General features: G+C 71.2%; 90 protein-coding genes and 2 rRNA genes (2 of these 92 only partly in view). 60 read left to right on the top strand and 32 right to left on the bottom strand.

The annotated features are described in order from the left end of the window. The 10 genes from OG422_RS13820 to OG422_RS13775 form a co-directional block, all read left to right on the top strand. Positions 1-2,567: ribosomal RNA gene (locus tag OG422_RS13820) — 23S ribosomal RNA — on the top strand; it begins 554 nt to the left of the window's first position. 74 nt (positions 2,568-2,641) lie between these two features. Then, positions 2,642-2,758: ribosomal RNA gene (gene rrf, locus OG422_RS13815) — 5S ribosomal RNA — on the top strand. Positions 2,759-2,844: 86 nt separating this feature from the next. Next, positions 2,845-3,492, top strand: coding sequence for an HAD family hydrolase (locus OG422_RS13810; RefSeq protein WP_405743038.1), 648 nt, complete (start codon positions 2,845-2,847; stop codon positions 3,490-3,492). Positions 3,493-3,577: 85 nt separating this feature from the next. Continuing rightward, entirely contained in the window at positions 3,578-4,822 is a 1,245-nt protein-coding gene (locus tag OG422_RS13805; protein WP_405743036.1) for an MFS transporter, read from the top strand. Further along, positions 4,791-5,966 carry an acetoin utilization protein AcuC gene (locus OG422_RS13800; RefSeq protein ID WP_405743034.1) on the top strand — a complete coding sequence of 392 codons (1,176 nt, stop codon included), beginning with the start codon at positions 4,791-4,793 and terminating at the stop codon, positions 5,964-5,966. Before OG422_RS13805 ends, OG422_RS13800 begins: the two co-directional genes overlap by 32 nt. 176 nt (positions 5,967-6,142) lie before the next feature. Then, complete coding sequence (locus OG422_RS13795; RefSeq protein WP_405743032.1) at positions 6,143-6,967, top strand: phosphatase; 825 nt, start codon at positions 6,143-6,145, stop codon at positions 6,965-6,967. A gap of 138 nt (positions 6,968-7,105) precedes the next feature. After that, positions 7,106-7,315: a helix-turn-helix domain-containing protein gene (locus OG422_RS13790; protein ID WP_157848084.1), complete on the top strand. Its 210-nt coding sequence runs from the start codon at positions 7,106-7,108 to the stop codon at positions 7,313-7,315. Positions 7,316-7,434: 119 nt separating this feature from the next. Further along, complete coding sequence (locus OG422_RS13785) at positions 7,435-7,533, top strand: 30S ribosomal protein bS22 (protein WP_003948845.1); 99 nt, start codon at positions 7,435-7,437, stop codon at positions 7,531-7,533. 247 nt (positions 7,534-7,780) lie between these two features. Then, positions 7,781-8,824, top strand: coding sequence for an NAD-dependent epimerase/dehydratase family protein (locus OG422_RS13780; RefSeq protein WP_143943073.1), 1,044 nt, complete (start codon positions 7,781-7,783; stop codon positions 8,822-8,824). Between the two features lie 14 nt (positions 8,825-8,838). After that, positions 8,839-9,834 (top strand): lysophospholipid acyltransferase family protein, encoded by a 996-nt coding sequence (locus tag OG422_RS13775; protein WP_405743029.1) that lies wholly within the window; start codon positions 8,839-8,841, stop codon positions 9,832-9,834. 77 nt (positions 9,835-9,911) lie between these two features. On the opposite strand, the gene OG422_RS13770 is transcribed toward OG422_RS13775, so the two are convergent. From OG422_RS13770 to OG422_RS13755, 4 genes are all read right to left on the bottom strand, one after another. Then, positions 9,912-11,105, bottom strand: a complete 1,194-nt coding sequence (locus OG422_RS13770) for a DUF5667 domain-containing protein (RefSeq protein WP_405743027.1) — start codon at positions 11,103-11,105, stop codon at positions 9,912-9,914. 286 nt (positions 11,106-11,391) lie between these two features. Then, entirely contained in the window at positions 11,392-12,180 is a 789-nt protein-coding gene (locus OG422_RS13765) for an ECF subfamily RNA polymerase sigma factor, BldN family (protein ID WP_405743025.1), read from the bottom strand. A 366-nt stretch (positions 12,181-12,546) separates the two neighbouring features. Further along, entirely contained in the window at positions 12,547-13,491 is a 945-nt protein-coding gene (locus OG422_RS13760) for an HAD family phosphatase (RefSeq protein ID WP_143943078.1), read from the bottom strand. Between the two features lie 397 nt (positions 13,492-13,888). Continuing rightward, complete coding sequence (locus OG422_RS13755) at positions 13,889-14,176, bottom strand: glutaredoxin family protein (protein WP_405743023.1); 288 nt, start codon at positions 14,174-14,176, stop codon at positions 13,889-13,891. Between the two features lie 333 nt (positions 14,177-14,509). Between OG422_RS13755 and OG422_RS13750 the strand changes: the two genes are divergently transcribed. The 4 genes from OG422_RS13750 to OG422_RS13735 are packed head-to-tail and all read left to right on the top strand — an operon-like array spanning position 14,510 to position 19,294. Then, on the top strand, positions 14,510-15,289 hold the full coding sequence (locus OG422_RS13750; protein WP_143943176.1) for a redox-sensing transcriptional repressor Rex: 780 nt from the start codon (positions 14,510-14,512) through the stop codon (positions 15,287-15,289). Then, complete coding sequence (locus OG422_RS13745; RefSeq protein WP_405743021.1) at positions 15,286-16,656, top strand: glutamyl-tRNA reductase; 1,371 nt, start codon at positions 15,286-15,288, stop codon at positions 16,654-16,656. The genes OG422_RS13750 and OG422_RS13745 overlap by 4 nt, the downstream gene beginning before the upstream one ends. Continuing rightward, on the top strand, positions 16,653-17,636 hold the full coding sequence (hemC, locus tag OG422_RS13740; protein WP_405743019.1) for a hydroxymethylbilane synthase: 984 nt from the start codon (positions 16,653-16,655) through the stop codon (positions 17,634-17,636). Before OG422_RS13745 ends, hemC begins: the two co-directional genes overlap by 4 nt. After that, entirely contained in the window at positions 17,633-19,294 is a 1,662-nt protein-coding gene (locus tag OG422_RS13735; RefSeq protein WP_143943173.1) for a bifunctional uroporphyrinogen-III C-methyltransferase/uroporphyrinogen-III synthase, read from the top strand. The genes hemC and OG422_RS13735 overlap by 4 nt, the downstream gene beginning before the upstream one ends. 83 nt (positions 19,295-19,377) lie before the next feature. On the opposite strand, the gene OG422_RS13730 is transcribed toward OG422_RS13735, so the two are convergent. Both OG422_RS13730 and OG422_RS13725 read right to left on the bottom strand, forming a co-directional pair. Beyond that, positions 19,378-19,587, bottom strand: a complete 210-nt coding sequence (locus tag OG422_RS13730; protein ID WP_405743017.1) for a DUF397 domain-containing protein — start codon at positions 19,585-19,587, stop codon at positions 19,378-19,380. Continuing rightward, positions 19,584-20,477 (bottom strand): helix-turn-helix transcriptional regulator, encoded by an 894-nt coding sequence (locus OG422_RS13725; RefSeq protein WP_405743015.1) that lies wholly within the window; start codon positions 20,475-20,477, stop codon positions 19,584-19,586. The genes OG422_RS13730 and OG422_RS13725 overlap by 4 nt, the downstream gene beginning before the upstream one ends. 60 nt (positions 20,478-20,537) lie before the next feature. On the opposite strand from OG422_RS13725, the gene OG422_RS13720 reads away from it, so the two are divergent. From OG422_RS13720 to hemB, 4 genes are all read left to right on the top strand, one after another. Then, positions 20,538-20,774 (top strand): hypothetical protein, encoded by a 237-nt coding sequence (locus OG422_RS13720; RefSeq protein WP_405743013.1) that lies wholly within the window; start codon positions 20,538-20,540, stop codon positions 20,772-20,774. A 450-nt stretch (positions 20,775-21,224) separates the two neighbouring features. Continuing rightward, entirely contained in the window at positions 21,225-22,325 is a 1,101-nt protein-coding gene (locus OG422_RS13715; RefSeq protein ID WP_405743012.1) for an XRE family transcriptional regulator, read from the top strand. 377 nt (positions 22,326-22,702) lie between these two features. Beyond that, positions 22,703-23,626, top strand: coding sequence for a helix-turn-helix domain-containing protein (locus tag OG422_RS13710; protein ID WP_405743010.1), 924 nt, complete (start codon positions 22,703-22,705; stop codon positions 23,624-23,626). Between the two features lie 68 nt (positions 23,627-23,694). Then, positions 23,695-24,684 (top strand): porphobilinogen synthase, encoded by a 990-nt coding sequence (gene hemB, locus OG422_RS13705; protein WP_143944807.1) that lies wholly within the window; start codon positions 23,695-23,697, stop codon positions 24,682-24,684. Between the two features lie 62 nt (positions 24,685-24,746). Here hemB and OG422_RS13700 read toward each other — a convergent pair whose 3' ends face one another. Further along, entirely contained in the window at positions 24,747-25,640 is an 894-nt protein-coding gene (locus tag OG422_RS13700) for a LysR family transcriptional regulator (protein WP_405743008.1), read from the bottom strand. A 456-nt stretch (positions 25,641-26,096) separates the two neighbouring features. Here OG422_RS13700 and OG422_RS13695 point away from each other — a divergent pair, with 456 nt between their 5' ends. Beyond that, positions 26,097-27,140, top strand: a complete 1,044-nt coding sequence (locus OG422_RS13695) for a nitronate monooxygenase (protein WP_405743006.1) — start codon at positions 26,097-26,099, stop codon at positions 27,138-27,140. A 235-nt stretch (positions 27,141-27,375) separates the two neighbouring features. Then, a complete protein-coding gene (locus OG422_RS13690; protein ID WP_405743004.1) occupies positions 27,376-29,367 on the top strand; it encodes an FAD/NAD(P)-binding protein in 1,992 nt (663 codons plus the stop codon). Between the two features lie 55 nt (positions 29,368-29,422). Here the strand turns inward: OG422_RS13690 and OG422_RS13685 are convergent, their stop codons facing one another. After that, positions 29,423-30,574, bottom strand: coding sequence for a YeiH family protein (locus OG422_RS13685; RefSeq protein WP_405743002.1), 1,152 nt, complete (start codon positions 30,572-30,574; stop codon positions 29,423-29,425). Positions 30,575-30,644: 70 nt separating this feature from the next. Here OG422_RS13685 and OG422_RS13680 point away from each other — a divergent pair, with 70 nt between their 5' ends. Further along, the gene (locus OG422_RS13680; RefSeq protein WP_143942640.1) at positions 30,645-31,625 is read left to right on the top strand and encodes a LysR substrate-binding domain-containing protein; all 981 of its coding nucleotides are present in this window, start codon (positions 30,645-30,647) and stop codon (positions 31,623-31,625) included. A 78-nt stretch (positions 31,626-31,703) separates the two neighbouring features. On the opposite strand, the gene argS is transcribed toward OG422_RS13680, so the two are convergent. Continuing rightward, positions 31,704-33,482 (bottom strand): arginine--tRNA ligase, encoded by a 1,779-nt coding sequence (gene argS, locus OG422_RS13675; RefSeq protein WP_405743000.1) that lies wholly within the window; start codon positions 33,480-33,482, stop codon positions 31,704-31,706. A gap of 242 nt (positions 33,483-33,724) precedes the next feature. Between argS and lysS the strand changes: the two genes are divergently transcribed. Beyond that, positions 33,725-35,470: a lysine--tRNA ligase gene (lysS, locus tag OG422_RS13670; protein ID WP_405742998.1), complete on the top strand. Its 1,746-nt coding sequence runs from the start codon at positions 33,725-33,727 to the stop codon at positions 35,468-35,470. A gap of 91 nt (positions 35,471-35,561) precedes the next feature. On the opposite strand, the gene OG422_RS13665 is transcribed toward lysS, so the two are convergent. Both OG422_RS13665 and OG422_RS13660 read right to left on the bottom strand, forming a co-directional pair. Further along, on the bottom strand, positions 35,562-36,404 hold the full coding sequence (locus OG422_RS13665; protein WP_405742996.1) for a DUF3558 family protein: 843 nt from the start codon (positions 36,402-36,404) through the stop codon (positions 35,562-35,564). Positions 36,405-36,617: 213 nt separating this feature from the next. Continuing rightward, positions 36,618-37,544 (bottom strand): hypothetical protein, encoded by a 927-nt coding sequence (locus OG422_RS13660; RefSeq protein WP_405742994.1) that lies wholly within the window; start codon positions 37,542-37,544, stop codon positions 36,618-36,620. A gap of 170 nt (positions 37,545-37,714) precedes the next feature. On the opposite strand from OG422_RS13660, the gene OG422_RS13655 reads away from it, so the two are divergent. The 5 genes from OG422_RS13655 to OG422_RS13635 all read left to right on the top strand — a co-directional run bounded on the left by OG422_RS13655 (position 37,715) and on the right by OG422_RS13635 (position 44,910). Next, positions 37,715-38,908 (top strand): RtcB family protein, encoded by a 1,194-nt coding sequence (locus OG422_RS13655; protein WP_405742992.1) that lies wholly within the window; start codon positions 37,715-37,717, stop codon positions 38,906-38,908. Positions 38,909-40,045: 1,137 nt separating this feature from the next. Further along, positions 40,046-42,448 (top strand): IPT/TIG domain-containing protein, encoded by a 2,403-nt coding sequence (locus OG422_RS13650; RefSeq protein ID WP_405742990.1) that lies wholly within the window; start codon positions 40,046-40,048, stop codon positions 42,446-42,448. 503 nt (positions 42,449-42,951) lie between these two features. Next, positions 42,952-43,356, top strand: coding sequence for a hypothetical protein (locus OG422_RS13645; protein WP_143942646.1), 405 nt, complete (start codon positions 42,952-42,954; stop codon positions 43,354-43,356). 124 nt (positions 43,357-43,480) lie between these two features. Next, positions 43,481-43,930, top strand: coding sequence for a hypothetical protein (locus OG422_RS13640; protein WP_405742988.1), 450 nt, complete (start codon positions 43,481-43,483; stop codon positions 43,928-43,930). Positions 43,931-44,157: 227 nt separating this feature from the next. After that, a complete protein-coding gene (locus OG422_RS13635; RefSeq protein ID WP_405742986.1) occupies positions 44,158-44,910 on the top strand; it encodes a PP2C family protein-serine/threonine phosphatase in 753 nt (250 codons plus the stop codon). 65 nt (positions 44,911-44,975) lie between these two features. Here OG422_RS13635 and OG422_RS13630 read toward each other — a convergent pair whose 3' ends face one another. The 4 genes from OG422_RS13630 to OG422_RS13615 form a co-directional block, all read right to left on the bottom strand. Continuing rightward, positions 44,976-45,383: a peptidoglycan-binding protein gene (locus OG422_RS13630; RefSeq protein ID WP_251076536.1), complete on the bottom strand. Its 408-nt coding sequence runs from the start codon at positions 45,381-45,383 to the stop codon at positions 44,976-44,978. Between the two features lie 177 nt (positions 45,384-45,560). Next, on the bottom strand, positions 45,561-46,325 hold the full coding sequence (locus OG422_RS13625) for an SDR family oxidoreductase (protein WP_405742983.1): 765 nt from the start codon (positions 46,323-46,325) through the stop codon (positions 45,561-45,563). Between the two features lie 366 nt (positions 46,326-46,691). Continuing rightward, positions 46,692-47,027, bottom strand: coding sequence for a YnfA family protein (locus OG422_RS13620; RefSeq protein ID WP_143941087.1), 336 nt, complete (start codon positions 47,025-47,027; stop codon positions 46,692-46,694). A gap of 336 nt (positions 47,028-47,363) precedes the next feature. After that, the gene (locus tag OG422_RS13615) at positions 47,364-48,962 is read right to left on the bottom strand and encodes an FAD-dependent monooxygenase (protein WP_405742981.1); all 1,599 of its coding nucleotides are present in this window, start codon (positions 48,960-48,962) and stop codon (positions 47,364-47,366) included. A 410-nt stretch (positions 48,963-49,372) separates the two neighbouring features. Here OG422_RS13615 and OG422_RS13610 point away from each other — a divergent pair, with 410 nt between their 5' ends. Next, positions 49,373-50,005 (top strand): TetR family transcriptional regulator, encoded by a 633-nt coding sequence (locus OG422_RS13610; RefSeq protein WP_143941089.1) that lies wholly within the window; start codon positions 49,373-49,375, stop codon positions 50,003-50,005. A 151-nt stretch (positions 50,006-50,156) separates the two neighbouring features. Here the strand turns inward: OG422_RS13610 and OG422_RS13605 are convergent, their stop codons facing one another. Beyond that, positions 50,157-50,708, bottom strand: a complete 552-nt coding sequence (locus tag OG422_RS13605) for a hypothetical protein (RefSeq protein WP_143941090.1) — start codon at positions 50,706-50,708, stop codon at positions 50,157-50,159. Between the two features lie 327 nt (positions 50,709-51,035). Between OG422_RS13605 and hemL the strand changes: the two genes are divergently transcribed. The 8 genes from hemL (at position 51,036) to OG422_RS13565 (ending at position 59,633) form a co-directional block, all read left to right on the top strand. Then, a complete protein-coding gene (gene hemL, locus OG422_RS13600; RefSeq protein ID WP_405742979.1) occupies positions 51,036-52,343 on the top strand; it encodes a glutamate-1-semialdehyde 2,1-aminomutase in 1,308 nt (435 codons plus the stop codon). 98 nt (positions 52,344-52,441) lie between these two features. Continuing rightward, positions 52,442-53,122 carry a histidine phosphatase family protein gene (locus OG422_RS13595; protein WP_405742977.1) on the top strand — a complete coding sequence of 227 codons (681 nt, stop codon included), beginning with the start codon at positions 52,442-52,444 and terminating at the stop codon, positions 53,120-53,122. A gap of 227 nt (positions 53,123-53,349) precedes the next feature. Further along, a complete protein-coding gene (locus OG422_RS13590; protein WP_405742975.1) occupies positions 53,350-54,570 on the top strand; it encodes a hypothetical protein in 1,221 nt (406 codons plus the stop codon). Positions 54,571-54,692: 122 nt separating this feature from the next. Continuing rightward, complete coding sequence (locus OG422_RS13585) at positions 54,693-55,304, top strand: TlpA disulfide reductase family protein (RefSeq protein ID WP_143941094.1); 612 nt, start codon at positions 54,693-54,695, stop codon at positions 55,302-55,304. Between the two features lie 4 nt (positions 55,305-55,308). Next, the gene (locus OG422_RS13580; RefSeq protein ID WP_405742973.1) at positions 55,309-56,067 is read left to right on the top strand and encodes a cytochrome c biogenesis CcdA family protein; all 759 of its coding nucleotides are present in this window, start codon (positions 55,309-55,311) and stop codon (positions 56,065-56,067) included. 4 nt (positions 56,068-56,071) lie between these two features. After that, complete coding sequence (locus OG422_RS13575) at positions 56,072-57,931, top strand: cytochrome c biogenesis protein ResB (protein ID WP_405742971.1); 1,860 nt, start codon at positions 56,072-56,074, stop codon at positions 57,929-57,931. Next, entirely contained in the window at positions 57,928-59,082 is a 1,155-nt protein-coding gene (ccsB, locus tag OG422_RS13570; RefSeq protein WP_143941097.1) for a c-type cytochrome biogenesis protein CcsB, read from the top strand. The genes OG422_RS13575 and ccsB overlap by 4 nt, the downstream gene beginning before the upstream one ends. Positions 59,083-59,201: 119 nt before the next feature. Next, a complete protein-coding gene (locus OG422_RS13565; RefSeq protein WP_405742968.1) occupies positions 59,202-59,633 on the top strand; it encodes a VOC family protein in 432 nt (143 codons plus the stop codon). Positions 59,634-59,717: 84 nt separating this feature from the next. Here the strand turns inward: OG422_RS13565 and OG422_RS13560 are convergent, their stop codons facing one another. Further along, positions 59,718-60,155: a nucleoside deaminase gene (locus OG422_RS13560; RefSeq protein WP_405747778.1), complete on the bottom strand. Its 438-nt coding sequence runs from the start codon at positions 60,153-60,155 to the stop codon at positions 59,718-59,720. Positions 60,156-60,467: 312 nt separating this feature from the next. Continuing rightward, a complete protein-coding gene (locus OG422_RS13555) occupies positions 60,468-60,881 on the bottom strand; it encodes a PLD nuclease N-terminal domain-containing protein (RefSeq protein WP_405742966.1) in 414 nt (137 codons plus the stop codon). An 88-nt stretch (positions 60,882-60,969) separates the two neighbouring features. On the opposite strand from OG422_RS13555, the gene OG422_RS13550 reads away from it, so the two are divergent. Beyond that, the gene (locus OG422_RS13550) at positions 60,970-62,427 is read left to right on the top strand and encodes a menaquinone biosynthesis decarboxylase (protein ID WP_143941100.1); all 1,458 of its coding nucleotides are present in this window, start codon (positions 60,970-60,972) and stop codon (positions 62,425-62,427) included. Further along, positions 62,424-63,347: a menaquinone biosynthesis prenyltransferase MqnP gene (mqnP, locus tag OG422_RS13545; protein WP_405742964.1), complete on the top strand. Its 924-nt coding sequence runs from the start codon at positions 62,424-62,426 to the stop codon at positions 63,345-63,347. The genes OG422_RS13550 and mqnP overlap by 4 nt, the downstream gene beginning before the upstream one ends. Positions 63,348-63,467: 120 nt before the next feature. Here the strand turns inward: mqnP and OG422_RS13540 are convergent, their stop codons facing one another. Together OG422_RS13540 and OG422_RS13535 are read right to left on the bottom strand one after the other, a co-directional pair. Further along, positions 63,468-64,067: a DUF4870 domain-containing protein gene (locus OG422_RS13540; protein WP_143941101.1), complete on the bottom strand. Its 600-nt coding sequence runs from the start codon at positions 64,065-64,067 to the stop codon at positions 63,468-63,470. Positions 64,068-64,135: 68 nt separating this feature from the next. After that, positions 64,136-64,723, bottom strand: coding sequence for a rhomboid family intramembrane serine protease (locus OG422_RS13535; RefSeq protein WP_143941102.1), 588 nt, complete (start codon positions 64,721-64,723; stop codon positions 64,136-64,138). A gap of 100 nt (positions 64,724-64,823) precedes the next feature. Between OG422_RS13535 and OG422_RS13530 the strand changes: the two genes are divergently transcribed. Then, positions 64,824-65,561: a UbiX family flavin prenyltransferase gene (locus tag OG422_RS13530; RefSeq protein WP_405742961.1), complete on the top strand. Its 738-nt coding sequence runs from the start codon at positions 64,824-64,826 to the stop codon at positions 65,559-65,561. 55 nt (positions 65,562-65,616) lie between these two features. Here the strand turns inward: OG422_RS13530 and OG422_RS13525 are convergent, their stop codons facing one another. Next, positions 65,617-65,745 (bottom strand): hypothetical protein, encoded by a 129-nt coding sequence (locus tag OG422_RS13525; protein WP_285229385.1) that lies wholly within the window; start codon positions 65,743-65,745, stop codon positions 65,617-65,619. A gap of 123 nt (positions 65,746-65,868) precedes the next feature. On the opposite strand from OG422_RS13525, the gene OG422_RS13520 reads away from it, so the two are divergent. The 4 genes from OG422_RS13520 to OG422_RS13505 all read left to right on the top strand — a co-directional run bounded on the left by OG422_RS13520 (position 65,869) and on the right by OG422_RS13505 (position 69,870). Then, complete coding sequence (locus OG422_RS13520; RefSeq protein WP_030287666.1) at positions 65,869-66,327, top strand: Lrp/AsnC family transcriptional regulator; 459 nt, start codon at positions 65,869-65,871, stop codon at positions 66,325-66,327. A gap of 144 nt (positions 66,328-66,471) precedes the next feature. Beyond that, positions 66,472-67,635, top strand: coding sequence for an aminofutalosine synthase MqnE (mqnE, locus tag OG422_RS13515; protein WP_143941108.1), 1,164 nt, complete (start codon positions 66,472-66,474; stop codon positions 67,633-67,635). Between the two features lie 183 nt (positions 67,636-67,818). Continuing rightward, positions 67,819-68,109: a DUF4229 domain-containing protein gene (locus tag OG422_RS13510; RefSeq protein ID WP_405742959.1), complete on the top strand. Its 291-nt coding sequence runs from the start codon at positions 67,819-67,821 to the stop codon at positions 68,107-68,109. Positions 68,110-68,502: 393 nt separating this feature from the next. Then, positions 68,503-69,870, top strand: coding sequence for a dicarboxylate/amino acid:cation symporter (locus OG422_RS13505; RefSeq protein WP_405742957.1), 1,368 nt, complete (start codon positions 68,503-68,505; stop codon positions 69,868-69,870). Positions 69,871-69,964: 94 nt separating this feature from the next. On the opposite strand, the gene OG422_RS13500 is transcribed toward OG422_RS13505, so the two are convergent. Continuing rightward, positions 69,965-70,852, bottom strand: a complete 888-nt coding sequence (locus OG422_RS13500; RefSeq protein ID WP_405742955.1) for an alpha/beta fold hydrolase — start codon at positions 70,850-70,852, stop codon at positions 69,965-69,967. A gap of 244 nt (positions 70,853-71,096) precedes the next feature. Here OG422_RS13500 and OG422_RS13495 point away from each other — a divergent pair, with 244 nt between their 5' ends. Next, positions 71,097-71,765, top strand: coding sequence for a TetR/AcrR family transcriptional regulator (locus OG422_RS13495; protein ID WP_405747775.1), 669 nt, complete (start codon positions 71,097-71,099; stop codon positions 71,763-71,765). A 524-nt stretch (positions 71,766-72,289) separates the two neighbouring features. Here the strand turns inward: OG422_RS13495 and OG422_RS13490 are convergent. After that, complete coding sequence (locus OG422_RS13490) at positions 72,290-72,661, bottom strand: ATP-binding protein (protein ID WP_143943531.1); 372 nt, start codon at positions 72,659-72,661, stop codon at positions 72,290-72,292. Next, the gene (locus OG422_RS13485; RefSeq protein WP_405742953.1) at positions 72,658-72,891 is read right to left on the bottom strand and encodes a hypothetical protein; all 234 of its coding nucleotides are present in this window, start codon (positions 72,889-72,891) and stop codon (positions 72,658-72,660) included. Before OG422_RS13485 ends, OG422_RS13490 begins: the two co-directional genes overlap by 4 nt. 193 nt (positions 72,892-73,084) lie before the next feature. Here OG422_RS13485 and OG422_RS13480 point away from each other — a divergent pair, with 193 nt between their 5' ends. The 8 genes from OG422_RS13480 to OG422_RS13445 all read left to right on the top strand — a co-directional run bounded on the left by OG422_RS13480 (position 73,085) and on the right by OG422_RS13445 (position 78,233). Further along, the gene (locus tag OG422_RS13480; RefSeq protein ID WP_349628712.1) at positions 73,085-73,861 is read left to right on the top strand and encodes a DUF5753 domain-containing protein; all 777 of its coding nucleotides are present in this window, start codon (positions 73,085-73,087) and stop codon (positions 73,859-73,861) included. Further along, positions 73,839-74,060, top strand: a complete 222-nt coding sequence (locus OG422_RS13475) for a DUF397 domain-containing protein (protein WP_143943529.1) — start codon at positions 73,839-73,841, stop codon at positions 74,058-74,060. The genes OG422_RS13480 and OG422_RS13475 overlap by 23 nt, the downstream gene beginning before the upstream one ends. A gap of 362 nt (positions 74,061-74,422) precedes the next feature. Next, entirely contained in the window at positions 74,423-74,950 is a 528-nt protein-coding gene (locus OG422_RS13470) for a DUF6879 family protein (protein WP_405742950.1), read from the top strand. Then, the gene (locus tag OG422_RS13465; RefSeq protein WP_405742948.1) at positions 74,947-75,798 is read left to right on the top strand and encodes a helix-turn-helix domain-containing protein; all 852 of its coding nucleotides are present in this window, start codon (positions 74,947-74,949) and stop codon (positions 75,796-75,798) included. The genes OG422_RS13470 and OG422_RS13465 overlap by 4 nt, the downstream gene beginning before the upstream one ends. A gap of 49 nt (positions 75,799-75,847) precedes the next feature. Then, positions 75,848-76,081, top strand: coding sequence for a DUF397 domain-containing protein (locus OG422_RS13460; RefSeq protein ID WP_251076809.1), 234 nt, complete (start codon positions 75,848-75,850; stop codon positions 76,079-76,081). 76 nt (positions 76,082-76,157) lie between these two features. Further along, the gene (locus tag OG422_RS13455; RefSeq protein ID WP_405742946.1) at positions 76,158-76,742 is read left to right on the top strand and encodes a hypothetical protein; all 585 of its coding nucleotides are present in this window, start codon (positions 76,158-76,160) and stop codon (positions 76,740-76,742) included. Between the two features lie 77 nt (positions 76,743-76,819). Further along, entirely contained in the window at positions 76,820-77,374 is a 555-nt protein-coding gene (locus OG422_RS13450; protein WP_405742944.1) for a CchlQ, read from the top strand. 97 nt (positions 77,375-77,471) lie between these two features. Further along, positions 77,472-78,233, top strand: a complete 762-nt coding sequence (locus OG422_RS13445; protein ID WP_143943532.1) for a class I SAM-dependent methyltransferase — start codon at positions 77,472-77,474, stop codon at positions 78,231-78,233. Between the two features lie 15 nt (positions 78,234-78,248). Here the strand turns inward: OG422_RS13445 and OG422_RS13440 are convergent, their stop codons facing one another. Continuing rightward, positions 78,249-79,382, bottom strand: coding sequence for a hypothetical protein (locus OG422_RS13440; RefSeq protein ID WP_405742943.1), 1,134 nt, complete (start codon positions 79,380-79,382; stop codon positions 78,249-78,251). A gap of 65 nt (positions 79,383-79,447) precedes the next feature. Here OG422_RS13440 and OG422_RS13435 point away from each other — a divergent pair, with 65 nt between their 5' ends. Beyond that, positions 79,448-79,942 carry a MarR family winged helix-turn-helix transcriptional regulator gene (locus OG422_RS13435; protein ID WP_405742941.1) on the top strand — a complete coding sequence of 165 codons (495 nt, stop codon included), beginning with the start codon at positions 79,448-79,450 and terminating at the stop codon, positions 79,940-79,942. Positions 79,943-80,137: 195 nt separating this feature from the next. On the opposite strand, the gene lysA is transcribed toward OG422_RS13435, so the two are convergent. After that, on the bottom strand, positions 80,138-81,472 hold the full coding sequence (gene lysA / locus OG422_RS13430; protein ID WP_405742939.1) for a diaminopimelate decarboxylase: 1,335 nt from the start codon (positions 81,470-81,472) through the stop codon (positions 80,138-80,140). An 11-nt stretch (positions 81,473-81,483) separates the two neighbouring features. Beyond that, entirely contained in the window at positions 81,484-81,837 is a 354-nt protein-coding gene (locus tag OG422_RS13425) for an SAV_915 family protein (protein ID WP_405742937.1), read from the bottom strand. 254 nt (positions 81,838-82,091) lie between these two features. Between OG422_RS13425 and OG422_RS13420 the strand changes: the two genes are divergently transcribed. Next, the gene (locus OG422_RS13420; RefSeq protein ID WP_405742935.1) at positions 82,092-82,313 is read left to right on the top strand and encodes a superinfection immunity protein; all 222 of its coding nucleotides are present in this window, start codon (positions 82,092-82,094) and stop codon (positions 82,311-82,313) included. Positions 82,314-82,843: 530 nt separating this feature from the next. Here the strand turns inward: OG422_RS13420 and OG422_RS13415 are convergent. Then, the gene (locus OG422_RS13415) at positions 82,844-83,047 is read right to left on the bottom strand and encodes a cold-shock protein (protein WP_143944737.1); all 204 of its coding nucleotides are present in this window, start codon (positions 83,045-83,047) and stop codon (positions 82,844-82,846) included. Positions 83,048-83,317: 270 nt separating this feature from the next. Between OG422_RS13415 and OG422_RS13410 the strand changes: the two genes are divergently transcribed. The 4 genes from OG422_RS13410 (at position 83,318) to OG422_RS13395 (ending at position 86,958) form a co-directional block, all read left to right on the top strand. Beyond that, positions 83,318-84,208 (top strand): menaquinone biosynthetic enzyme MqnA/MqnD family protein, encoded by an 891-nt coding sequence (locus OG422_RS13410; RefSeq protein WP_143944738.1) that lies wholly within the window; start codon positions 83,318-83,320, stop codon positions 84,206-84,208. A gap of 171 nt (positions 84,209-84,379) precedes the next feature. Next, a complete protein-coding gene (gene mqnC / locus OG422_RS13405; protein ID WP_405742933.1) occupies positions 84,380-85,579 on the top strand; it encodes a cyclic dehypoxanthinyl futalosine synthase in 1,200 nt (399 codons plus the stop codon). A 7-nt stretch (positions 85,580-85,586) separates the two neighbouring features. After that, on the top strand, positions 85,587-86,186 hold the full coding sequence (locus OG422_RS13400; protein ID WP_143943370.1) for an imidazolonepropionase-like domain-containing protein: 600 nt from the start codon (positions 85,587-85,589) through the stop codon (positions 86,184-86,186). Between the two features lie 73 nt (positions 86,187-86,259). After that, positions 86,260-86,958 (top strand): demethylmenaquinone methyltransferase, encoded by a 699-nt coding sequence (locus OG422_RS13395; RefSeq protein ID WP_143943362.1) that lies wholly within the window; start codon positions 86,260-86,262, stop codon positions 86,956-86,958. 54 nt (positions 86,959-87,012) lie between these two features. Here the strand turns inward: OG422_RS13395 and OG422_RS13390 are convergent, their stop codons facing one another. After that, positions 87,013-87,531 (bottom strand): GNAT family N-acetyltransferase, encoded by a 519-nt coding sequence (locus tag OG422_RS13390; RefSeq protein ID WP_405742931.1) that lies wholly within the window; start codon positions 87,529-87,531, stop codon positions 87,013-87,015. A gap of 121 nt (positions 87,532-87,652) precedes the next feature. Between OG422_RS13390 and OG422_RS13385 the strand changes: the two genes are divergently transcribed. Then, positions 87,653-88,978, top strand: a complete 1,326-nt coding sequence (locus tag OG422_RS13385; RefSeq protein WP_405742929.1) for a geranylgeranyl reductase family protein — start codon at positions 87,653-87,655, stop codon at positions 88,976-88,978. A gap of 142 nt (positions 88,979-89,120) precedes the next feature. Further along, positions 89,121-89,375, top strand: a complete 255-nt coding sequence (locus tag OG422_RS13380; protein WP_143943368.1) for a hypothetical protein — start codon at positions 89,121-89,123, stop codon at positions 89,373-89,375. Between the two features lie 61 nt (positions 89,376-89,436). Here the strand turns inward: OG422_RS13380 and OG422_RS13375 are convergent, their stop codons facing one another. The 3 genes from OG422_RS13375 to OG422_RS13365 all read right to left on the bottom strand — a co-directional run. Beyond that, positions 89,437-90,369 carry a hypothetical protein gene (locus OG422_RS13375; RefSeq protein WP_405742927.1) on the bottom strand — a complete coding sequence of 311 codons (933 nt, stop codon included), beginning with the start codon at positions 90,367-90,369 and terminating at the stop codon, positions 89,437-89,439. Positions 90,370-90,592: 223 nt separating this feature from the next. Next, positions 90,593-91,402, bottom strand: coding sequence for an ATP nucleotide 3'-pyrophosphokinase (locus OG422_RS13370; RefSeq protein WP_405742925.1), 810 nt, complete (start codon positions 91,400-91,402; stop codon positions 90,593-90,595). Between the two features lie 372 nt (positions 91,403-91,774). After that, on the bottom strand, positions 91,775-91,889 hold the end of the coding sequence (locus OG422_RS13365) for a C40 family peptidase (protein ID WP_143940869.1). 716 nt of this gene lie beyond the right edge of the window; only the last 115 of its 831 coding nucleotides appear in the window; the start codon falls outside the window, past its right edge; it ends in the stop codon at positions 91,775-91,777.

Here is a 91,889-nt window from a genome sequence, read left to right as displayed (position 1 = left end):
GGAATGGTGAAAAGTACCGCGGGAGCGGAGTGAAATAGTACCTGAAACCGTGTGCCTACAAGCCGTGGGAGCGTCGCTGTCGTCTTTGGACGGCAGTCGTGACTGCGTGCCTTTTGAAGAATGAGCCTGCGAGTTTGCGGTATGTTGCGAGGTTAACCCGTGTGGGGGAGCCGTAGCGAAAGCGAGTCCGAATAGGGCGTTCAGTAGCATGCTCAAGACCCGAAGCGGAGTGATCTAGCCATGGGCAGGTTGAAGCGGAGGTAAGACTTCGTGGAGGACCGAACCCACCAGGGTTGAAAACCTGGGGGATGACCTGTGGTTAGGGGTGAAAGGCCAATCAAACTCCGTGATAGCTGGTTCTCCCCGAAATGCATTTAGGTGCAGCGTCGTGTGTTTCTTGCCGGAGGTAGAGCACTGGATAGGCGATGGGCCCTACCGGGTTACTGACCTTAGCCAAACTCCGAATGCCGGTAAGTGAGAGCGCGGCAGTGAGACTGTGGGGGATAAGCTCCATGGTCGAGAGGGAAACAGCCCAGAGCATCGACTAAGGCCCCTAAGCGTGTGCTAAGTGGGAAAGGATGTGGAGTCGCAGAGACAACCAGGAGGTTGGCTTAGAAGCAGCCATCCTTGAAAGAGTGCGTAATAGCTCACTGGTCAAGTGATTCCGCGCCGACAATGTAGCGGGGCTCAAGCACACCGCCGAAGTCATGTCATTGCCATGGGAGCCCTAACGGGTGTGGTGATGGGTAGGGGAGCGTCGTGTGCCGGGTGAAGCAGCCGTGGAAACGAGTTGTGGACGGTTCACGAGTGAGAATGCAGGCATGAGTAGCGATACACACGTGGGAAACGTGTGCGCCGATTGACTAAGGGTTCCTGGGTCAAGCTGATCTGCCCAGGGTAAGTCGGGACCTAAGGCGAGGCCGACAGGCGTAGTCGATGGACAACCGGTTGATATTCCGGTACCCGTTGTGAAGCGTCAAACATCGAGCCCTCTGATGCTAAGGCCGTGAAGCCGCCCTGATCTCTTCGGAGTTGAGGGGAGTGGTGGAGCCGCTGATCCAAGGTGGTAGTAGGTGAGTGATGGGGTGACGCAGGAAGGTAGTCCAGCCCGGGCGGTGGTTGTCCCGGGGTAAGGGTGTAGGACGCACGGTAGGTAAATCCGTCGTGCATATAGTCTGAGACCTGATGCCGAGCCGATTGTGGCGAAGTGGATGATCCTATGCTGTCGAGAAAAGCCTCTAGCGAGTTTCATGGCGGCCCGTACCCTAAACCGACTCAGGTGGTCAGGTAGAGAATACCGAGGCGTTCGGGTGAACTATGGTTAAGGAACTCGGCAAAATGCCCCCGTAACTTCGGGAGAAGGGGGGCCATTGCTGGTGATCCGATTTACTCGGTGAGCTGGTGGTGGCCGCAGAGACCAGCGAGAAGCGACTGTTTACTAAAAACACAGGTCCGTGCGAAGCCGTAAGGCGATGTATACGGACTGACGCCTGCCCGGTGCTGGAACGTTAAGGGGACCGGTTAGTCATGATTCGTCATGGCGAAGCTGAGAACTTAAGCGCCAGTAAACGGCGGTGGTAACTATAACCATCCTAAGGTAGCGAAATTCCTTGTCGGGTAAGTTCCGACCTGCACGAATGGCGTAACGACTTCTCGACTGTCTCAACCATAGGCCCGGTGAAATTGCACTACGAGTAAAGATGCTCGTTTCGCGCAGCAGGACGGAAAGACCCCGGGACCTTTACTATAGCTTGATATTGGTGTTCGGTTCGGCTTGTGTAGGATAGGTGGGAGACTGTGAAGCGATCACGCCAGTGGTTGTGGAGTCGTTGTTGAAATACCACTCTGGTCGTGCTGGATGTCTAACCTGGGTCCGTGATCCGGATCAGGGACAGTGTCTGGTGGGTAGTTTAACTGGGGCGGTTGCCTCCTAAAGAGTAACGGAGGCGCCCAAAGGTTCCCTCAGCCTGGTTGGCAATCAGGTGTTGAGTGTAAGTGCACAAGGGAGCTTGACTGTGAGACTGACGGGTCGAGCAGGTACGAAAGTAGGGACTAGTGATCCGGCGGTGGCTTGTGGAAGCGCCGTCGCTCAACGGATAAAAGGTACCCCGGGGATAACAGGCTGATCTTCCCCAAGAGTCCATATCGACGGGATGGTTTGGCACCTCGATGTCGGCTCGTCGCATCCTGGGGCTGGAGTCGGTCCCAAGGGTTGGGCTGTTCGCCCATTAAAGCGGTACGCGAGCTGGGTTTAGAACGTCGTGAGACAGTTCGGTCCCTATCCGCTGTGCGCGTAGGAGTATTGAGAAGGGCTGTCCCTAGTACGAGAGGACCGGGACGGACGAACCTCTGGTGTGCCAGTTGTCCTGCCAAGGGCATGGCTGGTTGGCTACGTTCGGAAAGGATAACCGCTGAAAGCATCTAAGCGGGAAGCCTGCTTCGAGATGAGTACTCCCACCTCCTTGAGAGGTTAAGGCTCCCAGTAGACGACTGGGTTGATAGGCCAGATATGGAAGCCGGGCAACCGGTGGAGTTGACTGGTACTAATAGGCCGAGGGCTTGTCCTCAGTTGCTCGCGTCCACTGTGTAGGTTCTGAAGTAACGACCTGTGTTGATGCCGGGTTGGTCAACTTCATAGTGTTTCGGTGGTCATTGCGTTAGGGAAACGCCCGGTTACATTCCGAACCCGGAAGCTAAGCCTTTCAGCGCCGATGGTACTGCAGAGGGGACTCTGTGGGAGAGTAGGACGCCGCCGAACTATTTTTGAGCTCCGGTTCCCGGAAACCAGTTAGTGGTTTCCGGGAACCGGAGCATTTTTGCGTTCAGGCCCGTTACGCTCGGGAGATGCGCTACGACCTGGTCATTTTTGATAATGACGGTGTGCTGGTGGACAGCGAGCCGATCTCGAACCGGATCCTCGCCGGCCATCTCACCGAGCTGGGCCACTCCACCACGTACGAGGAATCGATACGGGATTACATGGGCTCGGCCATGCACCGTATTCATGACACCGTGCTGGAGCGGTCCGGGAAGCGGCTGCCCGAAGAGTTCGACGAGGAATTCCATGCCCGGGTCTTCGCCGCGTTCCGTACGGAGTTGGAGCCGGTGCGGGGCGTCGGCTCCGTACTGGACCGGCTGGCCGCGGAGGGGGTGCCGTACTGCGTCGGGTCGTCCGGTAGTCATGAGCGGATTCGGGTGGCGCTTCGTACCACCGGGCTTTTCGGGCGCTTCGACGAGGAGCGGATCTTCTCCGCGCAGGACGTCGGGCGGGGAAAGCCGGCGCCGGACCTCTTTCTGCACGCGGCCGAGCGGATGGGCGTCGAGCCGGAGCGTTGTGCCGTCGTCGAGGACAGCCCGCTGGGGGTGGCGGCCGCGCGGGCCGCGGGCATGGACGTGTACGGATTCACGGCGATGACGCCCGCCGCGCGCCTGGGTGACGCCACCGGGCTCTTCGCGGAGATGGCGGAGCTTCCCGCGCTGCTGTCGGTGTAGCCCGCGCAGCCACTCGCCATCGACCGCGGAATGGCGCGGTGATCCATCTACCCCTTGGTAGCGGCGAGTTCTAGGCTGTGCGGCCATGACGGCGCCTCGGGGTCCAGGTTCGCAAGCGCGGTACGGCAGGGTCGCGTTGGCCCTCAGCTTCTTCGTTCAGGGCACGGTGTTCGCGCTTCTGGTGACGCGGATTCCGGCGATCCAGGACCGGTACGGGATCTCCGACGCCGTCCTGCCCGCCTTTCTCGCGGCGGTGCCGGTGCTGGCCGGGGTCGGCAGCGTCCTGACCGAACAGCTGGTGCGGCGGGTGCGGCCGAGCCGGGTGTTGCGCGGGGTGCAGCCGGTGGTCTGTCTGGCGCTGCTGGCGGCCGGTGTGGCCGGTTCGATGGCGCAGGCGGCCGTGGCGCTGGCCGTGTTCGGGCTGGCCGTGGGCGCGCTGGATGCCGCCATGAACATGCTCGGGGTCAGCCTCCAGCGGGCGTACGGCCGGAGCATCATGCTCGGCTTCCACGCCGCGTACAGCCTGGGCGGCATCGTCGGGGCGTCGCTGGCGTGGGCCGGGGCGCACTGGCAACTGTCGCTCGCGGTGCTCTACGGGCCGGTGGTGGCGGTGCTCGTCCCCGTGGCGGTGGTCGCCGGGCGGTGGTTCGTCGACGGGCCGACGGCGGTGGCCACCGAGCAGGGCGGCACCGGTGCGGCGAGCGGCGGGGCGGCCGCCGCCTCGATGCGGCTGCTGTTGCCGCTCTGCCTGGTGATGGCGTGCGCGTACATCGGGGACTCGACGGTCTCCAACTGGAGCGCGAAGTATCTCCAGGACGTGCTGGGCAGTTCCGAGCAGCTGGCGACCGTGCCGTACAACGTCTACATGATCACCACGCTGCTCGGGCGGGCCGTCGGGGATCTGGGGGTGCGGCGCTTCGGGGCGGTCGCGGTGGTGCGCGCCGGTGCGGTCGTCGCGGCCGGGGGCTTCGCGGTGGTGGCGGCGGCGCCGGGCGCGTGGGCGGGGATGGCCGGGTTCACCCTGCTCGGCCTCGGGCTCTGTGTGATCGTGCCGCAGACGTTCGCGGCGGCCGGGCGGCTGGCGTACGAGCGGGACGGTGCCGGGGCGGCGGACGGCGCGATCGCGCGGCTGAACATCTTCAACTATGTGGGTTTTCTGGTGGGTTCGCCGCTGGTGGGGGCGCTCGGGGATGCGTGGAGCTATCGGGGCGCGATGCTCGTACCGATGCTGCTGGTGTTGGTGACGCTGGTGTACGCCCGCGCGTTCGGGCCGTCCGGTGCCCGATACGGTGACGTACATGAGCGGCCGCGCACAGCTGATGTGGGATGAGGCAGTAACGGGCTACGACTTCGGCCGCGGGCATCCCATGGACCCCGTACGGCTGGCGCTGACCATGCGGTTGGTGGAGGCGTTCGGTCTGGACCGGGCGCCGGTGGAGGTGGTCGCGGCGCGGCCCGCGGGCGAGTCGACGCTGCGGCTGGTGCACCGCGCCGACTACCTCGACGCGGTACGGGCCGCCTCCGCCGATCCGGCGGCCGCGGACGCCACGTACGGGCTGGGCACCGAGGACGATCCGGCGTTCCGCGGTATGCACGAGGCGTCGGCGCTGATCGCCGGTCAGTCGGTGGGCGCCGCGGAGGCGGTGGTGCGCGGGGACGCGCTGCACGCGGTGAACTTCGCGGGCGGGCTGCACCACGCGATGCCGGGCGGGGCGGCGGGCTTCTGCATCTACAACGACGCGGCGCTGGCCATCGCGCGGCTGCTGGAGCTGGGCGTGGAGCGGGTCGCGTACGTCGACACCGATGTGCACCACGGGGACGGGGTGCAGGCGGCGTTCTGGGAGGACCCGCGGGTGCTGACCATCTCGGTGCACGAGCATCCGCGGACGCTGTTCCCGGGGACCGGCTGGCCGCAGGAGACCGGCGGGCCGGGCGCGGAGGGCAGCGCGGCCAACCTGGCGCTGCCCGCGGGGACCGGCGACGCGGGCTGGCTGCGGGCGTTCCACGCCGTGGTGCCCGAACTGCTCGGCGCGTTCCGGCCGCAGGTCCTGGTGACCCAGCACGGCGCGGACACCCACATCGAGGATCCGCTGGCGCACCTCGGGGTGAGCCTGGACGGGCAGCGGGCGGTGGCGCTGGCCTGCCACACGCTGGCCCACGAGCACGCGGACGGGCGGTGGATCGCGCTGGGCGGCGGCGGGTATGCGGTGGTGGACGTCGTGCCGCGCGCCTGGACCCATCTGACGGCCATCGCCGCGGGACGCCCGCTCGCCCCGGAGACGCGGGTGCCGGAGGGCTGGCGGCACGAGGTGTTCCGCCGCACCCGGCAGCCCGCGCCGCACCGGATGACCGACGGCGTGGAACCGCGCTGGCGCGACTTCGCCGAGGGCGGCTACGACCCGGCGGACCGGCTCGACCAGGCGATCCTCGCCACCCGCCGGGCGGTCTTCCCGGCGCACGGTCTGCTGCCGTGAGGTGAGCGCGTACGAGGGCGTGCGGGGGGCCGCCTCGTGGTGGAACGGCCCCGGCCCGCCCTCGTACGGACCGGCCCCGGCTTGCCCTCGTATGTCCCGCCGCGTGGCGTTCCCGGTGCGTCCGGATGTGTGACTACCGGGCGGTTCCGGCCCGTAGGCGCGGGTGGCGGGTCAGCATGGGCGCCGTGTCGGGGACCGGTGCGTTGCGCGCCCATCTGATCGAGGCGCGGCTCGCGGGGACCCTCGCGACCCCGCGGGAGAAGAGCCTGGAGCGCTACCGCCTCTTCGCGGCGCGCGACCCCCGGGCGCTGCTGGGGCTCGAACCCGTAGGGGAGTGGCCGGTCGCGGAGGTGCTGCGGCTGATGGCGCGGTGCTGCGGGGTGGCGGCGGACCCGGTGCACACCCGGGGGCCGAACGTGATCGACCCGGACCGCACGCTCGCCGCCCTGGAGCGGTTCGCCGGCCGGATCGCCGCGGCGGCGGCCCGGCGCGCCCCGGTGCTGCTCGGCACCGGCCACCCGCACGGCTTGCTGGAGTTCTACGCCGCGCTCGCGGACGGCCTCGCGGCGGCGGGGTGTGCCGTGCTCACCCCGGGGCGGGGTTTCCACGCCGACTTGACGACGCGGTTCGGCGTACGCACGTACGTACTCGACTACGTACGGGGAGTCGCGCTGATGCGCGGGACCGGCGTGGGGGGCGCATCCGGGGAGGGGCGCGTGCATACCCATTCGCCCCTCCCCGTGCGGCTGGCCCTGGCCGCCGCGGCGGACGGCGGCGGTCCGTTGCCGGAACTGGTCGTCGGTGATCACGGCTGGATCTGCGGTGCAGGTCAGCTGGGGTTTGAGGCGATCGGGCTGGCGGATGCGGACGATCCGGGGCCGTTTGTCGGGGAGGCCGAGGGCCGGGTGTGCGCGGTGGTGCCCCTGGACGACGCGGTGGCCGCCGCACACTACCAGCCGCTGTGGCGCTATGTCCTCAATAGAGCGGAACTGCCCTGGTAGCGGGGCCTTTTACGGTCCCGGTGGCTCCTCTTCCCCACTCGCATCACACGCCCCTAAATTGGGGAGTGAGCGCATAGCGACGAAGAGTGACCGGAGGGGAAGCCGGTGCCCGTCATATGCGGAAGGTGCAGGTGTGGCATGGCTGCGGACCAGAAGCCTCTGAACGAGGTCGTTTTTCTGACGGTGGCGGAGGTCGCCACCGTGATGCGAGTGTCGAAGATGACCGTGTACCGCCTGGTGCACAGCGGTCATCTGCCCGCGATCCGGGTGGGCCGGTCGTTCCGCGTGCCGGAGCAGGCGGTCCACGACTACCTCCGGGAGTCCTACGTAGGCGTCGAATCGGCCTGACGGAGGCTCCCGGGCCCTCGGATTACGCGGTACGCCCGGCGCCGGGTAGGCTGGCCCGATGTAGGTAGTGTGGGCTCGGACGCCCCGCACCGAGTAATTCGAAGTGAGCGAGGGTAGTCGTGGGCTCTGTTATCAAGAAGCGGCGCAAGCGGATGGCCAAGAAGAAGCACCGCAAGCTGCTCAAGCGCACCCGCGTGCAGCGTCGCAACAAGAAGTAAGCGACGCGGATCGCGTTTTCCGTGGCCCCCCACCGCCCCGTGCGGTGGGGGGCCACGGTGCGTTCGGGGCCCGTTCGGCCCGCCCCCGAGGCCGCCCCTGAGGCTGCTCCCGAGGCCGCCCCTGGGGCCGGTGGGGCGGAAACGCGACCGCGGGCAGCGTGAGGTCGTCGTGGCGTGACAGCGACCCGATAGCGTGGAGCGCACAGCTCGGCGCAGGCGGCGGCCGAGGGCGGAAGGAGGGCCGGTCTTGGGCAGGGTCGTGCTCGTCACGGGAGTCGCCCGGCAGCTCGCCGGACGGTTCGTCCGTCGGATCCTCAGCGACCCGGCCGTGGAGCGGGTGATCGGCGTCGACGCGGTGGCCCCCGCGCATCCGCTGGACGGTGCGGAGTTCCTGAAGGCCGACATCCGGCATCCGGCCATCGCCCGCGTCCTGGCCGAGACCGGCGTCGACACCGTCGTCCACATGGACGTCAACGGCACCCCGCTGGGCAGCCGCGGCGGCCGCACCGCCGTCAAGGAGACCAACGTCATCGGCACCATGCAGCTGCTCGGCGCGTGCCAGAAGGCACCCCGGGTACAGCGGCTGGTCGTCAAGTCCAGTACCAGCTTCTACGGTTCGGCCCCCCGCGACCCGGCGGTCTTCGGGGAGGACACCCCGCCGAAGTCGCTGCCGTCCGGCGGGTTCGCCAAGGACGTCGTCGAGGTCGAGGGATACATCCGCGGCTTCGCCCGGCGCCGCCCGGACGTCGCGGTGTGCGTCCTGCGCTTCGCCAACGTCCTCGGGCCGTGCGCGGACTCCCCGCTCGCCGAGTACTTCTCGCTGCCGGTGCTGCCGACCGTCCTCGGGTACGACCCGCGGCTGCAGTTCGTACATGAGGAGGACGCGCTGGCGGCGCTGCTGATCGCGGCGTCCGAACCGCGCCGGGGGACGCTCAACAGCGGCACGTTCAACATCGCGGGCGACGGCGTGCTGCTGCTGTCGCAGACCGCCCGCCGGCTCGGGCGGCCGACGCTGCCGCTGCTGCTGCCCACCGTGACCTGGGCGGGCGCCGCGCTCCGCGCCGTCGGCGTCTCGGACTTCTCGCCGGAGCAGATCCGGCTGCTCACCCACGGCCGGGTCGTCCGCACCACGCAGATGCGCGAGACGCTGGGCTTCGACCCGCAGTACACGACGGCGGAGACGTTCGCGGAGTTCGCCCGCAGCCGGGGCCCGGGGCTGCTGCCGCCGGACTGCCTCGCCCGTACCGTCGACCGGCTCGCCGACGCGCTCTGCGCGCGTCCGGCCCAGTGAGGAGTGCACGCGAGATGGCGGACGCCAAGGTCATTCCGTTCGGCGAGGAGCCCCGGGCGCGCCGCACGGCCCGGCGGCCGGTGAACGGCACCGCGGTCCCGCTCACGCCGGTACCGGAGGCCCGCACCGGCGGCCCGTCGCGCCCGGCGCAGCCGGCGGCACGCGGCGGCCGCTCGCTGGACGACCGCCTCGCCGGGGGCCTGCGCTTCCTGCGGCGGCGTCTCACCGGCGAGTACGAGGTCGACGACTTCGGCTACGACGAGGAGCTGACCGACCAGGTCCTGATGTCGTTGCTGCGCCCGCTGGCCGAGAAGTACTTCCGGGTCGATGTCCGGGGCGTGGAGAACATCCCGGCGGACGGCGGTGCGCTGGTCGTCGCGAACCACTCCGGGACGCTGCCGCTGGACGGCCTGATGCTCCAGGCCGCGGTGCACGACCACCACCCGGCCGACCGGCATCTGCGGCTCCTCGCGGCCGATCTGGTCTTCGTGCTGCCGGTGGTCAGCGCGCTGGCGCGGAAGGCCGGGCACACCCTGGCCTGCGCGGAGGACGCGCAGCGGTTGCTGGAGCGCGGGGAGATCGTCGGGGTGATGCCGGAGGGGTTCAAGGGCATCGGCAAGCCGTTCGCGGACCGGTACAAGCTCCAGCGCTTCGGGCGGGGAGGATTCGTCTCGACGGCGCTGCGGGCCGGGGCGCCGATCGTGCCGTGCTCGATCGTGGGCGCCGAGGAGATCTACCCGATGATCGGCAACGCCAGGACGCTGGCGCGGGTGCTGGGGCTGCCGTACTTCCCGCTGACGCCGACGTTCCCGTGGCTCGGGCCGGTGGGCGCGCTGCCGCTGCCGACGAAGTGGACGATCCAGTTCGGCGAGCCGATCGCGACGGACGGCTATCCGCCGGAGGCGGCCGACGACCCGATGCTGATGTTCAACCTCACCGACCAGGTCCGGGAAACGATTCAGCACACGCTGTACAAGCTGCTGGTGCAGCGCCGGTCGGTTTTCTTCTGACACCCGGTTTTCTTCTGACAGCGGTACGGCCCGCTCCCCGCCCGGCACAGGGCCGAGGGGAGCGGGCCGTACGCCGGTCAGCCGTGGGTGCTCTCGCCGTCGATGCCCAGACCGGGCAGCAGGCCCGGGATGAGCGGAGGGACGGTGATGTCCGGGTGGTCACCGGCGCCTTTGCCGCCGCCGTGCGACGGTGTGGGGGCGTCGTCGTGGGCGGGGCCGCCGAGCAGGCCGCCGGTGTCGCCGCCGAGCAGCCCCTGCTCCTCGGACGGAGTGGCCGACGGCCGGGCCGGGTGGCCGGCGTCGCCGGGCGTGCCGGACGGGGCGCGCTCCACGGTCGGTGACGGGTTCGGCTGCCCGGACGCGCGGTCCGGCGTACCCGGGGAGGCGCCCTGCCGTGCCGCCTTCTCCGGCGTGGGCAGCAGCCCGCGCAACGGCTTGACCTGCTTGTCCATCGCGTCGAAGACCGAGCTGACCTCGTCCCGCGCGTCGGTGAGCTGCGCGGGGAGCCGGTCGCGCAGCTGCGTCCAGGTGGTGCGGTGGGACGTGGTGAAGGAGTCCAGCGTCTCGATGGGACCGAGGGAGCCGTCGCGCTCGTACGCGGCGTACAGCAGGCGGTGGCCCTCGCCCGCGTCGTGGGTGATCCCGGTCAGCGTCCGGCGGACCTCGGCGAGCGATTCGCGGTCGAGGTCGGCGACGCGGCCGCGCTCCATCAGGCGGCGGGCCTCCAGCATCCGGGTGGCGGCCTGGTCGAGGTAGAGACGGCCGCGGTCGGCGTCGTCGTCGCTCAGGCCGAGCTTGAAGTCCTCCATGCCGCGCTTGAGGCCGTAGAGGGTGTCGCCCGGGAGGGCGTCGGAGCTGGCGGCGGCGACGCCGCTGAACGCCCCGGCGGCGACGCCGACGGTCAGCCCGCCCGCCGCCAGCCGCTTCGTCAGCCGGGAGCGCGGACGCAGTCTCCCGAGCTGTTCGGCGGCGCGGTGGGCGCCGCCGGAGGAGCGTTGTTCGGGCACCCGGGCACCGTCGGACGGGCTGCCTTCGGCGAAGGCGGCCTCCATCGCGGCCATCAGTTGGGCGCGCTGGACGGTCTTGACCTCGGTGGCCATCTCCGGCTTCGGGAGTTCCCCGAGGCCGTCCGCCACCGCCAACAGTCGTGCTTCACCCGGCGTCTGGGCCGTGGTGTTGTCCTGGTCCTCGGCCGCGCCCCGGGAGCTCTGGTCCTCCAGGGCCTGGGCGAAGGCGTTGGCCCGCCGGTGCACCGAGATATTCGCGATCACGGGCGGCACCTCCTCTCGTCATCCCGCTCGACTCCCCTGACTGGCTTGGACCATCCAGACGGGCCGGACGGTTGCACGCCGCCCTCCGCGGCCACTCGAAGGAGTGAGAGGCAGCGGACGGGGCGTGACCGCATGGAGCCTGCATCCCGCACAACGAGCGGCGCGGCACACGGGTTACGCACACACGATGATCTGACCGAGGGGGCACGGCCGCTCACCGTACGTCACCGAAAGTGGGCGTACGTGTGACCGGGCGGCGAGCAAGGGGGCGGGGGTGGGCGGTTGGTCAGCGGGCGTCTTCGGGCAGCAGCCGGGCGAGGGTGCGCACCGCGCGGTACTGGAGGGTCTTGATCGCGCCTTCGTTCTTGCCCATCACGCGGGCGGTCTCGGCGACGGAGAGACCTTGCAGGAAGCGCAGGGTCACGCACTCCTGCTGCTGGGGGTTGAGCTTGCGGACCGCCTCCAGGAGGGCGGCGTTGGAGAGCGATTCGAGAACGGAGTCCTCGGGGCTGCGCTCGACCTCGTTGGCGTCGAGCATCTCGCCGGTGGTGACCTCCAGGCGGAACCGGGAGGACTTGAAGTGGTCGGCGACGAGGTTGCGGGCGATCGTCACCAGCCAGGCGCCGAAGTCGCGGCCCTGCCAGGTGAAGGTGCCGATGCGGCGCAGGGCCCGCAGGAACGTCTCGCTGGTGAGGTCCTCGGCGGTGGCCCGGCCGCCGACGCGGTAGTAGATGTAGCGGTAGACCGTGTCGGCGTACTGGTCGTAGAGCCGGCCGAAGGCTTCGGCCTCTCCGGACTGGGCGCGTTCGACGAGGTCCATCATGCGACGGCTGTCGCTGTCGACGGGACGTCGGGCGGTGGTCGTGCCGGTGCCGGAACGGCGGGATCTGCCGGCGGTCGAGGGCTTGCCGACCGCCGCGCTCCCGTCGGCCAGGGCGTAGCAGGGGCCGGCGGGGACGGCTGTGGCGAATGCGGGGACGGCGTACGCGGTGGGGACAAAACTGCGCAGGTGGTCGACGAGTGTCGTACGCAGCGTAGCCAGGCCCGAGGCGTCAACCCCGACGTGTGGGTACACGGGACTCCCAGAGGCAGAGCTTCCATCACGTGCAGTGCGGGACCGTTCACTCGTCGTAGGGACGTGCGGGTTCCGGAATGCGTCTGAGGAGAATAACGCTTCGTATAGGCAGCGCTACACCCAGTTGTTCAAATCATCGATTACTTACGATCCGTGCCTGATTGGTGGCGGAAGTAGTATCGATTACTGAGCAGCTTTTGATCGAAAGGTGACGCAATCTGCCAGGTTGGAGGGCGTGTTGTGGTGGAGCGCCAGCAACCGGACCGCGGGTGGGGGCGGAGCGGTGCACCGGAAGGAACGGAAGCGGCCGCCTGCCGGTGATCAATCCTGGTCAGCGGCGGCGGCGGCGTGCGGGGGCCGGGCCGGTCAGCGGCGGCGGCGCTGGAGGGCGGCGGCGGCGGCCGCGCCGCCCGCGAGCGCGCCGACCCCAGCGGCGGCCGGGATGCCGATGCGGACGGCCTTGCGGCCCGTGCGGTAGTCGCGCAGCCGCCAGCCGTGCTCCCGGGCGTGCTTGCGCAGCCGTCCGTCGGGGTTGATGGCGTAGGGGTGGCCGACGAGCGACAGCATCGGGATGTCGTTGGCGGAGTCGCTGTACGCGGCGCAGCGGGCGAGCTGGAGGCCCTCGGCGGCGGCGAGCGCGCGGACGGCCTCGGCCTTGGCGGGGCCGTGCAGCGGTTCGCCGACGAGCTTGCCGGTGTAGACGCCGCCGACGGACTCCGCGACGGTGCCGAGCGCGCCGGTCAGGCCGAGCCGCCGGGCGATGATCGTCGCGGTCTCGACCGGCGCCGCGGTGACCAGCCAGACCTTCTGCCCGGCGTCGAGGTGGGCCTGGGCGAGGGCGCGGGTGCCGGGCCAGACGCGTTCGGCCATGTACTCGTCGTAGATCTCCTCGCCGATGGACATCAGCTCGGAGACGCGGTGGCCCTGGACGATGGAGAGGGCGCTGTTGCGGACGTCGGCCATGTGCTCGGGGTTCTCCGAGCCGGCCAGGCGGAAGTAGATCTGCTGCCAGGCGAAGCGGGCCAGTTCGCGCTTGTGGAAGAAGTGGCGTTTGTAGAGGCCGCGGCCGAAGTGGAAGAGGGCGGCGCCCTGCATGACCGTGTTGTCGAGGTCGAAGAAGGCGGCGGCGCGGTCGTCGCCGACGACGGGGAACTCCGGCTCCTCCGCAGCGGCACCCTCGGCCTGCTCCGCCTCCGCCTCCTCGGCCTCCTGGGAGGTCTTACGGGCGGCCTCGGCGGCGGCCTCGCCGGCCAGCACGCTGCGGGCGGTGGCGGGGCGACGACGGCGGCTGAGCCAGGCGGGGGCGCGCACCCCGGCGAGCGCGGCGCCGAGGCGGTGGCCGGGGGCGGCGGACGGGGTGTCGGAAGGGGCCGTGCCGGAGCGATCCTCGGGCGACGGCACGTCGGGCGTCCCGAAGGGGCTCCTGCCGGGGCGGTGGTCGGGCGACGGGCGGGCCATATGGACAGCGTAGCCAGTCGGCTCCGTGGTTCCGGTGACGGCCCGGCGTCGCGCTACGGGGGAGGGGGTGACGGGTGGGTGGCGGGCCTGGTCGGCGGGCGTCCGGCGGGTCCGGGGCGCCGGGGGCGTGCGGGCCGCGGGCGGGCGCCGTCCCCGGGCGCCGTGCGCCGCTCCCGTAGGGAGGGGCCACGCGGGCGGAACGCGGGGTCCCGGGGCCGGGCGGATCGGCGTCCGCCGACCTCTGCCGCCCTCAGGCCCCCAGTGCATCCCGGAGGCGCTTCGGGTCGACGCGCCAGAAGTCGTGCTGGGCACCGTCGACGAGGATGACCGGAATCTGCTCCCAGTACGTGCGGTGCAGCTCGGCGTCCTCGGTGATGTCCTTCTTCTCCCAGGAGGCGCCGGTCTCGGCGCAGATCCGCTCGATCACGGCCTGGGCGTCGTCGCAGAGGTGGCAGCCGGGCTTTCCGATGAGGGTGACGGTGCGCTCTGCGGGGCTCTTGCGGGGGGCGCGGCTGAACATGCCGAACGAGGGGGCCATGGGGCCATTGTGCCGGGAGCGCGGCGGCGCGGGACGGCCTGGAGGTCGACTACCATCGGCGGGCGATTTGTAGGTTTCCGGGGGCATAGCGGTGAGGAGTGAGGGCGCGTGCTCCCGTCGGTGAACCCGTGTGACCTGCGGGTAGCGGGCGAACGGCGTGGTGCGGAAGTTGGTTCCGCGGACCGCGTCAAAAGGCGCGTGACACCGATCACTTTGGCCAGACAAAACGGACATTGTCTTTGTGCACACGTTCACAAAGACATAGCCTGCACAGGACAGGGCGGTCGGGTGATGTATGGCCGCCCGCAGCCCCGCTCTACCCGCAGGAGCACCGTGGCAACTGGCCGAACTCACCGACCGGCGACCCGAAGCCGAGGCATTCCCGAGGCCACCGTCGCCCGGCTTCCGCTGTATCTGCGTGCACTGACCGCGCTCTCCGAGCGCTCGGTCCCCACGGTCTCCTCCGAGGAACTGGCCGCCGCGGCGGGAGTCAACTCCGCCAAGCTGCGCAAGGACTTCTCGTACCTCGGTTCCTATGGGACGCGTGGTGTCGGTTACGACGTGGAGTATCTCGTCTACCAGATCTCGCGGGAACTCGGCCTCACCCAGGATTGGCCGGTTGTCATCGTCGGCATCGGTAATCTCGGCGCCGCGCTCGCCAACTACGGCGGCTTCGCCTCGCGTGGCTTCCGGGTGGCCGCGCTGATCGACGCCGATCCCGCCATGGCCGGGAAGCCCGTCGCCGGTATCGCGGTGCAGCACACCGACGAGCTGGAGCACATCATCGAGGACAACGGCGTCTCGATCGGCGTGATCGCGACGCCCGCGGGCGCCGCCCAGCAGGTCTGCGACCGCCTCGTCGCCGCCGGCGTCACCTCGATCCTCAACTTCGCGCCGACCGTGCTGACCGTCCCGGACGGTGTGGACGTCCGCAAGGTCGACCTTTCCATAGAGCTGCAGATCCTCGCCTTCCACGAGCAGCGCAAGGCCGGCGACGACGGTGCGGCCGCACCGGCGCCCGCGGCCCGCGCCGTCGCGGAGGCCGCCGCCGTGGCACCGGCCGATGACCGTAAGGGACCGGACGGGGACGTCCCCGCCGTGATGCCGGCATGAGTTTGCTCGTCGTAGGACTGAGTCACCGCACCGCGCCGGTCAGTGCGCTGGAGCGGGCCGCGCTCGCGCCCGAGGCGCGGGGCAAGCTGCTCCAGGAGGCCGTCGCGGCCGAGCCGGTGAGCGAGGCCGCCGTGCTCTCCACCTGCAACCGCATCGAGCTGTACGCCGACGTGGACAAGTTCCACGCCGGTGTCGCCGAGCTGTCGACGCTGCTGGCCCGCCACGGCGCCGCCGAGCTGGACGAGCTCACCCCGTATCTCTACGTCCACTACGAGGACCGCGCCGTCCACCACCTCTTCTCGGTGGCCTGCGGCCTGGACTCGATGGTCGTCGGCGAGGGGCAGATCCTCGGGCAGATCAAGGACGCGCTCGCCGTCGCGCAGGAGCAGCACACCGCCGGGCGGCTGCTGAACGACCTCTTCCAGCAGGCGCTGCGGGTCGGCAAGCGCGCGCACAGCGAGACCGGTATCGACAAGGCCGGGCAGTCGCTCGTCACCTTCGGTCTGGAGCAGCTGGCGGGCGGCGCGGACGTCGCGGACTGGGCGCGCGGCAAGCGGGCGCTGGTGATCGGCGCCGGTTCGATGTCGTCGCTGGCCGCCACCACCCTGGCCCGCGCCGGGGTCGGCGAGCTGGCCGTCGCCAACCGCACCGTGGAGCGCGCCGAGCGGCTGACCCGGATCCTCACCGAGCCGGGCGGCCCCGGCGCCGCCACCGGCCTGCGGGCCCGCGCCGTGGCGATGTCCGCCGTCGACGCGGAGCTGGCCGCCGCCGACGTGGTGGTCTCCTGTACGGGGGCGACCGGTCTGGTGCTCGGCGCCGAGGCGGTTGCCGCCGCCCGCGCCGGGCGCGCCGCGGACCTGGCGCTGCTCGACCTGGCGATGCCGCGGGACATCGACGCCGCCGTCCACCGCGTCGAGGGTGCGCACCTCGTCGACATCGAATCGCTGGCCGACGCGTCCGCGGACGCGCCGATGGCGGCCGATGTGGACAAGGTGCGGTCCCTGGTCGCGGACGAGGTCGCCGCCTTCGGTGCGGCCCAGCGGGCGGCGCACATCACGCCGACCGTGGTCGCCCTGCGCACCATGGCCGCCGGTGTCGTCGCGGGCGAGATGGCCCGGCTCGACGGCCGCCTCCCCGACCTGGACGACAAGGAGCGCGCGGAGATCACCCAGGCCGTGCGCCGGGTCGTCGACAAACTCCTGCACGCGCCCACCGTGCGGGTCAAGCAGCTCGCCAGCGAGCCCGGCGGCGCCGGGTACGCGGACGCGCTGCGGGAACTCTTCGATCTCGACCCCCAGACGGTCGCCGCCGTCAGCAGGGCCGATACGCGGGCCGACAGGCACGATGCAGCACGGGAGCGGGCATGACTGACAGCACAACGAGGGGCACGCCCCTTCGGCTGGGCACACGGCGGAGCAAGCTCGCCGTGGCCCAGTCCGGACAGGTCGCCGACGCAGTCCGCGAGCTGACGGGCCGCCCCGTCGAGCTGGTGGAGATCACCACGTACGGCGACACCTCCCGCGAGCAGCTCGCGCGGATCGGCGGCACCGGCGTTTTCGTCTCCGCGCTGCGCGACGCGCTGCTCGCCGGGGAGATCGACTTCGCGGTCCACTCGCTCAAGGACCTGCCGACGGCGCAGCCCGACGACCTCACGCTGGCGGCGGTGCCGCGGCGCGAGGACCCGCGGGACGCGCTCATAGCCAGGGACGGGCTCGCCTTCGAGGAGCTGCCGGACGGCGCCCAGGTGGGGACGGGCTCCCCGCGGCGGATGGCGCAGCTCAACGCCTGGGCGCGGCAGCTGGGCCGCCGCATCGAGGCGGTGCCGATCCGCGGGAACGTCGACACCCGTATCGCCTTCGTCGAGAAGGGCGAGCTGGACGGCGTCGTACTGGCGGCCGCCGGGCTCACCCGGATCGGCCGTATCGACGAGGCGACGCAGCTGCTGTCGCCCGACATGGTTCTGCCCGCCCCCGGCCAGGGGGCACTGGCGGTCGAGTGTGCTGCGGTCAACGCAGACCTCGCCGCCGAGCTCGCCGGGCTCGACGACCCCTTCACCCGGGCCGCCGTGACCGCCGAGCGTTCCCTGCTCGCTGCCCTGGAGGCCGGCTGCAGCGCACCCGTGGGTGCGCTGGCCGACCTGCAGGCTGACGAACAGGCTGTCACCGAAATGCGCCTGCGCGGCGTCGTCGGCACGACCGACGGCAGCGCGCTGGTGCAGCTGTCCACCACCGGGCACGTACCCGCCTCTCCCGACGACGCCACGACGCCGCTGCGCATGGGCCGTGAACTCGCCGCCGAGATGCTCGCCAAGGGTGCGGCCGGTCTTATGGGGGAGCGAGCACTTTGAACCCCACCGCCCCGAATCACTCCGCCTCCGGTCAGGTCACCTTCCTCGGTGCCGGGCCGGGAGACCCGGGTCTGCTGACGCTGCGTGCCGTGGAGGCACTGGGCCAGGCGGACGTGCTGATCGCCGACCCGCAGGTGCTGGATGTCGTGCGCGTGCACGCCCGCGCACAGGTGGACACACCGCTGCAGGCGTCAGCTGACGAGGCGTCAAAGCCCGTCCTGCCCGCAGAAGTTTCCTCACTGCGTGACACCGCCAATCTTGTCATGGCGGCCGCGCGCACCGGCAAGCGGGTTGTCCGTGCCGTGATCGGTGACCCCGGTCTGGACGGCAACGTCGCCGAGGAGATGCTGGCCTGCGCGGCCGAGGGCATCGTCTTCGAGGTCGTGCCCGGCATCGCCACCGCCGTGGGCGTCCCCGCGTACGCCGGTGTGCCGCTGCGCGCCGCCGAGGGCACCGATGTCCGGTTCGTCGATGCGAGGACGGCGACCGACCGCTGCTGGGCCGAGCTGGGCGGCAGCGACGCGACCGCCGTCGTCTCCACCAGCCTCGACTCGGTGGCCGCGGCCGCCGGAGAGCTGGTGTCGGCGGGCCGCAAGCCCGACACCCCGATGACGGTCACCGTCGCCGGTACGACCACCCGCCAGCGCACCTGGAACGCCACCCTCGGGTCGGTCGCGCAGGTCCTGAAGGCCGCCAAGGTGCTGCCGTCGGCGGACGGCGGGCAGCCGGTCATAGCCGTGGTCGGTGAGCGGGGCGCCGTGGCGCAGCGTGACCAGCTGTCGTGGTTCGAGTCCAAGCCGCTGTTCGGCTGGAAGGTCCTCGTACCGCGGACGAAGGAGCAGGCCGCGTCGCTCTCCGACCAGCTCGTCTCGTACGGCGCGGTGCCGCACGAGGTCCCGACGATCGCCGTCGAGCCGCCGCGTACCCCGCAGCAGATGGAGCGCGCGGTCAAGGGCCTGGTCACCGGCCGGTACGAGTGGATCGCCTTCACCTCGGTCAACGCCGTCAAGGCGGTCCGGGAGAAGTTCGAGGAGTACGGTCTCGACGCCCGGGCGTTCGCCGGGATCAAGGTCGCGGCGGTCGGTGAGCAGACCGCCAAGGCGCTGATCGCCTTCGGCGTGAAGCCCGATCTGGTGCCGTCCGGCGAGCAGTCGGCGGCCGGGCTGCTGGAGGACTGGCCGCCCTACGACGCGGTTTTCGACCCGATCGACCGGGTCTTCCTGCCGCGCGCCGACATCGCCACCGAGACGCTGGTGGCGGGCCTGATCGAGCTGGGCTGGGAGGTCGACGACGTCACCGCGTACCGCACGGTGCGGGCGTCGCCGCCGCCCGCGGAGACCCGCGAGGCGATCAAGGGCGGCGGTTTCGACGCGGTGCTCTTCACCTCGTCCTCGACCGTCCGCAACCTCGTCGGCATCGCGGGCAAGCCGCACAACGTCACGGTCATCGCCTGTATCGGCCCGGCGACCGCGAAGACCGCGGAGGAGCACGGGCTGCGGGTGGATGTGCTCTCGCCCGAGCCGTCGGTGCACAAGCTGGCGGAGGCGCTGGCGGACTTCGGCGCGGCACGCCGCGACGCCGCCATCGAGGCGGGTGACCCGGTGACCCGCCCCAGCGAGCGGCGGCCCGGGGCGCGGCGGCGGCGGGCTACGCCGTAGGGCCTGCGGCCTGCACCGCTGTACGGGAACGGCCCTCGCCGCTTGGCGAGGGCCGTTCCCGTCGGTGTCCGTCGTCGCGACACTCAGGCGGTGAGCTGCCCGTCCTTGACCGCGGCGACGAACGGAGCCCAAGCGGTTATGGGGAACGCGAGCGCCGGGCCCTCGGGGTTCTTGGAGTCGCGGACCGGGAGAACGCCGGGGAAGCCGTCGGCGATCTCGACGCAGTTGCCGTCGCCTCCGTCGCTGTAGCTGCTCTTGCGCCACCGTGCGGAGCGGAGGTCGGGGGTGTTCATGATGAGCTGCCCTCCATGATCTTTCGGACGAAGTCCACTGAGGCTGACGGCGAGAGAGCCGCGTCTCGCACCCGATCGTAGGACAAGCGGTGGCGCGCCACCGCTTGCGGATCTTCGGTCAGCTGGCCCAACTTGTTGCCCTCAAGATAGGCAACACCGGAGCCGTCGGCCTGCCACAGCAAGGACAAGGAGCCACCCAGCAGGTCATGCACCCCGGTGGAGAACGGGAGGACCTGAAGCACTATGGCCGGTCGGTCGGCGGCCTCGACGAGGTGAGTGAGCTGGTCCGCCCAGGTCTTCGGGTCTGCCGTCGGGCGCCTGAGCACGGACTCGTTCAGGATGACCCGTACGTTCGGTGCGGGCGTCCGTCGTAGCAGCTCCTGCCGCCCGACGCGGGCGGCTACCTGTTCTTCCAACTCCTCCGGGCTCCAGCGGTTCTGCGCGGAGGAGAGAACGACGCGCGCATAGTCCTCCGTCTGGAGAAGTCCGGGCATCACCTCCATGTATTTGTGCATGATGACGGCGCCCTCTTCGTACTGCATGAACAGCTTGTACCTGTCCACGATCACGTCGTCTCGGGCGTGCTTCCAGAGCTTGAAGAGCAAGGTTCCGGTGCCGTAGTAGCTGTCCAGATCCTCCATGACCGTCGGCTTGGAGAGCCGCTGTCCGTTCTCCAGGCGGTTGAGGTAACTCCGGTCGTATCCCGTGTCCTCCGCCAGTTGGCTGAGTGACTTGTTCGCTTTTTCTCGGAGCGTCAGCAGCGCGTAGGCGAGTGTTTCGCCTGCGCTCTGTGTGGTGTCGTCCGTCGGTTCGGGCACGTGTGTCCTCCCGTTGTTGTCCGTCGCTGTGGCAACGCCCGGCGTGGCCTCAAATGGCTTTTGCCGGGCCATGGTTGGAGTGCGGAAATCCCGTTATTCCCTCAACGAGGAAGCACACAAGAGGTGTTCGGAATGAACGATATGACGACGAGTGGCGAGCGAACGGTGAAGAAGGTCAAAGAGGTCGAGGAGGCGCGGCGGCAGCTCGGTGCGGCGTTGCAGCAGGCGGGTGTTCAGCTCCCTGTGATGGATGTCCGGCCCGTATTCCGTGCCGACGGCGCCGGGTACGCGTTGGTGAGCCTCGGGGAGTGTGCCGCTCCCGTGGCACTGGAGCTGGCGGCCGTCATCCGGAAGGGCGCGGCGCGGTGACGTTCGTGCTGGCTGCCGAGCGTCCGTGGCGGGACGTGTGGCCGGGGCCCGCGCGGACGGACGACGGTAACCGGTGGGTGGCAGGGGCCTGTTGGCTGTATTGCCGACGCGAGGGGGTGCGCGTGCTGTGGGTCGGGTCCGTGAGCACGCCGGGTGCGAGGGGCGACGTGTACGCGTGCGGGCCGTGCATCGCGGAGCTTGCCCGGATGGTGCGTGGTCAGTCGCACGGACGGGACGGGGTCGGCTGCGGGGGTCTGACGGTCGGGGCCGCGGGGTGCGAGCACCGGTGGACCCACAAGCGTGCCGGCAAGACGTACTGCTGGGCCTGTGAGCAGCAGCTCTACCTGTGAAGCTCCGCCCCTGTTGCGTCCGGGCCTCCGGAGCCGGGAAACCCGGGTTCCCGTGGCCTGGACGGTGGCTCGGCGACCAGGTCTCCGTTAGCGGCGTCGCATGGGTGACCAATCCGGCACCACTAGGGTGGGCACGCAGGCCCTGTTCGGCGAAGAGGGAGACGACCCGGTGCGACGCCGCGAACTCCTGGCAACCCTGGCCGGAGCCACCACCAGCGCGGTCCTCGGACCTCCAACCGGCGCCCACGCTGCGGCGAAGCCGAACCTGTCCGGCCTGGAAGACATGTTGCTTCACCGGCAGCACGGCCAAGCCCTCACCCGAGATCCCACCCCCGCCGCCGTCACCGCGGCGGTGAACGCTTCTCGGCAGGACTTCAGCGCTTGCCGCTACGACGCCCTCGCCCGCGCCCTTCCGGCGCGCATCGCGCTCGCCCAGGCCCTTGGCGCAGACGGCCACCCGGAGCAAGCGGCAACCGCCGTCGCCGAGCTCTACGCCACCACAACCCGTCTGTGCATCAAGCTCGGCGAAGACGGCCTCGCCGCCGTCACTGCCGACCGTGCCCTCACCGCAGCTCTCAGCGGCGCGGACGCCCTCACCGTCGCCGAAGCCCACCGCATGGTCTCCTCCGCGTGGCGCCGCCAAGGGCACTACGCCCGCGCCACCGATGTCGCCGTCACCGCCGCCCAGCAACTGACCACCGACCGGACCGCCGACGCAATCGAACGGCTCTCCGTCCAGGGAAACTTGTACGCCACCGCCGCCTACACCGCTGCCAAGCAAGGCGACCGGCACACCGCATACGCCCTCATCGCCGAGGCCCAGGCCACCGCCGGGCAACTCGGCCACGATGCCCTGCTACGCGGCAACGTCTTCGGCCCCAGCCAGGTTCTCCTCCACCAAGTCTCGATCAGTCACCTGCTCGGCGACGCGGGCCAAGCCATCGAGCACGCCCGCCGCATCGATGCCGCTGCCCTGCCCACCACCGAACGCCAAGCCCGCTACTGGATCGATGTCGCCCGCGCCTTCGACCAATGGGGCAAGCCCGACCGCTGCTACCGAGCCCTCCTGGCCGCCGAGCAGGCAGCAGCCCAGGAAGTCCGCCGCGGATCGGTCCGGACCATGGCCGCCGGGCTCATGCGCCACGACCGCACCCTCCCCGGCATACGGGCATTCGCCCACCGCGTCGGCGCGACAGCGTAGGGCTCCAGGGCGGGCCCGCCGTCATCACGTTGAGCTACGTGTCACCTGGTTTGCCGCTCGTTAACAGCACCCCTATCTGTGCGGCTCCGCGCCTGCCGACGGAGGACCGGAGCCCGGAAACCCGGGCTCCGGTGGCCCGGACGGCGGCGCGGCGGGCGGTCAAAAGATCAAAGAACCCTGGGAAAGAACCCTCCAAACCAACCAAACCCCGTGTACGTCACTCATGGGGGTGAACGGGATCAACTCGGCTGGCGCGAGGGAGGGTTGGGCGGGCAGTCTCGCCCATGCCAACAACCGTAGATATGCGTTGGCCCCCGCCGGGACTGCCATCCCAGGGCGAGGGCCTGACCATCAGAGGAAGAAAGCCGTCTTCCCCCATGGCTGAACAGAAGACTAGCGCCGCCGCGCGCCCGCAGCATCGTGTTCGACGAACCACCACCCGCATCGGTGTCACTCACATCAGGGCGCACCAGCCCGACCGGTACACGATCATCGGCAATCACCTCGCCCAGCACCGCGAGTTGTCGCTCGTCGCGATAGGTGTGGCCACCCACATCCTGTCGCTGCCCGAGGGCGCTGCCGTCGATATCCGCACCCTCGCGGACCGCTTCCCCGAAGGGCGGGACCGGATCGCTTTCGCGCTGCGGGAGTTGGAGGCGCACGGCTACGTCGAGCGGGTGCGGGAACGCGTACCGGGTGGCCGTTTCGTCACGCGGACCTACGCCTTCCACGCGCCTGACCCCGACCGGGAGATCGAGGAAGCCGAGGAAGCCGGGGAGACCCGGGAGGACAAGCCTCCGCCGCCTGCCCCGGCCGAGCCCCGTCCCGTACGGTCCGTGTCTCCCGTACCGCGGGTGCCGTCTCCCGCCGCGGAGGTGCCCGGGGGCGAGCGCCACGATGCGGCCACCGCTCTCCTCGTGGGCCTGCGCCGTACCGATGACCGGCTCACCCTTCCCGGGCGTGAGGTGCGCCGTCTCGTCCCGGCGGTTCTCGCCTGGCTCGACAACGGTGCCACCGCCGCGGCCGTCCACCGCACCCTGACCGCGGACCTTCCGGCGGATCTGACGTACCCGGCCGGGCTGCTCGCCCACCGGTTGCGGGAGCTGTTGCCGCCGCCCCTTCCGGCGCCGTCCGCGCCTGGTGCGGGCGAGTGCCCCGATGCCGGCCCACTGCCGTTCCAGACCTGCGACGGCTGCGAGCGGGCCTTCCGCGGCCGGGCGCCGGGGCTCTGCCGTGACTGCGGCGAGGGGGCCGACTGCCGCGGCGGGCCGGTGGCCTGCGGCACTGCCGCCGCGGCCTGACGAGGCGGCCGTCAGGTCCGACGCCGCGTCGGCAAAGGCGGGCCCGGGGCGGGCGTAGCGTGGAAGGCATGACGAAGTACGGAACCTTCCCCGGCGCGCGGCCCCGGCGGCTGCGGACCACCCCCGCCATGCGGCGGATGGTTGCCGAACACCGTTTGCACCCGGCCGATCTGATCCTCCCGGCGTTCGTCCGTGAGGGGATCTCGGAGCCGGTGCCGATCTCGGCGATGCCCGGTGTCGTCCAGCACACCCGGGACACGCTCCGCAAGGCGGCGGTCGAGGCGCTGGAGGCGGGTGTCTCCGGGATCATGCTGTTCGGCGTGCCCGAGGAGGCGAAGAAGGACGCGGCGGGCACCGCCGGTACGGACTCGGACGGCATCCTCCAGGTCGCGCTGCGGGACGTCCGCGCCGAGGTCGGCGACGACCTGGTGGTCATGTCGGACCTGTGCCTGGACGAGTTCACCGACCACGGCCACTGCGGGGTGCTGGACGCGCGCGGCCGGGTCGACAACGACGCGACGCTGGAGCGGTACGCCGAGATGGCGCAGGTCCAGGCGGACGCGGGCGCCCATGTGGTGGCGCCCAGCGGCATGATGGACGGCCAGGTCGGCGTCATCCGGGACGCGCTGGACCAGACCGGCCACGAGGACGTGTCGGTGCTCGCGTACACCGCGAAGTACTCGTCGGCGTTCTACGGGCCGTTCCGCGAGGCGGTCGGCTCGTCGCTCCAGGGCGACCGCAAGACGTACCAGCAGGACCCGGCGAACCTCCGCGAGTCGATGCGGGAGCTGGCGCTCGACCTGGAGGAGGGCGCCGACATGGTGATGGTGAAGCCGGCGCTGCCCTACCTCGATGTGCTGGCGAAGGTCGCGGACGCGGTCGACGTGCCGGTCGCCGCGTACCAGATCTCCGGTGAGCTGGCGATGATCGAGGCGGCGGCGGAGAAGGGCTGGATCGACCGGGACAAGGCCATCCTGGAGACGCTGACCGGCATCAAGCGGGCGGGCGCCGATCTGATCCTCACGTACTGGGCGACGGAGGTCGCGCGCGGATTGTGAGCGGGGGCGCGCGCCGTGCGGTGCGCGCCCTTCCGTACGGCGCCCGGTGACCGTGGAGGCGGTCACCGGGCGCCGTGGTCGTTGCCGGGGACGGCGTCGGCGGTGGCCGTGCACTCGGGCGCGGTGGCGGCGTGCAGGAATTCCCGGAGCAGGGGGCGGCGCCCGCCGGTGGGGAGGTGGGCGAGCCGGACGGGGATGGCAGGGGCGTTGGTGAGCGGGATGAAGCGGACGCCGGAGTGGGCGGCCCGGCGGGCGGCCAGCGCCGGGACGACGCCGACGCCGCGGTCGGCGGCGACGTTCTCCAGCCACTCGTCGTAATTGGCGCAGGGGATGACGGTGCGCGGGGCGGCGGCGGGGTGCCAGGAGCCGGGGGTGGTGGTGCCGGTGACGGTATTCACCACGAGCGGCCACTGGTGGAATTCCGACCAGTCGATGCTTTTTCGTGCCGCGAGAAAAGAAGATGTTGATATCGCGGCAATGCGCTGTTCGTTGAAGAGCGGGTGGACGGTCGCCCCGGTGAGTTCGAGGTGGCCGCGTAATAGGGCGATGTCGATGCGGGCCGTTTCGAGGGTGGCGACGGGATGGTCGACGCGGGCGAGGGTGACCTTCGCGTCGGTGGCGCGCTCGAAGCGGGCGATGGTGCGTTGCGCCCACGGGTCGGGCAGTAGCCAGCTGAAGCCGAGGCGGAGCGTGCGGTGGGCGCGCATGTCCCGTGCCGCCTGGTCGAGATTGCCGAGGACGCGGCGGGCGTGGAAGAGGAATTCCTGCCCGGCGGGGGTGAGGGTGACATGCCGGGACGAGCGGTCGACGAGGCGAATGCCCAGGGTCGCTTCCAGCTGTTGAATCGTGCGGGAGAGCGCGGGCTGGGTGACCATTAATTCGGTCGCGGCACGGGTGTAGGAGTGGTGGTGAGCGAGCGCGGTGAACGCGCGTAAATGTCTCAGTTCCAGGTCCATGCCCGGGAAGCATAGTTCAGCAGTGAGAAGCATTTCTCAGCGCTCCGGGCGCTCCGTAGGGTTATCGAGCGAGCAGGACTTTTCGGGCAGTTCTTTCTTTGCGGTGGGGGTGCGCGGTCCGTATGGCCACGTATGACGTCAGGGGGCGGGCCGGGGCGCGGCGCGGACTCATATACGGGGTGGGCCGCCGCCCGCGGGCGCCCCGGGCGGTGCGCCGCCCTTAGGGCGCCGATGCGCCCTCCGGCCGCGATCTTCCGCCGCCCGCCACCTCGACACCGTTCACCTTCCCCGCCGGGGCGCCCCGCCTCCGGGCGAACGGCGCCGCCTCCGTGCTTCCCGGTGCGCCGCCCCTTCCGCGATCCGCCCACCCCCACGTATCGTCGCGCCCCGCCCCCGACCTCGGCTCCCCGCTCCTCACCACCCCGCTCCTCACCACCCCTCACCGAAGGAACCGTCGTGTTCGACCTTTCCCGCCTGCTTATGCCGATCGTGCAGGCCCCGATGGCCGGGGGCCCCGGCTCCGTCGCGCTGGCGGTCGCCGTCAGCCGGGCCGGTGGCCTCGGCACCCTCGCCGCCGGCTACAAGACGCCCGCGCAGCTCGCCGAGCAGATCGCCGGGGTGCGGGCGGGGACCGACGCCCCGTTCGGGGTGAACGTCTTCGTCCCGCAGGAGGTCCCGCACCCCGACACGATCGCGCCGTACCACGCGGAGCTGTCCGCGGTGGCGGAGCGCCGGGAGGTGACCCTGCCCGAGCCCGATCAGGGCGACACCGACTTCTGGGACGAGAAGATCGCGCTGCTGACGGAGAGCCCGGTGCCCGTCGTGTCGTTCACGTTCGGCGCGCCGCCGTCCGAGGCCGTCGAGGCGCTGCGGCGGGCGGGCAGCCGGGTGGTCGTGACGGTCACCACGGTCGCCGAGGCGAAGGAGGCCGAGGCGCTGGGCGTCGATGCGCTCTGTGTGCAGGGCCCGGAGGCGGGCGGGCACCGCGGCACCTTCGACCCGTACGCCGAGCCGGACCCGACGCCGCTGGCCGCGCTGCTGGCGGCCGTCGCGGCGGGGACGCGGCTGCCGCTGATCGCGACCGGCGGCCTGGCGACCGGCGCGGACATCGCGGGCGTGCTGAACGCCGGGGCGACGGTGGCGCAGCTGGGCACCGCGTATCTGCGGACCCCGGAGGCCGGTACCCATGCGGCGTACCAGGAGGCGCTGACCCGGCCGGAGTTCGACACCACGGTCGTCACCCGGGCGTTCTCCGGCCGCTGTGCGCGCGGGCTGCGCAACCGCTTCATCGAGGAGCACGACGCGTCCGCGCCGGTCGGCTACCCTCTCGTCAACCAGCTCACCAAGCCGCTGCGGGCCGCCGCCGCGGCCGCGGGCGACGCCCATGGGCTGAGTCTGTGGGCGGGCGTCAACTACCGCAAGGCGGAACGGGTCCCGGCCGGGGAGCTGACGGAACGGCTGTGGGCCGACGCCTCCGCCGCCCTGCACCGGGATCGCTGACCGCGGACCGGGCCACCGATACCGCTCTCCCCCCACGGGCCGCACCACCGGCCCACCGGGCTCCGGCCACCGGGCGCACCGTTCGTACGACAGGCACCGCACGCACCACCGGCACGACAGCACGACACGCACCACCGGCACCACGTTCCTCACAGCCATCACGTGGGCCGTTCGCACCGTGTGATCCGTCCGATGTGAACCGTCCGATGTGAATCCGTCCGATCGGAGAAGCGGAATGACGAGCCGAACCGTCGCCGTCGTCGGGCTCGGCCCGCGGGGCCTTTCCGTCCTGGAGAGACTCGCGGAGAACGCCCGGCACGACGCCACCGAACACCTCACCGTCCACCTCATCGACTCCCACGCCCTCGGCTCCGGCCGGGTCTGGCGGCCGGAGCAGTCGCCCGAGCTGCTGATGAACACCGTCGCCTCCCAGGTGACGCTCTTCACCGACGACAGCGTCAGCTGCGCGGGCCCGATCGTCCCCGGCCCGAGCCTGTACGAATGGGCCCGCAACGCCGTCCATCTCACCCAACTCCGCACCACCGCACCGCACTTGGAGGCCGAGGCGGCGCAGCTCGGCCCGGACGATTACCCGACCCGGGCCCTGTACGGCCGCTATCTGCACTGGGTCCTGGAACATGTTGCGGCCCGGCTGCCCGCCACCGTGCACCTGGTGCCCCGGCACACCCGGGTCCGGGCGATCACCCGCGGCCCGGACGGGCGGCTGGTCCTGGAGACGTCCGACAGCGGGCGGCTCACCGCCGATCAGTGCGTGCTGGCGCTGGGCCATCTGCCGGGCGCGCTCGGCGCCCGCGAGCGCGGACTGCGGGACTTCGCCGCCCGCCACGGTCTGCGCTACCACCCGATGGCCAACCCGGCCGATGCCGACCTGCGGGACATCGAACCGGGCGAGGGCGTCCTCGTCTCCGGTCTCGGCCTGAACTTCTTCGACTACCTCGCGCTGCTCACCACCGGGCGCGGCGGCCGCTTCGTGGAGACCGGCGACGGCCTGAAGTACCTGCCGTCCGGCGCCGAACCGTATCTGCACGCCGGTTCGCGGCGCGGCATCCCGTACCACGCCCGCGGCCACAACCAGAAGGGCGTCACCGGGCGCCATCTGCCGCGCTTCCTCACGCCGGACGTGATAGCCGGCCTCCAGGAGCGCGCGGCCGACGGCGGCCTCGACTTCGACCGCGACGTGTGGCCGGCGGTCTGCCAGGAGGTCGAATACGTCTACTACCGGGCGCTGTTGGAGGAACGCGCCCGGTGGGAGTCCCGGTCGCGTGCGGATGCGGATGCGGGCGAGGCGTATCGCCCCGGGCTCGCCGCGGAGGACGAGTTCGCCGCCGACGAGGCGCTGCTCGCCGCGCTGGCGGGCGACCCCGCGGACAAGGAGCGCGCGCTCGCCGCCCTCGGCATCACCGCGGACGACCACTGGGACTGGGAGGACGTCCGCACCCCGTACCGCGACGCCGCGCCCGCCGATCACGGCGCGTTCTCCGTCTGGCTGCTCGACCATCTGGCGCAGGACGTACGGGACGCCGTCGGCGGCAACGTCCGCAATCCGCGCAAGGCGGCGCTGGACGCGCTGCGGGATCTGCGCAACGAGGTCCGGCAGGTCGTCGACCACGGCCGGATCCTGCCCCACTCGCACCGCGACGCCCTCGACGGCCACTACACCCCGCTCAACGCCTTCGTCTCCATCGGCCCGCCCGCCCGCCGGATCGAGGAGCTGATCGCGCTCATGAAGGCGGGCATCGTCACCATCGGCGGCCCCGGCTTCACCGTCGAGGCCCATCCGGACGGCCACTTCACCGGCCACGCACCGGGCCTGCCCGGCAGCCGCCGTGAGGCCCGCGTCCTGATCGAGGCGCGGCTGCCCCCGGCGGGCATCGCCCACACCGACGACCCGCTGACCGGCCAGCTCCTCACCGACGGCCTGGCCCGGCTGCACACCCTGCGCCACGGCGACGCCGTCCACACCACCGGCGCCCTGGAGGTCACGGGCCCGCCCTACCGCGTCGTCGACGCCTCCGGCAGCCCGCACCCGGACCTCTACGCGTTCGGCGTCCCCACCGAGGGCGTCCACTGGGCGACGGCGGCGGGCGTCCGCCCCGGCGTCGACTCCGTCATCCTCGGCGACGCGGACGCGGTGGCTCGGGCGGTGCTCACGGCGCTGCGGGAGCCGGACGGGGACCGGGGGCGGGAGCTGACGGCTCGGGCGTGAACCGGCACCGCGCCGCCCCTTGACGATCAGGGGGCGGCGCGGTCGTACGGCTGTCTCACGTAAATGCCAGGATCCCTGCCAGTGAGAGCGCCCCGGCGAGGACCGTCGACCCGGCGCCGAGCACAACCGGCCGCGCCCCCGTCCGGATCAGCGACATCAGATGCACCGACGTGCCGAGCCCGAAGAGCGCGCCCGCCAGCAGGAGCGTGGTCAGGGTCTGGGCGGCCGTCAGGACGGACGCGGGGAGGACGCCGGAGCTGCGGACGGCGACCATCGCGATGAAGCCGAGGACGAAGAGCGGGACCAGCGGGGGGCACTTGCCGGTGGCGTCGGGGGTGCCCTTGCGGCGACGGGCGATGCTGTAGCCGGCGATGAGCGGGGCGAGCAGTACGACGCGGGTCAGCTTGACGACGGTGGCGACGGCGAGGGCGGCGGGACCGGCGACCGAGGCGGTGGCGACGACCTGCGCCACCTCGTGGACGCTGGCGCCGGACCAGACGCCGAAGGAGGTGTCGGTCAGGCCCAGCGGGTGCTGGAGCAGCGGGAGCAGGACGATCGCCAGGCTGCCGAAGATCGTCACCAGGGCGACGCCGGTGGCGAGGTCCTCCTCGTCGCTGTCGCTGACCGCGTCCATCGCCGCGGCCGCCGAGGCGCCGCAGATGGAGAAGCCGGTGGCGACGAGGAGGGTGGTGCCGGGGCGGATGCCCATCCGCCGGCCGAGCCACATGGTCCCGGCGAACGTCCCGGCGACCGTCACCGCGACCACCAGCAGCACCCCGGGGTCGAGTTGGAGCACCTGGGAGAGCGCGAGCTGGAGGCCCAGCAGGACGACGCCGGTGCGCAGCAGCTTCTTCGTGGCAAGCTTCGCGCCGGGCAGGACGCGGTCGCCGAGCAGCCCGGTGTTACGGGCCAGCGCGCCGAGCAGCACCGCGATCGTCAGGGCGCTGACCGCCGGGACGAGGCGGTTGAGGCCGTACGAGACGGCGACGCCGACGACGACCACGGCGAGGCCGGGGCCGTGGTGGGCGAGCCAGCCGGGTCCGCCGCCGTCACCGGGCGCGGGCAGGCCGGAGGCGGACGGCGCGGGACTCTCCCCCGGAGCGGCGGGCTCCGCGGGGGCGTCCCCGGCGCTTCGGAGGAGAGGTTCGGCGGCCGGTTCCGGGTCGCTGCGGTGGGGAGGGCGGGCGGTCCCGTCAAGAGGGGGCATGTCCCGATCGTCCGATCGGGGGACAGTTCGCGGTAGCCACCAACCCCCTATGCACCCATAGACTTGTGCTATGGACGGCCAATACGCTCTGAGGACGGATCTGCGGTCGCTGGAAATGCTGCTCGCGGTCGTCGACCAAGGCAGCATCGGCGGCGCCGCGCGGGCCCTGCAGGTCGCGCAACCCTCGGTCACCAACCGCATCAAACGGCTGGAGCGGCACCTCGGGCTGACCCTGGTCGTCCGCTCGCCGCGCGGCTGCCGGCTCACCGACGAGGGCGTCGCGGTCGCCGACTGGGCCCGCGAAGTCCTCAGCGCCTCCGACCAGTTGGAGACCGGCGTCGCCGCGCTGCGCCGCAGCCACGACTCCCAGCTGAGCGTGTCGGCGAGCCTGACCGTCGCGGAGTACCTGCTGCCCCGGTGGCTCGCCGATCTGCGGCTGCGGTCGCCGGAGACGGCCGTGGCGCTGCGGATGTGCAACTCCGAGCAGGCGGCCCAGGACGTGCTGCACGGCGCCGCCGACCTCGGCTTCATCGAGGGCCCGCGCACCACGCGCGGGCTGCACGCCCGGGTCGTCGCCGTCGACGACCTCGTCATCGTCGTGGCGCCCGGCCACCCCTGGTCGCGGCGGCGCCGCCCGCTGACCGTCACCGAACTGGCCGCGACCCCGCTCATCGCCCGCGAGAAGGGCTCCGGCACCCGCGACACCCTCGACCACGCCCTCGTACGGGCCGGTGCGGAGGGCGCCGCCGCACCCCGCCTCGAACTGGCCTCGACCGCCGCGATCCGTACGGCGGTGCTGACCGGGCAGGGCGTCGGCGTCCTCAGCCGGTTCGCGATCAGCGACGACATCCGGGGCGGACGGCTGCGCGAGGTCGCCGTCGCGGACGTCGATCTGCGCCGCCGCCTGCGGGCCATCTGGCGCTCCGGCTCCCAGCTGTCGGGGCCCGCCGCCGACCTCACCAACTGCGCGTTGCAGTCGAGCTGGGGCCGCCCGGCCCGGGGGCGTACGCCGCGTCCGGTCCGTACGGAGGCGGAGACGGCGGCGGGCTGAGCCGGGCCCGACCACATACGCGAACGGCCCCGGCGGGAAGCCGGGGCCGTCGGTGCGCCCGGGTGGGCGCGGGGCGGGTCAGAGGCGCTCGGGGGTGCGGATGCCCAGCAGCGCCATGCCCTGGTGGAGGGTGCGGGCGGTCAGGTCGCAGAGGAAGAGGCGGTTCTCGACCTGCTCGGGCGTCTCCGCCTTCAGGACCGGGCACTGGTCGTAGAAGGTCGTGTACAGCGACGCGAGCTGGTAGAGGTACGCGGTCACCTTGTGCGGCGCGTACTCGGCGGCGGCGTCCGCGACCGTCTCCGCGAACTGGTCCAGGTGCAGACCGAGCGCCCGCTCCGCCGGGGCCAGCGCCAGCTCCGGGTGCGCGACCGGCTGCGCGTCGCCCGCCTTGCGCAGGATCGACTTGATGCGGGCGTGCGCGTACTGGATGTAGACCGAGGTGTCGCCGTTGAGCGAGACCATCTGGTCCAGGTCGAACTTGTAGTCGCGGTTGGCGGAGGTGGAGAGGTCCGCGTACTTCACCGCGCCGATACCGACCTGGGTGCCGCGCTCGGTGATCTCCGCCCCGGTCAGGTCCTGGGCCTTCTCCCGGACCACGGACGCCGCCCGGTCGATCGCCTCGTCCAGGAGGTCCACCAGCCGTACCGTCTCGCCCTCACGGGTCTTGAACGGCTTGCCGTCCGCGCCGAGGACCGTGCCGAACGCCAGCTGCTGGGCGGTGGTGCCGTCCTTCAGCCAGCCCGCCCGGCGCGCCGTCTCGAAGACCATCTTGAAGTGCAGCGACTGCCGGGCGTCGACGACGTACAGCAGGGTGTCGGCGCCGAGGTTGCCGACCCGGTCGCGGATGGCGGAGAGGTCGGTGGCCGCGTAGCCGAAACCGCCGTCGGACTTCTGGACGATCAGCGGGACGGGGTTGCCGTCCGGGCCCTTGACGTCGTCGAAGAAGACGCAGAGCGCGCCGTTGGAGCGGACCGCGACGCCCGACTCCTCCAGCAGGCGGCAGGTCTCGGCGAGCATGGCGTTGTAGCCCGACTCACCGACCACGTCGGCGTCGTGGATCTCCATGTCGAGCTTGTTGAAGACGGAGTAGAAGTAGACCTTCGACTCGTCCACGAACTTCTGCCACAGCGCGAGGGTCTCCTCGTCGCCCGCCTGGAGGTCGACGACCCGGCGGCGGGCCCGGTCCTTGAACTCCTCGTCGGCGTCGAAGAGCGCCCGGGACGCCTTGTAGAGGCGGTTGAGGCTGGACATCGCCGCCTCACCGGCCTGCTGCGACGCCTCCTCCAGCTGCTCGCCGGCCTGGTGGTCCAGCTCCTGCGGGTGCTCGATGAGGTACTGGATGAGCATGCCGAACTGGGTGCCCCAGTCGCCGATGTGGTGGCGGCGGACCACCTTCTCGCCGGTGAACTCCAGGATCTGCACGACGGCGTCGCCGATCACCGCGGACCGCAGGTGGCCGACGTGCATCTCCTTGGCGACGTTCGGCTGCGCGTAGTCGATCACCGTCGTGCCGGGCTGCTCGGCGTACGGGACGCCCAGCCGGTCGTCGGCGGCGCGGGCGGCCAGCGTCCGGACGATCGCCTCGTCGCTGAGGGTGATGTTGAGGAAGCCGGGGCCGGAGACCTCGATGTCCGAGATCAGCTCGGGCGCGGAGATCTCCCCGACGACCTTCCCGGCCAGCTCCCGCGGGTTGCCCTTCAGCTTCTTCGCGAGCGCCAGCATGCCGTTGGCCTGGAAGTCGGCCCGGTCGCTGCGTCGCAGCAGCGGGTCGGCGGGGCCGGCCTCCGGCAGGGCTGCCGAGAGGGCGTCCGCGACGCGCTGGTGGACCGTAGCTGCGAGGGAGGGGACCGAAGCCATGGGGTGCTGCCGTTCCGTTGAAGGCGATCAGGGAAGTTGATCCGGGGGTAAAGGGTTTGCCGATCAGTATCCCATGGCGGTTCCATCGGTTTTCCGGGCAGCGCCGTCGGTTTTCCGGGCAGCGCCGTCGGTTCCCGCGGCGGTCGTATGCGTTTTCCGTCTGGGAGAATGGGAGCGCCGGGCGTGCGCCCGTCAGCAGCAACCGTGAGCGATCAAGCGCAGCGCGCAGCGCGGAGAGCGCCGTGAGCGCAGAAGAGGAAGGGCCGACCGTGGCTCAGAGCACCGAGACAGCCGACTGGGTCTCCCGTTACGCGGATGAGGTCATCACCGAGTCGGAGCGTCGCGCGCCTGGCAAACCGGTCGTCGTCGCCTCCGGCCTCTCGCCCTCCGGCCCCATCCACCTCGGCAACCTCCGCGAGGTCATGACCCCGCACCTGGTCGCCGACGAGATCCGGCGCCGCGGCCACGAGGTCCGGCACCTGATCTCCTGGGACGACTACGACCGCTACCGCAAGGTCCCTGCGGGCGTCGACGGCGTCGACGAGTCCTGGGCCGAGCACATCGGCAAGCCGCTGACGTCCGTCCCGGCGCCGAAGGGCTCCGCGTACGCGAACTGGGCCGAGCACTTCAAGGCCGCGATGACCGCCTCCCTCGCCGAGATGGGCGTGGAGTACGACGGCATCAGCCAGACCGCGCAGTACACCTCCGGCGTCTACCGCGAGCAGATCCTGCACGCGATGCGGCACCGCGGCGACATCGACGCGATCCTCGCGCAGTACCGCACCAAGAAGGCGCCCGCCAAGAAGTCGCAGAAGCCCGTCGACGAGGCGGAGCTGGAGGCGGCCGAGGGCTCCGGCGCCGCCGGTGAGGACGACGGCAGCTCCGGCAGCGCGGGCTACTTCCCGTACAAGCCGTACTGCGCGGCGTGCGGCAAGGACCTCACCACCGTCAGCGCCTACGACGACGCCACCACCGAGCTGACGTACACCTGCGCCTGCGGCCACGGCGAAACGGTCCGGCTGAGCGAGTTCAACCGCGGCAAGCTGGTCTGGAAGGTCGACTGGCCGATGCGCTGGGCGTACGAGGGCGTGATCTTCGAGCCGAGCGGCGTCGACCACTCCTCGCCGGGCTCGTCGTTCCAGGTCGGCGGCCAGATCGTCGGGATCTTCGACGGTGCGCAGCCGATCGGCCCGATGTACGCCTTCGTCGGCATCAGCGGCATGGCCAAGATGTCGTCGTCGAAGGGCGGCGTGCCGACCCCGGCCGACGCGCTGAAGATCATGGAGCCGCAGCTGCTGCGCTGGCTCTACGCCCGCCGCCGCCCCAACCAGTCGTTCAAGATCGCCTTCGACCAGGAGATCCAGCGGCTGTACGACGAGTGGGACCGCCTCGGCGCCAAGGTCGCCGACGGCTCCGTGCTCCCCGCGGACGCCGCCGCGTACGCCCGCGCCGTCGGCACCGCGGCCGGTGAGCTGCCGAGGACGCCGCGCCCGCTGCCGTACCGCACGCTCGCCTCGGTCGCCGACATCACCGCCGGGCACGACGAGCAGACCCGCCGCATCCTCAGCGACCTGGACCCGGCCAACCCGGTCACCACGCTCGACGAGGTCCGTCCCCGCCTCGACCGCGCCGAGCACTGGATCACCAGCCAGGTCCCGGCCGATCAGCGCACCATCGTCCGCGCCGAGCCGGACGCCGAGCTGCTGGGCTCGCTGGACGACGAGGCGCGCGCCTCGCTGCGGCTGCTGGTCGACGGGCTGGACGAGCACTGGTCGCTCGACGGCCTGACCACGCTGGTCTACGGCGTCCCGAAGATCTGCGCGGGCCTGGCGCCGGACGCCAAGCCGACGCCGGAGCTGAAGGTCGCCCAGCGGACGTTCTTCGCGCTCCTGTACCACCTGCTGGTCGGCAAGGACACCGGCCCGCGGCTGCCCACCCTGCTGCTCGCGGTCGGCGCCGACCGGGTCCGCACGCTCCTCGGCGGCTGACGCCGGGACCCGTACGCGGCACCTACGCGACTGCGCCCGCCATCCCCGAGGGGTGGCGGGCGCAGTCGCGTACCGGGTCAGCCGCCCGGCGTCAGCTCTTGGAGTCCTTGGCGCCGGACCCCTTGGCGTCCTTGGCGTCCTTGCCGTCCTTCGAGCCCTTGTCGTCCTTCTTGGCCTCGTCCGTCGCCTTGCCGGTGGCGCTCTGCGAGGCGTCCGGGGCGGCGGGCTTGCCGGTCGCCGCCTCGACGGCTTCCTTCGCGGCCTTCTCGGCGTCCTTCAGCAGATCGCTGCTGTCGGGGGTGTTGCCACCGGCGAGACCCGCGCCGTTGTAGTTCAGCGTCACCACGATGTTGTCGGCACGGACGATGACCGTCTGGTTGCGGTAGTCGTTGCCCTTGCTCTTGATGTGGTACGTGACCCAGGTCGCCGCGTCGCCGGTGCCGTCGACCGCGCCGGACTGCACCTTCGTGGCGTCCTTGGTGGCCTTCGCCAGGTCGACCTGCTTCGCGTAGAACTCCTCGGCGCGCTTTTCGCCGGTGGCGTTCACCGCCGCCTCGGAGTCGTACCGCTTGAAGCTGACGTCCAGCCAGCGGAACTGGCTGCCGTCGACACCCTCGGACTTCGAGCTGTACCAGGAGCAGGTGGCGCTGGCGTTCGGGTCCGACGTCTTGCCCTTCTCGCCGGAGTCGTCCTTCGGCTTGGGCAGCAGATGCTTGAGCGTGCCATTGGAGAACACCGTGCACGGGTCGGGCAGCTTCGCGTACTTCGCCGCGGCCAGGGTCGGCGACGGCTTCGCGGCGGAGGTGGCGGGCGCTGCCGAGTCCGAGGCGTCGGCGGCGTCCTTCGAGCCGGAGTCGGAGCAACCGGCGACGAGCATCACCGGTACGGCCGCGCAGGCGAGAATGCTGGCGAGTCGCTTGGATGAACGGTGCATGGTTCCTTCGCTGTTCGTCGTTGTTCCGGCACATCAGGGCCGTTCCGGTGCGCCGGAACGTACGGCACCGGCGGTGTCCGGACCAGGGCGTACGGCGACAGACCCTAGACCGCACCGTACGCGGCGCGCGGACGATGCGCCCCGGAGATCACCGGCCGAAACGGACTGTTCGCCGACAATCCGACAGAAGGATCATTCGCCGCGAAGGGCGCATTACTCGCTGAGGGAGTCGGCCAGCTCCTCGGCCAGCGCATGCGCCTTGTCCTGCAGTTCCTGGCTTTCGGGTACCCGCGTCTTGTCGGTCGACCACTGGTCGTAGGTGAGCGTCACGACCACGTTCGACGTGCGAAACACCACAGTGATGTCGCGGTGCACCCCGGAGTCCGCCGTGGCCAGCGCGTCCTCCAGGAAACCCGCGTCGCCGAGGCCGTCCAGGAGGTGCGCGGTGGTGCCGGGGGACGGCGAACCGCTCGGGGCGTCGGCCTTGCCGCCCTTGCCGCCGCCCTTGCCCTTCCCGCCGGATCCGCCGTCCGCCGTGACCGCGTTCGCGGCGCCGCCCGCCGCCCGCCGCGCCTCGGCTTCCCCGGCCCCGTCCGCCTTCCCGCCCTTGCCGGACCCGCCGTCCTTCCCGGGCTTCGCGGACGGGCTCGGCTCGTCGCTCGGCGGTGCGGACTCCGCGCCCTCCTGCGGCACGCCCGCGGCCAGCGCCCGCTCCCCGTAGACCTCCCGTGCCCGGTCCTCGTCGCTGATCTTCGCGTCGTACGAGACGACCCGCTGGATGTCGAGCGTCAGATGCCGGGTCCCGGCGGTGGTCTCCCGCTTCCAGCGGCAGCCGACGCGGCGGTCCGTGTCGTACGTGACGTCGGCCTGACCGCCGTAGACCTGCGCCGCCTCATCGCCGGACAGGCGCTTGCCGTCGCCGGGCAGCATGGAGCGCACGGTCGACTCGGCGGGCAGCCGGCACGCGTCGGGGAGCGTCGAGTAGCGGCCCGGCTGGCCGGACTGTGACAGTGCCGCCGGGTCACCGCCCTTCGGGTCACCGGCCGGGGCGGAGGAGCCGCCCGAGCAGCCGGCGAGGCCGACGGTCAGCGCCGCGGCGGCTGCCAACGCGGCAGTGGGGACGAACGACCTGCGCTGCATCGTCCGGGGCTCCTTCCTGCGAATGCCCGGGAAATCCGGTTGCCGCCGGGAGGCGGGCGATGGAGACAATGTCTACCGCACGTCTCGCCGCAGGCGCCGGTCGACCGTCCCGCATCGCATGGATGGTCCGCGTTTTGCGTTCTATGTCTTTTCGGGGGAATGAGGAAGGTATGTCGTACACCGAGCTGCCCGGTGCGCAGGTGCCGATCCGGATGTGGGCGGATCCGTCCACCGTCGAGGACGTCGCGATGCAGCAGCTCCGCAACGTCGCCACCCTGCCGTGGATCAAGGGCCTCGCCGTGATGCCCGACGTCCACTACGGCAAGGGCGCCACGGTCGGCTCGGTGATCGCCATGCACGGCGCGGTCTGCCCCGCCGCCGTCGGCGTCGACATCGGCTGCGGCATGTCCGCCGTCAAGACCTCCCTCACCGCCGCCGACCTGCCCGACGACCTCTCCCGCCTCCGCTCCCGGATCGAGCAGGCCATCCCCGTCGGCCGCGGCATGCACGACGACCCGGTCGACCCCGGCGCCCTGCACGGCTACCCGACGGCCGGATGGGACGACTTCTGGTCCCGCTTCGACGGCGTCGCCGCGGCCGTCCACTTCCGCCAGGACCGCGCCACCAAGCAGATGGGCTCCCTCGGCTCCGGCAACCACTTCATCGAGTGCTGCCTCGACGAGGACGGCGCCGTCTGGCTGATGCTCCACTCCGGCTCCCGCAACATCGGCAAGGAGCTGGCCGACTTCCACATCGGCCAGGCCCGGAAGCTCCCCCACAACCAGGGCCTCGTCGACCGCGACCTTGCCGTCTTCATCGCCGACACCCCGCAGATGGCCGCGTACCGCAACGACCTCTTCTGGGCCCAGGAGTACGCCAAGCACAACCGCGCCGTGATGATGGCCCTCTTCCAGGACGTCATCCGCAAGGAATTCCGCAAGGCCCGCCCGGTCTTCGACCCGGTGATCAGCTGCCATCACAACTATGTCAGTGAAGAGCGGTACGAGGGGATGGATCTGCTGGTTACCCGCAAGGGAGCCATCAGCGCGGGCGAGGGAGAGTGGGGGATCATCCCCGGTTCGATGGGTACGGAGTCGTACATCGTCCGTGGTCTGGGCAACCCGATGTCGTTCAACTCGGCGTCGCACGGTGCCGGCCGGCGGATGAGCCGGAACGCCGCCAAGCGGAAGTTCTCGACGCGGGACCTGGAGGACCAGACGCGGGGCGTGGAGTGCCGCAAGGACTCCGGCGTCGTGGACGAGATCCCGGGCGCGTACAAGCCGATCGGCAAGGTCATCGAGCAGCAGCGGGACCTGGTCCAGGTGGTCGCGAAGCTCAAGCAGGTCATCTGCGTAAAGGGCTGAGATTCAGGACTTCACGCGATCGACGGTCCCCGGGCCGGCAACGGTGCGGGGGGCATCTGTCTTCTCTGGCTGATCGATGCAGGGTGTCAAGGTATCGATGACATTGGCCGATAGCCTTGGCCGTGTTTGCGGACCAGTACCAGTTCCGATGAGTGCTGTCGTAGAGGATCACATCCATGTCTGGGCGTTTGAGCTCGAAGATGTCCCGTAGACCACTGACTGTCGATTCCATGAGAAGGTCAACCGAGTCACCGATGCCGATCACTCTTTGGTCGTCGCGAGCCACGTATGCGTTCCCGAAGGCCCAGGATTGGTGCTCACACCAATCCTGATGGACATCCTCCTTGTTTCGCCCTTCTCTGAGGTTCTCCTGCAGAGCGACTGGGATATGTGCCGTTTCAGTGTCGACAGGTCTGCCGAGCTCAGAGTTATTTCGCAGTGCTCGCCGCTCCTCTTGTCCGTGCGGATGAGCTTCACGGACAGCCAGGTGCGGAGTGGTTGTGTGGGATGAAGTACGGCAGTGCCTCGATCCGCACGTGAGTCGCCAGAAATGGAACATCCTGGCCACGCCGCAGTATCTGCGCTACCTGGCCGCTGATAGCCAAAGTGGCTTGCCACCGCTGCGGGCCGTTTTGCCCTGCTTATGGAACTGCGGTTCAGTTGTTCGCCGTGCGGTCGGAGACGAGGCCGGCGATGCCCGGTAGATGTCGGGTGCTGCCCTCCTCGCCAGCTTCCTCACAGCTGCGGAGGTGGCAGGCTCGGCGTCCTCGGCCGGGGGCTTCGGCCCGCCTCAAGGAACCGGGATTCCGGGGCGACGCAGGCGGCGCCGAGACCAAGTGAGGGCAGATTGCTGCGGAGGGCGGGATTGCTTCTCCCGAGCCAGCACGCTCGGCCATTCGGATGAATGTCAAAGGGGCCGACTGTTCAAGTGACACGGGTGGGTGTCTTATTGACGGAACAGAAGCCTCACGGGTCGCCCATCCCTCTTCTGGGGATGTGGTCTGCCCGTAGGGATTGACGTTCCGGCTGGTGGCGCTGGGTTTCCCAGTGAGGAGATATCGGCTTCCGCACGGGCGTGTCGGCGTCGTCGACAGCTCGGGGCGGGCCGGCGGCCCCCGCGCAGTCAAAGGAGACGTCATGGATACCACACGCGCTTTGTCGTCCGCGATAGCACTTGCCAACCAGAGTGCGTCGGCGATGGGCCACGGCCCGGGCTCGGCCGGCGGGACAGCACACGAGACGCTGGCACGGTTCATCGCCGGAGTGCTGGCGCAGCAGGCTGCTGTGCCAGCAGGGGCGCCCGTGCAGCACCCGGCGGTGGCGTCGCGGGCCGGGCTGCTGCTCGCCGACCCGGTCGTGCCGGTCGGAACAGGCCCGATCGGGGTGGCGATCACCCCCAACGGCAACTTCGCGTATGTGGCGAACAACGGTTCCAGCACCGTCAGCGTCATCGACACCACCACCAGCCCGCCCAGCGTGGTCGCCACCGTCAGCGGCTTCAACGGGCCGATCGGGGTGGCGATCACTCCGAACGGCAACTTCGCCTACGTCACCAACGGCAGCGGCAACACAGTGAGTGTCGTCAGCACCGCCAGCAACACCATCGTCGGATCACCGATCACCGTGGGGGCCAATCCGTTCGAGATCGCCATCACCCCCAATGGTGCGACTGCCTATGTGGCAAACCACGGATCCGGAACGGTCAGCGTCATCGACATCGGCACGAACACGGTTCTCGCGACCATCGGCGTGGGCAGCCTCCCCAACGGGGTGGCGGTGAGTCCCGACGGTTCGACGGTGTACGTGAGCAACTCCGGCAGCGGCACGGTGAGCGTCATCGACACCGCCACCAACGCGGTCACCGCCACGGTAGGGGTAGGCAGCACCCCGATCGGCGTCGGCTTCACCCCGGACGGCAACTTCGTCTACGTGGCGAACAACGGTTCCGGCACTGTCAGTGTCATCGACACCACGACCGGCCCGCCGAGCGTGGTCGCCACCATCCCGGGCTTCAGCACGCCCGCCGGGGTGGCGGTCAGTCCGGACGGCTCGCGGGTGTTCGTGGTGAACTTCGGCGCCAACAACGTCAGCGTGATCGACACCGCGACGAACACGATCATCGCCACACTGCCGGTGGGTACCCAGCCCTCCCGCGCCGCGGTGACCCCCGACGGCAACTTCCTGTACGTCACCAACAACGGCAGCAATGACGTAAGTGTCCTGCAGATCCGCCCGATCGTGGACACGATCACCCCACCCTCCGGAACCACCCTCGGCGGCGACTCGATCACCATCACCGGAAGCGGCTTCACGGGAGTCACCTCCGTCACGCTCAACTCCACGCCGGTCGCCGGGTTCACGTTCATCGACGACAACACCATCACCGCGACCACGCCTCCGCACGCCGCGGGAACCGTCCAGGCGACCGTCACCACCACCCTGGGCAGTGGAACGGGCGGCAGCTTCACCTTCATCACCCCGCCCCCCACGATCACCAGCATCAACCCCGTCTCGGGCACCACCTCCGGCGGCACGCTCGTCGTCATCACCGGCACGAACTTCACCGGCGCGACCGCGGTGAGCATCGCCGGAACCCCGGTGGCCAGCTTCCAGGTCGTGGACGACACCCACATCGCCGCCGTCACCGCCGCGCACGCACCTGGCACCGGACCGGTGTCTGTCACCACTCCCGGGGGCACCGCCATCGGGCCGGCGACCTACACCTACGTCACCCCGGTCCCCACGATCACCGGCTTCACCCCCACCTCGGGCAGCACCGTCGGCGGTACGCAGGTCACCATCACCGGTACCGGACTGACCGGTGCGACGGCGGTCAGCATCGCGGGAGTTCCTGCCGCGAGCTTCACGGTGCTCAACGACACCACCATCGTCGCCACCACCGCTCCGCACGCGCCCGTCAGCGGCCCGGTATCCGTCACCACGCCCGGTGGCATCGCGACCAGCGCCACCTCCTACACCTACGTGACGCAGGTCCCCACCCTTACCGGGATCTTCCCCACCAGCGGGCCGGCCGGTGCCAGCACTCAGGTCGCCCTCAGCGGGACCGGGCTGACCGGAGCGACCAGCGTCATGGTCAACGGCACCCCGGTGCCGTACACGGTCGTCTCCGACAACGAGATCCTCGCCACCCTGCCGCCGCACGCGGCCGGAACGGTCACGGTCACCGTCACCACTCCGGGCGGCAGCGCGAGCATCCCGTTCACCTACACCCGCGACCGCACCCAGTTGACCGCCACTCCCGCGCTCGTCCAGCTCTTCCCGCCCCAGCCCCACGTCGGGCGGCTGACCGCGACGCTCACGGACCTTGACACCGGACTGCCCATCGCCGGACAGCCCATCACCTTCACCACCGGCAGCACGACCCTGTGCACGTCCACCACGGACGCCCACGGCGTGGCGGTGTGCGATGCGCTCCTGGCCCTGCCGTTGATCATCCTCAACGGCGGCTACACCGTCAGCTATGCCGGAAGCCCCAACTACCAGCCGGCAAGCGCCCACGGCGCGGTCATCACTCTCTGAGGGCTTCGACGCCCGGCTTACCCCGGAGCGCCGGCTGCCCGCCCGGGCAGGTGGCTCCTTGGCCCGGGCGGGCCGATGCTCCGGAGAGCCCCGGTCCACCTTTCCTTCGTGGGGTGGGCCGGGGCTCACCCCTGCCCGCGATTACCCTGTGCACGGCTCGGCCCTTCTGGTTTTGTCAATGCTGCCGGAGCACCCGGGCTGCGCCGAGGAGCGCGCTGAGACTGCCGTCGCTGCCGAGGGACGCCTGGGGAGATCATGGCTTCCCCGCCCGGAGGGCGGGGCCGGGGAGCCCCCGTGCCGCCGGTCAGATGCTCGCCCGGACGGCTTCCTCGATGAGGCTGGTGACCGCCCCTCCGCGAAATCGGAGGCGTTCCTCTACGCCTCCGTAGTAGGAAGAGGGGGTGAGGGCAGGTGGCGCGGTGTCAGTGGACCGATCGTTCGGCGTCACTGACGGGGTGTCGCGCTGCCTGGAACGTCGCATCGCATTACTCAGGGGAGAAGTCATGACAGACCGAATGCGGCGTACGCGGTTCGCCGCGAGCGCCTTGGTGGGCTGCGTTTCGCTGCTGGCGCTGGCGGCTTCGCCGGCGGCTGCTTCGGCGGAGGGGTGCACCGGAAACCCCGGTTCCACCGATGGGTCGGGTTCCGTCTGCCTCAACGTCAAGGGGACCAAGCTCAAGGTCAACAAGTTCACCCTCGACAAGCAGTCGAACAACCGCGCCTGGAAGGACAAGCCGGTCGTCACCGCCGGGAAATGGAAGTGGACGGGTGCGACCGTGAGCGCCCGGCGGGTGGAGGACAAGAAGGTCACCAAAACCATTAACAAGAGCTTCCCGAACAACACCCGGATGTGCGGTTACTGGAGCAAGTACCCGGGCACCAAGGCGTGCATCACGATCCACAATTGATCCGGTGCTCCTGACCGGAATATGATCCGGTACTCTTGACTGGCGGTGGGTGGGCAGCATCCACCGAGGTGATTCCCGCCCACTCGCCGCCAGGCGCACGGAGCAGGGGAAATGAGGAGGGCGGATGCCGACAGCGCGAAAGAGCGCGACGCCGACGACGCAGCCCCAAGGGGCCAAGCGAAAAAGCGGCCGCCTTCTCCTCCCCCTCGGCCTTGCCCTCTTCGCGGCATGGATCGCCGTAGTGGTCGTCGGCATCGCGAAGGAGCCCGACCCGGGAGCGGCATCGCCCCAGCAGCTCACCTCCGGCGTGGCGGAAACCCTGCACAAAGGTGATGCGGAAAGCCTGGCCCGTTACGTCAATGGCGACGGAGCCGACACCTACGCCACATCGCTGGTCGACAAGGTGAAGGATTCCGGGAATGCCGGGGATATCTCCGTTTCCCGGCTGGGGGAAAAGCAGGTGCAGATGCGTGCGCCGCATCTCTGCATGACCTGGGATATCGCAAAGAGCGACGGGCGTCTGTTTCTGGATCCCGTTCCGCCGCTGACTTCGGTGGCGTGCCCCGCGCGTTGATCCATTGAATTGAATGGTGCGCCGGGTGGCGCGTTGAATGTGGATTTTCCGCCGCCCTTCTTTTCGTCTCTCCTTCTCCGGCCTGCTCTCCGCCCCCACCCGTCCTCGTCGGGCGCGGGTGCCGGGGCCGGGCACACAATGGAGGGGAGGCGTGCGGCAGGCGCGTCTCGTGGCAGGAGGCGATGTCGAGGCGGCCCGGCCGGGGGCGGGCGGCGGGGAGTGTGCCGATGCGGTACGTCACCGTGACCGCGCTGAGCCACACGGGGCTGGTCCGTGACCAGAACGAGGACAGCCTGGTGGCCGGCCCTTGGACGCTCTGCGGGACCGTCACCGAGAACCCGCAGACCCTGGTCTTCCCGCTCGGCCACCCGCTGGTCGTGGCGGTCGCCGACGGCATCGGCGGCCAGCCGGGCGGCGAGGTCGCCAGTGAGCTGACCGTACGTCAACTCTCCATGTCCAGCGCCTCATTGACCTCCGAGGACGCGCTGCGCGACGCCCTCACGGTCTGCAACCGCGCGGTCTACGACGCCGCCGACCGCAATCGCGCACTGGCCACCATGGGCACCACCGTCGCCGGTGTGGTCGCCCTGGCGGACTCCGTCCTCGCCTTCAACGTCGGCGACAGCCGGGTGCTCGACGCCGGGCCGGGCGGACCGCGGCGGCTCAGCGTCGACGACAATCCGCCGCTGTCTCGGGGGCGCCGCACCACCTCGCTCCTCACCCAGTCCCTGGGCGGCGGCCTGCGCTACACCCCCGTCGTCCCGCACATCGCCGCCGTCCCGCACACCCCGGACGCGCGGTACCTGATCTGCACCGATGGCCTCACCGACCCCGTACCGGAGGACGAGATCGACGAGGTGCTGCGCCGGTACGCGGACGACAACAGCAAGGCCGCGTTCACACTGTGGAAGGCCGCCATCGAGGCGGGCGGGCCGGACAACATCACCCTGGCGCTGATCGGCATCGGCGGGCTGGACTGAGCGCGGCCCCGGATGGCCGTAAGGGCCGTCCGAAGACGGCCCTTACGGGGTGGGGCGGGGAGAGGTCAGGCCGCGTAGGTACCGGCGTGGTACAGGGCGTTCCAGGTCTCGGGGGTCACGGCGCCGTCCGGCACCAGACCGTAGTTCCGCTGGAAGTTGACGACGGCCACGAGCGTGGGGGCGTCGAAGTGCCCGCTGAGGTGGTTCCAGCCCAGGTACTTGCGGTTGGCGAGCAGGCACTGGATCTGCGACACACGGTCGCCCTGGTCGCCGAAGGCGGCGGTCTGCCGGCCTTCGTAGAACGCACAGGCGGCCGGGGTGTCCACGAGGTTGTCGCCCATGGCGGCGAAGGCCGGGCCGACGGAGAGGCCGGTGGTCAGCGCGCCCGCGGCGACGGCCAGTACGGCGGCGCGCTTGAGGGCCCGACCGGAACGGCGGCGGATACGGGGGAGGGGGATACGGAAGGTACTCACGCCTCTCCCCGTTCCCCGCGACGCGGATTCCATGTGGCCTGGTGGGCCCCGATGTTGATCTTCATGGTGATCTTTCTGTGGGTGGGATGTGCAGACGTGGTGAGCGGCCTCCGTGGCGGCCCCGAACGCCCTCCCGGCGGCCGTGTGACGGTGCGCCGAGCGGCCTGGCCGGTGGCCTCAGGAGGTGCGGTGGACCTTGGAGTTGGACGCCTGGGCGCGGGGGCGGACCACCAGCAGATCGATGTTGACATGGGGCGGGCGGGTGACGGCCCAGGTGATCGTGGCGGCGACATCGTCGGCGTCGAGCGGCTCGGCCACGCCCTCGTACACCTTCGCCGCCTTCGCGGTGTCACCCCGGAACCGGGTGGTCGCGAAACCCTCCGTCTTCACCATGCCGGGGGCGATCTCGATGACGCGGACGGGCTGACCGCACAGCTCCAGCCGGAGCGTCTCGGCGAGGACGTGTTCGCCGTGCTTGGCGGCGACATACCCGCCGCCGCCCTCGTAGGTGCCGTGCCCGGCGGTGGACGACACGACCACGACGGTGCCGTCGCCGGACGCGGTGAGCGCGGGCAGCAGCGCCTGGGTGATGTGGAGCGTGCCGAGGACGTTGACCTCGTACATGGCGCGCCAGTCGGCCGGGTCGCCGGTGGCCACCGGGTCGGCGCCGAGGGCGCCCCCGGCGTTGTTGACGAGGACGTCGCAGCGGTCGAGGGAGGCGGCGAACGCGTCGACGGCCGCCCGGTCGGTGACGTCGAGGACGTACGCCTCGGCGTTCGGGAGGGCGGCGGCCAGCTCCTCGATACGGTCCCGGCGGCGCGCGGTGAGCACGACGCGGTACCCGGCGTCGGCCAGCTGCCGCGCGGTCGCGGCGCCGATACCGCTGCTGGCTCCGGTGACAACGGCGATACGGGCGCCTGCGGCGCGCTCCTCGGCAGTCATGCGCTCTCCTCGGGACGGGATGGAGGCACCCGCTGCGACGACGGGCGCACGGTGTGCTGCTCAGGATATGCGGGGCGATCTTGGGGTGGGCGCCGAGCGGTGGGGGGATGACGTCCGTCCGGTGGTGGGTCACGGCCCTTGCCGGGGTGGGCGGTTGGGGCCCGGGCCGGGGCGCGGGCTGGAGCTCGGGCCGTGGTGCGGGCTCAGGGCTCGGACCCGGGTGCGGGTTGGAGCTTCGGCCCGGGGCCCGGCTGGGGGCATGGGCGCGGGGCCCGTACGGGCTTGGGCTTCAGCTCGGGGCTCGGGCCCGCACCCGGCTGCGGGCCCGGGTGCGCGACTCGGCTGCGAGGGGCGTCCCGGACCGGGTCAGCGTCCCCGGGGTGCGTACATGATCACGGCCATACCCGCGAGGCAGATGAGGGCGCCGATGACGTCCCAGCGGTCGGGGCGGTAGCCGTCGGCGACCATGCCCCAGGCGAGGGAGCCCGCGACGAAGACCCCGCCGTACGCGGCCAGGATGCGGCCGAATTCGGCATCCGGCTGAAGCGTGGCGGCGAAGCCGTAGACGCCCAGCGCGAGAACGCCCGCACCGATCCACAGCCAGCCCTTGTGCTCCCGCACGCCTTGCCAGACGAGCCACGCCCCACCGATCTCGAAGAGCGCGGCAAGGACGAACAGAAGCACGGAACGGGCGATCACCATGCGCTCCAGGGTAGGAGCCCCGCCCTCCCGTGCTGGTCGGGCCCAGCTGGTGCCCGAACCGGGCCGAGCCGGGGGCCGGGGCCCGAACGAGGCCGAGGCGGGGCCCTGCCCGAGCCGAGCCGGACCGGGCCCGCGCTGGGCCGAGTCGGACAGGCCCGCGCTGGGCCGAGCCCGATCCGGGCTCCGTGCCGGGCCGATCCGGGGGCCGGAACCCGCACGGGGGCGAGCCGGTACCCGGGCCCCGGCGCCGGTCGGGCCACCCCCTCGGCGGGGCGCCGCCCGGCCGAGGGGGTAGGGCCCGATGCCCGGTCAGCTCACCCCGCCGCGCCCGGTCGTTCAGGCAAGAGCCCGGCCGGAGGCCCGTTCGGCGGCGGGGCGCTCGCCCGCTCCCGTCCACTGGTGGAGTGCGTCCCGAAGTGCCATGGCGCGGGCGGCCGGTTCGGCCGTGTCGTCGGCCCAGGCTATGTAGCCGTCGGGGCGGACGAGCAGGGCGGTGCGGCGGTCGCTGCGCCAGGAGGCGGTGGTCAGACGGTCCTCGGGAACGTCGACCGGCTCGTCGGGCGGGGTGATGAGGACGAAGGCGCCCCGGCGCAGCAGCTCGTAGAGGCGGTTGCCGTCGGCGAGGTGGAGATCGGGGGCACGGCGGCCGGTCAGCGGGTGGGCCTTGCGGGGCGCCGGGTAGGCGATGGCGAGGCCGGAGAGTCGGCGGACGGCGCCCCGGTTGATCGGCGGGACGTGGCTGATGAGTTGGGTGGCGGCCGCCCGGGTGGCGCGCTGCGGCGGGGTGTGCAGTTTGGCGAGGCGGAGCAGGGCGCCGCTGTTGCGCAGTACGGCCGTGCCGACGGGGTGGCGCTCGGTCTGATAGCTGTCCAGCAGGGATTCGGGAGCGTGGCCGTGGAGCACGGCGGCGAGTTTCCAGCTGAGGTTGGCGGCGTCCTGGAGGCCGGTGTTCATGCCCTGGCCGCCCGCGGGGGAGTGGACGTGCGCGGCGTCCCCGGCGAGAAACGCCCGGTCGACGCGGTAGGAGGGGACCTGGCGTTCGTCGCTGTGGATGCGGGAGACCCAGCGGGCGTCGTGCATGCCGTGGTCGGTGCCGAGGGCGAGGCGGGTGAGGGCGCGGACCTCGTCCAGATCGGCGGGGGTGTTCTCGTCGGGCTGGTGATGAGGGCTCCAGCCCGTGATGCGATACCAGCCGTCGCCGAACGAGCCGATGAGGATGACGGCGTCGCGGGTGGCCTTGAGGACGAACGGCTGCGTGGGGGGCTCCGCCAGCCGGACATCGGCGAGGAGCAGGGAGTTGAGCACGGACCGGCCGGGGAACGGAAGCCCGAGCGCGGTGCGGACCGTGCTGTGGACGCCGTCCGTGCCGACGACGTAGGCGGCGCGGAGGGTGCGGATTCCTTCGGCGCCGCGGACGCGGACCGTCACACCGGATGCGCTCTGCTGGACGTCCTCCACCGCGGAGTCGTACCGGAAGGTGACCCCGGCGGCGCGGGCGCGCCGGATCAGCAGCCGCTCCACCTCGTACTGCGGGACGGCGAGGACGAAGGGGAACCGCGTCCGCAACTGGCTCGCATCGACGGCGGCGCCGCCGAAGAGGCGCAGCTGCCGCAACGGGTGCCCGATGGCGACGAGTTCGTCCGCGATCCCGCGGGCGTCGAACTGCTCCAGGGTGCGGGCATGGACCACCAGGGCGCGGGTGAGGTTGCTGACGGTGTCCGGGCGGCGCTCCAGGAGTGTCACCCGCACACCCGCCTCGGCGAGGTCCCCCGCCAGCAGCAGCCCCGTCGGCCCCGCCCCGACGACCAGCACATCGGCCAGGACATCGGCGGACTCGGAGTCCGGCCTCGCGGTGCTCCCCGGCTCCACCGCGCCCTCCGGCCCCTTCTCCCCCTCGGCCGCGCCTTCCGCGCTGCTCGGGCATTCCGTATCCATCGGGCCTTCCACGGCCCGCAGGTCTTCCGTACCCGCAGGGCCGTCCGTGCGCTCCCGCCCCGCTGCCGTACCTGAGGTGCTGTGCATGACGTTCATGGCGGCCTCCCCATGCCACACGTACTGCCAACCTGACTCGGCCGGGGCGCTGCTCACCTTGCGGCGCCCCGCGCCGACCACTCAAGCGAAACGCCCCGGCACTCTTGGAAGGACGGGTGCCAACGCATGTTGGTCAACGCTTGTTGGCAAGCGTACGCCCGCCGCGCTCGCGAAGTCAACGGTTGTGGGCAAAAGTGGCCGGGCGCCTACGCGGATCCCATTCCGACGCAGGTCGGGGCCGGTATATGCCTGCGTCCCGTCCCCGGTCCGGCGCTCCCGCGGTCCACGCCCGTGGGCATACAGTTGTGGGCATGATGGCCGACCGAGCAGCTTCCGTACCGTCCCCGGACGCCGTGGCGGCGGACCGCGCCCCCACCGTGGCCTCCGGCGCCCGCCCCCGCCGCTCCGACGCCACGAGGGCCGCGATCCTGGCCGCCGCCCGCGAGCGCTTCGCCGCCGACGGGTACGAGCGGGCCACGATCCGCGCCATCGCGCGCGACGCGGGGATCGACCCGTCGATGGTGATGCGCTACTACGGCAACAAGGAGGGCCTGTTCGCCGCCGCGTCCGCGATCGATCTGCGTGCGGAGCAGCTGGAGGCCGTCCCGCGCGAGGAGATGGGCGCCCGCCTCGTGCGCCACTTCCTGGAGCGCTGGGAGCACGACGAGACGCTGACCGGCATGCTGCGCGTCGGCGTGACGAACGAGGCGGGCGCGGAGCGGATGCGCGAGGTGTTCCGGGACCAGATGGGGCCGGTGATCGCAGGCGTCTGCCCGGCGCCCGAGGAAGCGCCGAAGCGCGCCGCGCTGATCGCCTCGCAGATCCTGGGCATGGCGCTGTGCCGCTACGTCCTGCACCTGCCGCCCGCCGTCGACCTCGAACGGGACGAGGTCGTGGCGTGGCTGGCGCCCACGGTGCAGCGCTATCTCGCCGACGCGCACCCCTGAGCAGCGGCGCACCGGGCGTCTGAGCGGCGGCGTACCGGACGGCCACGGCGGACGGGCGTCACCGCGGCCGGACCCGCGGGGCCACCGGGATCAGGCCCGGGGCAGGCGCTCCGCCGGGCCCTCGGGCGTTACGCCTACGGCCGCACCGGGGTCACGGCCACACCAGGCAGTACGCCTGATGCCCCGCCTCATGGAGCCGGTGGCTGAAGTCCTGCCACTCGTGCAGCAGCTGGTAGACGGTGTAGGCGTCGCGCGGGCCGCCGCGGTCGGGGACGGTGGACCATATGAACGCGGCGGCGCCGACGGACTCCTCGCCGATGCCGCGCAGCGGGTCGACGACCGTCATGGGGAGCTTGACCACCGCGTAGTCGGGGTGCAGTACGACGAGTTCGAGCGGTGGGACCTTGTGGAGCGGGACGCCCTCGATGCCGGTGAGGACCATGGCGGCCATGGTCTCCGGCTTGATCTTGGTGAACATGCCGCCCATACCCAGCTCGTCGCCGCCGAGCTCCTCAGGGCGCATCGAGATCGGGACGCGGGCAGCGGTGGCGCCGTTGGGCGCGCCGAAGTACTTGTACGTCACCCCCATGCGGCCGCCTCTGCTGTCCCCACCCTTGATCCCGTCGCGCCGGTGGCGGCCGCGCTGGGCGCGCTCAGGGCCCCGGTCATCGGTCCCCTCGCCCAGTTCGCCACCGCGATGCATATCTCCCACCCGACCACTCGCAGCCTCAGCCACGCAACCCGATCATCGTCTCAGAATCTCCCCCGTCATGGGCGCGCGAAACCGCCCTGCCGCACGCCCCTGCGCGCCTCTGAGACCATGGATGGCGTGACCCATTCGTACGATGCCCCAGTTTCGCAGACACGCGGGGGCTGACGCCCGGCCGAGAGCGGGAGGAATCCAGAGGGTCCGAGAAGGGACGGCGTGGGCCGGACCGGTCGCGCGCCAGGGTTTCCCGCACCGTTGTCAGCCGGGCCGTGTCCGTGTGGCGCCGCCCTTTCCCTCCCGTATATGCAGGTCAGGATCGCTGTGACTTTTCCTTATGAAGCCCCTGTTTCGCAGTCGCTGTTCGACCGCGCGTCCCAGGTGACGCCCGGTGGCGTGAATTCGCCGGTGCGGGCCTTCCGGGCCGTGGGCGGTACGCCCCGGTTCATGGTGTCCGGTACCGGTCCGTACCTGACGGACGCCGACGGTCGGGAGTATGTCGACCTCGTGTGCTCGTGGGGACCGATGATCCTCGGACATTCCCATCCCGAGGTGATCGCGGCCGTCCAGGAGGCGGTCGCGCACGGTACGTCGTTCGGGACGCCCGGTGCGGGTGAGGTGGAGCTGGCGGAGGAGATCGTCGCGCGGATCGCGCCGGTCGAGCAGGTGCGGCTGGTGTCGTCCGGCACCGAGGCGACGATGTCCGCGATCCGGCTGGCGCGCGGCTACACCGGCCGCGCCAAGATCGTGAAGTTCGCCGGCTGCTACCACGGTCATGTGGACGCGCTGCTGGCCGCGGCGGGTTCGGGTGTGGCGACCTTCGGTCTGCCGGACACCCCGGGCGTGACGGGTGCGCAGGCGGGCGACACGCTGGTGCTGCCGTACAACGACATCGAGGCGGTCCGGGCGGCGTTCGCGGCGCATCCGGGCGAGATCGCGTGCGTGATCACCGAGGCGTCGCCGGGCAACATGGGCGTCGTCCCGCCGCTGCCCGGCTTCAACCAGGGCCTGAAGGATCTCTGCGCGGCCAACGGCGCGCTGTACATCTCCGACGAGGTGATGACGGGCTTCCGCGTCTCGAAGGCCGGTTGGTACGGCATCGACGGTGTCACCCCGGACCTGATGACGTTCGGCAAGGTGATGGGCGGCGGCTTCCCGGCGGCGGCGTTCGGTGGCCGCGCCGAGGTGATGGCGCACCTGGCACCGGCCGGTCCCGTCTATCAGGCAGGGACCCTGTCCGGGAACCCGATCGCGACCGCGGCGGGCGTCGCGCAGCTGCGGCTGCTGGACGACGCGGCGTACGAGAAGGTCGACGCGGTCTCCGCCGAGGTGCGGGCGCTGGTCACCGGGGCGCTGGCCAAGGAGGGCGTGGCGCACCGTGTCCAGGCGGCGGGCAACATGTTCTCGGTGTTCTTCACGGACGCCGACGTGACGGACTACGACGCGGCGAAGGCGCAGGAGTCGTTCCGCTTCACCGCGTTCTTCCACTCGATGCTCTCCCAGGGCGTCTACCTCCCGCCGTCCGCGTTCGAGTCGTGGTTCGTGTCGACCGCGCACGACGCCGCCGCGGTGGAGCGGATCGCCGCCGCACTGCCCGCCGCGGCCCGTGCCGCCGCCGGGGCGACCGCCTGAGCCGGAGCGCGACACGTGGCCGACCGGCACGTACCGGTCGGCCGCGCGCCCCGGCGGGCCGACGTATCCACGGACCGACGACTGAATGAATGGGTGACATGAGCAGCGAAGACTTCACCGTTGTGCACCTGATGCGGCACGGCGAGGTGCACAACCCGGAGGGGGTGCTCTACGGGCGACGCCCCGGGTACCACCTTTCGGATCTGGGCCGGAAGATGGCCGACCAGGTCGCCGAGCACCTCGCGGGTCGCGACATCACACATGTCGTCGCCTCGCCGCTGGAGCGCGCACAGGAGACGGCCGCGCCGATCTCGGCGGCGCTGGGGATTACGACGGCGACCGACGAGCGGCTGATCGAGGCGGCGAACGTCTTCGAGGGGAAGACGTTCGGCGTCGGCGACGGTGCGCTGAAGAAGCCGGGCAACTGGAAGTACCTGACGAACCCGTTCCGCCCGTCCTGGGGCGAGCCGTACATCGAGCAGGTCGTCCGGATGATGGCGGCGCTCGGTGCGGCGCGGGATGCGGCGCGCGGGCACGAGGCGGTGGCGGTCAGCCATCAGCTGCCGATCTGGATCGTGCGGAGCTTCGCGGAGCGGCGGCGGCTGTGGCACGACCCGCGCAAGCGGCAGTGCACGCTGGCGTCCCTGACGTCCTTCACGTTCCACGGCGACAAGATTATTTCCGTGGGTTACAGCGAACCTGCACGGGACCTCGTCCCGTCTCATCTGTTGGCGGGCGCGAAGCCGGTCAAGGGGAAGGTGAAGGCGTTCGGCGCGTGACGTGAGCGTGTGCCCTCGGGGCGGCCCCGTCGTGGGTCGCCCCGTTGCTGTCCGCGGCGTCCGGGGCCTTACGCGGGCTGACGGCTTGTCAAGGACGGCTCGCTGAATACCTGAAAAGTCATAAGATATAACTGAATAGCGCGGAACCTCTGCGTTCGCCGGGCCATCTAACTGATTGTCCATTTATATGGATATTGGAATCAGCGAGCACGGATGGGGACGACGCTATGCGCGCAATCAGTCGGCGGAACCTGCTGGGAATGGGTATCGGGGCGGCCGCGGCGCTGGGCGTCGCCGGCTGCTCGACCGGTACGGACACCGCATCGGACAAACAACGGGCGAAGAACGCGATCCAGGCGCGGCCGAAGCTCATCGGCGACGGCTCGACCGCCGACTACGGACGCCAGCCCCACCAGCCCAAGGCGCCCGAGCGGCTGGAACCGGGCCAGACACCACCACAGTTCGTGATCTTCTCCTGGGACGGCGCGGGAGAGATCGGCAACGGCCTCTTCCCGCGCTTCCTGCAACTCGCCCGGGACCACGGCGTGGCCATGACCTTCTTCCTCTCCGGGCTCTACCTCCTGCCGGAGAGCAAGAAGCACCTCTACCTCCCGCCCAACAACGCGCCCGGTGCCTCCGACATCGGCTACCTCACCGACGAGCACATCAAGGTGACCCTCAAGAGCGTCCGGCAGGCGTGGCTCGACGGCCACGAGATCGGCACCCACTTCAACGGCCACTTCTGCGCTGGTTCCGGCACGGTCAAGAACTGGACGCCCGACCAGTGGCGCTCCGAGATCGACCAGGCCGTGGACTTCGTGACCAAGTGGCGGACGAACACCGGCTTCGCGGACGTGGAGCCGCTGCCCTTCGACTACCGCAAGGAGCTGATCGGCGGCCGTACCCCCTGCCTCCTGGGCCAGGAGAACCTGCTGCCCACCGCCGAGAAGCTCGGCTGGCGCTACGACGCCAGCTCGCCCGGCGGCCTTCAGATGTGGCCCCGTAAGAAGGGGAACATCTGGGACTACCCGCTCCAGCAGATCCCGTTCCCCGGCCACACCTTCGAGGTGCTGTCGATGGACTACAACATCCTCGCCAACCAGTCCAAGAACTCCACCCGCGCCCCGTCCGCCAACTACCCGGGCTGGCGCCGCCAGGCCACCGACTCGTACATCTCCGGCTTCCAGCGGGCGTACGAGACCAACCGTGCGCCGTTCTTCATCGGCAACCACTTCGAGGAGTGGAACGGCGGCCTCTACATGGATGCCGTCGAGGAGGCGCTCAAGCACATCGCCAACGAGCAGAACCGGGACGTGCGGATGGTCTCCTTCCGGCAGTTCACCGACTGGCTCGACGCACAGGACCCTGCGGTCCTGGCCAAGCTCCAGGCCCTGCCGGTCGGCCAGCAGCCCGCCGGCGGGTGGAAGACGTACCTCGGCGCGGCCTGACGCGGGATGTGCGCGGCCCGTCCGGCGGGCCGCGCACGGCCGTGACATGCCCTTTCGTGGCGGGATCCGTCCGGTGAGGGGGGCGCCAAAGATCCGGAATCCGCCCATGCGAAACTTTTCACATGAGTGCCTGCCGCGCCCCCCGCCGCCTCACCGGCCGCCGTCGCCTCACCCTGCTCGCTGCGGGGACGGCGCTCGCGTCGCTGACGCTGAGCGCCTGTGGTGAGGGCACCTCGGGCGGCTCCTCGCAGACCCGGTTCGTCCAGGGCAAGAACGGCATCGCCAGGGTCGACGCGGCCGACCGGCAGAAGGTGCCGGAGATCTCGGGCGAGACCACCACCGGCAAGCCCCTCGATCTCTCCGCCTACAAGGGCAAGGTCGTCGTCCTCAACGTCTGGGGCTCGTGGTGCGGCCCGTGCATCGCGGAGGCGCCGAACTTCGCCAAGGTCGCCAAGGACACCGAGGATCAGGGCGTCCAGTTCGTCGGGATCAACACCCGCGACAACAAGACCCAGGCGACCAGCTTCGAGGACCAGCACAAGATGCCGTACCCGAGCCTGTTCGACCCGACCGGCAAGCTGATGCTCCGCTTCCCCAAGGGCAGCCTCAACCCGCAGTCGATCCCGTCCACCATCGTCATCGACCGGCACGGGAAGATCGCCGCGCGCTCCCTCGGCCCACTCGCCGAGGACGACCTGCGCGCGATGCTCAAGCCGCTGATCGCCGAGAAGTGATCCTGTGATCACGCTCGCCGCCGCGTACAACGACACCGTCATGACCGGCGCCCTGCTGGCGGCGGTGCCCGTCGCCCTCCTCGGCGGCCTCGTCTCCTTCTTCTCGCCCTGTGTGCTGCCGCTCGTACCGGGCTACATGTCGTACGTCACCGGCGTCACCGGCACCGACCTCGCGGAGGCCAAGCGCGGCCGGATGTTCGCCGGGGCGCTGCTCTTCGTCCTCGGCTTCACCGCCGTCTTCGTCTCCGGTGGCGCGCTCTTCGGCTTCTTCGGGCAGCGGCTCCAGGAGAACAAGGAGATCATCTCCCGCGTCCTCGGCGCCCTGATGATCCTGCTCGGGCTGGCCTTCGCCGGTGTCCTCAAGCGGTTCGGGCAGCGCGAGGTGCGCTTCCACAAGAAGCCCGCGATGGGCCTGGCCGGTGCGCCGCTGCTCGGCGCGCTCTTCGGCGTCGGCTGGACGCCGTGCCTGGGCCCCACCCTCACCGCCGTCAACACCCTCGCGCTCAACCAGGCGAGCGCCTCCCGCGGCGCGCTGCTCACCGTCGCCTACTGCCTGGGCCTGGGCCTGCCGTTCATCGCCGTGGCGTTGGCGTTCCGCCGGATGCTCGGAGCGTTCGGCTGGGTCAAGCGGCACTACGTAGGGGTGATGCGGATCGGCGGCGGCATGATGGTCGTGCTCGGCATTCTCCTGGTCACCGGCGTCTGGGACGGAATGATGTCCGGGCTGCAGAGCTGGACGCAAAGCTCCACCGTTGGGATCTGAACCGATGTCCACCACGACCGACACCTCTCGCGACGCGGAGTCCGGCGCCCCGCGCGACGGCGACTCCGATCTCGGCGCGGCCGGATCGCAACTCTCCACCGCCCCCAAGGAGGAGATCAGCTTCCCCTCGCTCGGCCCGCTCGGCTGGGTGCGGTGGTTCTGGCGCCAGCTCACCTCGATGCGGGTGGCGCTGCTGCTGCTGTTCCTGCTGTCGATCGGCGCCATCCCCGGCTCGCTGATCCCGCAGACCAGCATCGACCCCGTCAAGGTCGACGCCTTCAAGGCCGACCACCCCTCGCTCGCGGGCATCTACGACAAGCTCGGGATGTTCCACGTCTACAGCTCGGTGTGGTTCTCCGCGATCTACCTGCTGCTCTTCATCTCCCTCATCGGCTGCATCGTGCCCCGCACCTGGCAGTTCGTCGGCCAGCTCCGCAGCCGCCCGCCGGGCGCGCCGCGCCGCCTGACCCGGCTGCCCGCGTACGCGACGTGGCGTACGGAGGCGGAGCCGGAGGCGGTCCTCGCGGCGGCGCAGCGGCTGCTGAAGAAGCGGCGGTTCCGCGTCCACCGGGCCGGTACGGCGGTGGCGTCCGAGAAGGGGTACCTGCGGGAGCTGGGCAACCTCGTCTTCCACGTCGCGCTGATCGTGATGCTGGTGGCGTTCGGCGTCGGCAGCCTGTGGAAGTCCGAGGGCGGCAAGCTCGTCACCGAGGGCGACGGCTTCGCCAACAACCTCACGCAGTACGACGACTTCACGTCCGGCCCGTTCTACGACCCGGACGCGATGGAGCCGTTCGGCTTCACCCTCGACAGCTTCGACGCGACGTACGAGCGCACCGGGCCGGAGCGCGGTACGCCGCGCACCTTCCGCGCCAACGTCACGTACTACACCGGCGCCGACGGCACGGAACACCGCACCAAGATCGAGGTCAACGAGCCGCTGGACATCGCCGGGTCGCGGGTCTACCTCCTCAGCCACGGCTACGCGCCGCAGGTGAAGGTCAAGGACGGCCGCGGCAAGGTCGTCTACGACGGCGCGGTGCCGTTCCTGACGCAGGACCCGAAGAACTTCACCTCCACCGGCGTGGTGAAGGTGCCCAGTGCGCAGACCAAGGACGGCAAGCGCAATCAGCTGGGCTTCCAGGGCTTCTTCGTGCCGACCTTCGGCGGCAAGGGCTCCGGCTCGATGTTCTCGACGTTCCCGGCGCTCGACTACCCGGTGCTGACGCTCACCGCGTACCACGGTGATCTCGGGCTGGACTCGGGGCTTTCGCAGAGCGTCTACCAGCTCGACCAGAAGCACCTCAAGCAGTACAAGGTCAAGGACCGCAAGCTCGCGCAGATGATGCTGCCGGGCGAGACGATGAAGCTGCCGAACGGCGACGGCTCCATCACCTTCACCGGCGTCAAGACCTGGGCCAGCTTCAAGATCACCCACCAGCCGGGCAACGGTCTCGCGCTGACCGGCGCGGTGGCGGCGCTGCTGGGCCTGGCGGCCTCGCTGTTCATCCAGCGCCGCCGGGTGTGGGTCCGTGCCGAGCCGGGCCCGGACGGCATCACCGTCGTCGAGATCGCCGGTCTGGGCCGCAGCGAATCGGCCCGGCTGCCGGAGGAACTCGGCGACCTGGCCGCCGCACTGACCCCGGAGGCGCCGGTCGCCCCGGACGCGGAGCCGGACGCACCGGACGCCGAGCCCGGCCCGGACGGCGCGGCTCCGGCCACGTCCTCCGGTACGGACGCGGCACCGGCCTCCGGCCCGGCCGCGGCGTCCCCCGACGAGGAGGCCCCCCAAGGCCCCGAAGACCCGGCGCAGCCCACCGACTCCGCCGACCCCGCTGACCCCTCCGAAGGAGCGCGCGCGTGAACATCGCGGCCGCAGCCAACGAGACACTGGCGCACAACAGCAATCTGCTGGTCTACGGTGCGATGGCCGTCTACACCCTGGCCTTCCTCGCGCACATGGCCGAGTGGGTGTTCGGCAGCCGCAGCAAGGTCGGCCGCACGGCCGCCGCGCTGACCGTCGAGGCGGTCGAGCCCGCCACCGTCACCGTCCGGTCGGCGGCCAAGGGCGGCACCGCCGTGCTGGACCGGCCCGCGGTCGTCACCCGCACCGCTCCCGGCGGCCGGGACGTCCCCGACGGCCCCGGCGCGGCCGGCGGCACCGCGAAGGGCGACCTCTACGGCCGGATCGCCATCTCCCTGACGGTGCTGGCCTGGGCGCTGCACGTCGGCGGCGTCCTCACCCGCGCCCTGTCCGTGCAGCGTGCCCCCTGGGGCAACATGTACGAGTTCTCCACCACGTTCGCCGCCGTCGCGGTCTCGGTGTACCTGATCCTGCTGGTGCTGAAGAAGAACGTCCGCTGGATCGGGCTGCCGCTGGTCACCACCGTCCTGCTCGACCTCGGCCTCGCGGTCTCCGTCCTGTACACCGCCAGCGACCAGCTGGTCCCGGCGCTCCACTCGTACTGGCTGTGGATCCACGTCAGCTGCGCCATCATCTCCGGCGCCGTCCTCTACATGGGCGCCGTCGCCACGCTCCTCTTCCTCTTCCGCGACCGCTACGAGGACCGGCTCGGCGACGGCCGGGTCGCCGCCCTGCACGAGCGGCTGGACACGCTGCGCCGGTCCGGCAAGGACAAGGAGCAGTCGACGTTCGGGCTGCGGGTGCGCATCGGGGGCAACGACGTGCTCTCCCGGCTGCCCGCCGCCGCCTCGCTCGACAAGTTCGCCTACCGCGTCAACGCCACGGTCTTCCCGCTGTGGACGTTCACCATCATCGCGGGCGCCATCTGGGCCGAGGCCGCCTGGGGCCGCTACTGGGGCTGGGACCCCAAGGAGGTCTGGTCCTTCATCACCTGGGTCGCGTACGCCTGCTACCTGCACGCCCGCGCCACCGCCGGGTGGAAGGGCCGCAAGGCCGCCTGGCTGGGCCTGATCGCCTTCGCCTGCTACCTCTTCAACTACTACGGCGTGAACATCTTCGTCACCGGCCTGCATTCGTACGCCGGGGTCTGACGCACCTGTACGCACCATCGGAGGCGGTCCCGTCACGGGGCCGCCTCCGGTCGTTTTCCGCAGGGCCCGGCGGGGCGGAAACGGACGTGCGGGCGAGGCGTGCGGCATACGGTGAGCGCATGGAGCAGCGCATCACCCTGATCACCCTTGGCGTCACCGATCTCGCCCGCGCCCAGGGCTTCTACGAGGCCCTGGGCTGGCGCGGCCAGGAGGTCGAGGAGACCGTCTTCTTCCAGGCCGGTGGCCTCGGACTGGTCCTGTGGGGCCGGGAGAAGCTGGCGGCGGACGCCGGGCTGGCACCCGGGACGCCGGGCGGCTTCGGCGGCATCGCCCTGGCCCACAACGTCCGCTCCGACGCCGAGGTCGACGCCCTGCTGACGGCGGCGGAACGGGCCGGAGCCACCGTCACCAGGCCCGCGGCCGTCAACCCGATCGGCTTCTACTCCGGCGCCTTCACCGACCCGGACGGGCACGTCTGGGAGGTCGCGCACAATCCTGGTTTCCCGCTGGCGGAGGACGGGTCGGTGACGTTGCCGGACTTCGGCGCCTGAGCGGGCGGCGGCCGTTCCGCCGAGCGACGGGGCGCGGGCCTGCCGGGGCGCGAGGCCGCGCCGCTCCTGAGCGAGGCGCCCTGCTCACTCCGCCCCGGCGCCCCCGATGTCCTCCCGCCACAGCTCCGGCCGCGCCTGCGTGAACTCCCGCATCAGCGCCACGCACTCCGGGTCGTCCAGCACCACGATGCGGACGCCGTGGCGGGCCAGCCAGTCGTGGCCGCCGTGGAAGGTGCGGGCCTCGCCGACGACGAGCCGGGAGATGCCGAACTGCCGCACCAGACCGCTGCAGTACCAGCACGGCGAGAGGGTGGTGACCATCGTGGTGCCGCGGTAGCCGGGGCGGCGGCCGGCCGCGCGGAACGCCGCGGTCTCGGCGTGGGCGGACGGATCGCCGTCCTGGACACGGCGGTTGCGGCCGCGTCCCCAGAGCGTGCCGTCGGGACCGTAGAGCGCCGCGCCGATCGGGACGCCGCCCTCGTCGCCCCCGGCGCGCGCCTCCGCCAGCGCGGTCGCCAGCATCGTCCGGGCCTGTTCCTGGAGATGGCGCGGGTCGCCCGGCAGGTCGGGGGCGGGGTGGTCGTCCGTGCCGTCGCGCATCAGTGCGTCGCGGTCGCGCGCCCACTCCTGACGGCCGGGCTCCGAGGGGAGATCCATGCCGCCCAGCCTAGGGCTGTCCCGTCATCCCTGGCGGGCGCGCGACGACAGCTACGGCACCTCGCCGCGTTGTCGGAACATCCGGATACACCCAGTATCCGGACGCCCCTCCGCCTTGCGACGCACCGCATCTGACGCCGCGCGCTGATCCACCAGGGATAACGGGACAGCCCTAGGTCAGTCCTTCGACGGTGGCGGGGTCTGGCCGGGGCCGTTCGGAGTGCCGTCGTCGTGGCGGCGCAGCTCCTCCTCGCGGCGGCGCAGATCGGCCTCCCAGTCCTTGAGCAGCGCCTCGTCCCGCTCGCTCCCGTCCTTCTTGTTCTCGTCCTTGAGGGACTTCAGGAACTCGGGGTTGTCGTCGGGTGCCACCCAGGTGGCCCGCCCGCGCGGCGCGCCGCCCGCGGGCTCGCGGACCTTGCCCGCGATGAGCCAGGCGATCGGCCCGACCAGCACCTCGCCGAAGAGCAGGATGATGAGCACCCAGATGACCTTGGGCAGGCCGCGGATCTGCGACTCGGGGGTGTTCACACAGTCGATGAACGCGTAGATCCACAGGGCCAGGACCAGGATGAACGGCAGATACCTGAGCATTGCGGAAGGGGCCCCCTGGACGCGGCGGCGGGCCCGCTGCGGGGCCCGGTGACCTGTCCAGGGTAGTGCGTACCCGATACTGGGACGTATGGCTTATGACGATCTTCGCTCGTTTCTGCGCGCGCTCGACCGGGAGGGCGACCTCAAGCGCATCAAGGCCGAGGTCGACCCCCACCTGGAGGTCGGCGAGATCGTTGACCGGGTGCAGAAGGCGGGCGGCCCCGCGCTCCTCTTCGAGAACGTCAAGGGCTCGGCGATGCCGCTGGCCATGAACGTCTACGGCACCGACCGCCGCCTGCTGAAGGCCCTCGGCCTGAAGTCGTACGGCGACATCAGCGACAAGATCGGCGGTCTGCTGCGGCCCGAGCTGCCGCAGGGTTTCGTCGGGATGCGTGAGGCGTTCGGCAAGCTCGCCGGGATGACGCACGTCCCGCCGAAGAAGATCAAGGGCGACGACGCGCCCGTCCAGGAGGTCGTGCTCCGCGGCGACGACGTCGATCTGGACGCGCTCCCGGCCCTCTTCACCTGGCCGAAGGACGGCGGTTCCTTCTTCAACCTGGGCCTGACGCACACCAAGGACCCCGAGACCGGCATCCGCAACCTCGGTCTCTACCGCCTCCAGCGTCACGACAAGCGCACCATCGGGATGCACTGGCAGATCCACAAGGACAGCCGGAACCACTACCAGGTCGCCGCCCGCCGCGGCGAGAAGCTGCCGGTCGCCATCGCCTTCGGCTGCCCCCCGGCCGTCACGTACGCGTCGACCGCGCCGCTGCCCGGCGACATCGACGAGTACCTCTTCGCCGGGTTCCTCCAGGGCAAGCGGATCGAGATGGTCGACTGCAAGACCGTCCCCCTCCAGGTCCCGGCGCACGCCGAGGTTGTCATCGAGGGCTGGCTGGAGCCCGGCGAGATGCTGCCGGAGGGCCCGTTCGGCGACCACACCGGTTTCTACACGCCGCAGGAGCCGTTCCCGGCGCTGAAGATCGACTGCGTGACGATGCGGAAGCGGCCGCTGCTCCAGTCGATCGTGGTGGGCCGCCCGCCGACGGAGGATGGGCCGCTGGGCCGCGCGACGGAACGCTTCTTCCTCCCGCTGCTGAAGATCATCGTCCCGGACATCGTGGACTACCACCTCCCCGAGTCCGGCGGCTTCCACAACTGCGCGATCGTCTCGATCGACAAGAAGTACCCCAAGCATGCGCAGAAGGTCATGCACGCCATCTGGGGCGCCCACATGATGTCGCTGACCAAGCTGATCGTCGTCGTCGACGCCGACTGCGACGTCCACAACCTCCACGAGGTCTCCTGGCGGGCCCTCGGCAACACCGACTACGCCCGCGACCTGACCGTCGTCGAAGGCCCCGTCGACCACCTCGACCACGCCTCGTACCAGCAGTTCTGGGGCGGCAAGGCGGGTATCGACGCCACGAAGAAGTGGCCCGAGGAGGGCTACACCCGCGACGGCGGCTGGCCGGACATGGTCGAGTCGGACCCCCGGACGGCGGCGCTGGTCGACCGCCGGTGGAAGGAGTACGGCCTGTGAGCGGCGAGACGGTGGTCGCGCAGGGCAGCGCGAGCGGTCCCCACCGGAGTGGGGGTGTTTCGGCGTTCCTGCGCCTGGTGATGATCGAGCACTCGGTCTTCGCGCTGCCCTTCGCCTACATCGCGGCGCTGACCGCGATGTACGAGTGGGACAAGAGCATCCACTGGGGCCGGCTGCTGCTGGTGACGGTGGCGATGGTCGGGCTGCGGACGTTCGCGATGGCCGCCAACCGCATCATCGACCGCGAGATCGACGCCCGGAACCCGCGCACCGCGGGCCGCGAGCTGGTGACCGGCGCGGTGTCGGTCCGCTCGGCGTGGACCGGCGCGCTGATCGCTGTCGTCGTCTTCCTCGGCGCGGCGGCGCTGCTCAACTCGCTGTGCCTGGCGCTGGCGCCGGTCGCGGTGGTGCCGATGGTGGTCTATCCGTACGGCAAGCGGTTCACCAACTTCCCGCACGCGATCCTCGGGCTGGCGCAGGCGATAGGGCCGGTCGGCGCGTGGCTGGCGATCAGCGGCAGCTGGTCGTGGGACGCGGTGATCCTGGGCCTGGCGGTCGGCGTCTGGATCGGCGGCTTCGACCTGATCTTCGCCTGCCAGGACGTACAGGCCGACCGGGCGCACGGCGTGAAGTCCGTCCCCGCCCGCTTCGGCATCCCGGCGGCGCTGCACGGCGCCCGCGCCTGCCACGCCGTCACCACCGCGCTGCTGGTCTGGTACGCGCTGGCCACCGGCGCCGGGGTGTTCTTCTGGATCGGCCTGGTGATCGTCGTCGGCGCGTTCCTCTACGAGCACACGATCGTCCGGCCGCACGACCTGTCGCGCCTGAACCGTGCGTTCTTCAGCGTCAACGGCTTCATCGGCATCGCGCTCTTCGTCTGCGCCCTGGCCGACCTGCTGGTCCGCGGCCTGACGCTGTGACGGACCGGGACTGACACGGCGACGGCCCGGGGCTTCTGGCCCCGGGCCGTTTCCGTAGCTGCTGGTCCGCGGTGGCCCGCTGCCCTGCCCGTCACCGGAGGGGCGCGACGGCCCCCCGGCTCACGGCTTGAGCATCGGCCAGGCGATCAGGCGGGGGTAGGTCCACCACTCGCCGCCCTTGGCCTTCACCGTGGCGATGATCGCGCAGATGATGCCGGTGAGGCCGTAGGCGCCCATCATCGCGACCACCGTCAGCATCGGGATCGCGAGCCCGGCGGACGCGCGCTGCGTCTCGTCCGCCACCAGGCCGTAGACGATCATCGTGCCGAAGTAGAGCACGGTGCCGATGACCGCCATGATCGCCTGGGTGAGCCCGAAGTTCAGCGCCTCGGTGGTGTGGTGGCGCAGATACGGGTCGTTCTTGTTGCGGGAGTCGTTGCGCATCGACATCGGGCCGATCCAGCCGAGGAACGCGCCGATCCCGCAGCAGATCGCCGACCCGGCGGTGACCGTCAGCAGCGCGCTCAGATGCGCCCACATCGCGGTGGAGTGGGACGGCGCGGACGGGGGCTGCGGGGCGTATCCCGGGGTCGGGTACGGACCGGCGGACGGGTAGCCGTAGCCGCCCGGCGGGGCGGACTGCCATCCCTGGGCGCCGTACGGCTGCTGCTGCGGCGGGCCCTGCGGGCCGTAGCCGTAACCGGGCTGCTGGTCGGACATCTCTGCTCACCCCGTCGAACTGCGCGCCGGACGGTCGGCCCGCCCGGCGCTCTGCCTTTACCGAGAGATTACGGGACGGGACTGACAGCGGGACGGGCAGTGCTCCGCGGCAGGGCGCGGAGCAGGAACGCGGCGAGCACCCCGCCGACCAGACCGAAGAGATGGCCCTGCCAGCTGACATCGCTCGCCACGGGCAGCACGCCCCACAGCAGCGAGCCGTACACCACCAGGACGCCCACGCCGATGAGGACGTCGGGCAGCGACCGGTCGGTGAAGCCGCGGACGAGGAGGAAGCCGAGGATGCCGAAGACGACGCCGGAGGCGCCCGCGGTGTTGCTGTACGGGGCGGCCGTCAGCCAGACGCCGAGCCCGCTGACGACGGTGATGAGCGCGACCGCGGCGACGAAGCGGCGGACGCCGGTGCGCAGCGCGGCGAGGAAGCCGAGGACGAAGAGCGGCAGGGTGTTGGCGGCGAGGTGGCCGAAGCCGAAGTGGAGGAAGGCGGCGGGGACGATGTCGGCCAGCTCGGACAGCTCCCGTGGCCGGATGCCGAAGGTGTCGAGGGCGTGCCCGCTGACCGTGTCGACGACCTCCAGCGCCCACAGGAGGGCGGTCCAGCCCAGCATCAGGAAGAGCGCGGGCCTCGCACGGCTCATCGTCCGGCCTCCTCGGTGTGCGGCCCCGCCAGGATGGCGGGGTTCACCGGGGAGAACGGCCGTGACGGGGCCGGTGGTTCCGCCGGATAGGGTCGATGTCGTGGAGTTCACGCCCAGCGACACCAGTTCACCCGGCGCCCCGCAGCCGGCTCCCGGCCCGCGCCGCCCGTGGGTCGTCGGGGTCTCCGGCGCCTCCGGCACGCCGTTCGCCGCCTCGGTGCTCCGCGCATTGCTCGCCGCCGGTGAGGCGGTGGATCTGGTGGTCAGCCGGGCGTCCCGGCTGACGCTGCTGGACGAGACCGGTGTTGCCTTCCGCGACGCCCACTGGCAGGTGGACCTGCGGCAGTGGCTGGCGCGCGGCGCCGACGGCAGCCCGGAGACGTTCCGGGTGACCGAGGCGGAGCTGGCGCGGGTGCGGTACTGGCCGGCGGGGGATCTGGCGGCGGGCCCGTCGTCGGGTTCGTATCCGGCGAAGGGGATGCTGATCGTCCCGGCGAGCACGGCGTGCGTCGCCGGGGTGGCGCTCGGGCTCTCGAAGGATCTGCTCCAGCGGACGGCGAGCGTGACGCTCAAGGAGCGGCGGCCGCTGGTGGTCGCGGTGCGGGAGACGCCGCTGAGTGGACCGACGCTGAAGCAGCTGGTGGCGCTGGACGAGGCGGGCGCCGTGGTGCTGCCCGCCTCTCCGGCGTTCTACGCGGGGGCGACGCACATCCAGGATCTGGTGGACTTCGTCGCCGGCCGGGCGCTCGATGCGGCGGGGGTGCCGCACGGTCTGTACCGGCGTTGGGAGGGGGAACTGGGGCGGGCCTCCCGTGAGGAGGGCCCCGGTGTCCGTTAGGAAGAGGTCCGCGGGGGTCCGCCCGGCTGGTGGCGCGGCGCCCGCGGTGCGCGGATCAGCGCTTCTTGGCGGCGCGCAGCGTACGGCGCCGGGCCCGCGGGGCGGCGGGCTGGTGAGCACGGGAACGATTGGCCCGGTCCTGCAGCTCGCGCATGCGGACGTAGGCCATCTCGATCGAGTACACGGTGACAACTCCTGTGAAGATCGTCCTTGATCATTTGAGAGAATCGCAGGGCATCGGGCCCTGTATGCCTTAGATTCTACATGCGGGACTCGAAAATTCATAAAGATTGGAAGGCTAGAGGGCATGGACGCGGTGGATAGGCAGCTCATCCAGGCACTTCGCGAAAACGGGCGGGCCTCGTACGCGGAGCTGGGCCGGCTCGTCGGCCTCTCCGGGCCCAGCGTCACGGACCGCATCAACCGTCTGGAGGCGGCCGGAGTGATCACCGGCTACCGCGCGACGATCGACGCCAAGTCCCTCGGGCTCGGCGTCACCGCACTGGTCGGCATCTCCCTCTCGGACGCCGCCGACCACGAGGACGTCGCCCAGCGGCTGCGCGACCTGGAGGAGATCGAGGACTGCTGGTTCATCGCCGGGGACGACTCCTACATGCTCAAGGTGCGCGTCGGCGACGTCGACGGCCTGGAGACGACGATCCGCCGGCTCTCCGGCACCAAGGGTGTCTCCCGGACGCGGACCACGATCGTGCTCTCCACCAAGTGGGAGAACCGCGTCGGCGAGCTGCCGGAGGAGCCCGCGTAGCAGATACGGGGAGGGCGGGGCGCCGCCAGGGGCCTCCGCCTTCCCCGCGCGCGGGGGAGTAGGCTCGGTCCGGCTCGTTCACAGGGCCGGAACGGGACAGACACGGACACGGCAGAGACTGGAGGCGACCGGATGGCTGCGTCGATGGATGCGGGCCTCAAGCGCGAGCTGGAGGCGAAGGTCCACGCCGGTGAGCGGCTGACCCGCGAGGACGGCATCGCCCTCTACGAGTCCGACGATCTGGCATGGCTGGGCGGTCTCGCCCACGAGGTGCGCACCCGTAAGAACGGCGACGTCGTCCACTTCAACGTCAACCGTCACCTCAACATGACGAACGTGTGCACCGCGTCGTGCGCTTACTGCTCGTTCCAGCGCAAGCCGGGCGAGAAGGACGCGTACACCATGCGCATCGAGGAGGCCGTCCGCCTCGCCAAGGCGATGGAGAACGACAGCCTCACCGAGCTGCACATCGTCAACGGCCTGCACCCGAACCTGCCGTGGCGTTACTACCCGCGCTCCCTCAGCGAGCTGAAGAAGGCGCTGCCGCACGTCTCGCTGAAGGCGTTCACCGCCACCGAGATCCACCACTTCGAGACCATCTCCGGCCTCTCCGCCTCCGAGATCCTCGACGAGCTGATCGAGGCGGGTCTGGAGTCGCTGACCGGCGGCGGCGCGGAGATCTTCGACTGGGAGGTCCGGCAGCACATCGTCGACCACGCCACCCACTGGGAGGACTGGTCGCGCATCCACCGCCTCGCGCACGAGAAGGGTCTCAAGACCCCGTGCACGATGCTCTACGGCCACATCGAGGAGCCGCGCCACCGCGTCGACCACGTGCTGCGCCTGCGGGAACTCCAGGACGAGACCGGCGGCTTCCAGGTCTTCATCCCGCTGCGCTACCAGCACGACTTCGTCGACATGCAGGACGGCAAGGTCCGCAACAAGCTCCAGGCGCGCACGACGATGGCCACCGGCGCCGAGGCGCTGAAGACCTTCGCCGTCTCCCGGCTGCTCTTCGACAACGTCCCGCACGTCAAGTGCTTCTGGGTGATGCACGGCCTCCAGACCACGCAGCTGGCGCTCCAGCACGGCGCGGACGACATGGACGGCTCGGTCGTCGAGTACAAGATCACCCACGACGCGGACAACTACGGCACGCCCAACAAGCTGACCCGTGAGGACCTGCTCGACCTGATCCGCGACGCCGGTTTCCGCCCCGTCGAGCGCAACACCCGCTACGAGGCGATCCGTGAGTACCCGGGCCCGGACCCGGAGCGCCGCGAGTCGCCGCAGGCGATGCGCGTCTGACACCGTTCACCGACAACGCCCCCCGGCTCCGGCCGGGGGGCGTTGTCGGTGGTCCGGGGCGCGGCGTCCCGGGGCGTGGCGGCGGTGCGGCAACGGCCGCCGGGGCCACGGAAGATCGCCCCCGGCGCTGTGCTTGACTGGTTGGCGACCCTTTGGTTGCCGTTGAGAAGAAGGTTCCGCACCGTGAGCAGCCCCAAGTACGCCACATTCCGCTACACCGCGCTCCGCCTCGGCCTTTTCCTCGCCTGCTTCGCGGTGGCGTGGGGGCTCGCGTACGTCGGCGTCATCCCGCTCGCGGTCAAGGGCTCCAACATGATCTGGCTGCTGCTGGTCGCCATCGTGGTCTCCGCGCCGCTCAGCCTGGTGCTGCTGCGCAAGCAGCGGGACGCGATGTCCGTGCAGATCGTCGACAGGGTCGACCGGCAGCGCGAGCGGCTGAACGCCAACCGCAGCCAGGAGGACGGTCTCCTCTGAAGCCGCCGGGCCGCGCCCCGGCCCGCCCGCCGTGGGTGTCGGACACCTCACACCACCGCCGTACCGTCCCGGACGCCCCGCCTCGGAATTTCCCTTCCGTGGCGGGGCGTTCGGCTTTTGTGTGCGGTGTCGTGGGCGGCGAGACCAAAGATTTTCTTTGGGTTCCCCAAAGCTTGAGTGTTAACGTAATCGACATGAAGACAGCAGTCGCGCACGTGTTCCCCTCGGGCATCCCGCTCGTGGCGCGTCTGCACGTCGATCTTTGCCGCTGTGTCTCCGCGGCCTGTTGCCGCCGCTGACCTCCGAGCGGCCGGAGATCCGCGTACGGACCTCCGGGCGGCCTGACGCCCCCACCTTCACTTCACTTTCACCGACGCCTGACCTGTCCCAGGAGTGTGTCCGTTGTCCACGTCCTCCGAGACCTCCGCGCCCGCGGCGCCCAAGTCCCGCATACCGAAGATCCCGTTCTGGGTTCAGATCCTGGCCGGTCTGGTCCTCGGCGTCCTGCTCGGCTGGGTCGCCAAGAGCGGTGACGTCGCCTGGCTGACGTCCACGCTGGAGCACATCGGCGACCTCTTCGTGCAGCTGCTGAAGCTTGCCGTCGCCCCGCTGGTCTTCTTCGCGATCCTGGTGTCGATCACCAACCTGCGGCAGGTCAACAACGCCGCCCGGCTCGCCACCCGCACCCTGCTGTGGTTCATGGCCACCTCGCTGATCGCCGTCGCCATCGGCCTCGCGATCGGCCTGCTGACCCACCCCGGCGCGGGCACCGGCCTGACGCCGAAGGACGGGCAGGCGCCCGAGCACGCCGGTTCCTGGATCGACTTCCTGACCGGCATCATCCCCACCGACGTCATCACGCCGTTCACCGAGCTGAACGTCATGCAGATCGTCTTCATGGCCGCCGTCGCGGGCATCGCCGCCCTCCAGCTCGGCGAGAAGGCCGAACCGGTCCTCAAGATCAGCCGCTCCGCCCTGGAGCTGCTGCAGAAGGCCCTGTGGTGGGTCATCCGCCTCGCCCCGATCGGCACCGTCGGCCTCATCGGCCACGCCATCGCGACGTACGGCTGGAACCTCATCGGCAAGTACGCGACGTTCACCGTCGACATCTACGTCGGCTGCGCCCTCGTCCTCTTCGGCGTCTACCCGCTGCTGCTCTCGACGGTCGCCAAGGTCAACCCGGTCCAGTTCTTCAAGGGCGCCTGGCCCGCGATCCAACTGGCCTTCGTCTCCCGCTCCTCGGTCGGCACCATGCCGGTCACCCAGAAGGTCACCGAGCGGCTCGGTGTGCCCAAGGAGTACGCGTCCTTCGCGGTGCCGTTCGGCTCGACGACCAAGATGGACGGCTGCGCCTCGATCTACCCGGCCATCGCTGCGATCTTCATCGCCCAGATCTTCGATGTGCCGCTGGGCGTCGGCGACTACATCCTGATCGCCTTCGTCTCCGTCATCGGCTCGGCGGCCACCGCCGGTCTGACCGGCGCGACGGTCATGCTGACCCTGACGCTGTCCACCCTGGGCCTGCCCCTGGAGGGCGTCGGCCTGCTGATGGCGATCGACCCGATCCTCGACATGATGCGGACCGCCACCAACGTCGCGGGCCAGTCGGTGATCCCGATCCTCGTCGCCGCCAAGGAGAAGATCCTCGACCGCGACGCCTACGCGACCGCCCACGGCAGCCGCCTGGAGGCCGACGCGGAGGGCGAGGTCGTCGCCGTCGAGCAGGGCGCCCCGGTGCCCGCCGCGGCAGCCGCGAGCTGATCCGCCCCGCGCGGCCGACGTCCCCCGGCCCGCGCGCGAACCGACGCCCCCGGAACCCCACGGTTCCGGGGGCGCCGTCGTCGTACGGGCGCGCTCACCCCGTAGCCCCCGTGTGCGCCAGAACCGCCGCCGCGAGCGGGCCGTGGACGGCCGGCGGCAGCGCATGCCCCAGCCCTGGTATCTCCGTGACGCGGACGGCGTTCAGGCACTGCGCGAGGTGCTGCGGATGCGGCGGCGGGAAGACCGGCTCGGCGGGGGCCACGATGACCTGCACCGGGACGCGGTTGGCCGCCAGCTCCTCGGTACGCAGCAGCCCGGCGTCGTCGGCGCGGCCGTGCGCGGTCGGCGGCGCGTACCTCCCGGTGTGCGCGATGATCCGCCGCTCCAGGTCCCGGAACCACGCCGCGTCGAACGGCAGCCGCCCGCCGCCGAGCACCCGCCAGTGCTCGACGCACCGGTCCAGTTCGGCCTCCTCGCCGTGGTCCGCCACCGGCCGCGCCCACATCTCCAGGACCTCCGGCGCGATGCCCGGCAGCTCCTCGACCGGCACCTCGGTGCCGTCCGGCGCGGTGTACGGGCGGGTGCTGAGCGCGCAGGTGCCCATCAGGGTGGCGGAGCTGACCCGGTCGGGGTGGTCGGCGAGGACGAGTTGGCTCAGCATCCCGCCGAGGGAGAGCCCGACGAGGTGGGCGCGCGCGATGCCGAGGCCGTCGAGGACGGCGACGATGTCCTCGGCGAGGGCCGCGACCGGATACGGATCGGTGTCGAACGCCCAGGTGGAGCGGCCGGTGTCGCGGTGGTCGTAGCGGATCACGCGGTGGTGCTCAGCGAGCGCGTCGACGAACGGCTCGGGCCAGCCGAGGCCGGACGCCTGCGCGCCCATGACCAGCAGCAGCGGCGGCGCGTCGGCCGGACCGCGCTGCTCGGTCCACAGGCGGATACCGGGGGCGGCTTCGACGTACTGCTGCGTGGACCGCTGCATGGGGGACCTCCGGGGTCGATACGGGGAAAGGGTGCGCGGTGAGCCGATGAGGACCTGGCACATGGCGAGACGCACAGCCTCGAAACGAGACGTATCGTCTCGTTAAGTGGAGGCGACGTCAAGGGAATGGGCGTGCGAGCGGAAGATCGTAAACTTCGGTGCGGTCGAGGGGTGGGACGGAAGGGCGTTCGGCGTGGGTGCGGTGAAGAGCAAGCGGGTGCCGCGTGCGGTCCGTGAGCAGCAGATGGTGGACGCGGCGGTGATCACCTTCGCCCGGCACGGCTACCGCGCCGCCTCGATAGACGGCATCGCGGAGCTCGCCGGCGTCTCCAAGCCGCTCGTCTACCTCTATCTGCACTCCAAGGAGGAGCTGTTCAGCGCCGTCATCCGGCGGGAGGCGGCGGCGCTGGTCGCGGCGGTGACGGCGGCGGTGGAGCCGCACGCGCCCGCCGACCGGCAGCTGTGGAGCGGCCTGACCGGCTTCTTCGCGTACACCGCGGCGCACCCCGACAGCTGGGCGGTGCTGCACCAGCAGGCGCGGACACAGGGCGAGCCGTTCGCGCACGAGGTGGCCGCGATGCGCGCCGAGCTGGTCGGCTTCGTGACCGGCCTGATCGGCGCCGCGGCCCGGGAGTCGGACTGCGCCGCGGAACTTGCCGCACGGGAGGTGGCGGGGCTCGCCCACGCCCTGGTCGGGGCGGCGGAGTCGCTGGCCGAGTGGGCCAACGTCCGGCCGGAGGGCGGGAGTTCGGACAAGAGTGCCCCGGCGGATTCCCGGGAGGCGGCGGAGCGGACGGCCGCCACGTTGATGAACTTCGCCTGGACCGGGATGGGGCGGTTGATGGTGGGGGAGCGGTGGGGGCCGGGTGGTGCGGAGGGGCCGGGGCGGCACCAGCTCGACTCCCGTACGTAGGCGGCGCGTTGAGGGGCATCCCTCACCGCGGATCCGCCCCACGAAGCCGGTCGCCAGGCATTTGCCGGCGCATCGCCCTCGCGTAGGTTTACCGCGAAGTAAGGTTACCGGTCGGTCGGGGTGAACGGTCGGCGGGACGTTGCCCCGTACCGGCGGCGGGGCCTCCAACAAGCGTTGCGCAGAAGGGAGTTGACGGCTCCTCCCGCTGCGCACGCCGCGCCCCGCACCCTGAACCCCCTCCCCACGCAGCGCACCCGGCCACGTCCCGCGCACGCGGTGGTGGCCGCCGCCCGTCGGGTTCTCCGTGCCCGACGGCGACTCCACCACCGACGAGGAGCCGCGCGAGCCACCCGGAGTGACCCACGCGACCTGACCCCGGCGTAAGAAACCCGCTACCCCCTATGGAGCCATTCCGCGTGGCGCGTCAGACTGGAACCCCGTGTCACCTCTGTGGGGGAGGTGGCACGGGGTTTCCCGTAGGGGGCGAAGCCCGGGGCCGGAGCCTCCGGGCCCGCCCCCTCACTTCACTCCCGCAGCAGCTCGCACCACACCGTCTTGCTCCCGGAACCCCGCCGGACACCCCAGCGCAGCGCCACCGCCTCCAGTAGCGCCAGCCCCCGCCCGCGCTCCTCGTCCCGGCACGCGGTCCGCCGCACAGGCATCGCGGACGGCTCCGGATCGGTCACCGCCAGCCACGTCCGCCCGTCACACCCGCCGGTGACCTGCACCGTCACCGGCGCACCCGCCCCGACGTGCAGGATCACATTGCTCAGCAGCTCACTGGCGCACAGCTGCGCGTCCCCGCACCCGTCCCCCAGATGGCGCCGCAGCTCCCGCCGCACGGTGCGGACCGCCCCCGGCACGGCCAGCAGCTCCAGCAACAGCGTGGTCCTCACCGCACCGCGGCCTTGAACAGCGCCTCGGAGAGTCGGAGCGCGGTCTTGGTGTTGCAGCGCCCGAGCGAGACGAGCGGCATGGGGTGGGTCCCCGCGAACCCCGGCAGATCCACCCCCAGCGACGGCAACGTGATCCCGTTGGCCCGCAACGCGTCCCGCAACGCTGCGCAGCAGTCGTCGACGTCATCGGGGGAGGGCAGGTGCTCGGGCCGGGAGAGAGGGTCGGTCATGACGTACGCCTTCCGTGCACTGTGTGACGAATCCCTCACAGGGTGCGGTCGCGGGGGGCTAGCGTGGAAGAGGATCGGGTTGTGCAGAGCAACCTGCGGACTTTGGCGGTGAGTTGTGCCCCCTCGCAAGAGCCCCGAGGCATGGTTGAACGTTCCCTGCTTCTACGGCGCCGAGTTGCGCTACCAGCGGGAAATGGCAGGGCTCACGCTTGAAGAGCTGCTGAAAGGCAGCTTCCGAGGCATCTCCCTCCTCAGCCAGATCGAGCGCGGAGAGCGCCGAATGCCCGGAGATCTGGCCACGCACGTGGACACCAGACTGGGCACCGGCGACTTTTTCCAACGGCGCTGTGAAGACGCTTCGAGGGCCAGCCGGGCCGGACTTCCCCGCTACTACGCCAACATTCCGGAGCTGGAGAAGAACGCGACGACGGTCGAGGACTGGGCGCCTTCTGTCTTCCCCGGCTTGCTGCAGACCGAGGCGTACGCGCGAAAGCTCAGCGAGACGGTGACGCCGTGGCAGGAGGACGAGGAGATCGAGCACAAGGTGTGTGCTCGGATGGAGCGTGCGGCCTTCTGGAAGCAGCAGGACCGCCCCGCATACTGGGCGATCCTGCACGAAGGGCTGATCCGCCGGCCGTTGGTCGAGCCGGAGGAGATGGCGGAGCAGCTGGATCACATCGTTGAGGTCATCCGGGCCAGCAAGAGCGTTGTCCAGATCCTTCCGGAAACGATGGTCGCGCATCCGCTGATGATGGGCATGGCCAAGCTTCTGACCTTCTCCGATGAGCCTCCGATGGTCTGGTCCGAGGGCGATTTCAGTGGCCAGTCGATCGATGATCCGGAACTCGTCGCGGGCTACCGCAGGTCCTACGATCGGCTCAGGGCCGCCGCGCTGTCACCGGAGGCGTCCCTGACTCTCATCGAAGACGCGGCAAGGAGATACCGGGATGAAGCTCGGGCACAGGACTGAACTTGACGCCGCCCGCTGGCGTAAGAGCAGCTACAGCAATGGCGACGGCGCGGACTGCATCGAGATCGCCGACAACCTCCCCGGCATCGTCCCCGTCCGCGACTCCAAGGCGGCCCCCGGCGGCCCCGCGCTCGTGATTCCGGCGGGCGCCTGGCACCGGTTCGTCACGGCGGTGAAGGGCGAGGGGTTCGCCGTGTAGGGCCGCGGGGCGGGAAATTCACCAAGTTCCTTTCCTGGGGTGCGTCTTGAAGCTCCGCGCCGGATTCTGATCCCGCTGGTCGGTTTCCTGTTCTCTCAACTGTCCTTGCTTGACCCTGCCGTTGTCCGTCCGTAAGGATTTGTGGGGACATCAACGGAGAGTGGGGGAGTCGGTGAAGCTCAAGCAGCTTGCCAGCAGCTGTGAAGACGGGCCGTGCCCGACGGTATGGGCTGTTGAGGGAACGGGGGACATTCTCGTTCAAGGGTTCATAGTCGATGACGCCGAGGCGTTGGCTGCCATGCAGCTCCCGAGCACCGAGACTGCCGTACGCATCCCTGCGGATTTGCTGAGGAAGGTTGCGCGTGACCATCTCAACTGAGGAATTTGGAAACCTCTTCGGCTCGTTCGAGCGAGAAGCGTTTCGTCTGGAGACGCTCGACGATTACGGCCAGTCCGGTGGCGTGGACGCCTACCACGATTTCCTGGCGGGGAAATCCCGACCAGAAGGTTATGATTCTGCGCCCTGGATGCAGACGGTACGCAAGGCCACGCAGTCCGGAAAGCGGATGTACCGCGTGCACATCCTCTCCCGGCCGCTGACGAAGTACCTCCAGTACGAGCTCTCCTGGGGGTACCGGCGAAACATGACGGCGGGGGAGGAGTTCTTCATCCTCGACACCACCGAGCAGGAGAACCCGCTGCCGGACGTCCCGGACTTCTGGATGTTCGACGAACGGTCCGTGGCGCGTATGCAGTATGACGACGCCGGGAAATTCCTGGGTGCCGATCAGCCGTCCGGCGACCCGGCACGGTGGACGGAATACCGGGACGTGGCCCTGCGGCACGCCGTCCCGTTCGCCGAGTGGTGGGACCGGTACGGAACGGAGTGAATGGCCCGGACATCGGCAAGGCGCTACGGGAACTACGCGAGGCCGGCGGCGTACAGGCCAAGGTGGTGGCCCGTGGCGCCGCCATGTCCCCGAGCAAACTCAGCAAGATCGAGAACGGGGCGCTGACGCCGAGCATCATAGATGTGGAGCGCATCTTGACGGTTCTCGACGTACCCAGTGACGTGAAATCTCGGCTCTCCGAGGCGACGCGGAGAACGGCCACTGAGGTCACGGCGTGGCGGATATACCGCCGGGCCGGGCTGCACAAGCACCAAGAAGATATCCGCGCAGTGGAAGCGCAGACCGCGCTGCTCCGCGTCTTCCAGCCGTCTTGTATCCCGGGATTGCTGCAATCGCCGGAATACGTCCGGCGGCTCCACCAGCGCCGGAACCCTACCGAAGACACGCTGGAGAAAATGGTCGGCGCGCGTTTGCGTCGCCAGGAAATTCTCTACGATCGTGAGCGTTCCTTCCGTTTTCTCGTCACGGAATCCGTACTGCGGTGGCGGTTGATGCCCGCCGCCATGATGGCCGCCCAGCTCGACAAGCTGATTACCATGTCGCGCCTGCCAAATATCTCCCTCGGTGTGGTCCCGCTGTCCGCCCCGATGCCCGATCTTCCCTCGTCCTCCTTCGTGATGTTCGACGCCCGCCTCGTGATCGTCGAGATTCCGCACGCCGAAATCACCACCGGCGAACTGCGGGACGTGGAAGTATACGCGGCGAAATTCGCAGGATTCGAGAACGTGGCCCTTTCCGGTGAAGCGATGCGGGAGTTCGTCGCCCGCATCCGCGACGACTTCTTGAGCGAACAGGAAATTGGTCCCCGCGAACCGAAATCCGAGTAACGATGGACCGGAAATCTCGTCCTCCAAGGAATGAGGAAGGTCCATGAAGGTGTCGCGGACAGAGGATCTGTACGTACTGCCGCTCGACGGGGCGGAATTCCGGGCGGCGTGTGGCGGCAATACGCACCCGGACGGGGAAGCCTGCGTGACCCTCGCCCGTATCGGTCCGGGGGCGTGGGCGATGGGTGACAGCAAGCGGCCCGGTGGGGAGCCGCTGCGGTTCACGACCGAGGAGTTGGCGGCGGCCGGAATCGACCCGTCGCGGTTCGGCCTCTCGGCCTGACGGACGGCCGTTCACCCGGTGGCCCCGCCCGGCAGCACGGCCGGGGCCACCGCAACTCACGGGAAGGTGCGGGCCGTTGCATCACCACGGATATCTCTGGGTCGGGACGAAACGGCCGGTGGCGCGCGGGGCGCGGCCGGGAGGGGAGAAGGGCGGGGAGCCGGACGGGGTCCACTTCGACCGGGAGGGGTTCCGGCGGCCGCCGCCCCCGATGGAGCCGGTCGCGACCTGTCCGCCCGACGTGGTCGAGCGGTACCGGCGGGCGGCGGTGGAGTGGCGGACCGGGGAGGTGCCGCCGATCGAGGTGGCGCTGTGGCTGACGAAACCGGCTGGGCAGGTGCGGGGCACGTGGCGCGAACCGGCCGAGGCGGCGGACTGGCTGGGTGGGCAACTCGCTTCATACGCACCGCGGTTCGCGTCGGCGCAGGACCGGGACGGGGAACGGCTGGCGAGGTGGGTGGGCGCCGCGGCCGACCGGCTCGCGCGGGGGCTGGACGTGGTGCACGGGGTGTATCTGGGGCGGCCGTTGTTCCTGTCGTTGGGGGTGGTGACGTGTTCGCCGAACCGAGCACGGAACGAGCTGCCCTGCCCGCTGCGCCGCCCGGGCGCCACGGGAGTTCCGGGCCCCTCGGCCGCTGAGGAGATTCGGGCCGTTGTCTGATCGCTGCGGGCCTTCCGGGCCCGTCCGCCCCTCAGTAGATTCGCCCCGACGTTCTGATCATTTTTTATGGGGGCGGCATGGACTGGGGGACGCTCGCAGGGGCGGTCAGCGGTGGGGCGCTGGCGATGGCGGGGACCGTGCTCGCCGACCGGCTGCGGCATCGGTACGAGGCCGACCGGGGGACCGGGGAGCGGCGGCGGGCCGGGTATCTGGAGTTCATCACGGCGGCGGAGGCGTGCCATGCGCGGTTGCGGGCGATCGCCAAGGATCCTGGGGCCGAGGCCGATCCGGGCGCGGCCAGCCGTGCGGCGCTGAGCGAGGCGGGGATCTACGAGGCGCGGGAGCGGCTGTTCCTCGATGCGACCACCGGGGTGGCCAGTGCCGGGCAGGTGATGTTCGAGCGGCTGCGGGCGCTGCAACGCGCGGTGGCGGACGGCGCCGGGACCGACTCGGCCGCCTTCCACGACGTCCACCACCCCTACATCGGCACGGTGTGGGCCTACCGCGTCGCCGTACGCGAAGAGTTGGAGGGTCAGCTGCTCGCGCCCGCCGATTTCGGCTGGGGCCGGTGGGACGGTACGGACCGGTGCCCGACGTGCCGGGAGGCGGCCGGGGCGGGGGCGGGCGCGTAGTCGGCCGCGGTCCGGCGCGCAGGGCGGACGGGTGCGCCGTACGGGCATTTCGGGCCCGCGGCGCCGGGCGGTGGGCGATGCTGGGGCGATGAGCGAGATGTCCGACAGCGTGCGTGCCCGGGCGTTCGACGCGGGTGCCGCCCCCTACGCGGCGAGCCGTCCCTCCTACCCGCCCGCGCTCCTCGACTTCGTGGCGGAGTGCCTGGGCCGTCCCTTGGCGGGTGCCCGCGTCGCCGATGTCGGGGCGGGCACCGGGATCGCGACCGTGCTGCTGCGGGAGCGCGGCGCCGAGGTGATCGCGGTGGAGCCCGGGGCGGCGATGGCGGCGGAACTGCGCCGGGCGCTCCCGGACGTACCGCTGGTCCGGGGCGACGGCAACGCGCTGCCGCTCGCCGACGCCTCCTGCGACCTCGTCACGTACGCGCAGTCCTGGCAGTGGACCGACACCGCGCGCTCCGTGCCGCAGGCGCGGCGGGTGCTGCGCGCGGGCGGGGCGCTGGCGGTCTGGTGGAACACCACTGCCTTCGACGAGCCGTGGCTGCGCGCGCAGCACGAGCGGATCGCCCGCCACTGCGGGGTGGCGCCGCGGCCCATGACCCGCCCCGACGACGCGGCGGCGATCCGGCTGGCGGGCCTTGCGGGCCTACGCGTCGCACGGCGGCTGCTCCCCTGGGCGCGGACCGTCCCCCTGGACATCCACCTCGCCAACGTCGGCAGCCGCTCGGCCCTCCTCGTCCTCGCACCGGCCGCGCGCCGCGCCTTCCTCGACGCGGAACGCGAGCGGCTGCGTGCGGACTTCCCCGACGGGGTGGTGGCGGAGCGGTACGTGGCGGACGTGCTGGTGGCCGGGGAGCGGTGACGGCGGGCCTTCGTCTCAGACGCTGCGGCGGGTCACGGCGCCGACCGCGCCGCCCGCGTCGAGCCGGGGTGTGCGCCGCTGCGCCGCATGCGCCGCGGCCCGGTAGCGGGGGTCGGGGCGCAGCGCGTACTCGCGCAGGCAGGCTTCGGTGAACTTGATGACGTGTTCGTCGCCGTGGTCGGCGGCGCGGGCGGCCTGGTCTCCGAGGGGTGGCAGGTCGGGGACCTCGTCGCGCCAGGCGTCGGTGCCCTCGCCGCGCCGGTCGGTGGTGAACGCCAGCAGGAACGCGGTGTGGACCTGCCACAGCCGGGCCAGCGTCGGTTCGTACAGCTCGTACGGGAGATGGGGCAGGACGAGGCGGACGGCGGCGGGCGCGGTGACGCCGTGGATGAGGGGCACCGGGGGGACCTCGGGGTGGCCGAGGTAGACGTCGGCGAACTGGAGCGTCATGTCGCCGAGCAGGCGGGGCGCGTGCTCGGGGGCGAGGCGGCCCAGGCTCTCGTGGTAGCCGGGGTGGTCGGTGAGGGCGTCGAGGCGGTGGCGGACCACGCCCGGGGTGAGGTCGCCGTCCTGGGGGTCGCGGGGGAGCGCGGCGACGGCGGACGGGAGGGTGTGGGCGCCGTGCAGGCGGGGCGCGCCGGGGAGTTCGGTGTAGCGGGCGGCCCAGTAGGCGAGGCCGCGGGAGAGTTCGGTGAGCTGGAGCGGGGTGGCGTCGGCACCGACCGCGTGGAGGCCGCGGACGGCGTGGGCGGTGCGGATCAGGCCGTGGGTCAGGCCCGCGAACAGGCCGGGGAGCAGCCGCGGCCACCAGCGGACGAGGACGTCGCGCCAGGGGGCGTCGGCGAGTTCCTGGGCGAAGAGGGCTTCCCAGTCGCCGGCCCGGTCGAACGTGCCGAGGGCGGGGCGCCAGGACGACGGGTCGGCGGGGTCGAGGGGGAAGCGGGCGGCGGGCGGGGCGTGGTGGTCCAGGGCGCGGCGGTAGCGGCCGACCCACTGGGCGACATCGTCCTCGTGGCCGAGCGCGGCCAGCGCCTCGGCGCCCATGGGGCCGTGGCTGGCGAGGTCGACGCCCTGCCCGCGTTCGTAGCCGAGGTCGTCCATCCGCTCCAGGGCGTCGTTGAGGGCGTCGCGGTATCCGGTCGACGGCATGCTCTCTCCCCGTTCAGTTCGGCTTGTCGAATAGTTTGGTTATCCAAACCATCTAGACTCGCAGTATGCCCCACACGCCCGAACCCGGGAAGGCCCCCCGGGTGCCGACCCCCGCGGAACTCGAAGTCATCGGCCTCATACCGCTGTTGGAACCGTTCTTCCGGTCCGGGGCGGTACGCGACCTCATGCCGGAGAAGATGCGCGAGGCGATGGAGGCGAACGGGCTGACCGCCCGGCACGGTGCGGTGCTGCCGCAGCTGCTGTCCGGCGGCCCGCTGACCGTCGGCGAGATCGCCCGGCGGCTGCATGTGTCCCTGCCGACCGCGAGCGAACTGGTCGGCGCCCTCAACCGCGCCGGAATGGTCACCCGCACCGAGGACCCGGCCAACCGCCGCCGCATCCTGGTCGCCCTCGCCGACGCCTACCGCCCGGCCCTCGAAACATTCGTCGCCCGCCGCTCCGAACCCCTCCTGCGCGCCCTCGACGCCCTCACGCCCGAGGAACGCGCCGGATTCCTGGCCGGGCTGACGGGGTGGGTACGGGAGATCAGGGAGAACTAGGAGATCAGGGAGAACTAGGAGATCAGGGAGAACTAGGGGACCCCGCCGCCGTACCCCAACTCCCCGCCGGGCAGGGATAAGCCCGGGGGCCCACCCACCCCCTACGGGACATCCCGCACCCCCACACCCCCACCCCGCCCCACCCCGTACGGGCCCCTCACCCCTCTCCCGTACGGGAACCACGCGGCGCCCCGGCTAAACCCCCACATCCCTCCGCTGCACGTCATCCAGGGACTCGCGCCGCACCAGAAGCCGGGCCTCGCCGTCACGGACCGCGACCACCGGCGGCCGTCCCACCAGGTTGTACCCCGAGGCCATCGACAGCTGGTACGCACCGGCGACGGGCACGGCCAGCAGGTCGCCCGGGCGGATGTCGCCGGGCAGCGGGACGTCCGCGGCGAGGACGTCGCCCGCCTCGCAGTGCCGTCCGACGACGGTGGTGGGGCGCACGGCGGCGTCCGGGCGGCGGCCGACGAGGCGCGGGGCGTAGCGGACGCCGTACAGGGCCGGGCGCGGGTTGTCGCTCATGCCGCCGTCGACGGCGACGAAGGCCCGGCCGCCGGTGTCCTTGACGGCGAGGACCCGGTAGAGCGCGACGCCCGCGGGTCCGGCGACGGCGCGGCCCGGTTCGATGAGCAGGCGGGGCACGGTCAGCCCGGCGACCGCGCAGCTCTCGACGAGTTCGGCGCGCAGTCGCCGGGCCAGCGTGGTGAGGTCGAGGGCCGGGTCGCCGGGGCGGTAGGCGATGCCGTGGCCGCCGCCCATGTCCAGCTCCGGCAGGGTCACGCCGTGCGTGTCGCGGACCCGGGCCATCAGGCCGACGACGCGGCGCAGCGCCGCGAGGTACGGCCGGGCGGCGGTGATCTGGGAGCCGATGTGGCAGTGCAGGCCGGTCAGTTCGAGCTGCGGCTGGCCGAGGATGCGGGCGAGGGCGTGCTGGGCGGAGCCGTCGGTGAGGGAGAGGCCGAACTTCTGGCCGTCGGTGCCGGTCCGGATCTTCTCGTGGCCGCCCGCGGAGATACCGGGCACGACCCGCACCATCACCTTCTGACGGCCTTTCGGCCCGACGAGGGCGGCGAGGCGGGCGATCTCGGACGGGCTGTCGATGACGATCCGGCCGACGCCGAGCCGCAGCGCGCTGTCAAGGTCGCGCGGCGATTTGGCGTTGCCGTGCAGCACGATGCGGCGCGGGTCGAAGCCCGCGGCGACGGCGAGTTCCAGCTCACCGGCCGAGCAGACGTCCAGGCCGAGCCCTTCCTCGTCGGCCCAGCGGACCATGGCGCGGCAGAGGAACGCCTTGGCGGCGTAGTGGACGTCGGCGTCGGGGAACGCGTCGCGGTAGGTGCGGCAGCGGGCCCGTACCTCCGCTTCGTCGAGGACGTAGACGGGGGTGTCGAAGCGGCGGGCCGTCTCGGTGAGCGGGACGCCGCCGACGGCGAGGTCACCGCCGGGCAGGCGGGTGGTGGAGGACGGCCAGACGGACAGGTCGTCGGCGTCGGCGGGGAGGCGGGGGAGGGCCGCGGTGCTCATGGCGGCGCCTCTCAGACGGTCCGGGCGGCGCGGCGGGCGGGCTGCGGCGGGACGCTCGCGCGGGCGGGCGGCGGGGTGGTGCGGGGCGCGGTGAACGTCGGGTCGACGGTCAGCCGCGGTGCGCCCGACGGACCGGCGAGAGCGCGCAGCGCCGCCTCGGACAGCCGGATCCAGGGCTGCGCTCCGCCGAGGGTGGCGGCCAGCCGGGCGGGGCTGGTGAAGCCGACGACGGTCCGGGCGCCGAGCGGGGTGCGGAACAGGCGGATCACGGGACCGGTGACGCCCGGCCGGACGGGTACGCAGAGGAGTCCGGCCGGGGACGGTTCGTGCGGCTCGGCGTCGTCGTCGTACGAGTAAAGGCACATGCGTCGGTCCTCCGGAAGGTCGGGTGCCCCGGACGCGGGGAGGCCGCCGGGGCGCACCGAACGTATCCCCGGGTGCGGCGGGCAACGGCCCTGTCCTGACGCGTCTTTGACGGCGGGCGGCCCGGCCCTTGCGGATCGCTGACGGGGATGGCGGTGTGTGGTCGGACGCGCATCGTGGAAGCGGGTGTTAACACCGGCCCGGTACGGTGTGCCCACGTCAAAAGCAGGCGAGCGAGCGGGAAGCGTGGTGCAAGGTGGATTTCTCGGTTCTGGGGCCCGTGGCGGCGATCGTGGTCGCGGTGCTGGCGCTGGTGGTCTTCCTGCTGCCGACCTATGTGGCGTTCCACCGCAAGGCGGATGAACGGTGGATCGTGCTGGTCGTCAATGTGCTGTTCGGCGCGACGTTCGTGGGCTGGGTGGTGGCCCTCATCCTGGCGACGCGGAAGCCGGCCGCCCAGCGGCAGGCGACGGCGTGACGGTGTGAGCGGGGCGCCGGTTCCGGCCCGGGGTGCGTGGGTGTGACGGCTCCGCCCCGGGGTGCCCGGCCCGAGCCCGCCCGTGGGCGCCCGGCCCGGCCGGTGGCATCGGGCGGGCGGAATCATGACGGATCCCTGACGGAACCTTGACAGAAAGACCCGGCGGAAGAACCGCGCCGGAGGCGCCTCCCGGAAGATTCCGCGGAACGCGGAACAGGACCCGGGAACTCAGGGGAATTCGGGCGGACGCGAGCGTCAGCTGACCCGGGAGTCAGGAAATCGCCCGCCGCCGGTCCCTTGCCGCAGATCCGTTTCCGCGCCCGTTCCCCTCCCGTTTCCGTCCGGTACATGCCCGGTTTGCGTGCCGCATGCCGGTGCCGCGGCGGGGGGAATCGGAAATCCGGTCGCGGTCGGCGGAAAAGCCGAAAAAAGCAGGAGCCCCGCTCGCCGCCGAAGAGGCGGAGCGGGGCTCCTTGGGTACTGCTCTTGAGAACAGCGATCAATGGCCGTTGCCGGCCGACCCGGGCAACTTAGGCCGGGACGACGTTCTCCGCCTGCGGGCCCTTCGGGCCCTGCGTGACGTCGAAGGTCACCTGCTGGTTCTCCTCCAGGGAGCGGAAGCCAGAGGCGTTGATCGCGGAGTAGTGGACGAAGACATCCGGGCCGCCGCCGTCCTGGGCGATGAAGCCGAAGCCCTTTTCAGCGTTGAACCACTTGACGGTTCCGGTAGCCATAAGCCCTCCTTGGGCCAAAGGGTTGCCCTGCTCCAGAACCTGAAACAAGTCTGAAAACGACAAAAGCCTGCGGGTTACATGCTCCGCAGGCTCTGTACTGCAAGGGAAACCAAACTGCAACTTGCGCTGAGCGTAGCATGGTGCGCTCGTGCGGTGGAAGAGCCAAAGATCACGTTTACCCGAAGGGGTCAGTGCCGCCCATCCGGCGCCCGGGGAGCCATATGCGCCCCCGCCGTGCCGGTTCCCGGCCCACGGGTCTAGCCTCCGCATGTGGACAATTCAACCTTTGGAGACGCCCCCGCCGAAGCCGCCGCCGGCGCCCGTCGCAGTCGGCCGCGGGTGGGCCACATCCAGTTCCTGAACTGCCTGCCCCTTTACTGGGGCCTCGCCCGTACGGGCACCCTGCTCGATCTGGAGCTGACCAAGGACACCCCGGAGAAGCTCAGCGAGCAGCTCATCCGGGGGGAGCTGGACATCGCTCCGGTCACCCTGGTGGAGTTCCTGCGCGCCGCCGACGACCTCGTGGCCTTCCCGGACCTCGCGGTCGGCTGCGACGGCCCGGTGATGTCCTGCGTGATCGTCTCGCAGAAGCCGCTGGACCAGTTGGACGGTGCCCGGGTCGCCCTCGGGTCGACGTCGCGGACCTCGGTGCGGCTCGCGCAGCTGCTGCTCGCCGAGCGGATCGGGGTCCGGCCGGACTACTTCACCTGCCCGCCGGACCTGGGCCTGATGATGCAGGAGGCGGACGCCGCCGTCCTGATCGGGGACGCCGCGCTCCGCGCCAACCTCCACGACGGGCCCCGGCTCGGCCTCCAGGTCCACGACCTGGGGCAGATGTGGAAGGAGTGGACGGGCCTGCCGTTCGTCTTCGCCGTCTGGGCCACCCGCCGCGACTACCTCGCGCGTGAGCCGCAGGTCGTGGAGAAGGTCCACGAGGCGTTCCTCGCGTCCCGGGACGTGTCGCTGGAGGAGGTCACCAAGGTCGCCGAGCAGGCCGCCCGCTGGGAGTCCTTCGACGAGACGGTGCTGGAGAAGTACTTCACGACGCTGGACTTCCGTTTCGGCCCCGACCAGCTGCGCGGTGTCACCGAGTTCGCCCGCCGGGTCGGCCCGACCACCGGCTTCCCCGCCGATGTGGCGGTGGACCTCCTGGGGCGCTGACCGATGGGCCACCGGCGCGCGCCGCATCGCCGCGCGCCCTGCCGCCCGAGCCGGGCCGCCCGCGCCCGGCCCGCCTCCCGCCGCCGCCCCGGCGGGACGCCCCCGGGCCGCCGGGAACCCCTGGCGTAGGCTGGGCCGGTCCGTCAATACCCCTCCGAAAGGGACGCTCCGGTGACCGAGAACGCCGACCTCCAGTCCGTACTCGACCGCGCCGCGCAGGGCGGCCGCATCACGCCGGAGGAGGCGCTCGACCTCTACCGCTCCGCGCCGCTGCACGCCCTCGGCCGCGCCGCCGACGCCGTACGCCGCCGCCGGTACGCCGGGACCGAGCACATCGCGACGTACATCATCGAGCGGAACATCAACTACACCAACGTCTGTGTGACGGCCTGCAAGTTCTGCGCGTTCTACGCGGCGCCGAAGGACACGAAGAAGGGCTGGAGCCGCGACCTCGACGACATCCTGCGCCGCTGCGCGGAGACCGTCGAGCTGGGCGGCACCCAGATCATGTTCCAGGGCGGCCACCACCCGGACTACGGCGTCGAGTACTACGAAGAGCACTTCTCGGCGATCAAGAAGGCGTTCCCGCAGCTGGTCATCCACTCCCTCGGCGCGTCCGAGATCGAGCACATGGCCCGGATCTCCAAGGTGTCGGTCGAGGAGGCGATCCGCCGGATCCACGCCGCCGGTCTCGACTCGTTCGCCGGTGCCGGTGCCGAGCTGCTGCCGGAGCGGCCCCGTAAGGCCATCGCGCCGCTGAAGGAGTCCGGCGAGCGCTGGCTGGAGATCATGGAGATCGCCCACAACCTGGGCGTGGAGTCCACCTCCACCATGCTGATGGGCACCGGCGAGACCAACGCCGAGCGGATCGAGCACCTGCGGATGATCCGGGACGTCCAGGACCGTACGGGCGGCTTCCGCGCCTTCATCCCGTACACCTACCAGCCGGAGAACAACCACCTGAAGGGCCGGACGCAGGCGACGCTCTTCGAGTACCTGCGGATGATCGCCATCGCGCGGATCTTCCTCGACAACGTCGCGCACATTCAGGGTTCCTGGCTGACCACCGGCAAGGAGGTCGGCCAGCTGTCGCTGCACTACGGCGCCGACGACCTCGGTTCGATCATGCTGGAGGAGAACGTCGTCTCCTCCGCCGGTGCCAAGCACCGCTCCAACCGCCAGGAGATCATCGACCTGATCCGCAAGGCGGGCCGTGTCCCCGCGCAGCGCGCCACGACGTACGAGCACCTCGCCGTCCACGACGACCCGGCGAACGACCCGGTCGACGAGCGGGTCGCCTCGCACATCTCGTCCACGGCGATCGAGGGCGGGACCGCCCATCCCGAGCTGAAGCTCGTCGAGGCCAACTGAGCCCATGGTGCTGACACTGCACGTAGCCGAGTCGTCCCCGGAGACCGCGGTTCTCGTCGACGGCGCGTCCCTCGCCGCCGTCGGCCCGTACGAGGACCTGGCCGCCGCCCACCCCGGAGTGCGGGTGCGGCGGTGGCCCGGCATCCTCACCCCGGGGCTGCTCAACCCGTACGGGCCCGAGCTGCTCGAAGGCGCTTATCACCCGGACCCGCGCGAGGCCGACGAGTTCGGCACCGAACCGATCACCGGGGAACGCGCGCGGCTCCTCTTCCGCGCCGACGCGTCGCGGCGCGGTGCCAGTGCCCGGCGCGGGGTGCAGCGGATGCTGGCGCACGGCACGGTCGCCCTCGCAGGGGAGCTGCGCAGCCGGGCCGCCGTGGACGCGGTGCGCAGGGCCGGGCTCGTGGTCGGGCAGCGCCCGGAGAACCTGCCGGGCCCGGCGTCCTTCTCCCCGGTCCCGCTCGTCCTGCTGCCGCCGCTGAAGCCGGGCGGGCCCGCCCGGTTCGCCGTGTTCGACGTGCCGGACCGGGCTGCCCTCGTCAGACTCGGAGCCGCCACCTGCGTCGCCACGGTCATCGACGGACGCCTGGTCCACCGCCGCCGCTGACCGCCGCCGCCCCGGCCCGCCGCGACGGCCGCCCGGTGCCGGGCGCGGTCGGGCGACGGTGGACAATGGCCGGGTGACCCGAGCATCCCTGGACAAGCAGCCGCACGAAGTCGCCGCGATGTTCGACGACGTGGCGGCGCGCTACGACCTCACCAACGACGTGCTCTCCCTGGGGCAGGCCCGGCTGTGGCGCAAGGAGGTGGACCGGGCGGTCGCCGCGCGGCCCGCCGAGCGCATCCTCGACCTCGCGGCCGGCACCGGCACCTCCTCGCTGCCCTTCGCCCGCACCGGCGCCCGCGTCGTGCCGTGCGACTTCTCCGTCGGCATGCTCCGCGAGGGCAAGAAGCGCCATCCGTGGCTGCCGTTCACCGCCGGTGACGGCACCCGGCTGCCCTTCGCGGACGAGGTGTTCGACGCCGTCACCATCTCCTTCGGCCTGCGCAACATCCAGGACACCGACGCCGCCCTCGCCGAGCTGTACCGCGTCACCAAGCCCGGCGGCCGCGTCGTGATCTGCGAGTTCAGCGAGCCGACGTGGGGCCCGTTCCGCACCGTCTACACCGAGTACCTGATGCGGGCGCTGCCGCCGGTCGCCCGCGCGGTCAGCAGCAACCCGGACGCGTACGTCTACCTCGCCGAGTCGATCCGCAGCTGGCCCAACCAGCCCGCGCTCGCCGCCCGCCTCCAGGGCGTCGGCTGGTCGAAGGTGGCCTGGCGCAACCTCACCGGCGGCATCGTCGCCCTGCACCGCGGCGTCCGCCCCGCGCACTGACGCGGACCGGCCGGGGCGGCGCACCGCCCCGGCCGGACGCTCACCGGTGCCGCCTCAAAGCGCCAGCCGGTAGCAGTACGCCGTGACCCCCGGCTTCTCGTACGTCTCCGCCCGCCGCATGCCGAGCCGTTCGGCGACCGCGATCGACCGGGCGTTCCGGGAGTTGATCATCGCGACGACCTCGCGGACGCCGGCCGCCCGGACGTCGTCCAGCGCCGCGCGCGCCGCGGCCGTCGCGTACCCCTTGCCCCAGTGGTCGCGCCCCAGCCGCCAGCCGATCTCGATCTCGCCGACCGGGCCCCACGACTCGTGCGGCCACGGCTGGGCACCGGCGAAGCCGAGGACCGTGCCGTCCGGGCCGAGCAGGGTGTACAAGCAGAAGCCGCGTTCGGCGTGGTGGCGGCGCTGGCGGGCGGTCAGCTCGTCGTAGACCGACAGTTCGGCCGGGGCGCCGCCGTGGAACTCCATGACGTCGGGGTGGGCGAAGGCGTGGTGCCAGTTCCACGCGTCCTCCTCGGTGGGCACCCGCAGTTCGACGGCGGGGGGCGCGCCGTCCGTGGTCGTCTTCGTCATCGGCTTCACGGCCAACCCTTCAGGATCTGATCACCAAGGCCCCCATAGACTGCCCATGCCAGGTGCCGTTCGGCACCCGGATATGCAGAAATCCAGATATCGACTTCCCTGGAGTTCCCCCGTGACCGAGTCCGCGCCCGTGACCGAGTCCGCGCCCGCGCCCGCCGCCGAGCGGCGCTCAGAGCACAGCGCGGATGTGATCGTCGTCGGCGCCGGTCCGGCCGGATCCGCGACCGCCTACCACCTCGCGCAGGCCGGGCTCGACGTCCTCCTGCTGGAGAAGACGGCGTTTCCTCGCGAGAAGGTCTGCGGTGACGGTCTGACGCCGCGCGCCGTCAAGCAGCTCGTCGCGATGGGCATCGACATCTCCGAGGAGGCGGGCTGGCTGCGCAACAAGGGCCTGCGCATCATCGGCGGCGGCTCCCGCCTCCAGCTCGACTGGCCCGACCTGGCGTCGTTCCCGGACTACGGACTCGTCCGCAAGCGCGACGACTTCGACGAACAGCTCGCCCGCCAGGCGCAGAAGGCCGGTGCCCGGCTGTACGAGCGCTGCAACGTCGGCGCCCCGATCGTCCACGAACTGACCGGCCGCATCACGGGCGTGCACGCCAAGCTGGGTGAGGAGAAGACGCCGGTCACCTTCCACGCCCCGCTGGTCGTCGCCGCCGACGGCAACTCCACCCGCCTCTCCGTCGCGATGGGCCTGCACCGCCGCGAGGACCGCCCGATGGGCGTCGCGGTCCGTACGTACTTCACCTCGCCGCGCCACGACGACGACTACCTGGAGTCCTGGCTGGAGCTGTGGGACCGCCGCGGCGCCGAGGACCGGCTGCTGCCCGGTTACGGCTGGATTTTCGGCATGGGCGACGGCACCAGCAACGTCGGCCTCGGCATCCTCAACTCCTCGTCCGCCTTCCGGGAGCTGGACTGGCGCGAGATCCTCAAGGCGTGGTGCGCCTCCATGCCCGAGGAGTGGGGCTACACCCCCGAGAACATGACGACGACGATCCGCGGCGCCGCGCTGCCGATGGCGTTCAACCGCCAGCCGCACTACACCCGCGGCCTGCTGCTCGTCGGCGACGCGGGCGGGCTGGTCAACCCGTTCAACGGCGAGGGCATCGCGTACGCCATGGAGTCCGGGGCGCTGGCCGCCGAGGTCATCGTGCAGGCGCATGCCCGCGCCACCTACCTCCAGCGTGAACGGGCCCTGGAGGGCTACCCGAAGGTCCTCAAGGAGACCTACGGCGGCTACTACTCGATGGGCCGTGCGTTCGTGAAGCTCATCGGCAACCCGAAGGTCATGCAGATCGCCACCCAGCGCGGGCTGACCCATCCGCTGCTGATGCGCTTCACCCTCAAGATGCTCGCCAACCTCACCGACCCCACGGGCGGCGACGCGATGGACCGCATCATCAACGGGCTGAGCAAGGTGGCCCCGAAGGCGTGAACCGCCGGGCTCCGGCCGGCGCGCACGTCACCTCACCGGGTACGCCTCACCCCGAGAACGCCCTCTTCCGAGCAGGTCACGCATGGTCCGCGCGGCCGGGGGGAGTACGGAGGGGATTCATTCGCCCGTTGAGTGTGAGGTCATGGAGTTGGAGTCGATGATCAGGGATGCCGAGGGAGCGCGCGACGAGCTGCGGGCCGCGCTGCTGGGGGTCGGTGTCGTCCTGCCCACCCTGCGGCTCGACGCCGCGTCGGTCGCCGGGGAGGACCCCCGGCCGCTGGTGGAGTTGGGGCGCTGCGCCCCGGACGTGGCGCGGCAGCTCGCCGCCGTGCTCCGCCGCTGCGCGATGCACAGCACGTACGAACGGAACCGGCAGGGCGCGGGCAGCGCACCGTGAGTCCGGGCCCGGTGCCGGGGAGCGCCCCGTGAGCCGGACCGCGGCGCCCGGGGACGGTCCGTCAGGGGCGCGCGGCCTCGTCGGCGGGGCGCCGCTGCGCGCGGCGCTCCCGGCGGCCGGCCAGCAGATATCCGCCGGCCGCGGTCGCCGCGAGGACGGCGCCGCCCGCCGCGAGCAGGGTGGCGGCGCTCCGGTCCCCGGCGGTGATCCGCGCCAGCTCCGCGAAGCGGACCTCGGTCGTGGGGCGGTTCTCCGCCGCACCGCCGCCACCGGCGGCGACCGGGCCGTGCGGGGCGCCGGGGTGTGAGGTGTCGGGGCGCGCCGTGTGCGGGCCTCCGGAGGCCGGGCCGTCGGGGCCCGGCCTCTTCGCGTACGGGCCCTCGGGACGCGGGAGTTCACGGTGCGGGCCGCCGGGCCGCGGCGCGGTGCCGGGCGCCGGGGCGTTCCCGGCGGGCGGGCCGGACGGGGTGGTGTGCGGCGCGGCGGACGGCGCGCGGGACGGGCCGTGCGCCGGGTCGCCGCCCGCGACGGTGGTCCGCACGGTGACGCTCCAGGGGGCGCTGTCGGGGCAGACGCCCTCGATCGCCCAGGCGGCCCGCGCGTCGGCCCGCGCGGCGGTGGCCTCGTCGATCGGCCCGAGGCCCAGCGGCACCCGGGGCGCGGTCTGTGCCGCGCCCCGGTAGGTGCCGGTGTTTCCCTGGCGATCCAGGGTGACGGTGCCGTCCCGCAGCACCCGCCCCTCGCCGCTGATGTTCCGCGGCATCCGCTCCTCGTCGCGTATCGCGCAGGTCACGGCCACGGTGACGGGCCGGCCGCGGAGTACGGTCGCCGGGCTGACGGAGGCGGACGGTCCGTCGGCGGACGCGGCCGCCCCGGATATGACGGCGGACGCGGACAGGGTCCGCGCGGGCGTGGCCGAGGCCGCCGGGGCGGTGAGGGCGACGGCGGCCGCGCCGAGCGCGGATGCGGCCAGGGTGCGCGCGGCGCGGCACATACGGGTCCTCCTGGGACGGCGTGGGGAAGCGCCCGGACGGGCTCCCGGACCCCGCACACCTGGGGTGCGCCGGGCCCGCTTCTGGTGCCATGTCAGCCGAGGCACGCCCGGAGCGCACGCGGAGCGGCGCGGGGGAGGGGCACGGGTGGGCCGAACGGGCGGCGGGACGGCGGACGCGCCCGGTCCGCCCCGGGTGCGCCCGCCGTCCCGCCGCTGTCGTCCGTCAGACGGTGGCCGGAACGGTGGCCGGGGCGCGGCGGCGGGGCTCCGGGGCCGTCAGGCGGTCGGCGCCGGGCGGGACGGGGACGGCGGCGAAGAGGGCGTTCTGCTGCTCCTGGAGTTCTCGCGCCCGCTCGGGCGAGGTGCCGGGCAGCCGCTGCTCCTCGTACAACTTGTGGGTCTCCAGTTGGGCGGCCTTGCTCTCGGGGGTGTGGAACTGCACCTCGAAGAGCTGGCCGGAGCGGGGCGCGCGCCAGCCGGAGTTGACGGCCTTGTAGCCGGTCCGCCGCTGCCAGGTGTTGGACCACTTGGTGCTGTCGTTGCCCCAGGAGGACAGCAGCGCGGAGGCGGCGGTGACGCCCGCGGTGTACCGCTTCCCGGGCCACTGAAGGGTGAAGCGCACCGCGTCGTTGATCCGGGAGAGGGACTGGCCGACGGTACGGCCGCGCTCCTCGCCCATCCAGGTGGCGACCTTGCGCTTGAGCGAGTCCGGGGACTTCAGCCGCTGGTCGAAGCCGACCAGTTCGGCGTGGCTGAGCCGGGCGGCGGCCCGGATCTGCGGGCTGATGGAGCGTTCGGCCGTGCGGGCGCGGGCGGCGTACGCGTCGACCGCCGCGTTGTCGGCGGCGTCGAGGTGGAGGCCGTCCTGATTCCAGCCGCCGCCGGGGGCGGTGCGGTGGAGCGCGTCGTTGCTGACGACGGTGGTGCGCGGCGTGACGGGACCGGCCGCGGCCGGGTGGGCGGCGCCCAGACCGAGCGCGGCGGCCAGGGCCGCGCCGGTCAGGGCCCGGGTGAGGGGGCGGAGTGCGGTCATCGGAGTGCGGTGTCCTCTCGGCGGGCGCCGCACGGTGCCCGGGTGGCGGGGTGCGGCGGGTGGCGAGAGGCGCAACGGTCCGCGCGGGCCGCCGGTGTCTGCCGACGTACCGATGGGGTGGAACGCGACCGGAACCCGGCGGCCCGCGGCGCGAACCGGCCGCCCGCGCGCGCCTGAGGGACTCCGGTGCGCCGCCGCGTACGGCCTTCACCGCACGCCAAGGGCCGCCCCTCCCGAGCGGTGGGAGGAGCGGCCCAAGCCAGGCGCGTTACGGAGCGGTCGGCCCGTCAGGGAGAGGCACGACGGTGTACGGGCGGGAGTGGGCGCCGGGGCGCGTCGCGGACGGGTCGTGCTCCGTGGGGGGTGCCGGTCTCAGAGGACGCGGACGGCACCGGTGGGCTGGTCGTAGCTGAGCGGACGCTCGACCACGCCGGTGCTGGAGTTCTGCGCGCCGATGAAGTTGCCGTTCCCGACGTAGACACCCACG

This window comes from Streptomyces sp. NBC_01525 (assembly GCF_045040405.1).
GTDB classification, from domain to species: domain Bacteria; phylum Actinomycetota; class Actinomycetes; order Streptomycetales; family Streptomycetaceae; genus Streptomyces; species Streptomyces benahoarensis.
This window is presented reverse-complemented; position numbering and strand designations above follow the sequence as displayed.

Bases quoted from the DNA above. Each gene is read 5' to 3' on its own strand.
- OG422_RS13810 (WP_405743038.1), top strand. From the start codon at position 2,845: ATGCGCTACGACCTGGTCATTTTTGATAATGACGGTGTGCTGGTGGAC.
- OG422_RS13805 (WP_405743036.1), top strand. From the start codon at position 3,578: ATGACGGCGCCTCGGGGTCCAGGTTCGCAAGCGCGGTACGGCAGGGTC.
- OG422_RS13800 (WP_405743034.1), top strand. From the start codon at position 4,791: ATGAGCGGCCGCGCACAGCTGATGTGGGATGAGGCAGTAACGGGCTAC.
- OG422_RS13795 (WP_405743032.1), top strand. From the start codon at position 6,143: ATGGGCGCCGTGTCGGGGACCGGTGCGTTGCGCGCCCATCTGATCGAG.
- OG422_RS13790 (WP_157848084.1), top strand. From the start codon at position 7,106: ATGGCTGCGGACCAGAAGCCTCTGAACGAGGTCGTTTTTCTGACGGTG.
- OG422_RS13775 (WP_405743029.1), top strand. From the start codon at position 8,839: ATGGCGGACGCCAAGGTCATTCCGTTCGGCGAGGAGCCCCGGGCGCGC.
- OG422_RS13755 (WP_405743023.1), bottom strand. From the start codon at position 14,176: ATGGCCCCCTCGTTCGGCATGTTCAGCCGCGCCCCCCGCAAGAGCCCC.
- OG422_RS13745 (WP_405743021.1), top strand. From the start codon at position 15,286: ATGAGTTTGCTCGTCGTAGGACTGAGTCACCGCACCGCGCCGGTCAGT.
- hemC (WP_405743019.1), top strand. From the start codon at position 16,653: ATGACTGACAGCACAACGAGGGGCACGCCCCTTCGGCTGGGCACACGG.
- OG422_RS13730 (WP_405743017.1), bottom strand. From the start codon at position 19,587: ATGAACACCCCCGACCTCCGCTCCGCACGGTGGCGCAAGAGCAGCTAC.
- OG422_RS13725 (WP_405743015.1), bottom strand. From the start codon at position 20,477: ATGGCCCGGCAAAAGCCATTTGAGGCCACGCCGGGCGTTGCCACAGCG.
- OG422_RS13720 (WP_405743013.1), top strand. From the start codon at position 20,538: ATGAACGATATGACGACGAGTGGCGAGCGAACGGTGAAGAAGGTCAAA.
- OG422_RS13715 (WP_405743012.1), top strand. From the start codon at position 21,225: ATGGGTGACCAATCCGGCACCACTAGGGTGGGCACGCAGGCCCTGTTC.
- OG422_RS13710 (WP_405743010.1), top strand. From the start codon at position 22,703: ATGGCTGAACAGAAGACTAGCGCCGCCGCGCGCCCGCAGCATCGTGTT.
- hemB (WP_143944807.1), top strand. From the start codon at position 23,695: ATGACGAAGTACGGAACCTTCCCCGGCGCGCGGCCCCGGCGGCTGCGG.
- OG422_RS13700 (WP_405743008.1), bottom strand. From the start codon at position 25,640: ATGGACCTGGAACTGAGACATTTACGCGCGTTCACCGCGCTCGCTCAC.
- OG422_RS13690 (WP_405743004.1), top strand. From the start codon at position 27,376: ATGACGAGCCGAACCGTCGCCGTCGTCGGGCTCGGCCCGCGGGGCCTT.
- OG422_RS13685 (WP_405743002.1), bottom strand. From the start codon at position 30,574: ATGCCCCCTCTTGACGGGACCGCCCGCCCTCCCCACCGCAGCGACCCG.
- OG422_RS13680 (WP_143942640.1), top strand. From the start codon at position 30,645: ATGGACGGCCAATACGCTCTGAGGACGGATCTGCGGTCGCTGGAAATG.
- argS (WP_405743000.1), bottom strand. From the start codon at position 33,482: ATGGCTTCGGTCCCCTCCCTCGCAGCTACGGTCCACCAGCGCGTCGCG.
- OG422_RS13665 (WP_405742996.1), bottom strand. From the start codon at position 36,404: ATGCACCGTTCATCCAAGCGACTCGCCAGCATTCTCGCCTGCGCGGCC.
- OG422_RS13660 (WP_405742994.1), bottom strand. From the start codon at position 37,544: ATGCAGCGCAGGTCGTTCGTCCCCACTGCCGCGTTGGCAGCCGCCGCG.
- OG422_RS13655 (WP_405742992.1), top strand. From the start codon at position 37,715: ATGTCGTACACCGAGCTGCCCGGTGCGCAGGTGCCGATCCGGATGTGG.
- OG422_RS13650 (WP_405742990.1), top strand. From the start codon at position 40,046: ATGGATACCACACGCGCTTTGTCGTCCGCGATAGCACTTGCCAACCAG.
- OG422_RS13645 (WP_143942646.1), top strand. From the start codon at position 42,952: ATGACAGACCGAATGCGGCGTACGCGGTTCGCCGCGAGCGCCTTGGTG.
- OG422_RS13640 (WP_405742988.1), top strand. From the start codon at position 43,481: ATGCCGACAGCGCGAAAGAGCGCGACGCCGACGACGCAGCCCCAAGGG.
- OG422_RS13635 (WP_405742986.1), top strand. From the start codon at position 44,158: ATGCGGTACGTCACCGTGACCGCGCTGAGCCACACGGGGCTGGTCCGT.
- OG422_RS13625 (WP_405742983.1), bottom strand. From the start codon at position 46,325: ATGACTGCCGAGGAGCGCGCCGCAGGCGCCCGTATCGCCGTTGTCACC.
- OG422_RS13620 (WP_143941087.1), bottom strand. From the start codon at position 47,027: ATGGTGATCGCCCGTTCCGTGCTTCTGTTCGTCCTTGCCGCGCTCTTC.
- OG422_RS13615 (WP_405742981.1), bottom strand. From the start codon at position 48,962: ATGGATACGGAATGCCCGAGCAGCGCGGAAGGCGCGGCCGAGGGGGAG.
- OG422_RS13610 (WP_143941089.1), top strand. From the start codon at position 49,373: ATGGCCGACCGAGCAGCTTCCGTACCGTCCCCGGACGCCGTGGCGGCG.
- OG422_RS13605 (WP_143941090.1), bottom strand. From the start codon at position 50,708: ATGCATCGCGGTGGCGAACTGGGCGAGGGGACCGATGACCGGGGCCCT.
- OG422_RS13595 (WP_405742977.1), top strand. From the start codon at position 52,442: ATGAGCAGCGAAGACTTCACCGTTGTGCACCTGATGCGGCACGGCGAG.
- OG422_RS13590 (WP_405742975.1), top strand. From the start codon at position 53,350: ATGCGCGCAATCAGTCGGCGGAACCTGCTGGGAATGGGTATCGGGGCG.
- OG422_RS13585 (WP_143941094.1), top strand. From the start codon at position 54,693: ATGAGTGCCTGCCGCGCCCCCCGCCGCCTCACCGGCCGCCGTCGCCTC.
- OG422_RS13575 (WP_405742971.1), top strand. From the start codon at position 56,072: ATGTCCACCACGACCGACACCTCTCGCGACGCGGAGTCCGGCGCCCCG.
- OG422_RS13565 (WP_405742968.1), top strand. From the start codon at position 59,202: ATGGAGCAGCGCATCACCCTGATCACCCTTGGCGTCACCGATCTCGCC.
- OG422_RS13560 (WP_405747778.1), bottom strand. From the start codon at position 60,155: ATGCTGGCGACCGCGCTGGCGGAGGCGCGCGCCGGGGGCGACGAGGGC.
- OG422_RS13555 (WP_405742966.1), bottom strand. From the start codon at position 60,881: ATGCTCAGGTATCTGCCGTTCATCCTGGTCCTGGCCCTGTGGATCTAC.
- OG422_RS13550 (WP_143941100.1), top strand. From the start codon at position 60,970: ATGGCTTATGACGATCTTCGCTCGTTTCTGCGCGCGCTCGACCGGGAG.
- OG422_RS13540 (WP_143941101.1), bottom strand. From the start codon at position 64,067: ATGTCCGACCAGCAGCCCGGTTACGGCTACGGCCCGCAGGGCCCGCCG.
- OG422_RS13535 (WP_143941102.1), bottom strand. From the start codon at position 64,723: ATGAGCCGTGCGAGGCCCGCGCTCTTCCTGATGCTGGGCTGGACCGCC.
- OG422_RS13520 (WP_030287666.1), top strand. From the start codon at position 65,869: ATGGACGCGGTGGATAGGCAGCTCATCCAGGCACTTCGCGAAAACGGG.
- mqnE (WP_143941108.1), top strand. From the start codon at position 66,472: ATGGATGCGGGCCTCAAGCGCGAGCTGGAGGCGAAGGTCCACGCCGGT.
- OG422_RS13500 (WP_405742955.1), bottom strand. From the start codon at position 70,852: ATGCAGCGGTCCACGCAGCAGTACGTCGAAGCCGCCCCCGGTATCCGC.
- OG422_RS13495 (WP_405747775.1), top strand. From the start codon at position 71,097: ATGGTGGACGCGGCGGTGATCACCTTCGCCCGGCACGGCTACCGCGCC.
- OG422_RS13485 (WP_405742953.1), bottom strand. From the start codon at position 72,891: ATGACCGACCCTCTCTCCCGGCCCGAGCACCTGCCCTCCCCCGATGAC.
- OG422_RS13480 (WP_349628712.1), top strand. From the start codon at position 73,085: ATGGCAGGGCTCACGCTTGAAGAGCTGCTGAAAGGCAGCTTCCGAGGC.
- OG422_RS13475 (WP_143943529.1), top strand. From the start codon at position 73,839: ATGAAGCTCGGGCACAGGACTGAACTTGACGCCGCCCGCTGGCGTAAG.
- OG422_RS13450 (WP_405742944.1), top strand. From the start codon at position 76,820: ATGGACTGGGGGACGCTCGCAGGGGCGGTCAGCGGTGGGGCGCTGGCG.
- OG422_RS13445 (WP_143943532.1), top strand. From the start codon at position 77,472: ATGTCCGACAGCGTGCGTGCCCGGGCGTTCGACGCGGGTGCCGCCCCC.
- OG422_RS13440 (WP_405742943.1), bottom strand. From the start codon at position 79,382: ATGCCGTCGACCGGATACCGCGACGCCCTCAACGACGCCCTGGAGCGG.
- OG422_RS13435 (WP_405742941.1), top strand. From the start codon at position 79,448: ATGCCCCACACGCCCGAACCCGGGAAGGCCCCCCGGGTGCCGACCCCC.
- lysA (WP_405742939.1), bottom strand. From the start codon at position 81,472: ATGAGCACCGCGGCCCTCCCCCGCCTCCCCGCCGACGCCGACGACCTG.
- OG422_RS13425 (WP_405742937.1), bottom strand. From the start codon at position 81,837: ATGTGCCTTTACTCGTACGACGACGACGCCGAGCCGCACGAACCGTCC.
- OG422_RS13415 (WP_143944737.1), bottom strand. From the start codon at position 83,047: ATGGCTACCGGAACCGTCAAGTGGTTCAACGCTGAAAAGGGCTTCGGC.
- OG422_RS13390 (WP_405742931.1), bottom strand. From the start codon at position 87,531: ATGACGAAGACGACCACGGACGGCGCGCCCCCCGCCGTCGAACTGCGG.
- OG422_RS13380 (WP_143943368.1), top strand. From the start codon at position 89,121: ATGGAGTTGGAGTCGATGATCAGGGATGCCGAGGGAGCGCGCGACGAG.
- OG422_RS13375 (WP_405742927.1), bottom strand. From the start codon at position 90,369: ATGTGCCGCGCCGCGCGCACCCTGGCCGCATCCGCGCTCGGCGCGGCC.
- OG422_RS13370 (WP_405742925.1), bottom strand. From the start codon at position 91,402: ATGACCGCACTCCGCCCCCTCACCCGGGCCCTGACCGGCGCGGCCCTG.